General features: G+C 39.3%; 82 protein-coding genes. 49 read left to right on the top strand and 33 right to left on the bottom strand.

What is annotated here, in order from left to right; all coding sequences use genetic code 11:
* Positions 1-7: 7 nt before the first annotated feature.
* From B3C94_RS09630 to B3C94_RS09640, 3 genes are all read right to left on the bottom strand, one after another.
* Positions 8-709: a class I SAM-dependent methyltransferase gene (locus B3C94_RS09630; RefSeq protein ID WP_293902654.1), complete on the bottom strand. Its 702-nt coding sequence runs from the start codon at positions 707-709 to the stop codon at positions 8-10.
* The gene (pncB, locus tag B3C94_RS09635) at positions 702-1,883 is read right to left on the bottom strand and encodes a nicotinate phosphoribosyltransferase (protein ID WP_293902657.1); all 1,182 of its coding nucleotides are present in this window, start codon (positions 1,881-1,883) and stop codon (positions 702-704) included. The genes B3C94_RS09630 and pncB overlap by 8 nt, the downstream gene beginning before the upstream one ends.
* A 159-nt stretch (positions 1,884-2,042) precedes the next feature.
* Positions 2,043-3,557 (bottom strand): DUF6600 domain-containing protein, encoded by a 1,515-nt coding sequence (locus B3C94_RS09640; RefSeq protein WP_293902660.1) that lies wholly within the window; start codon positions 3,555-3,557, stop codon positions 2,043-2,045.
* Between the two features lie 256 nt (positions 3,558-3,813).
* On the opposite strand from B3C94_RS09640, the gene B3C94_RS09645 reads away from it, so the two are divergent.
* From B3C94_RS09645 to B3C94_RS09670, 6 genes are all read left to right on the top strand, one after another.
* Positions 3,814-4,572: an MlaE family ABC transporter permease gene (locus B3C94_RS09645; protein ID WP_075991659.1), complete on the top strand. Its 759-nt coding sequence runs from the start codon at positions 3,814-3,816 to the stop codon at positions 4,570-4,572.
* Positions 4,573-4,578: 6 nt separating this feature from the next.
* Positions 4,579-5,352 (top strand): ABC transporter ATP-binding protein, encoded by a 774-nt coding sequence (locus B3C94_RS09650; RefSeq protein ID WP_293902670.1) that lies wholly within the window; start codon positions 4,579-4,581, stop codon positions 5,350-5,352.
* Between the two features lie 5 nt (positions 5,353-5,357).
* Positions 5,358-6,362: an MlaD family protein gene (locus B3C94_RS09655; protein WP_293902673.1), complete on the top strand. Its 1,005-nt coding sequence runs from the start codon at positions 5,358-5,360 to the stop codon at positions 6,360-6,362.
* 137 nt (positions 6,363-6,499) lie between these two features.
* Complete coding sequence (locus B3C94_RS09660) at positions 6,500-7,201, top strand: RluA family pseudouridine synthase (RefSeq protein WP_293902676.1); 702 nt, start codon at positions 6,500-6,502, stop codon at positions 7,199-7,201.
* 27 nt (positions 7,202-7,228) lie between these two features.
* Entirely contained in the window at positions 7,229-7,492 is a 264-nt protein-coding gene (locus B3C94_RS09665) for a hypothetical protein (RefSeq protein WP_293902679.1), read from the top strand.
* Positions 7,493-7,601: 109 nt separating this feature from the next.
* Complete coding sequence (locus B3C94_RS09670) at positions 7,602-7,952, top strand: DUF983 domain-containing protein (RefSeq protein WP_343555755.1); 351 nt, start codon at positions 7,602-7,604, stop codon at positions 7,950-7,952.
* 16 nt (positions 7,953-7,968) lie between these two features.
* Here B3C94_RS09670 and B3C94_RS09675 read toward each other — a convergent pair whose 3' ends face one another.
* Positions 7,969-8,259, bottom strand: coding sequence for a DUF4286 family protein (locus tag B3C94_RS09675; protein ID WP_293902683.1), 291 nt, complete (start codon positions 8,257-8,259; stop codon positions 7,969-7,971).
* A 177-nt stretch (positions 8,260-8,436) separates the two neighbouring features.
* On the opposite strand from B3C94_RS09675, the gene B3C94_RS09680 reads away from it, so the two are divergent.
* The 9 genes from B3C94_RS09680 (at position 8,437) to B3C94_RS09720 (ending at position 17,369) form a co-directional block, all read left to right on the top strand.
* The gene (locus tag B3C94_RS09680; protein ID WP_293902686.1) at positions 8,437-10,317 is read left to right on the top strand and encodes an alpha/beta hydrolase family protein; all 1,881 of its coding nucleotides are present in this window, start codon (positions 8,437-8,439) and stop codon (positions 10,315-10,317) included.
* 11 nt (positions 10,318-10,328) lie between these two features.
* Positions 10,329-11,987: a sensor histidine kinase gene (locus tag B3C94_RS09685; RefSeq protein WP_293902689.1), complete on the top strand. Its 1,659-nt coding sequence runs from the start codon at positions 10,329-10,331 to the stop codon at positions 11,985-11,987.
* A 14-nt stretch (positions 11,988-12,001) separates the two neighbouring features.
* Complete coding sequence (locus tag B3C94_RS09690; protein WP_046674214.1) at positions 12,002-12,700, top strand: response regulator transcription factor; 699 nt, start codon at positions 12,002-12,004, stop codon at positions 12,698-12,700.
* Between the two features lie 143 nt (positions 12,701-12,843).
* Positions 12,844-13,317, top strand: a complete 474-nt coding sequence (gene greA / locus B3C94_RS09695) for a transcription elongation factor GreA (RefSeq protein ID WP_046674213.1) — start codon at positions 12,844-12,846, stop codon at positions 13,315-13,317.
* A 237-nt stretch (positions 13,318-13,554) separates the two neighbouring features.
* Positions 13,555-13,971, top strand: coding sequence for an HIT family protein (locus B3C94_RS09700; RefSeq protein ID WP_293902697.1), 417 nt, complete (start codon positions 13,555-13,557; stop codon positions 13,969-13,971).
* Between the two features lie 143 nt (positions 13,972-14,114).
* On the top strand, positions 14,115-14,765 hold the full coding sequence (locus tag B3C94_RS09705) for a DedA family protein (protein ID WP_293902700.1): 651 nt from the start codon (positions 14,115-14,117) through the stop codon (positions 14,763-14,765).
* A gap of 8 nt (positions 14,766-14,773) precedes the next feature.
* Entirely contained in the window at positions 14,774-15,316 is a 543-nt protein-coding gene (locus B3C94_RS09710; protein WP_115047605.1) for an inorganic diphosphatase, read from the top strand.
* Between the two features lie 8 nt (positions 15,317-15,324).
* Complete coding sequence (locus tag B3C94_RS09715) at positions 15,325-16,638, top strand: hemolysin family protein (RefSeq protein ID WP_293902708.1); 1,314 nt, start codon at positions 15,325-15,327, stop codon at positions 16,636-16,638.
* A gap of 17 nt (positions 16,639-16,655) precedes the next feature.
* Positions 16,656-17,369 carry a 16S rRNA (uracil(1498)-N(3))-methyltransferase gene (locus B3C94_RS09720; RefSeq protein ID WP_293902711.1) on the top strand — a complete coding sequence of 238 codons (714 nt, stop codon included), beginning with the start codon at positions 16,656-16,658 and terminating at the stop codon, positions 17,367-17,369.
* Between the two features lie 87 nt (positions 17,370-17,456).
* Here the strand turns inward: B3C94_RS09720 and B3C94_RS09725 are convergent, their stop codons facing one another.
* The 3 genes from B3C94_RS09725 to B3C94_RS09735 all read right to left on the bottom strand — a co-directional run bounded on the left by B3C94_RS09725 (position 17,457) and on the right by B3C94_RS09735 (position 20,059).
* Positions 17,457-17,933 carry a hypothetical protein gene (locus B3C94_RS09725; protein WP_293902714.1) on the bottom strand — a complete coding sequence of 159 codons (477 nt, stop codon included), beginning with the start codon at positions 17,931-17,933 and terminating at the stop codon, positions 17,457-17,459.
* A gap of 70 nt (positions 17,934-18,003) precedes the next feature.
* Positions 18,004-19,371 carry an ABC transporter permease gene (locus B3C94_RS09730; protein WP_293902717.1) on the bottom strand — a complete coding sequence of 456 codons (1,368 nt, stop codon included), beginning with the start codon at positions 19,369-19,371 and terminating at the stop codon, positions 18,004-18,006.
* A 46-nt stretch (positions 19,372-19,417) separates the two neighbouring features.
* A complete protein-coding gene (locus B3C94_RS09735) occupies positions 19,418-20,059 on the bottom strand; it encodes an ABC transporter ATP-binding protein (protein WP_293902720.1) in 642 nt (213 codons plus the stop codon).
* 451 nt (positions 20,060-20,510) lie between these two features.
* On the opposite strand from B3C94_RS09735, the gene B3C94_RS09740 reads away from it, so the two are divergent.
* From B3C94_RS09740 to B3C94_RS09750, 3 genes are all read left to right on the top strand, one after another.
* The gene (locus B3C94_RS09740; protein WP_293902723.1) at positions 20,511-23,312 is read left to right on the top strand and encodes a TonB-dependent receptor; all 2,802 of its coding nucleotides are present in this window, start codon (positions 20,511-20,513) and stop codon (positions 23,310-23,312) included.
* Between the two features lie 81 nt (positions 23,313-23,393).
* Positions 23,394-24,854: a hypothetical protein gene (locus tag B3C94_RS09745; protein WP_293902726.1), complete on the top strand. Its 1,461-nt coding sequence runs from the start codon at positions 23,394-23,396 to the stop codon at positions 24,852-24,854.
* A 106-nt stretch (positions 24,855-24,960) separates the two neighbouring features.
* Positions 24,961-25,398 carry a hypothetical protein gene (locus B3C94_RS09750; RefSeq protein WP_293902729.1) on the top strand — a complete coding sequence of 146 codons (438 nt, stop codon included), beginning with the start codon at positions 24,961-24,963 and terminating at the stop codon, positions 25,396-25,398.
* Between the two features lie 178 nt (positions 25,399-25,576).
* Here the strand turns inward: B3C94_RS09750 and B3C94_RS09755 are convergent, their stop codons facing one another.
* A complete protein-coding gene (locus tag B3C94_RS09755; protein ID WP_293902732.1) occupies positions 25,577-26,776 on the bottom strand; it encodes a hypothetical protein in 1,200 nt (399 codons plus the stop codon).
* 151 nt (positions 26,777-26,927) lie between these two features.
* On the opposite strand from B3C94_RS09755, the gene B3C94_RS09760 reads away from it, so the two are divergent.
* Both B3C94_RS09760 and rlmB read left to right on the top strand, forming a co-directional pair.
* Positions 26,928-28,775 (top strand): DNA polymerase III subunit gamma/tau, encoded by a 1,848-nt coding sequence (locus B3C94_RS09760; protein WP_293902735.1) that lies wholly within the window; start codon positions 26,928-26,930, stop codon positions 28,773-28,775.
* Positions 28,776-28,851: 76 nt separating this feature from the next.
* A complete protein-coding gene (rlmB, locus tag B3C94_RS09765) occupies positions 28,852-29,640 on the top strand; it encodes a 23S rRNA (guanosine(2251)-2'-O)-methyltransferase RlmB (protein ID WP_293902738.1) in 789 nt (262 codons plus the stop codon).
* Positions 29,641-29,701: 61 nt separating this feature from the next.
* Here rlmB and B3C94_RS09770 read toward each other — a convergent pair whose 3' ends face one another.
* Positions 29,702-31,468, bottom strand: a complete 1,767-nt coding sequence (locus B3C94_RS09770) for an AMP-dependent synthetase/ligase (protein WP_293902741.1) — start codon at positions 31,466-31,468, stop codon at positions 29,702-29,704.
* A 182-nt stretch (positions 31,469-31,650) separates the two neighbouring features.
* Positions 31,651-33,528 (bottom strand): DEAD/DEAH box helicase, encoded by a 1,878-nt coding sequence (locus B3C94_RS09775; RefSeq protein WP_293902744.1) that lies wholly within the window; start codon positions 33,526-33,528, stop codon positions 31,651-31,653.
* 263 nt (positions 33,529-33,791) lie between these two features.
* On the opposite strand from B3C94_RS09775, the gene B3C94_RS09780 reads away from it, so the two are divergent.
* From B3C94_RS09780 to B3C94_RS09805, 6 genes are all read left to right on the top strand, one after another.
* Positions 33,792-34,406 (top strand): RNA polymerase sigma factor, encoded by a 615-nt coding sequence (locus B3C94_RS09780; protein ID WP_293902747.1) that lies wholly within the window; start codon positions 33,792-33,794, stop codon positions 34,404-34,406.
* A gap of 117 nt (positions 34,407-34,523) precedes the next feature.
* Positions 34,524-35,486 (top strand): FecR family protein, encoded by a 963-nt coding sequence (locus B3C94_RS09785; protein WP_293902750.1) that lies wholly within the window; start codon positions 34,524-34,526, stop codon positions 35,484-35,486.
* A gap of 162 nt (positions 35,487-35,648) precedes the next feature.
* A complete protein-coding gene (locus tag B3C94_RS09790) occupies positions 35,649-39,020 on the top strand; it encodes a TonB-dependent receptor (RefSeq protein ID WP_293902753.1) in 3,372 nt (1,123 codons plus the stop codon).
* A 217-nt stretch (positions 39,021-39,237) separates the two neighbouring features.
* Positions 39,238-40,593 (top strand): hypothetical protein, encoded by a 1,356-nt coding sequence (locus B3C94_RS09795; protein WP_293902756.1) that lies wholly within the window; start codon positions 39,238-39,240, stop codon positions 40,591-40,593.
* A gap of 57 nt (positions 40,594-40,650) precedes the next feature.
* Positions 40,651-41,457, top strand: coding sequence for a hypothetical protein (locus tag B3C94_RS09800; protein ID WP_286859101.1), 807 nt, complete (start codon positions 40,651-40,653; stop codon positions 41,455-41,457).
* A 69-nt stretch (positions 41,458-41,526) separates the two neighbouring features.
* Positions 41,527-41,841: a hypothetical protein gene (locus B3C94_RS09805; RefSeq protein WP_293902761.1), complete on the top strand. Its 315-nt coding sequence runs from the start codon at positions 41,527-41,529 to the stop codon at positions 41,839-41,841.
* Between the two features lie 5 nt (positions 41,842-41,846).
* Here B3C94_RS09805 and B3C94_RS09810 read toward each other — a convergent pair whose 3' ends face one another.
* From B3C94_RS09810 to B3C94_RS09830, 5 genes are all read right to left on the bottom strand, one after another.
* On the bottom strand, positions 41,847-43,205 hold the full coding sequence (locus B3C94_RS09810) for a S41 family peptidase (protein ID WP_293902763.1): 1,359 nt from the start codon (positions 43,203-43,205) through the stop codon (positions 41,847-41,849).
* A gap of 197 nt (positions 43,206-43,402) precedes the next feature.
* A complete protein-coding gene (locus B3C94_RS09815; RefSeq protein ID WP_293902766.1) occupies positions 43,403-44,728 on the bottom strand; it encodes an OmpA family protein in 1,326 nt (441 codons plus the stop codon).
* 145 nt (positions 44,729-44,873) lie between these two features.
* Positions 44,874-46,217 carry an OmpA family protein gene (locus B3C94_RS09820; protein WP_293902769.1) on the bottom strand — a complete coding sequence of 448 codons (1,344 nt, stop codon included), beginning with the start codon at positions 46,215-46,217 and terminating at the stop codon, positions 44,874-44,876.
* A 90-nt stretch (positions 46,218-46,307) separates the two neighbouring features.
* Positions 46,308-47,150, bottom strand: coding sequence for a universal stress protein (locus B3C94_RS09825; protein WP_293902772.1), 843 nt, complete (start codon positions 47,148-47,150; stop codon positions 46,308-46,310).
* 10 nt (positions 47,151-47,160) lie between these two features.
* Positions 47,161-48,009 (bottom strand): universal stress protein, encoded by an 849-nt coding sequence (locus tag B3C94_RS09830; RefSeq protein ID WP_293902775.1) that lies wholly within the window; start codon positions 48,007-48,009, stop codon positions 47,161-47,163.
* Positions 48,010-48,431: 422 nt separating this feature from the next.
* Between B3C94_RS09830 and alaS the strand changes: the two genes are divergently transcribed.
* The 6 genes from alaS to B3C94_RS09860 all read left to right on the top strand — a co-directional run bounded on the left by alaS (position 48,432) and on the right by B3C94_RS09860 (position 57,216).
* On the top strand, positions 48,432-51,047 hold the full coding sequence (gene alaS / locus B3C94_RS09835) for an alanine--tRNA ligase (RefSeq protein ID WP_293902778.1): 2,616 nt from the start codon (positions 48,432-48,434) through the stop codon (positions 51,045-51,047).
* A gap of 228 nt (positions 51,048-51,275) precedes the next feature.
* Positions 51,276-52,373: a TlpA family protein disulfide reductase gene (locus tag B3C94_RS09840; protein ID WP_293902781.1), complete on the top strand. Its 1,098-nt coding sequence runs from the start codon at positions 51,276-51,278 to the stop codon at positions 52,371-52,373.
* Positions 52,374-52,476: 103 nt separating this feature from the next.
* Positions 52,477-53,172 (top strand): response regulator transcription factor, encoded by a 696-nt coding sequence (locus tag B3C94_RS09845; protein ID WP_075991688.1) that lies wholly within the window; start codon positions 52,477-52,479, stop codon positions 53,170-53,172.
* 236 nt (positions 53,173-53,408) lie between these two features.
* Entirely contained in the window at positions 53,409-54,746 is a 1,338-nt protein-coding gene (locus B3C94_RS09850) for a dihydroorotase (RefSeq protein WP_293902786.1), read from the top strand.
* A 9-nt stretch (positions 54,747-54,755) separates the two neighbouring features.
* Entirely contained in the window at positions 54,756-55,811 is a 1,056-nt protein-coding gene (locus B3C94_RS09855) for a S66 peptidase family protein (RefSeq protein WP_293902789.1), read from the top strand.
* Between the two features lies 1 nt (position 55,812).
* Positions 55,813-57,216, top strand: a complete 1,404-nt coding sequence (locus tag B3C94_RS09860; RefSeq protein ID WP_293902792.1) for a M14 family zinc carboxypeptidase — start codon at positions 55,813-55,815, stop codon at positions 57,214-57,216.
* 70 nt (positions 57,217-57,286) lie between these two features.
* On the opposite strand, the gene B3C94_RS09865 is transcribed toward B3C94_RS09860, so the two are convergent.
* From B3C94_RS09865 to B3C94_RS09880, 4 genes are all read right to left on the bottom strand, one after another.
* Positions 57,287-58,756: a RagB/SusD family nutrient uptake outer membrane protein gene (locus B3C94_RS09865; RefSeq protein ID WP_293902794.1), complete on the bottom strand. Its 1,470-nt coding sequence runs from the start codon at positions 58,754-58,756 to the stop codon at positions 57,287-57,289.
* A gap of 18 nt (positions 58,757-58,774) precedes the next feature.
* Positions 58,775-61,981 carry a SusC/RagA family TonB-linked outer membrane protein gene (locus B3C94_RS09870; protein ID WP_293902797.1) on the bottom strand — a complete coding sequence of 1,069 codons (3,207 nt, stop codon included), beginning with the start codon at positions 61,979-61,981 and terminating at the stop codon, positions 58,775-58,777.
* Between the two features lie 207 nt (positions 61,982-62,188).
* Positions 62,189-63,244: a dipeptide epimerase gene (locus B3C94_RS09875; RefSeq protein WP_293902800.1), complete on the bottom strand. Its 1,056-nt coding sequence runs from the start codon at positions 63,242-63,244 to the stop codon at positions 62,189-62,191.
* A 7-nt stretch (positions 63,245-63,251) separates the two neighbouring features.
* Positions 63,252-64,478 (bottom strand): NlpC/P60 family protein, encoded by a 1,227-nt coding sequence (locus tag B3C94_RS09880; protein WP_293902803.1) that lies wholly within the window; start codon positions 64,476-64,478, stop codon positions 63,252-63,254.
* A 322-nt stretch (positions 64,479-64,800) separates the two neighbouring features.
* Here B3C94_RS09880 and B3C94_RS09885 point away from each other — a divergent pair, with 322 nt between their 5' ends.
* Complete coding sequence (locus tag B3C94_RS09885) at positions 64,801-65,829, top strand: N(4)-(beta-N-acetylglucosaminyl)-L-asparaginase (protein ID WP_293902806.1); 1,029 nt, start codon at positions 64,801-64,803, stop codon at positions 65,827-65,829.
* Positions 65,830-66,017: 188 nt separating this feature from the next.
* A complete protein-coding gene (msrA, locus tag B3C94_RS09890; RefSeq protein ID WP_293902809.1) occupies positions 66,018-66,533 on the top strand; it encodes a peptide-methionine (S)-S-oxide reductase MsrA in 516 nt (171 codons plus the stop codon).
* 178 nt (positions 66,534-66,711) lie between these two features.
* Here the strand turns inward: msrA and B3C94_RS09895 are convergent, their stop codons facing one another.
* From B3C94_RS09895 to B3C94_RS09915, 5 genes are all read right to left on the bottom strand, one after another.
* Positions 66,712-69,441 carry a DNA gyrase/topoisomerase IV subunit A gene (locus tag B3C94_RS09895; protein ID WP_293902812.1) on the bottom strand — a complete coding sequence of 910 codons (2,730 nt, stop codon included), beginning with the start codon at positions 69,439-69,441 and terminating at the stop codon, positions 66,712-66,714.
* A gap of 226 nt (positions 69,442-69,667) precedes the next feature.
* Positions 69,668-70,345, bottom strand: coding sequence for an ATP-binding cassette domain-containing protein (locus B3C94_RS09900; RefSeq protein WP_293902815.1), 678 nt, complete (start codon positions 70,343-70,345; stop codon positions 69,668-69,670).
* Positions 70,342-71,256: a hypothetical protein gene (locus B3C94_RS09905; RefSeq protein ID WP_293902818.1), complete on the bottom strand. Its 915-nt coding sequence runs from the start codon at positions 71,254-71,256 to the stop codon at positions 70,342-70,344. Before B3C94_RS09905 ends, B3C94_RS09900 begins: the two co-directional genes overlap by 4 nt.
* Positions 71,257-71,454: 198 nt before the next feature.
* Positions 71,455-72,627: an MFS transporter gene (locus tag B3C94_RS09910; protein WP_293902821.1), complete on the bottom strand. Its 1,173-nt coding sequence runs from the start codon at positions 72,625-72,627 to the stop codon at positions 71,455-71,457.
* A 114-nt stretch (positions 72,628-72,741) separates the two neighbouring features.
* Positions 72,742-73,491, bottom strand: a complete 750-nt coding sequence (locus B3C94_RS09915) for a TrmH family RNA methyltransferase (RefSeq protein ID WP_293902824.1) — start codon at positions 73,489-73,491, stop codon at positions 72,742-72,744.
* An 8-nt stretch (positions 73,492-73,499) separates the two neighbouring features.
* On the opposite strand from B3C94_RS09915, the gene B3C94_RS09920 reads away from it, so the two are divergent.
* Positions 73,500-75,851 carry a BamA/TamA family outer membrane protein gene (locus tag B3C94_RS09920; protein WP_293902827.1) on the top strand — a complete coding sequence of 784 codons (2,352 nt, stop codon included), beginning with the start codon at positions 73,500-73,502 and terminating at the stop codon, positions 75,849-75,851.
* A 72-nt stretch (positions 75,852-75,923) separates the two neighbouring features.
* Here B3C94_RS09920 and B3C94_RS09925 read toward each other — a convergent pair whose 3' ends face one another.
* The 3 genes from B3C94_RS09925 to B3C94_RS09935 all read right to left on the bottom strand — a co-directional run bounded on the left by B3C94_RS09925 (position 75,924) and on the right by B3C94_RS09935 (position 78,038).
* Positions 75,924-76,454, bottom strand: coding sequence for a hypothetical protein (locus B3C94_RS09925; protein ID WP_293902830.1), 531 nt, complete (start codon positions 76,452-76,454; stop codon positions 75,924-75,926).
* A gap of 255 nt (positions 76,455-76,709) precedes the next feature.
* Positions 76,710-77,165: a hypothetical protein gene (locus tag B3C94_RS09930; protein WP_293902833.1), complete on the bottom strand. Its 456-nt coding sequence runs from the start codon at positions 77,163-77,165 to the stop codon at positions 76,710-76,712.
* 48 nt (positions 77,166-77,213) lie between these two features.
* Positions 77,214-78,038 carry a hypothetical protein gene (locus B3C94_RS09935; protein ID WP_293902836.1) on the bottom strand — a complete coding sequence of 275 codons (825 nt, stop codon included), beginning with the start codon at positions 78,036-78,038 and terminating at the stop codon, positions 77,214-77,216.
* 93 nt (positions 78,039-78,131) lie between these two features.
* On the opposite strand from B3C94_RS09935, the gene B3C94_RS09940 reads away from it, so the two are divergent.
* Both B3C94_RS09940 and B3C94_RS09945 read left to right on the top strand, forming a co-directional pair.
* On the top strand, positions 78,132-81,242 hold the full coding sequence (locus B3C94_RS09940; protein WP_293902839.1) for a DUF6493 family protein: 3,111 nt from the start codon (positions 78,132-78,134) through the stop codon (positions 81,240-81,242).
* Positions 81,243-81,246: 4 nt separating this feature from the next.
* Positions 81,247-82,581: an SWIM zinc finger family protein gene (locus tag B3C94_RS09945; RefSeq protein WP_293902841.1), complete on the top strand. Its 1,335-nt coding sequence runs from the start codon at positions 81,247-81,249 to the stop codon at positions 82,579-82,581.
* A gap of 53 nt (positions 82,582-82,634) precedes the next feature.
* Here the strand turns inward: B3C94_RS09945 and B3C94_RS09950 are convergent, their stop codons facing one another.
* Positions 82,635-83,237 carry an SMI1/KNR4 family protein gene (locus B3C94_RS09950; RefSeq protein ID WP_293902844.1) on the bottom strand — a complete coding sequence of 201 codons (603 nt, stop codon included), beginning with the start codon at positions 83,235-83,237 and terminating at the stop codon, positions 82,635-82,637.
* Between the two features lie 268 nt (positions 83,238-83,505).
* On the opposite strand from B3C94_RS09950, the gene B3C94_RS09955 reads away from it, so the two are divergent.
* Positions 83,506-84,519 carry a PDDEXK nuclease domain-containing protein gene (locus B3C94_RS09955; protein WP_293902847.1) on the top strand — a complete coding sequence of 338 codons (1,014 nt, stop codon included), beginning with the start codon at positions 83,506-83,508 and terminating at the stop codon, positions 84,517-84,519.
* Between the two features lie 166 nt (positions 84,520-84,685).
* Positions 84,686-84,946 carry a hypothetical protein gene (locus B3C94_RS09960; protein ID WP_293902850.1) on the top strand — a complete coding sequence of 87 codons (261 nt, stop codon included), beginning with the start codon at positions 84,686-84,688 and terminating at the stop codon, positions 84,944-84,946.
* 331 nt (positions 84,947-85,277) lie between these two features.
* Here B3C94_RS09960 and B3C94_RS09965 read toward each other — a convergent pair whose 3' ends face one another.
* Entirely contained in the window at positions 85,278-85,691 is a 414-nt protein-coding gene (locus tag B3C94_RS09965) for a hypothetical protein (RefSeq protein WP_293902853.1), read from the bottom strand.
* Positions 85,692-85,758: 67 nt separating this feature from the next.
* Positions 85,759-86,373 (bottom strand): sprT domain-containing protein, encoded by a 615-nt coding sequence (locus B3C94_RS09970; RefSeq protein WP_293902856.1) that lies wholly within the window; start codon positions 86,371-86,373, stop codon positions 85,759-85,761.
* Positions 86,374-86,688: 315 nt separating this feature from the next.
* Between B3C94_RS09970 and recN the strand changes: the two genes are divergently transcribed.
* Complete coding sequence (gene recN / locus B3C94_RS09975; protein ID WP_293902859.1) at positions 86,689-88,350, top strand: DNA repair protein RecN; 1,662 nt, start codon at positions 86,689-86,691, stop codon at positions 88,348-88,350.
* An 81-nt stretch (positions 88,351-88,431) separates the two neighbouring features.
* On the opposite strand, the gene B3C94_RS09980 is transcribed toward recN, so the two are convergent.
* Both B3C94_RS09980 and B3C94_RS09985 read right to left on the bottom strand, forming a co-directional pair.
* The gene (locus B3C94_RS09980) at positions 88,432-88,851 is read right to left on the bottom strand and encodes a hypothetical protein (RefSeq protein WP_293902862.1); all 420 of its coding nucleotides are present in this window, start codon (positions 88,849-88,851) and stop codon (positions 88,432-88,434) included.
* Between the two features lie 139 nt (positions 88,852-88,990).
* Positions 88,991-91,516 carry an ATP-dependent Clp protease ATP-binding subunit gene (locus B3C94_RS09985; protein ID WP_075991716.1) on the bottom strand — a complete coding sequence of 842 codons (2,526 nt, stop codon included), beginning with the start codon at positions 91,514-91,516 and terminating at the stop codon, positions 88,991-88,993.
* Between the two features lie 185 nt (positions 91,517-91,701).
* Between B3C94_RS09985 and ettA the strand changes: the two genes are divergently transcribed.
* The 9 genes from ettA to uxuA all read left to right on the top strand — a co-directional run bounded on the left by ettA (position 91,702) and on the right by uxuA (position 102,379).
* A complete protein-coding gene (gene ettA, locus B3C94_RS09990; RefSeq protein ID WP_293902867.1) occupies positions 91,702-93,384 on the top strand; it encodes an energy-dependent translational throttle protein EttA in 1,683 nt (560 codons plus the stop codon).
* Positions 93,385-93,395: 11 nt separating this feature from the next.
* Positions 93,396-94,580, top strand: coding sequence for a PAS domain-containing sensor histidine kinase (locus tag B3C94_RS09995; protein ID WP_293902870.1), 1,185 nt, complete (start codon positions 93,396-93,398; stop codon positions 94,578-94,580).
* 42 nt (positions 94,581-94,622) lie between these two features.
* Entirely contained in the window at positions 94,623-95,690 is a 1,068-nt protein-coding gene (locus B3C94_RS10000; RefSeq protein WP_293902873.1) for a response regulator, read from the top strand.
* A 232-nt stretch (positions 95,691-95,922) separates the two neighbouring features.
* Positions 95,923-96,339, top strand: coding sequence for a lactate dehydrogenase (locus B3C94_RS10005; protein WP_293902876.1), 417 nt, complete (start codon positions 95,923-95,925; stop codon positions 96,337-96,339).
* 1 nt (position 96,340) lies between these two features.
* A complete protein-coding gene (hemN, locus tag B3C94_RS10010) occupies positions 96,341-97,711 on the top strand; it encodes an oxygen-independent coproporphyrinogen III oxidase (RefSeq protein WP_293902879.1) in 1,371 nt (456 codons plus the stop codon).
* A 9-nt stretch (positions 97,712-97,720) separates the two neighbouring features.
* A complete protein-coding gene (locus tag B3C94_RS10015) occupies positions 97,721-100,114 on the top strand; it encodes a heavy metal translocating P-type ATPase (RefSeq protein ID WP_293902882.1) in 2,394 nt (797 codons plus the stop codon).
* Between the two features lie 5 nt (positions 100,115-100,119).
* Positions 100,120-100,308: a cbb3-type cytochrome oxidase assembly protein CcoS gene (gene ccoS / locus B3C94_RS10020; RefSeq protein ID WP_293902885.1), complete on the top strand. Its 189-nt coding sequence runs from the start codon at positions 100,120-100,122 to the stop codon at positions 100,306-100,308.
* Positions 100,309-100,387: 79 nt separating this feature from the next.
* The gene (locus tag B3C94_RS10025; protein ID WP_293902888.1) at positions 100,388-101,206 is read left to right on the top strand and encodes an SDR family oxidoreductase; all 819 of its coding nucleotides are present in this window, start codon (positions 100,388-100,390) and stop codon (positions 101,204-101,206) included.
* A gap of 12 nt (positions 101,207-101,218) precedes the next feature.
* Positions 101,219-102,379 carry a mannonate dehydratase gene (gene uxuA / locus B3C94_RS10030; protein ID WP_293902891.1) on the top strand — a complete coding sequence of 387 codons (1,161 nt, stop codon included), beginning with the start codon at positions 101,219-101,221 and terminating at the stop codon, positions 102,377-102,379.
* Positions 102,380-102,649: 270 nt separating this feature from the next.
* Here uxuA and B3C94_RS10035 read toward each other — a convergent pair whose 3' ends face one another.
* On the bottom strand, positions 102,650-103,672 hold the full coding sequence (locus B3C94_RS10035) for a LacI family DNA-binding transcriptional regulator (protein ID WP_293902894.1): 1,023 nt from the start codon (positions 103,670-103,672) through the stop codon (positions 102,650-102,652).
* Positions 103,673-103,905 lie beyond the last annotated feature (233 nt).

Consider the following 103,905-nt stretch of genomic DNA (forward strand, 5'->3'; position numbering starts at 1 on the left):
AAACAGGCTATTTTTTTAATTCCATGCGAACAAGATATTGATCATTTTCGTCCTCGTACAATATTTGGACAACCCAGCCCAGTTCGTGAGAAATTTTAATCAATAGATCTTGGTCCAAATAAAGCCATTTGAAAAGATTTCCCCGCGTTCCTTTGTACTCATATTGATATTGAATTTCCCCAAAGTAATGTTCCGGCTTTTTAATATTATAATCTTTATAAAGATAACTGATGTCTGAAGAATCAAATATGAGCTGTCCATTCGCTGTCAATAATTCTTTACTATGCTCCAATAATTTTCTAAAACCGTCTATATCTCCAGCAAGGCCTATTCCGTTCATCAAAAGCAAGAGTGTATCATATTTTTGACCGTTGAATTTATAAAAATCTTCGCAGATAATATGTTGTACTCCGCGCTGTTGCATAATGTGGCAAGCTGTCTGCGACAATTCCAATGCATCGACTTCAAATCCTTTTTCCTGTAAATAAAGGCTGTGGCTACCAACCCCTGCGCCTACATCCAATACACGTCCGTCACATAAGGAAAGCCCAATAAATTCCAGTTCGGGGAAATCTTCGGGTTCGCGAAAGAAAATCTCGACCGGCATTTCGTCTTGATCACCATAACTCGTGTGGAGTAACAAAGGAAACTTTTCTTCTTGATGTACAAAGTAATCATCTAAGGCTTCACCGTATACGTCTCTATGCATTGTCATCATCAATCATTAATACTTTTTTAGCTATATATATGGAGTCTTCATCTCCCGTATGTTTCATCGGTTCGTCAGATAGTTTGATGACGGGGGTCCATTGATCATCTTCTGGTAAAGCGTCGGTCATTTTAATGACGATATTCATGGGTTTAAGGCCTACATCATTGGTAAAATTTGTGCCAACGCCGAATGAATGCAAGATTTTGCCTTCGCAGTATCTGGCAATTCTTTCGACTTTCTCATAGTCCAGTCCATCCGAGAATATGATTGTTTTGGAGAGTGGATCAATTCCATTTTTCTTATAGTGTGCAATAACCTTGTCCGTAAATTCAAGTGGATCTCCGCTGTCGTGGCGGACTCCATCAAATAATTTGGTTAATTTTTTGTCAAATTGCTGAAAAAAGACTTCTGTCGTATAGGTATCTGAAAGCGCTATTCCGAGGTCTCCCCGGTAGACATCAGACCAATGTTCAAGACCAAGGAGATTGGCCATCTTATAACCGTATTTAGCAGCATGAAACATAAACCATTCATGCGCGTGGGTACCAATTGGTTTAGTTTCATATTTCATGGCCAAATGCACATTGCTTGTGCCAATAAATGTTTTTTCGCCATATTGCTTGAGTGTGCGAACGACCAAATCATGAACTTCGTAAGAATGGCGTCTGCGGGTACCAAAATCAGCAATGGTGATATTTAGTTTTTTGTATTTTTCGATTTTGCCTTTGGCTGTAGCGATTACTTCTGCATCTGATGCACGCTGTAAACCTTGAGATTCATAAAAAAGCTCACAGATAAGAGACATGAGTGGCACTTCCCAGAGAATAGTACGGTACCAGTAACCTTCAATAATGACTTCAAGATCAGGGCCGTCCTGAAATATTTTGATCTCCTCGGGATCGTAGCGATAACCTTGAAGAAAGTCAAAATAAGTAGGGTCTATATAAGGACAGGTTCGGGCAAAAAATACTTTTTCTGCTTTGGTTAATTTCAAATTAGCCATTTCGTTGACCGCTTCCTTCAGGAGGACGTCGAAACCATCGGGAAATTTATGATGCCCCCGATTAATAAAATGATAGCGAGCTTTGGCCTTTGGAAATAACTTGACCACAGCATGCTGCATGGTGAATTTGTAAAAGTCATTATCTAATATAGAGGTAAATGAAGCCATCTTTATCGATCTGTTTTTTGTTTGAAGCCGTAAATTTACTAATTAACGTCAAAATGTATGGATTGTTCATGATAAATATAAAAAGGTATAAATATAAAAAAGCGGGTAAAGTTTGTCATTCTACCCGCTTTTTTATGCTTATTGTTTTATTTTGTTATATTATCTTGTTCTAGAAGATCTTTCTGATCCTTGTGAAGAACGTCCCGAACTGCGTTCAGCAGCACCTCCTGAAGACCTTGATCGTGATACTGATGATGAATTATCGGTATTCGATCTACTTCTTGTATTTTCATAACTCCGATTTTGTGATGGTTGAGATACAGGCTGTGACACAGGTTGGCTCGAGCGTGTTCTATTGCTACCACCATCATAGTTTCCATTTCGTTGTGGTGTTGTTGTCGGTGTAACTACACGTTGAGGGACAGACTGGTCAGAGCGATTAGCATTTGACCGCGAACGTGAATTATAGTCGGTGTTTCTGTTGTAATCTGTACTTCTGCCGTTGGCTACACCGTTGTTATCAACGGAGCCGTTTTGTCGGTTCCTACTGACAGGTGTACTATTATTTGAGCCATCAGCTTGTCGGCCTGATCGAGTTCTAAAATCATAGTTATTTGTATTGGGTTGTGCCCCGGTGTTATTTCTAGTGACCGTACCATTGTCTCCGGTTCTCGTGTTATTATTAGAGCTACGGCTTGATCCACCGTTGTTAGCGTCGTTTCGAGATCTTACAGAAGCATTTCCACTGTTGTCAATATATAATTCACGACTTCCTGATCTTGAATCGATATTGTCTCTGTTGGTGATAACACGATTGGTTCGATCTGAAATCTCACTATTGTTATTTCGTGTCCGGGTAGAGGCATCAACGACATTTGTCGGACGTGCTGAAGAGCGGGTATTACGGTCTACTGTCGGACGGTACATACTGATTTCATTGCTGCGATTGCTGCTGCTACGGACAGATCCAGGTCTATCTGCATTTGCAATTCGATTTACAGTTACACTTCTTCCTGTCGAACGTTCAATATCGGATCTTCGAGGGCCACCAACATAATAATTGTTGTTAATTATTGTCGTATTATTGATAATCGTGGTTCTGTTATAGATATTGTTGTAATTTCTTCGATTAACGTAATATCTATCCATATCCCGATTCATAAAATGATTGACTGCCACAAATGTCCAGAAGTTCATCGGAATGTTAACTGAAACATTTATATTCATGCCGGGACCCAGAGGTGCCCAACCATAATAGTCGTTACTTTGACGCCAATTTACCCATGCAGGTCCCCATTCATAGTCAGGTACCCATCCCCATCCATAACGATCGTTGTAATTCCAGCGACCATAGTGGAAAGGAGCCCATCCCCAGTCATAGTTAGATACCCACGTATTGCCATAGTCGGTCATTGTCCAATAACCATTGGTTGCATAAGGCTGGAAATTCGGGCCAACGTCAGGAATCCAAACATAACCATAATTGGGGTCATTAACCCATTCTCCATAAGGAGAGAGCTGATCATAGAACATCTGGAATGAAACTCCAGCGTTGTTATAGTTGTTATAGCCTGTATAACCTCCCCGTTGTGCCATTGAAGTAGCGCAACTTGAAAAAGAGGCGATACCGATAAAACCAAGCACCCAATATTTTATGTTACCTAAATTTTTCATCGCAGTAATATTTAAAAGTATGACAAAACTCTATGCTCTTGTCTTTGTTATTATGACAGCATAACGTATAAAATGGTTTAATCGGTACAGTTGAAATCTGATTTTTTTATATTAAAAGTCAAATTGATGATCTTTTTACATAAACGACAATTTTAGATACATATTTTTTATTTACCTTTACCGCTCGAATTGCTACGTGTTTGTTCAGCATAAGACGTGTTTTATGACACATTAATTTGAAATAGACATCATTTAAATGGCTAAAAAACTTCAGACTTTTTTTCTAGAATTCGCAAACATTCACCGTTTTTTGCTACGGTTTTGGCGCGAATTGGTAACTCCCCCATATGAATTCAAAGAAATTGTTCGCCAGTGCTATGAAATAGGCTATAAGTCGTTGCCTTTAATTAGTTTAACGGGATTTATTGTTGGATTCGTTTTTACAAAACAATCACGTCCTTCTTTGGAGGAATTTGGGGCAACATCGATGTTGCCTTCTCTTATTTCGATCGCCATTGTTCGTGCATTAGCACCTTTGGTGACTGCATTAATTGCTTCGGGTAAAGTGGGATCACAAATTGGAGCGGAACTTAGTTCTATGAATGTGACGGAGCAAATTGATGCCATGGAAGTCTCTGGTACCAATCCATATAAATATCTTATTGTAAGTAGAATTTTAGCTACTACTATTGGGATTCCCGTTCTGTGTTTTTATGTTGCGGGTATAGGTCTTTTAGGTGGTTATCTCAGTATGATGAGTAAAGATGACTTGAGCTTTTTGAGTTTTTTTACGCAGGTTTTTGAAACGATAGCATTTAAAGATTTAGGAGCGATGGTTTTGCGTGCGGTTATATTTGGTTTTACCATTGGCGCTGTAAGTTGTTATTGTGGCTATTTTTCTTCAAAAGGAACAGAAGGTGTCGGCAAGGCAGCCAATGCGGCGGTTGTTGCTTCGATGTTTCTGGTATTTATTGAAGAAATAATTATTGTTCAGGTTTTATCGTTCTTTGGATAGTAAGATATGGAAAAGATTAAATCAACTATCGACCATTCGAAGCCGGTCATTGAGATTAGGAACGTCAGCAAGTCTTTTGGTGATAATCATGTCTTGCGAGGTGTAAACCTCGATTTATATAAGGAAGAAAATCTCGTTGTACTGGGGCGTTCTGGAACAGGGAAATCCGTGCTGATCAAATTAATTGCAGGATTATTAAGGCCAGATGAAGGCAGCATCAATGTGTTAGGGGATTCTGTCACGGAATTAAATGATCGTGAATTGCGCGAATTACGTTTAAAAATAGGGTTTTCATTTCAGAATAGTGCACTTTATGATAGTATGACTGTACGAGAAAATCTAGAGTTTCCATTAGTTCGAAACAAGCGCAATTTGACACGGTCTGAAATAAATCATGCCGTAGAGGAGGTGTTGGATGGTGTAGGGCTGTCGCAAGCGATTAATCAGATGCCATCGGAGCTGTCCGGTGGACAGCGTAAGCGAATTGGTATTGCTCGTACGCTGATTCTTAGGCCTGAAATCATGATGTACGATGAGCCAACGGCAGGATTAGATCCAATCACTTGTTTGGATATTAATGGATTGATCAATGAGGTTCAGGAGCGTTATAAAACAGCATCGATTATTATCACACACGATTTAGCTTGTGCGAAGGAAGTGGGAGACCGTATTGTGATGTTGTTGGATGGCAAATTTGAAAGACAAGGGTCTTTTGAAGAAATTTTTGATACAGATGACGCGCGCGTAAGGGCGTTTTATAATTATAATTTTATTCTATAATATACATGAGTAAGGCAGAAAATAAAAGAGCAATCATTGTTGGTATTTTTGTTTTTTTAGGCGTATTGATTCTTTTGGCGGGTATTTTTATTTTGGGTAGCCAGCAAAAGAAATTTACTAAAAATATCGAAATTACGACTTCATTTCCTGATGTCGCCGGATTAAAAGTGGGAAGTAATGTGTGGTTTTCTGGAGTCAAGGTGGGAATTATTAAGAATATTCATTTTAAAAGTGTGCAGGATGTAGAGGTTGTATTGACAATTGAGGAGAAATCTGCTGAGTATATCCGTAAAGATGCCGTGACCAAATTAGGCTCGGACGGCTTGATTGGTAACAAGATCGTTGTGATCTCTGGAGGATCGCAGAATGCACCGACTGTTGAGACTGGCGATTTCTTACGTTCGGCGAAGACTGCAGATATGGAAGCCATGATGGAAACATTGCAGGTAAATAACGAAAACCTAGCCAAGATTACCACTGACTTTGTAGAGATATCACGTGGATTGGCAGATGGAAAGGGTATGGTTGGTGCAATGTTGACAGATACCTCTATGGTGAATACACTTCGTGCGACGCTCCTGTCGATCAGTGCAGCAATGAATAATGCAAATAAAGCATCCGCAAATTTGGTGACATTGACAAACTCTTTAAACAGCAATAAAGGGTTGATTCATGATCTAACGACGGATACTGCGATATTCTCTAATCTGCGCCAGTCAGCAGCACAGTTGCAAGGAGTTTCTCAGACAGCAAATGCATTAATAAACAATTTGAATAATGCATCCAGCCGATTAAACGATAAAGATAATGCGGTGGGTGTTTTGTTGAACGATCCTACTTCGGCAAATCAAATTAAATCGGCAATCAATAACTTGAATTCGAGTACAGCAAAGCTGGACGAAAATATGGAAGCCCTGCAGCATAATTTCTTATTGCGCGGTTTCTTTAAGAAGAAGATGAAAGAGGACGCGAAAAAGGCTGAATTACTTAAAGCGGACAGCGCAAAATAAGTCTGATTAAGAACATATGGAAAGGCTGTACGCTTGCGTAGGGCCTTTTTTAATAATATTGAAGTCATTATTTGGGAGCAAGTCAACAGATCTTTTGAACTGTATGGCATTTAGATTATCCTTTTAGATTGGAAAAAATGAATCACACTGAAATTACAGATAAAGACGTCATCTATGAAGATAATCATCTCATCGCAATAAACAAAAGGGCGGGAGATATTGTACAGGTGGATGAAACGGGAGATCTATCGTTAGAAGATATGGTGAAAACCTATTTAAAAAAGAAATATGATAAACCAAATGAAGCTTTTGTTGGTGTCATTCATCGTTTAGATAGACCGGTCAGTGGTATGATTCTTTTCGCTAAGACAAGCAAAGCGCTGGAGCGTATGAATAAGTTTTTTCAGGACAGAACAGTGAAAAAGGCCTATTTGGCGATTGTTAGACAACGCCCGCGAAAAACCGAAGGAAAACTTATCAATTGGTTGGTTAGGAATAGGCAAACAAGAGTCACGAAGGCGTTTCCGCGAGAAGTGAAGGGTGGGAGTTATGCTGAACTGGATTATACATTGGTAGGCGAATTGAATGGGTTTTATTTGTTGCGCGTTGAACCCCTGACTGGTCGTACCCATCAGATTCGTGCACAGCTTGCAGCGATGGGCTGTCCTATTGTTGGCGATAATAAATATGGATATCCAAGGGGCAGTTCTTTGGGTAGCATCTGTTTACATTCCCGTTCATTGGTCTTTACACATCCAATCAAAAAAGATAAGATGGAATTGAAAGCTTCATTGCCGAAAGATGGTTTCTGGGATAAATTTGAATCTTTGGCGCGCTAATCGTTAAAATTTCAGTACCTTTGCCTTATGAAATGGTTTAAATATTTACTCCTAATATTTACCTTAAGCTGTTCGGCTGTATCTGTTTCTTACGGACAGTGTGCGATGTGTACATTGAACGCTGAAAATTCTACGAAGGAAGGAAATATGCAGGGAAGAGGTCTGAATGACGGTATCTTGTTTCTATTGGTGATACCTTATCTGGCCGCAGCAGGTCTTGGTTATCTGTGGTATAAAAAATATCGCAAAAAGAATCCTGTAACAAAGAAATTCATAAACGAAATAAAATAGATTTTTAATGCCTACATCCAGATTTCATGCAATGATACATTCCAAATGTCCCAAGTGTCATATCGGTAATGTATTTGTAGGAAAGGTATACAGTTTACGTAAGCAGCATATGAATGATACATGCCCACATTGTGGTGTCAAGTATGAGGTTGAACCCGGTTATTTCTATGCGGCTATGTATGTGAGTTATGCTTTGTCTGTCGCAGAGATTGTTACTGTATCCGTTGCGATCGCAGTTCTGACGGGAAGCGAGTCTCCATGGTCATATCTTATTGGCTTAGCTGTCACCATTTTGGTGTTTGCACCTTTTAATTTTAGATATGCCCGCTTAATATTACTTCATTTTTTAACGCCAAAGATCAGTTATGATCCGCGTTATGAATTGGCGGTAGAGATAGGTGAAAATTATCATAAGAACCTTGAGGAAGAAAGCAAAGATATTAATGAAATAAAAAAATAAGAGCTCTTTAGAGCTCTTATTTTTTTAAATACTTCATGGTACTGTCAAAAAGGAAAACCTTGTCCTTATACGCTTCCAAAATAAGTTGCTGCAAAGGGATTAGATGGACCTGTTGAAAATCTGCTATATGTTCTTCCGATGGGAGTATGACCTGAATGCAATAGGTCATCCCTTCATGTGGAGACTGGAGCATCTCTAAGAAATGCACTTGAAATTTTTGGGATTGCACGATATTATCCTGAATCCACGAAACGACCTCCTGATGGATTGTTTCTTCTGCGATGACGGAGACATTGTATAAAAACATAAACAAAAATACGCTATTTTTCGACTATAAAAAAGAATCTCAGAGGCAGAGCGTCGATAAGTTTGAATATTACATTTAATTACTATATCTTGTAAAAATAAGGTTGCATTTCATGCAATTCCGTATTTAATTACAATATTTGGAATAAATGATAAGGATGTATTTGGGATTATGAGGATGAAATTTTGGATAGGTTTATTTTTTTCTGCCATGATCATGTTGGGGTGTCAACGACATAGTGTTGATCCTATTCCAATAAATCAATTTTTTTCTACACCTGAAAAATCAAATTTTAAGATTTCACCGAACGGTCGATTTATAGCTTATATTGGCTTGGATAACCATTGCAAAAATATTTATTTGATCGATTTGGTTCATCAGGACAGTTCTAAGCAGCTAACTTATCAAAATGATATTAATGTTAAGTCTTTTGCATGGAATAATGATTCAAAAATTTCTTTTCTGACTGAACAATCCTCGCAGGACAGTTTACGTTTATATGCTGTGGATATCAATACAGAGAAAATTTGGCCTTTGGTTAAGCCTGTTCGCGGACGATTTCGCTGGATTCATGCAATGACGACCGGGGGCGATAGTTTTATTGCGGGAATTAATGATCGAGACTCCTCGTTTTTTGATCTTTATCGTATTTATTTAGACGGACGGCCACGGGAATTGGTTTTGCAGAATCCGGGGAATATGAGTTCGTGGGTAGTCTCTAATGATGGGCAGATACGATTGGCAGTAGCCAACGATTCAGTGCAACAATCCGTGCTCTATAGGGCGTCCGAGAAAGAACCTTTCAAAGAGATTATACGATGTGACGTCGAAAGCAGTTTCACACCATTGGGTTATAAGGATAGTTCAAATGCTATTATTTACGCCTTATCCAATATAGAGCGAGATAAACTGGCTTTGGTAAGTTATGATCTCGCAAATCAAAAAGAGCTAGGCGAACTTTATAGCCATAAAGATGTCGACGTAAGTCCAGGAGGGTACTTCACTGAACAAAATAAGCTGTTGTTTGTAAATTACAGCACGTCAAGGCAGAATAGACATTTTTTTGATGACGCTACCAAAAAGAAATATGATCAACTGTCGAAGCAGATCGATGGATTCGAATTTCAGGTATTGAACACAGACGTTTCAGGGGATAAGATCATTATCAAGACCTATACAGATGTGAATCCTGGTGGAATCTATTTTTATGATTTTTCGTCGCAAAAATTAACGAAGCTAACGGATAATAATTCAGACCTAAAAGATAAAGAACTATCGCCAAATGAGTATATCACCTATACAGCACGCGATGGTATTCAGATTTCAGGCTATCTGACCTATCCGGTACACTCCAATCGCAAAGATCTGCCTATGGTTGTATTGCCACATGATGGACCTAATGGACGCGAAGTATGGGGATTTGACAATGAGGCTCAATTCTTGGCAAATCGGGGGTATTTGGTTTTTCAGATGAACTATAGAGGTTCAACAGGTTTTGGTAAGAAGTTTTGGACGGCAGGATTTAAAGAATGGGGCGGAAAGATTCAGGATGATATTACCGATGGGGTGAAATGGCTGATCAAAGAGGGAATTGCTGACCGGGAACGTGTTGCAATCGTAGGCAAAGGTTTTGGAGGGTATTCGGCGCTCCATGCAGCTTGTTTTAATTCGGATATATATAAGTGTGCCGTGTCTTATTCAGGATATACCAATCTGTTTACCTATTTTAGGGATATACCGCCCTATTTTAAATCTTATGTACAGAAAATGTACCAGATCGTTGGAAATCCAATTCGTGAAGCTGAATTATTCAAAAATATATCGCCGGTATTTCATTCAGATAAAGTAAAAATACCGGTGTTATTGGTACAAGGCGGAAAGGATCGATTCAGTTCGGTCACAGATGCAAATCAATTTGTGCAGAAATTGAAGAATAATAATATTCCCGTGCAGTACATCTTAAAAGAGGATGAGGATAGAACATTTAAGCGAGATGAGAATGTCTTTGGTTACTATAACGAGTTGGAGCGATTTTTGGCGAAATATCTTGTAGACTAAGGCAGCAGATTATGAAAGCAGAGAAATATAGCTATCGAAAAAACTACGGCCTGTTATTGATGTTTTTCATTGTAATCAGTGGTCTGTATATATTTGCCCTTTTTCTTTCCCGCAATTATACGGAGTCACATATTAAGAATGAATTTACCAATCGGAAATCGGAAATATTTGATCAAACCTTAGTTCCTTTCAATGATTTCTTTCAAAATAGAATTCCTGAGGTGTCTTTTTATCAGGGTTTTTTGGATTCAGTACAAGCGGGAAAATATGCCTATAGTATATTAAGCTCATATCCTTTTGTTCGCGAAATAGGATTTTTTGATTTGCAATTTAATAATGATCACAATCTGAACTACGGCTTTATTGTTAATAATCTTAGAATTCAGCCGAAAACCATTACTTTTTTTACCGTTTCGCGCTCTGGGTTGAATAAAAATACGATTCGGGATCGTGGGCAGATGGGGTTGCATTCCGAGGAGATTAATAATATCGGCGTAAAGCTAGCAACTTATATCGACAAGTTGCAACCGAATGCTAAACTTTCTGATAAGGACATCCTAAAGGTTTTTTATACCATACGACCTGGGCAGATTACCTACCTGAATATTCCCAGGATAAACGACCTGATTGTCTATAAGTCCATTATGGAGGGTAATTTGGACCATACGGTGGGCTATGAACAGGATATGTTTAATTTTCAGATCGATCCAATGTATCTGGAAGTGAAAAATAGTTATTCAAATCTTTATGAGAAAGTTGAAATAGTTCCGCTGGTAGGTGCTCCGATTACCCCAGAAAATGATGAGATTTCCACAGAGATGCCATTGCCTGGAGCATTAGCGGATTATAAGCTCCTTTTTAGGTCGAGCAAAAGTTTTCTTTCTAAGGAGATAAACCGCAGTTTTTGGCCTGTATTGGGAGGAGTGTCCCTGATTTATATAATTTTAATTGCAATACTATATTTAATTTATAGAAATTTAGAAATTAACGGAAGACTTTTTAAATTGCAGTACGATTTCATCAATAATCTTACCCACGAGTTTAAGACGCCTGTAAGCGTTATTAAAATCGCTGGTAACAATATTAAAAGTGCGCAGGTACTCTCTGATGAAGAACGGAAGATGTATGGAAATATATTGGATCAGGAGGCGGATCGATTAAATAACTTGATGAACAAGCTCTTGTCATTTAGTCAGATCGAAAATAAAACAATAAAATTGAATAAAGAAGAAGTTGACTTAGAGGAGTTTACCGAAAATCTAGTAGCTTCGTCAAGAATAAAATATTCGGATTTCAAGATTAGCACAAAAATTGATGTAAGGACATCAATGCTTGCGGACCCGGTACTGCTGAGCAGTGTTTTTCAAAATATGATTGATAATGCCTATAAATATTCGAAAACGGGGCATAAAATCTTGGATATTGCGATACAACAAAACAAGAAGAATTTTGTTATCACTTTTAAGGATGAAGGAATAGGAATTGAGAAGGCTGAGTTTAACAATATCTTCAAAAAATTTTATAGAATAAAAAGTCAATATAATCAGCAAGGAAGTATCGGTTTGGGCTTGGCTTTCTGTAAAGAAATTACTGAATTTATAGGCGGTGATATTACAGTAAAAAGTCAATTGGGACAAGGGACCACCTTTACCTTGGTATTTCCGGTTTAAAAATAAATTTAAATATGAATAAAGACATCACTGTTGCTGTTATTGAAGATGATGAGAACCTACGGTTCTTGGTAAAACATCGGTTGGAATCCGAAGGCTATCAGGTCATCCAGAGTGGAAATGGGAATGAAGCAGAAAGTTTGATTTTGGAAAAGAGACCAGATGTGGTTTTGTTGGATTGGATGCTTCCAGGAAAAGAAGGCAACGAGATCTGTGAAGATGTCCGTAAAGCCGGGTTTGAGAATATCATTATCATGATGACAGCTAAATCTCAAGATGTAGACAAAATTGAAGCCTACAGCTTTGGTGTAACTGATTACATTAGCAAGCCATTCAATATGGATGTACTGATTGCTATGATCGACAATAAGGTGAAATTTTTCTTACCTAAAAACAGTCCGGAAGTTTATAAGTTCGGTCAGACGGAGCATCATCCCAATATTCATTCCCTGATACGTGACGGGAGGAAAGTGGAGTTGACGATCCTGGAGAACCGGATTTTATTACATTTTTTGCAAAACTTAGGCCGGGAGATTACGCGCGAAGAGTTAATGGAGGTTGTCTGGGGATATAGCTCAAATGTCAACACACGGACTTTGGATATGCATGTGGTTCGTTTAAGAAAAAAGATAGAGACCAATCCAGATAAGCCGCATTATCTACAAACGGTACGGGGCTTGGGGTATAAATTTGTTGATGAGGAAGAGATTTAATTATATTTAACAGGTAAGAATTTGTTTTGTTGAAAACAATTATTATCTTCGTATAGATTGAAAGCAAGACCATGTTTCCCGACGAGGGTAATATGGTCTTGTTTCTTTTTTAAAATGTAGAAAATAAGAAAAAAGATAAAATTATGGCAGAAGTAACTTATTTTACGGAAGAGGGATTGCGTAAGCTTAAAGAAGAATTGGCTTATCTGAAGACGGAAGGAAGGTCTAAAATTGCCAATGCTATTGCAGAGGCTAGAGACAAAGGTGATTTGTCAGAAAATGCAGAGTATGATGCAGCGAAGGAAGCTCAGGGACTTCATGAGGCTAAAATTGCCAATTTGGAGAATACATTGGCTACAGCTCGTTTGATTGATGAGTCTAAATTGGATACATCGAAAGTTTTGGCATTATCGATTGTAAAGATCAAGAATAAGAAGAATGGTGCTGAAATGACTTATCAATTGGTTGCAGAGTCAGAGGCAGATCTTAAATCTGGTAAAATTTCTGTTAAATCTCCTATTGCTCAAGGTTTGTTGGGTAAATCGAAAGGCGATACAGCAGTGATCGAAGTTCCAGCAGGTAAAATAGAATTCGAGATCGTAGAGATTTCAAGATAGTATATATGTCGGTTATGTGCGGTATGCCATAACCGCGCATCGACAAATTAACTTTATATTAAGAAGGTCGTGATATAGCAATCGCGACCTTTTTTGTTTATATTTGTTGAGCAGTAGAACAACAAGGTATGGGAATTTTTCTGGTTAACATTTTAACCGTTGCCTACCAAAGGCTTCGAGTCTTCGAGTTTGTATACTGATTATTGTTTAAAAGATTTATTCCAAGATTAGAATAATATGTCGACAATTTTTTCAAAAATCGTTGCTGGGGAGATTCCAGCATACAAAGTGGCGGAAAGTAATGATTTTCTAGCTTTTTTGGATATCAGCCCATTAGCTAAGGGGCATGTTCTCGTGATACCCAAGAAAGAGACAGACTATATTTTTGATATAGAAGATGATGAATATATGGCGCTTTGGGTCTTTGCAAAGATTGTGGCTCAAGGCATCAAAAAGGTAATTCCGTGTGTAAAAGTGGGTGTAGCCGTAGTTGGCTTGGAAGTAGCTCACGCACATATACATCTGGTGCCTATTAATAAGATTAGTGATTTAAACTTTGCTGGACCTAAATTGAGTTTGGGTGAGGACGAACTTCATCAAATTGCGACGACTATTCGAGAGTCTATCGTCAGCATAACTGCGCAAAATCAATAATTAGAATAGATTATATTACACTTGATTTACGTTCATTTTTTAGAAGAATGCTATATTTGTACTTTGTTGTTTCAAAATTGTACGAAAATAGGCATGGAATCTGTTCTAAAATAAGGACGCAACATTGATTTTTACTAAAGGTTATGCATGAACTTTTGTTGTCATTTCAACAATTATTGAACCCGGAGGAGCTATTAAGCTCTGGAGGGTTTTATCTAGTTATCTTAATTGTATTTGCTGAAACAGGTCTGTTTTTTGGATTTTTTCTACCTGGTGATTATTTGTTATTTCTTGCAGGATTATTTTGTGCGCTAAATAAGATTGACGTTAGTATATTCACGCTTTGTCTAGGCTTGTTTGTGGCAGGAGTACTGGGAAATTTTACGGGCTATTGGTTTGGTTATCGAGCCGGGCCCATGCTATTTAAGCGAAAAGATAGTTTCATCTTTAAGCGAAAATATGTGGTGATGGCCGAAGAGTTCTATCATAAATATGGTGGAACAGCTTTAATTATAGGAAGATTTGTTCCAATAGTTCGAACTTTTGCACCTATCTTTGCTGGAGTTGTTAAATTAGATTTTAAAAAATTCGTTCTGTATAACGTTGCAGGCGCAGCGATCTGGGTATTGGTGCTGACGCTTTCAGGCTATTTCTTGGGTATTGAATTCCCTTGGATTATACATTACGTAGAATATGTTGTCGTTGGTATGATTGTTATCGCATTTTTACCGATTGCAATAACATTGCTTAAAAAGCGTATAAGAGATAAAAGAAACAAACAAAATATACAGTAAATTAAAAAATGAGTAAACAAAACCCTTGGCACATGGTTTCTCCAGGTGAGAATGTGCCAAATGCCGTAAATGCTATCATTGAGATTACAAACGGATCCAAAGGAAAGTATGAATTAGACAAAGAAACTGGTTTGTTGCTTTTGGACAGAGTAATGAGTTCATCTGTCGTTTATCCTGCCAATTATGGTTTCATTCCACAAACTTATTGCGACGATAAAGATCCTTTGGATATTTTAGTGATTTGTTCAGTTGATATTTTACCATTGACATTGGTTGAAGCACAGGTTATTGGTGTGATGAACATGGTTGATGGTGGAGAACAAGATGATAAAATTATTGCGGTAGCTAAGAACGATCCAGTTTTTAATTACATTAAAGATATTGATCAATTGCCTCCGCACACAATGAAAGAGATCGTACAGTTCTTTGAGAGTTACAAAGCACTTGAAAAGAAACATGTTATTGTTGAAGGTGTCAAAGGACGTGAAGAAGCACAAAGAATCTTGATCGAGGCTATCGAGTTGTACAAAAAAGAATTTGTTAACAAATAACCCCAAGCATGGCGCTCGATATATTTTGGACCTTTTTTTTAGTATTAGCCAACGGCTTTTTTGTCGCGGCAGAATTTGCTATTGTCAAAGTCCGAGTCTCCCAAATTGAAGTTCAGGCAAAAACAGGCAGCAAAGTTGCTACGATAGCCAAAAGTATAACGGAGCATTTGGATGGTTATTTGGCCGCTACACAATTGGGGATTACGCTTTCCTCACTGGCTCTAGGTTGGGTAGGGGAGGCAGTAATGACCCAAATTGTGCAGGGGGCTTTAGGTTTTTTCGGTGTTGAATTAACAGGTACAATCGCGACCAATGCAGGACATGTGCTGGCTTTTACGATTATTACTGTGTTACACATTGTATTTGGGGAGCTCGCTCCTAAATCCATTGCGATTCAAAAACCTGTTGCAACAACAATGAAAATTGCAGTTCCATTGCAATTTTTCTACTTTATCTTTAGACCATTTATTTGGATTTTAAATGGCTTTGCTAATTTTCTATTGAAAATTCTAGGTTTTGAAGTGACTAAAGGTGAGTCTGCTCACTCTTCTGAAGAACTGCAATATCTTTTGGATAAAGGTAAGGAGTCTGGTGCATTGGATATTTCCGAGCACGAGCTGATTAAAAATGTATTTGATTTTAACGAGCGTATCGTTAAAAATATTATGGTGCCACGAACCAAAATTGTGGCAGTGGAAGTCACTGCAGATGCCTCTGAACTGATTGAAACCATGACTGAAGAGGGGTATTCTAGGCTTCCAATATATGAAGACAACATCGATCAGATTGTGGGTATTGTCCATACAAAGGATATTCTCCCGCTCTTAGCAAAAGGAAAAGAGGTTGTCATGAAAAATATCATGCGTAAGCCTTATTTCATTCCTGAAACAAAGAAGATCAATGATCTTATGGCTGAGTTTCAGCAGAAACGTCTACAGTTGGCGATTGTGTTGGATGAATTTGGTGGTACTGCAGGTATGGTTACTTTGGAAGATATTGTAGAGGAATTGGTTGGCGAGATTCAGGATGAATACGATGAAGAAACGCCAGTTGTTGAACGTATTTCGGAAACGGAATATATGGTCGATGCGGGGGCTAGTATTCATGATGTAAATGAATTTCTCCCTATTGAATTACCAGAGAGTCAAGACTACGATACCATGTCGGGTTTGGTGAGCGAAATCTTTGATAAAATACCTGAGGTTGGCGAGCGGAAGGAGGAATATGGCTATGTCTTCACGATTATCCGGAAAGCGCAACAGAATATTGAGTTTGTCAAACTAGAATTGGTCGAATCGGCCGATGACGATACAGCGGAATAAGATTATAACGAAAGTAAATGCAGTTATTTTTTACACCGGATTTAAATCCTTCATTAGAAAATTTTATCCTTAGTGAGGAAGAGAGTAAGCATGCTATTCGTGTGCTTCGTATGAATAATGGAGATCATTTGCACCTTATAGATGGCAGTGGTGGCTTGTACGAAGCCCAGATTATTGATCCTCATCCCAAACGTACCGTTCTTACTATTTTAAATGTCAAGGAGGACTATCAGCAGCCCCGGTACCATCTGCATATTGCTGTTGGTCCGACAAAGAATATCGATCGTATTGAATGGTTTTTGGAAAAGGCGACTGAAGTTGGAATTCAAGAAATAACACCAATTATCTGTGAGCATTCTGAACGAAAAGAAGTTAAATTAGATCGTCTGAATAAGGTAATTGTGGCCGCCATGAAACAATCACTGAAAGCCTATCTTCCCAAACTCAATCCTGCTGTCTCGTTTAAGCAGTTTTTGAGAGAAATCCCAAAAGAAGGTGTTAAAAAGGCAATTGCACACTGTGTTGACGCTGAAAAGAAGTATTTAAACCAGATTTTGGAACCTGCTCAACATTATATTATCCTAATCGGTCCCGAAGGCGATTTCTCTGAGGAAGAAATCGATTTGGCACTGGACATGGGGTTTTGTCCCATCTCACTGGGAGAGGCCCGATTAAGGACTGAAACAGCTGCTTTAGCAGCCTGCATGGAAGTTTCCCTGTTGAATCGATAAGAAGAAAGAAAAGCCGGCCTATTGTGCTATATTTCAGCTGCGAAAGATCTGTAAGCACGATTTGATTATGCAGAAATAAACACTGCTTTATTTTATTGGTTCGGCATCCACAATCTGAATTTCAGCATTGCCCTTAAGTGGATCTTTGGTAAAGATCATTTTTCCCTTTAATTTAATCGGATCTTCGGAGAATTTGATTGCACCGCCTTTTAACGTCACTTCAACCATCGGCGGTATGCCATTGGAACCGCAGAATTGGCATTGCATAACAGGCAACACAGACATCATAAAGTTTTTGTGATTTCTGCCGCTGTGGAGTGGAACCATATAACCAGGTAATTCAACTGTTTTATTTTCAAGCGCTTTGAGTTCTTTTGGATAGAAAGGAGTATATACTTTCTTTGCCCCATTATAAGTTACTTTATAAGCCATCTTATCGATAGCTTCCCATGTTTTGTTCATCATAGGTGTATGGTCCGGAACATCCGGATTGCTGCCTATTTGAGCTTGGGATTGTAGCGTACAAAATACTATAAATATGAATACTGAGATTATTTTTTTCATTGCTAATTTTATTGTTAAGAGTCGAGAAGTTATTTGATGATTCTTTGTTCCTGAACGTTGATTTTAAAATTTACTTATTTGATAGAGTTCCAGAAATACTTGTCCTGTAGGCTTTGATTGCTGGAATAAGTGCAGCAAAGATACCGATTATACAGGCAACAAGCAAAAACACCAATTCTTTGGGATGGAGTTTAAAGGCCTCGATGAAATCTGCACTCTGACTTGTTTGATTACTGATATAGTAGAGTGCCAAATGTGCCATGATTAGTCCGACTAATCCGCCAACAATTGTAATTGTTAGGCCTTCAAGGAGAACAATAGTCAGGAGTTTTCCCTTCGAAGCTCCCAGCGTACGCATAATAGCAAGATCATATTTGCGCTGCTTTAACGCGTTGTATAGATTAATAAAGACGCTTAAGCCGGCAATGAGCATAATCACATAGGCAAGTATCGATAAAGAATCTATCCCTACACCTAATAGCGAAAATAGACGGGTACTTTCCATAGCGGGAGATGCCGCCTGCATGTCTGTTTGTTGATCAATCAATTTTGGTAATATGCCGATTGCTGCGGGTGATTGATACTTTACCAAAATGGCTGTTATTTCTAAGCCGCTTTGCTTCATCATGTCTGCGCCAATAGATTTCACAAATACGCCTTCCTCTTCGTGTTCAGTATGATCAGCATGGTTGTGCTGCTCTTTTTCGGCAACGATATCTTCACCATGATGATGGAGGTGAGCGTTGACAGTCTCTTCTCTGTCCTCTTCACGTTCACGAAGTTCTTTCTGTAGTGAGGTTTCTTCGTGGTCATGTGTATGTGCTATCCCATGGACATCCCAGACACTTTCTAAATTAGTTAAGATTAGGTTATCCGTAATGTTGTTATTATGCTTTAAAATGCCAACAATAGTAAAAGGATGTTCATCATGATGATGACCATCTTTGCTCAAACCATGTGAACTATGAATTTGATCACCTATTTTGAGCTGCTGTTTTTTTGCAACCTGGTCACCAATGACTGCTTCAAAATTATTTTGCCAGATACGGCCTTCACCAATAGATGTTTCATAGATGGAAAGGAAAGAAGAATCCGTTCCGACGATACGGTGTCCCTTGAAATTGTCACCTAAAGATAAAGGCACCGCTAGCCGGACAAGTGGATTTTGACGTAATGGATCCAGTTCATCCAGCGGAATGTTGCCTGTTGGGTTGTCGATATGATAAACACTAGATAGGATCAACTGAAGAGGACTTCCTTTTGCGCCGACGACTAAATCAATATTTTTACTGTTATTGTCAAGCTGCTTTTCAAAAGTTTCTCCTGTAATTGAAAGCACGGCAAGGATGGAAATTCCAAACGCCGTAAGTAGTATACTTAGAAAGACCGAGCCAAACTGTCTACTTAAATTTTTCCAAACCAATTGTATCGTGTTCATAGCAGATTTTAAAACTAAAGGGTGACGCGTAAATGAAAGTAAAAAATTATTTTAAAAGGTACATTTTGGAGAACTGATCTTTTATTCTCTTATCGTGTGTTGTGATCAATAAAGTTGAACCGGCAGTATCAGCTATCGATAAAAGGAGTTCTAATACCCTATGGGTATTGTTGTCGTCCAATGCAGCCGTTGGCTCATCAGCAATCAATAAGGCCGGTTTATTGATAATACTGCGCGCAATAGCGCCACGCTGCAGTTGGCCGCGGCTCAATTCGTTTGGATAAGCGTTACTTTTTTCCTCCAATTGCAGCTGTTTAAGGATGATATTGATAGCGCTTGTATCTACCTTTTTTCCGGCCAAGGACTGCGCCAATTTAATATTTTCTAATAACGTTAAATTTCTCAGAAGATGGGCCTCTTGAAATATGAAACCAATATACTGAGACCTGAACTGATCCAGTTTACTGTTGGATAACAAGGATAGATTTTGACTATTTATGCTGACCTGACCTGTTTCTGGCCTTGACAAGCCGCCAAGGATATTAAGTAGTGTTGTTTTTCCAGAACCTGAATCTCCTAATAATAGTGTATGTTGACCTTTTTCGATGTAAATATCTGGAAATTCAATTGGCGCTGAATTTGGATACTGAAATGATAACTGTGTAGTCGATACGATTGGAGTGCTCATGGGAATCAGAAATTGAAAATATATTCAAACTTAGATAAATTGCTTTTTATATGCAATATAATTGCAATTATATTGCATATAAAAAATGATTTATGGTGCTGAGCCTCAAATTGCCGCCGGAAAGGTTGCCGATTTCCTCGGTATCCTGTTGTATCACGGGCCTTTAAGTAACTACTAGATGTTGTATATTAAGATCTAGGGTATAAAAATAACCTAATTGTGTTAATAAATTAAGTGCTTAATAATTTTCTTACACTTCATTAATATAATCTCCATGCAAACAGCTCTGATATTACGCTGAAAGGCAATTAACACTCTTTTTTGCTGAAAATCGAAAAAAACTGATTGTTGGTAACATTAAATTAACAACTGATTCATGTAATGGTAATTTGTTGTTAATGTTAACCTAATATTCTGCTAATAGCTTTGCAGAAACAAAAAAACAAATAAATTGAAACCACAATTACAACTTAAAGGAATCGCTGCTGCCATGACGCTCGTAGTAGCTGCATCAACAACAGTTTATGCGCAAAGTAGTGGGAAGTTAATGGGGACTATTACTAACAGTAAGACTGGCGAAACAATCACCGGAGTAACTGTTCGTATTTTAGGAACATCAAGGGGTGGAAGTTCTGATGTATCCGGAAAGTACAGTATTCCAGCTTTACCGGCAGGTAAGTATACTGTAGAGTATATTTACGTTGGTTACTCGACAAAGCAAGTTACGGAGGTTGAGATTAAAGCGAATGATCTGACCAATTTAGATATCGTTCTTGATAATTCAGAAGGACAAGTGTTAGATCAAGTTGTTGTTACAGGATCTTTTAAGAAGGAATCTATCGGTGCCTTGTATTCGCAACAAAAAAATAGTGCATTGATTTCTGATGGTATTTCAAGTGAGCAGATCAGAAGATCACCAGATAAAAATACTTCCGAAGCCTTGCGTCGTGTCAGTGGTACGACAATTCAAGATAATAAGTTTGTGATCGTTCGCGGTTTGAGTGACCGCTACAATGTCGCGATGATGGATGGTTCCGTATTACCAAGTACAGAAGCCAATCGTCGTGCATTTTCATTTGATATTATTCCATCGGCTTTAATTGATAAGATTACAATTTCGAAGACTGCAACACCTGATCTTCCTGCGGACTTTGCTGGGGGAGCAGTTCAAATTTCTACAAAAGATATTCCAGATCGAAATTTTGTCTCTTTCGGCTTGGGATATGGTTATAATACTGCGTCGACATTTAAAGATTTCTTACAAACTAAAAAGAACGTTCAAAATTATTTAGGTTTTGATGATGGATCAAGTCAGTTGGCTAAGAATTTTCCCTCTCGGGCAGATGTTGATGGACAGCTATCTCAAAAATGGCAAAGACTGGCGCTAAAATCACTTCCAAATGATTTTGGTATCCAGACAAAAAGTGCGTTGCCTTCACAGGCATACCAATTTTCTTTGGGACGTGTAAAACAATTCGAAGATAATAGTCGTTTTGGAGCTTTATTTTCTGTAAACTATCGTAATTCGCAAAATATTTTGCCAAATATTGAGCGCAATTGGTTTACCTATGATTATCGGGATCAACAATACAAGTTCTCTACTAATTTAGGGGCCTTAGCGAATTTTGGTTATACATTTGGAAAGAATAAAATAACTTGGAAAAACTTGTACAATCGAACTTATGATAACACATATACGGAACGATATGGAACAGACGGTAGCTCATCTTCCATTAACAAGTTTTATGCATATGACTTGATGCAAAAATCCCTGTTTAAATCTACTCTAGATGGCGAGCATGTATTGAGTGATAAAAATGATAAGATAAAATGGACGGCGTCTTGGAGTAATATCGGTAATAACCAACCTAATCAGACCAAAATAAATTATCAAAAGCATGAAGATTACGCAAATGATCCTTCTGTTCCATATCTTGCAAATTTAACTACTGTTGGTAAAGCAAATTCAAGACTGTTTGCAGATCTGAACGAGAATATTTTTTCAGGTGAAGCTAGTTATTCAACACCTTTAAATTTCTTGAGCGCACCAAGTACTTTAAAAGCCGGTCTGGGATCGCAGTTTAGGAAACGTAATTTTGATGCAAGGTTTGTAGGGTTTGAGTTAAATACTTTGGCTATAACCGGTGATGAACAAACACGTATCCTTCAATTGGCTCCAGATCAGATTTTTTCACCTACATTGATTGATCAGAACGTTTATAAATTTGGCGAAGTGAAAGGGGACGGAGATATCTATAATGCAAAATCATTGTCGAGCTTTGGTTATTTAATGATGGACCAAAAATTTGCGGACAAGTTTAGGGTTGTATACGGTTTAAGAGTTGAAAATTACAATGTAAAGGTAGATGCTTTGCGGATATTGTCGGGAAAAATTGAGAAAAGCGTTGATGATACTAAGCTGGATTTCTTGCCGTCAGTTAATATGACTTATAGTTTGACTCCAAAAACCAATATCAGAGCGTCATATTATCGTACATTGGCACGACCTGAATTTAGGGAGTTAGCTCCATTCTCGTTCTATGATTTTGAGAATATGGGGATGATTATTGGAAATGAGAAATTAAAACGAAGCTCCATTAACAATGCAGATTTACGTTTCGAATATTATCCTTCTGCCGGTGAAATTCTATCCGTGTCTGCTTTTTATAAAGGTTTTACAGATGCGATAGAACCGTTTCGTTACGATGTGAATTCAACACCAGATATCAGTTATTTCAATACACCTAAAGCAGACCTATATGGCATTGAGGTGGAAGCGCGTAAAAATTTAAGCTTTATTAACGAACAGGAATTCTTGAAAAATACAATCGCTTATTTGAATGTTTCTTTGGTACATTCTAAAGTAAAAAACCCTACTGATTTGGATTATATCGATAAGTCGAGACCGATGGTAGGGCAATCTCCTTATGTGATAAATGCGGGATTACAACATTCTGCACTCGATAATAAGTTAAGCGTCAACATCCTTTATAATAGAATAGGTAAGCGCATTACTCAAGCCAGTGGTATTCGCTTTGCAAGTACTTGGGAAGCGCCTCGGAATGTGTTGGATTTTCAAGTTGGTTATAAGGTCCTAAAGGGCAAAGGAGAGGTTAAACTCAATGCAGGCGATATTCTAAATAATGCAATTAATGTTTATTATGATAATAAACAATTAAACATACCTAATGAAACTAGTTTTAAATATAAGCCAGGTTCAAACTATTCATTGTCATTTAATTATACATTTTAGATCATAATAAAAAATTAACAAGAATTTAATTTCAAGGTTAAAGTAATTGAATTTATTTGTACAGTATATAAAACTTATAAAATGAAAAAAAGATTTTTATTCTTATCCTTATCTGCATTGTTACTTGCAGGAGCATGTAAAGAAACTACAATTACAGATAATGGTGACGGAACAGAAACTCCGACTAATCCAGTAAATGAAAATGTGGTCGAAATTTCAGGCGAAATAACAAGTAATACCACTTGGACATCCGATAAAATTTATGTGTTAAAAGGGTTTGTGTTTGTATCTAATAGTGCTACCTTAACGATTCAACCTGGTACCATTATCAAAGGTGATAAGGCAACTAAAGGAACATTGACGATCACACGTGGAGCAAAAATCAATGCTGTTGGAACGGTTGATAAACCAATTGTATTTACCTCCGGCTTGACGGCAGGTGCTCGTTCTCATGGAGACTGGGGTGGCGTTATTGTACTTGGTAAAGCGCCTGTTAACCAGGGAAATGATGTTAAAATTGAAGGCGGTTTGACAGCTCCAACAGGTAAAGATGACAAAAACTATATCTATTATGGTGGTACTGATGCAGCTGACAATTCTGGAACTTTAAAATATGTACGCATAGAATTTGGAGGAATTCCTTTCTCTCCAGATAATGAGATCAATGGATTGACTTTAGGTGGTGTTGGTAGTGGAACAACATTAGATTATATTCAGGTATATCGCTCTGGAGACGATGCTTTCGAATGGTTTGGTGGTACTGTCAATGCAAAACACTTATTGGCGATAGGTACATGGGATGATGATTTTGATACGGATTTTGGTTACTCTGGAAATGTTCAATTTGCAGTGTCTCAACGTGCTAATGCAGCAGCTGACGTTTCACAATCCAATGGTTTTGAATCGGATAATAACGGTAGCGGAACTGATCAGACACCAAAGACATCTGCTGTTTTTTCAAATGTATCTATCATAGGCCCGATTTCCAAAGATGGATTTACACCAAATGCGAATTTCCAACATGGTATCCAACTTCGCCGTAATTCTTCAATCAGTGTAGTAAATTCTGTGATTTCAGGATTCCCTATCGGAATTTATGTTGATGATACAAAAGTGACTACAGCTGAATCAACGTCTAAAAATGTAGTAGACGGAAAAGCTGTATTTACTAATAATTTGTTTTACGGAAATCCAGTGGGGATCAAGACAACTTCAACAACGAGTATAGCAAGTCAAGTAGAGGCGCTAATTAAAGCTAATAATACTTTTGAGAATAAAATGTATGCAAATAATTTGTTTACAGCTCCTTATAATTTTGGAAAAGACTTCTCTAGTACGCCGGCAAATCCAAACTTTACGTTATCAACCGGATCAGCTGCAGCTACGGGAGCAAGCTTTACAAATGCTAAAGTTTCAGGAAGTTTCTTCGATAAGGTAGCTTATCGAGGTGCATTTGGAACAGAGGATTGGACAGCAGGTTGGACTCATTTTGATCCACAGTCATTAAATTACACAACTCCAGGTAGAGTTACTCAAAATTAATATCGAAAAAAATAATACGTAAAAAATCCTGCCTCGTGCAGGATTTTTTGTGTAGCATATATTTTAAATAATTCGTTAAATAGTCAAATAAATTAAATTCTAAATTATGAAACGAACAATCTATTTGGTTTTAATGGGTGTTTTCCTCCTTTTTGGGTGTAAAAAATCGAATGATATCAATGATCCTTCAACTTCTGGACTTCAAGTAGAAATAAAAGGAATTTCTGGCTGGGGCGAATTTGTAAATATCAGTGTCGATCAAAATAAGACAGAGGTAAAGTATCCCGCTGGAACTACTGGCAATCCTCAAACTGTAAAAGATAAAAGCTACAAAACAAGTGAAGACATTTTTAGAAAGTTATCGTCATATGTCGAGACGTATGATTTAATGAACGCCAAAATTGACGAGTGTGCACGTTGTGTAGATGGAGCAGACTATGTGATTACAGTACGATCCGGAAGTAAAAAAAATACGGTAACAATTGCAGGGCAGCGTACAGATGGGAAATATGCAGATGTACTTGATTTTATAAGCAAACTTTAGAACATATAAAGCTTACTCGACTAAAAGCTTACTTGACGATATATCTTCCACCGTAAGCTTTGATTCTACTGAAATTATAGGATAGCGATGTAAAATTTCCGATTATCAATTAGAATACCAACAGTGTAAACTTGTTGGTATTCTAATTAATTCTGTGGAACCTTTGAAAAGGACTGTCTCATCTAGGCTCATAGTGATATACAATTTGATAAGACTGATTTTTAAGCTCTTCAGACAATTGACCTATATCCAGTGTTTGCGCTTGAGGAGTAGGCTCACATACAGAATAGTATTTCCCGTTGTATAAAATAGCGTCACCGATAGGATGTTCAAATTGGACGGCCATGGTTACATGGGTGGGATATAACAAGGTAATCATAGGTAAGTTGTAAATTTCCTTCACCAAGTAAAAAAATAAGACCACACGGTCATCACAGTCACTGTATTTATTCAATAGCGTTTGTTCCGCAGAAAGACGTTTCTCGGATCCGAAATTTTCTTCGTCATTTTCATACAAGAAGGCATACCGGGTAAAACGCATTAAATAATCGACACCTTCTTGCTGATTTTTTCCTTTTAAATTTTCTTTAAGTGCTGGGATAAGTGATTGATAAGTCTCCTTGCTGAGTGGGATATTGAAATAAGTTTCAAAATCTACTCCCGGATAGTTTTTAAAAAGATCGCTGACATCGTCATTCAACTTGACATTAAAATGGTAGGCTTTATGCCCATAATTGAATTCGATTTGTTTTTCCTTGTAATTTGACGGTGTAAAATCAGGGAGCTTAGTAATTTTATAGCTAAAATCTGCGATTGCTTCAGGTACTTTTATTTTAACAGGAATGTAAGTCTCTGCACGTTGAAACAGTTTTCCATAATCGTGAAAATTTAAACAGGTATATTTCTTGCCATCAATTTCAAAAAAAGGAATATCCGAGATATCTTCTTTGTTCTGAATAAAAAATATAATCTGGTCGTTACCGACGGCCAGGCGGGCATCATAACCTGATTTACACATCAAAAACCATTTATAAAGTGTATAACGGGTATAATTTTCCGTTTTCGGAGCTATCTGCTGTGCAGTATGACGGATAAGTTGATAGTATACCCAGTCATTCAAATGGTGTTTGTCTTTGTATTCTAAAAGGTCGTTTACAAGCTGAATGTAATTGGTTTGGTCAGCTGTCTGATAGAACTTTTGGACATGCGCTATCGTTAAACTGTCTTTGAATGGGATATTAAAAGCAAGTGGGACATCAATCGATACCTTGCCCTCATAAAAATTGAAATCATAATGTTGCGCCAGGAGCTGTTGCGAAGCGCAAGTAAACCAAACTAAAAAGGTCAAAAATACCCTATGAATTCCCTTTAATTTCAATTCTTAACAATTTGATAACATTTTAGTAATATAAAATTAATGATAAAATTGTCATTTTTTATGCATTGAAGGAATTATTATTAAAAATTTACAATCTATTTTTAGGTTTTAGATACTCCGTTTTCATTTTTAAAATCCGTATCTTCGTGCAATGGATAATTTTATTGTTTCTGCACGTAAATACCGCCCGGTTACCTTTGATTCGGTTGTAGGTCAGCAACACATTACTGGTACCTTAAAGAATGCGATACACAACAACCAGTTGGCACAGGCATTTTTGTTTTGTGGTCCCCGTGGAGTTGGTAAAACTACCTGTGCACGGATTTTAGCTAAAACAATAAATTGTGAAAATATCTTATCTGGAACTGAACCCTGTGGAGCTTGTGATAGCTGTAAGTCTTTCCAAAATGGAAATTCTTTTAGTATCCATGAACTGGATGCGGCATCCAACAACTCAGTTGATGATATCCGTAATCTGATAGATCAGGTACGTATACCACCACAAGCAGGAAAATATAAAATCTATATCATAGATGAGGTGCATATGCTTTCTCAAGCCGCTTTCAATGCTTTTTTAAAGACATTGGAGGAACCTCCTTCCTATGCGATTTTTATCTTGGCGACTACTGAGAAGCATAAAATTTTGCCTACTATACTTTCGCGCTGTCAGATTTTTGATTTTAACCGGATTAAGGTTGAAGATATGGCCAGTCATTTGGCTAATATTGCGGATAGGGAAGGTATAACCTACGATCAGGATGGCCTGCATATCATTGCCCAAAAAGCAGATGGTGGTCTTCGTGATGCTTTGTCGATGTTCGACCAGATTGTCAGTTTTTCAAATAAGCATGTAACTTATCAAGCTGTAATCGATAATTTGAATATTTTAGATTACGATTATTATTTTAAACTGACAGATGCAATTTTAACAGAGGATGCGGCACAGAGCTTGCTCATTTTCAATGAAATTTTAAACCACGGATTTGATGGCAGCCATTTTATAGCTGGTCTGTCGGCGCATTTCAGAAATTTGCTCGTTGCCAAAGAGCCGTCAACCTTAAAATTGTTAGAAGTCAGCGACAGTATTCGTCAAAAGTATCTGCAGCAATCTCAAAAAGCTGCTCCAGGATTTTTGTTATCGGCATTGAATATTTCCAATCAATGTGAAATCAACTATAAGACAAGTAAAAACCAGCGTTTGCAGGTCGAGCTTTCGCTCCTCAAGACATGTCATATTGCAAGTGCAATTAAATTGAGCCAGCTTGGATCCGTGCAGATTCCTTCGGCTACCGAGGGCGTAAAAAAAAAACTTCCTGAGTCAGTAGCTGCACAGGCCAAACAAAGTCCTTCCGCTGTCGTTACTCCCTCAATAACTTCGGTAGGCAATGCGCCTGCCATTGAAAGTCAAGTTGCACCATCTTCCCAAGCTAGCCCTGTCAATTACCAGTCTTCGGAGATGAAGGGCGAAGTGAAAAAAGAGGTCGTTTCTAATATACCTCCCAAGGTAAAAAAGGGTGGTTGGGGTGCCTCGGCTTCTGCAATTATTCCATCGTTGCCAGATTTGAATACCATATACGATAACAATGCGGTTGCAAAAGAAGGGGATGAGCCTGAATTGATCAGGGGAAGTGAACAACGTGAGGTTTCATTCGGTCAATTTATCGCTGTTTGGAATAGTTATGCAGAACAGTTAAAAGCAGAAAATAAGATTAACTTATATACCATGATGACCGCCATGCAGCCTAGGTTAAATGGTACGTTGATTGAGATTGATGTAGAAAATGGAGTTCAGATGGATGTTTTACAAAGTGCAAAAGTTGATGTGTTGAATTACCTTCGTGTGAAGCTGCAAAATTTTTCATTGGATCTACAGGGAGTGATGATGGAACATACGATTTCGCGTAAACCCTATACTTCACAGGAGAAATATCAAGCCATGGTCAATAAAAACCCTCTCTTAGATACTTTGAGGAAGGAGTTTAACTTGGGACTTAGCTAATTCAAAAACTTTAGTTGTTGTTTATTTTTGTACATTTGCAATCTCTTCTAAAAGAAGGGGAACATTTAGTATTATTATGCAAGGAAATTTTCAGAGACGTGATCGCGACCACGGAGAAAGACGTGAAGTGAATCAGATGGTATTTGGTATTCGTGCTGTTATCGAAGCAATCGATAGTGGTAAAGAGATCGAATCATTGTTTATACAGCGTGGTTTGAGTGGTAGTTTAATTCTTGAATTGAAAGCCTTATTAAAAGAGCATAATATAGCTTTTCAACAGGTGCCTATCGAAAAATTAAACCGGATAACACGTAAAAACCATCAAGGTGTAATCGGCGTCATTTCCCCAATTACCTATCATAATATTGAAGAACTTCTACCACAGATTTATAAAAAGGGTGAAACTCCTCTACTTTTGATGCTAGATGGAGTGACAGATGTACGCAATTTGGGCGGCATTGCACGGACAGCCGAATGTTCAGGTGTACATGCGATTATTGTTCCTAAAAAAGGTTCTGCTGAGGTTAATCCTGATGCAATCAAGACATCAGCCGGGGCTCTCTATAAAATTCCTTTGTGCCGTCATGATAGCCTTTCAAAAGTAGGTAAATTTCTGATTGACTCCGGTGTACAGTTGGTTGTGAGTACTGAGAAAACAACTTCGAGTATCTATGATGTGGATTATACAGCGCCAACCTGTGTGATCATGGGCGCTGAAGATGTCGGTGTGTCCAATGACTTGATCCGCATTTCGGATAATCTTGCCAAGATACCGATGTACGGTGAAATAGGTTCATTGAATGTTTCTGTTTCGGCTGCAGTTGTCATCTATGAAGCCGTTCGTCAACGTATTGTTAAAAAATAGATATGTAATCTATTTTGACTATAAAAAAAGCCTTTGTCAAAAACAAAGGCTTTTTTGTGCGTTAGATTTTATATATCTCCTCAATTTCTCGTTCGTATTTTTGTAAAATAATTTTTCGCTTCATTTTTAAAGTAGGTGTTAACTCACCACTTTCCACAGTCATTTCGTCTGGAAGGATAGCGAATTTCTTGATTTGTTCCCAGTTGCCAAAATTTTTATTGATACGGCTAAGTTCTGATTCGATTTTCTGCTTCAGCTCGGGGCTATTGAGAAAATCTAATCTCGTTAGTTTGGTTAGGGAAGGAACGGCACTTTTTGACCATTCCAGTAGATTGTTATAGTTAGGGACGATCAAGGCGGCAGGAAATTTCCGCCCCTCGCCAAGTACCATGGCCTGTTCAATGTATGAGGATTCAACCAGCTTAGATTCGATTTGTTGAGGAACGATGTATTTTCCGCCCGAAGTCTTAAACATTTCTTTCTTGCGGTCTATAATTTTGAGAAACTTGCCGTCTACCCATTGACCAATATCTCCAGTGTATAACCAACCGTCTTTGAGTACTTCTGCTGTTGCTTCCGGATTTTTATAATAGCCAATCATATTATTTTCTCCTTTGGTCAATATTTCGCCATCCTCTGCCAGTTTGATTTCGATATGGATTAATGGCAGGCCAACAGTACCAATCTTCATACCTCGCCTGTAGCAGTTTACAGCGATACAGGGGCCTGCTTCCGTGAGGCCGTAGCCTTCGTATATCGGAATACCTGCTGCCATATATAAGCGGATCAGTCTTTCTTGTAAAGCAGCACTTCCAGAAGCAATGCCCTTGATGTCACCTCCCAATGCTTCGCGCCATTTTGAAAAAACTAATTTACGGGCAATCTTCAACTGGAAATCATACCACCAGGAACGACCCTCCAGCTTGTATTGCTCACCAATTCTCAAAGACCAGAAGAATAGCTTGCGTTTAATTCCTGTTAGTTGCTCTCCTGTAGCCATAATCTTCTCATAGACTTTCTCCAGCACACGCGGTACAGCTGAAAAGATATGTGGCTTCACGGATTTGAAATCTTCACCTATCGTATCCATCGACTGGGCAAAAAAGATGGTCAGCCCCTTGTACATATAGACATATTGGAAAACACGCTCATAAGCATGACAGACAGGGAGAAAGGAGAGCGCGCGATCTCCACGTTCGACCGGAAAGGAATATTCGCTGCTCAACGTGTCTGCCAATAAATTTTTATGAGACAGCATAACGCCTTTAGGATTACCCGTTGTTCCCGAAGTGTAGATAATGGATGCTAATGTGTCGGATTCTATTCCATTGCGTAGTAGGTTTAGCATTTCGTCCGGAATGGTCTTGCCCTTTGCAATGAAATCCTGCCAATGGTTGAGCCCTTCCTCCTTGTCAAGACTGAAAATACTGTTTAGCTGCGGGCAGTCATTCTGTATTGCTAATATCTTTGTGTATAATTTCTTCGAACTGACAATACAATTTTTGATTTCAGCATGATTGAAGATATAGCTGTAGTCTGAGGTTGAAATATTTGGATAAACAGCGACGACTACAGCTCCAATCTGCTGAATAGCAAAATCAAGGATATTCCATTCGACGCGGTTCTCACTAATCAATGCCACTTTCTCGCCAGGTTGAACGCCTAATGCGATTAAACCTTTGGATGTCTTATTGACCTGTTCAATAAATTCGGTATTGCTTATTTTGACCCATTCGTTATCTTTTTTAAAAGAAAACATGGGAAAATTGGGTGCAATATCATATTGCAGCTGTGCTAAATCAAATAATCTTGTTGCTACTGTTGACATTTCGGGAATGCAGTTCGTGTAATACAGCTAATTTACGTTTTTTTATAGACACTATTGCTGTGGCAGGGGAGATTAGTGCCTGTGTTCTTGGTAGGGGATATAAAAGAAAAAGACTCTGGTAAATCAAGCTGTAAGCTTTCATACCAGAGTCTTTAAACTCTTATTGAATTAAATACTAATGATTAGTATTTGCTTTTTGATTCTTTACGTTTTCCAGAGAAGTCACGGAAACCGCCGCCATTGCCGCTGCGCTCACCACGATCACGTCGATCGCCACTGAATCCGCCTTCACGTCTTCCGTTGCGTTCACCGCCACCATATCCGCCTTCACGTCTTCCGCCACGATCACCACCACGGTATCCACCTTCACGTCTTCCGCCACGATCACCACCACGGCTTCTTCCACCACGGTCGCTGCGACCCTCACCTTTTGCTTCGCCAGATACTTCGATACGTACTTGACGACCGTTGTAATCTACACCCTGGAATCCTTGGAATACTTTTTCTACTTCTGCATCTTGAACTTCGAAGAATGTGAACACACCTTTCAAATCAATTTTACCGATTGATTTTCCTGAAATATTCGCATTGTTGCAGATAAAGCCCAACATGTCTCCACGAGAGAATTCATCTACTGAACCTAAATTCATGAATAAACGAGTGTAACCTTTTGAACCTTCACGAGAGCGACCATCACGTCTGTCACCGCGGTCTTCACGACCACCGTCACGCGCTTCGATATTTAAATCTGGTGCGTTTTTGTAATAATCTAAGAAACGGTTGAACTCAAGAGAAGCGAATCTTTTGATGATATCTTCTTTTGAAAGTGACTCCAAATTTTCCATAATTGCAGGCAAGAATGGGCTGATTTGTTCGTCGTTTACTTCAACATTTTCAATCTTTTTAACGATAGAAAATAATTGTTTTTCGCAAACTTCAGCACCTTGAGGTACTTGTTTTTTCTCAAAAGGCTTACCGATGATCTTTTCAAGATGACGGATTTTGCTTAGCTCTTTTACGTTTACCAAAGAAAGTGAAATACCAGTTTTACCTGCACGGGCTGTACGGCCAGAACGGTGTGTATAGTTTTCTGTTTCATCTGGTAAAGAGAAGTTGATAACGTGAGTTACATCACTAACGTCAATACCACGGGCAGCTACGTCTGTTGCGATCAGTAGTTGTAAGCTACGGTCACGGTAACGTTTCATTACCTTGTCACGTTGTTGTTGAGATAAGTCGCCATGCAACGAGTCTGCATTGTAACCATCTTTAATCAACGCTTCAGCGATATCTTGTGTCTCGATTTTTGTCCGACAGAACACGATACCAAAAATATCAGGATTTGAATCTACAATACGTTTGAACGCCGCATATTTATCTTTTGCTTTGATCAAATAGTAATGGTGTTCAATGTTGGCGTTACCAGTATTTTTTGTACCTACAGTAAGCTCAACAGGGTCGGTCATATAATTCTTTGCAATACGACGTACTTCAGAAGGCATCGTTGCTGAAAATAACCAAGTTTTTTTCTCGTCAGGAGTTTCTGACAAAATGTTGTTGATATCTTCTTTGAAGCCCATATTGAGCATCTCATCCGCTTCATCTAATACAACATATTTTACATTTGAGAAATCAATCGCATTTCTGCCAATGATATCCAACATACGACCTGGGGTCGCTACTACAATTTGCACTCCACGTCTAATTTGACGTAGCTGGTCTGAGATATTTGCACCTCCATATACAGCAACAACATGTACGTTGTCAACGTATTTAGCAAATTTTTCTAAATCTTTTGAGATTTGTAAACATAATTCCCGAGTAGGGCAAAGGATCAATGCCTGTGGGTGTTTTTGAGAAAAGTCTAATTGCTCTAATAATGGAAGACCAAATGCCGCGGTCTTTCCTGTGCCAGTTTGGGCTAATCCGACAAAATCGTCGTTACCAGTCAATAAAACAGGAATGGCTTTTTCCTGAATTTCAGAAGGTTTTTCGAAACCTAATTCTGAGATGGCATTAACAACTTCCTCACGGATTCCCAGTTCTAAAAATGGGTTCATGAAATATTTTATACAATAGGCACTATTGCCTAAGGCGTTGCAAAGGTAAGAATAATATTGGAATAAACAAATATTTTAAATAATTGATTTTTAGGGGGATCTAATTCTTTTATATGAAGTGATAATAAATTGAGTCGCATTATATAGATTTAGCACACTTTGAAAAGTATTATTTGGAATGTGAAACTATTTTATATGCATACAGTTTGTTTATTCATTTATTAATAGAAACTTAATATTTCAACCTTAAATTTGGTGTTAGGATGAATCAAGGACCAGTTGTACATCAGCGTTGGCTACGAGCTATTAAAGAACATAACGATACTGCTGCATATGAGGAATTGTACCGCTACTGCTGGAAAGACCTTTATCAGCACGCTGCTCGTCGGATCATAGACCGACAAGATGTAGAGGATATTCTCCAGGAGCTTTTTGTGCAATTTTGGGAAAAAAGGCATAGCATCGACATCCAAATGAATCTCCCTGCCTATCTCAAAGGGATGCTCAAGTATAAAATCATCGACTTTTTTAACTCCAATAAAGCAAAAGATAAATTACTGGATCATTGGAGTAAACATATTTTTGAGTATGTGCAACATCATCCAGAAGATCTTAAGACCTATCTAGCATTGGAGAAGTTGTTGGAGGAGGAACTGGAAATTATGCCACATAATATGCGGCAGGCACTTTTATTAAAATGGGACCATCTATCTATCCGGGAGATAGCCATGCGTATGGGCTTGTCGGAGCAAACTGTCAAGAATAATCTTACAGAAGCATCCAAGCGACTGCGAAAGGCCATATTAGGCTATCAACATGTTCAGAATGGCAGCTTTACTCTACTTTTGGTCCTTATGATAGATGAGCTTTCTAAGTAAGAGCCCATTGGATTGACCTTTTGAAGGGTTTAACAATTCTTTTATATAACATTAATCATTTCTTGAAGTACTTTGGAGCTTTTTTGCGGACTTGTATATAAACAGCAGGCATAAAAAGTGAAAAGAAGAATTTTTGAATCGCTAATTGATAGGTATCTGCATAAGAAAGCCAACAAGGCTGAGCAGTCCCTGATCGATCAATGGTATGATACACTTGATCAGGAAGAACTCCCTGTTGAGGAAGTAGATGAGGTCCAGTTGTGGGAGAAAATACAAGAACGTATTAGAAGTACTGCTCCTAAAAAATCAATGGTTCGGAAAATAAGCTATTGGAGCGGAGCCGTTGCCGCAAGCCTACTGTTATGCTTTGGTATTTTATTTTGGAAACAACAGCATGAGCTTAATTTAATTGCAAAAGAAACGCATTTAGAACCGGGTTACCGGATTTTTGAAACAGGGGCCTCGCAACGTAAACGGGTGCTTTTGGCCGACGGATCAACTGTTGTAATGAATGCCTATTCCAAAATTAAATTGGATACGGTTTCTTATGACAGGAGGGACCGTGTTGTGGAGCTTCTTGCCGGAGAGGCGTTTTTTGAGGTCAAGAAAGATTCTGCGAAAGCTTTTATTGTGAATGCACAGGAAATACAGACAAGAGTATTGGGGACCTCATTCACGGTGAAAAATTATGCTGAATTGGATGATATATCGGTGTCTGTATTTACAGGTAAAGTGCAGGTTACTACCAATAATAATTCACTGGGTGTGTTGACTCGTGGCGAAGAGATTCGATATTCCAAAAATAGTCATCATAGTAATTCAAGAGCTTTTGATTTGGCAACACGTAATAGCTGGATTGAGGGAAGAGTTTACCTTAAGCAAAGTAGTTTTGCCGAATTGGCCCTGGCGGTAAAAAATATCTATGATGTGGATATTAAAACTGATGACCAACGGATTGCCCAACAACGGTATAGCATGCCGATATCAAAGCAGCTGTCATGGTCAGCAACGTTGGAAAGTATTAAGGCAATTCACCATAATAAATCCAGAAAGGAGGGCAGGATAGTGCATATTTATTAATTCGGGGATAAAAAAAGAGCTGACGACGGCCATCGTCAGCTCTGAATCATACACCATTTGGAGATGGTATAAATAACATATACAACAACTTATAGAGATATTATATACGCATACAAATTTATGAAATTTAAGCAATACGTTACGCAAAACGATATTAAGTTTATGATAAGGACATCGTTGGTAGGTTTACTTCTTTCGATCGCGTCGGCCGAAATGCTTTTAGCTTCGGGTGCATACGGTCAGTTACTCAATAAAAAGATCACAGTTTCTTTTAATGAATCCAACATTCCTGCGGCTTTCGAGTGTTTGGAATCCCATAATATACATATCGCTTTTGATGCAGCGAAATATAATCTGACAAAGAAAAAGGTAAATGCCAAAATTTTTCAAAGTAACAGTGTTCGGGATATCATGCATTATCTGCTCAAGGAAACGAACTTGATGGCACATGACAACGGTGTTTATATTACTTTGGTCGAAAAACCGGTACAGCAGGATGGGCGCATCTCAGGTAAAGTGATTGATGATCGAGGTCAGCCTTTGGTCGGTGCCAGCATCAAATTGATCGGTGTCAATAAATCAACCCAAAGTGGTATCGATGGTAGCTATGTTTTGATTGCTGAACCGGGAACCTACATACTGGAAGTCAGTTATCTCTCTTACCAGACCCAACGTATTGAGGGGGTCAAAATACAGGCCGGACAACGGACGGGTTTAAACATTGCTATGAAGACGCAAGTAAATGCGCTAGAAACGGCTGTTGTCAGTGTATCGTTTAGAAAAGCTTCCGTAGCCGGATTGTATGCGGCACAAAAAAACGCCGCATCGGTGACCGATGGTATTTCTGCGGAGCAGATCGCCCGTACACCGGATAATGATATGGGGCAGGTTTTGAAACGTGTTACCGGATTGACGACTGTTAATAACCGGAATGTCATTGTACGGGGGATGTCCGACCGCTACAATCAGGCCATGTTGGACGGTGTGGTGATTCCCAGCACGTCGCAAAATAGACGTGATTTTTCGTTTGATATTATTCCGACTGAGATGGTAAGTTCTGTGGTCGTTAATAAAACAGCAACACCGGATGTGTCGGCAGAATTCTCCGGTGGACAGGTTTCGGTGAATACATTAGACATTCCAGATGAGAATTTTACCACAATTCAATACGGATTAGGGGGGAATTCCCGCACAACAGGAAAAGACTTTTACCGGCTTGGGGAACGGAAAACATCAGAATTTTTTGGTTTTAACTCTTCATCTTCCAAACAGCCTGAAGGTATGCTTCCTTGGTTTTGGAACGGTGAAGCACGACGTTTAGATGCTCCTCCGGGATATATTTTGAATGATCCTAAGCTAAATGAGGAGTTCCTGATGCCTGGTTCAAATCTGAGGTATAATGATGTCGATGCCATCGCGCAGTCAAAACTTGTCAACGCCGATGGATTGAAATTATATCGATATAAAGCCAGTCCAAATCAAAATTTAAGGTTTGCATTGGGAAGGCGTTATAATTTATCGCAAGGATTGCTGTTTGGTTTCTCTGCTTCTGCAAACATTCGGAATGAACAGAACATCATCCCTTTCAATAATGTCAGAGGGTCTAATATCACTAATTTATACGGGGAAAAACAGCATATGATAGAGAGTGACACTATTGGTCAGAATGGTGCCGGGACATCCTATCGTTTTAACAGCAGCAGTGGATTGGTTGCTAATTTTGGATTAAAAGGGCAAGATTTCAGGCTAGCTTTTAAAAATATGTATGCCCGTACCTTTAATAACAACTATAGTGAAAACGTCCGGTCAGTTTTTACAAATTTAAGTAACCCACCAACCAAAAATCAATATCAATTGCCTGAGGCAATGTCTTTACAGCAGCATCAATTGAGCGGGGAGTATCAATTGCCTTGGAATGTAAAAGCTGAGGGGATGTTTGCTTATAATAGAATCAAACAGCAGATTTTGGATGAGCGAAAATTGCGTTATGGATTGACGACGGTACTGGATGGAAATTATATATTTCAAAGTCCCAATTTATTGAGTCTTTCCAATTGGTCTAACCATTCGGAAATAGGGTTCGATTCTCGCATGTGGACCGAAATTAATGAACATGACCTTAATTGGGCAATGGCCTTTTCACGCCTCTTTGGTTCAGGAACTTCTGTGAGTACACGAATTAAAGTAGGTTACCAGGGCTGGAAAAAAAATAGAGATCTCTCCGTTTTTCGTGTACTGCCATTTACCAGATCTTATATGCCTGATGACCCGTCTAAAGCTGCTCCGCCGATAGAAATGCCTTATGATGTATTGTTATCTACCGATCACATTGGTAATGGAATTGGTCAGGCGTATTATTATCCGGAACCTATAGGGGGGAATGTCTACGATGGGACAATGAGTTCGCACGCCGGATATTTAATGTTTGATCAGAAATTCTGGAATAAGCTAAGACTCGTTTATGGCTTCCGTGCAGAGTATTACAACTTACAAAATCGTCAGGATGAAATGTTTAGGAAACAGAACGGCGATCCTAATTCAGATAACAATAAGCTTCTTTTATATAAACTTATGATCCGTGAAAGAAACTGGAAAATATTGCCATCCATCAATGCAACCTACAGTTTGAGTAATACTTTTAATTTGAGGGGAAGTTATTCAAAAACGGCTATTCGTCCTGATTTTCGCGAAACTGGTTTTTTTGGATTTTATGATTTTGAGTTGGATGCGGTTATATCAGGAGACAATGTGGAGTCAACTTTTATCGATAATGTGGACCTGCGTTTGGAATGGTATCCGAGTCCAGGTGAAATCATATCCCTGACAGGATTTTATAAATACTTAGACAAACCGATAGAATTGATAGAAAATGAAGATGTCAGCCCTGGCAGTGCATATGTTTTCAATAATATGGAGTCTGCGAAAAATATGGGGTTAGAATTTGAAATTCGCAAAAACCTAAGTTTTTTCGGTGAAGCAGAATGGCTTTCTAAAGCTTTTATCAGTGCAAACGGCACTTTGTTAAAGTCTGAAGTTAATGCATTGAGCCAATGGCGACATAAGCTTGTTGATAATGTTACAGTCGCAGAACGAGAAAAGAATAGAGCACCAAACCAAGATCGGCCATTAATGGGACAATCGCCCTGGCTATTGAACTTAGGAATCGGTTATTGGGGGGATGATTTTGGTATAACAACTAGCTATAATCACAGGGGCTATCGTACAAATACCGCTTCTGTCAATCCGAATAGAGTTGAGTATGAACTTGCACCAAAACAACTCGATCTTCAGCTCTACAAACGTTTTTTAAGTCAGCAATTAGAAGTGAAATTCAATGCAGCTAATCTCTTAGATGAGTGGACTAGGTATTATCAGAATCAATCTGCGTATAGTGAATCTATTGGAGGAAATGGCGAAAAAATCTTTGAGCTTGTCAGGGGGGATAATAAATATAATAGAGCAGATGACGATATTATAACCTATCGTAAAAAAGATGGAAGGAGATTTAATCTTTCGGTGACGTATAGCTTTTAAAATAAAAAGACTACTGCGCGAGGCAGTTTCATATCACTCTTTAATCATGTACACAAGTTCCGGGATTGTCCAGCGAGCACAACAGGAAAAGAAAAATCGAAAACAGAAAACGGGTGAGTGAAAACAACTATGCAGCCTTATGAAATGCTATCCCATAGGGGTGCATAGTCTAAAAAATGATCTTGTGATGGCAAAACTAGTAATTATTTAACACAAAATGAAAAAAATCTTAACAGTAGCGAGCGTATGCGCAATCGCATTAGCTTCTTGTAACAAAGACGACGTAGGACCTAATTCAGATTTGAATGCTGGTTTGCCAAACAAACCTCAGGCAACAATTCCAACAGATGCTGCCGGTATTATCACGAAAACAACGCTTTCTGCTGACACAGTATGGAAAATTGACGGTGTGGCATTTGTAAGACCAGGAGCGACATTAACTATTCAAGCTGGTACATATATTACCTCTGGAGTAACAAAAGCATATAATGATCAGATCACTGGATTAACACAAAATATCAAAGGTGTTTTAGTCGTGCCAAAGACAGCTAAATTGATCGCCAATGGTACTGCTGCTGCACCGATCGTGTTTACTTCTCCAAATGCAGCTGGATCTCGTAATCCTGGTGATTTTGGAGGTGTGGTGTTGTTAGGGAATGCAACCACAAATCAGGCGTCCACCAAGAGAATTGAAGGTATTCCTCAGCCTGTTGGAGTGGATGTAACCTATGGTGGTACAAATGCTGCCGATAATTCTGGTTCATTGAAATACGTGCGTATAGAATTTGCTGGTTATAATTTAACTGCTGACAATGAGATTAATGGATTGACTTTAGGTGGTGTTGGTACAGGAACTACTTTGGAAAATATCCAAGTATCTTGGGGTAAAGATGATGGATTTGAATTCTTTGGGGGTACTGTCAATGCGAAATACCTGGTTGCCTTATCAAATGACGATGATGATTTTGATTTCGATCATGGGTATACAGGTACAATTCAATATGCGTTGTCTTTAAAGGATCCGAATTCGACAAACAGTACTTCTAGCGGTAGTTCTGATTCAAATGGTTTGGAGTCGGATAATGAAGGTACGGCACCATATGCCGCTACACCCAAAACTCGTCCGGTATTAAAGAACTTTACGTTCCTTGGTATTAAAGATGTGACTGTGGCGAGTTCTAAATTGAAATTCGGTAACCGTTGGAGAAGAGCGACGGAGTATGATATCCAAAACTCAATTATCGCGGGTTATGCAACAGGTGCCGCTTTTCAGGATGGTGCAACAGGCACATTTACAGGTAATGTTGTGCATGCCTATACTGCAGCTTTTAGCGGAGCTACCCCGGCTGGAAACCAAACAAATGTTTCAACGGATGCTGCTGCTTATTTGAAACTGGCAGGTGGTGTTAATATTTTCTATTCAACAGGGACTACATTTAATCCTGCTTTCTTAAGACCATCGTCAACTTCACCTGCATATGGTGATGGAAGTACAACTTATAAAGGTGCATTCCATCCGACAAACGCTCCTTGGACTGCAACCTGGACGCAATTTGCTCCAAAAACTTATTAATATTGATTATTTAATTGAGTGAGCCATTTCTATGGCTCACTTCTTTATCCTTTATATATGATTAGAAATTTAGTTCTCTATTTTATCGCCCTTTGGGTTGGATCGTTGTTGTCTTCCTGCCAAAAAGGCGAACCTGTTTTAGAAACGGAAGAATTGGCTCGGATTGCTTTTAAAACCTATGGCACTGTGTCAGTAGATGTAAAAAGAGTAACTGTCGATGGAAAAGCAGCTAATCAAAGCAATACTAATTTTATTTTTATACGAAATAAAGATGCCGATTCTTCATTGGTCGTTGCGTATGATAGCAAGGATCAGGTTGTCCTAGAACAACGTCTCGCCCTCAAGTCAGGGTTAAATACTTTTGGTGTGCATAGCAAAAGTCCCATTGATCCTTCACTCGTTGTCGGGCCAAACCCCTTAGGAGATGATGTCGAATCGATTCCGGGTGTGAGGCAGGTAAAGATATTAAATTATAACCAGACGATTTCACCAAATGGCGAGCCGATTCGATTGGCGATTTATCAAGGTAAACCTGTGTTTGATGAAAGTTGGGGAATGGATTTGGTCAGATATGACGAAACTCCGATCCTGATTACTGGGTTGATATCGGATAAAATCCCCGAAGAATTTATTAAAATACCAGTTGACCCCTATTTTCCAGCAAAGGCGCAGGTATTGGACAAGGATTCAAAACCAATCCTTATCGATGGACAGAAGGTCTATCTGTTTTTTTTCTTTACGGTAGAAGACATAGGTATTGTATACTTCCCCCAAAAGGAACCCGATGCATATTTTGATGTTGATGCGGTGTCGGATATCGGTGGAATCGGTTTTGCCTTGGATGCGGTTTGGTTAAAAAAATAAAATGATTTAGAGGAAATATTGTGAAGTTAATAACTACTTTGTAGTTAAATCAATTATCATAAATTCATCATGAAAGGGATCAATGCTATAAAACATCGTAATTTATTTGCTATCTCCCTGAAAATTCAGGGAGATGTAGATCATGCCATTGATGCTGCTGCGCTGCTAGCTTTACGGAATGAAATGGCGGAGCTGAATGAACTTTATAGACAATATTTGGAACTGCTTCAGCAACTAGAGGGGCTAGTGCGGGACTATGAATCGAAAGAACGTACGATACGTTCTGAAATCTTAGCACGCTCTCTTCGCAAATTAGCCAAAAACGGACAAACTGGAGCTGATCTCCGTCATATCATTATTTCACTGAATTCCTGTGCGCATTAAGGTAATTAGTTTTCAGACTTGATCGGTTTGTTGACTACAATGGGCATCTCCTGATAGCTGCTGCCTATATATTTGGGCTTCAACGTTGGGGTTGGTTCAATTGTAGTAACAGCGCCTTTAGCCAGGATATTTTTAACATTGATAGTTTGTAATACTTCCTGAATCAAGGGATCCCTGCTATCGCCTATAGGAACCAAGGGTAGAAAAGCAAATTCATCGGTCACTTTTGAAGGTGCAATTCCATCGCTATAATCTCCCTGTCCCACTTTATTGTAGATTTTATAGATCATGGGGATCAAATGCCAGGCACGTTCGGTACCGCGTATGTCCTCTGGAGTTACTATTGTTGTTGAGGCCATATCTTTACCAAATGTTTTATCACCGACTTGAATGATATCTACATAAGGCTTCAATCCATTGATTAGCATTTCAGCCGCAGAGGCTGTATTTGACCCTGTGAGCATATAAATTCGTTTTAAATGTAAACCTTGTTTTAGAACATCTTTTGCTGAAAATGAATAGCCGTCGGGCTGACCTTGCAGTGCTGTTGCGAAGCTGTCTTCTCTATTTTTGATATTTTTGTTGCCTTGGTATTTGGCAAAAATGTCGTTTTCCTTGATGTCTGCCAGTAAGAGTGCACAAAATGAGGCGAAAGCAACCTGTCCGCCGGGGTTGTAACGTAAATCGACAATAAGTTCTTGTGCCTGTTGGGACTTGAAATTTTGGACCGCTTCCAATAACGGATATGCTCCACTAAAGTCAAATTGACTTAAAAACATATAGCCTACTGTGGGGGAGGAGGAGATGAGTTTAGCGGTATAGAGAACGGGCTGCGAAATATAGGAAGAAGGCAAATGAAATATTTTGCCATCGTTTCGCGTCAAATGCATTGTCGGTAAAAGCAAGGATTTGCTTAGTAGCGATTTCAAGTTGCTGTGGTCGATGGGCTCGTTGTTGATGTGGCTTATGCTGTCTCCCCGCTTGAGCCCCATTAAATCCCCTTCACTGAAAGGGACCACTTGGGTGACCAGTTGGATGGTTTCTGACTGATTTTGTAATTGGACCATATCGAACCCAAAAGTGTTCGTCAGCGTATTGCCATAGGTGTCGCTGTTGAGTGTCTGTAATATGCTGGAATAATGGTCATCTTGAAATAAGAGACTTTTAAAAAAAAGATCTGGAGCTAGCTGGTAATCGTTTTTTTGTGTGATTTTTTCGGTCCAGTAATAATATTGCCGCATTTGTGTCATTGTCCATTCATTGATCGTTTCATTTGATCCTGGTTTGTTCAATGGTGGATCCTTTTCGCAAGAGGAAAAGATCAACGAAAAGAAAGCCAAAAAAAGAGCTTGTGGTTTACGCATTTTTTAATTTTGCTTTATTAAAAATACGGATTAAGTTATTTATTTTGGAGTTATCTTTTTGTTATTCAGATGTTTATTTACTTTAAACAAGGCTTTTTTAATAGTGGTTATGAAATGAAGAGCAGACTGTCTACTGGACAAAAAAAGGCATCACGGTCAAGTGATGCCTTTGGCTTGTATATATCGAAATAGATCGATTAATAGAGTGTAAACTCTACACGACGATTTTGTTGACGACCATCAGCAGTTTTGTTTGATGCAATAGGCTGGTCAGGACCATATCCTGTAGCTTCTATGCGAGAAGCATTAGCACCTTGAGATACTAAGTACGCTTTTACTGACTCAGCGCGTTCTTTTGATAAGCGCATATTCAACTCGCGTGAACCTGTGTTATCGGTGTGGCCCGCTAATTTTAAGCTAAAGTTTTTCTCGATTAACAATTCAGCTACTTTATTTAATGTCGCGTATGACGTAGGACGTATGGTTGCTTTTCCTAAATCGAACTCCAAGTTTTTGATTGCGTCTGCAACGACTTTTCGGTCAGCTTCTGTTACAACAACCTTCTCAACCACTCTTGTTTCGTTTTTCACAACGATTGGACAACCGGCACCGTCTACTTGTACGCCTGAAGGTGTGCCTGGACACTTGTCGTATTTGTTAGCTACACCATCGCCATCGTCATCTTTCAAGTCACTATTGAGCCCATCTAATTGGCTTTGTAATGCTTGATTTTTTGCGTTAAGAGCATCATTTTGCGCTTTCAGATCATCATACTTCAACGTGTAATCATTGACGAGTGTAGCCACAGGATTTGAATTGTTTAGTGCTGGTTTGCTACCATTGCCCAATGCAAATTCTAAACCTCCATGGATGTAAGTAAATAAATCGTTTTTATATTGACCACCTTGAATACCATCAAAGTTTTGATTAACCCAGTTTAATTGGTATCCAAGCTCAAAGTTAATTCCTTTGGCAACAGCAAATTTAAGCCCCATGTCCAATGGTACATATATTTTAGAAATACCATCGGCTTCTTGAGCAGTAGAACCTGTTGTCAAGGTTGTTTTGCTGTTCATCACACCAACACCAATTGACGCATAAGGTTTGATAAAACTGTTAAAGAATCTCCAATTGGTATTAGCCGCTTGAAACTCTCCAGACAATGCAGCAGACCAAGGTGTTTTCGCTTCAAAAGATTGTGTGCCATCTTTAAATGCGCCACCTGTTTTACCGCCAAAGTAGCTCGCTTTAATGCCAAAAGAAGGAGATATTTGTTTCTTGATATAGGCACTGTAACCGAGGTTCCAAGCTAGATCATCGTATCCTTCGCGATTAAAACCAGCAATATTGGTTTGGTTAGTCACTCCTGCACCGATACCAATAGACCAAGTTCTGTATTGCGTAACCGGACCAAATGGAGTTGTTCCCTCAATGGATGATACCTTCGCATTTTGAGCAATTGCATTATTGGCAAATAAGCCTGCTGATGCTAGAGCAAGTACTAATTGTAATTTTAGTTTCATATAATTTGTGTTTGTATAAACCGATGCAAAAGTAATAAGTTAAAAATTAAATTCACTATAGGTTTGTAGTTGAAATATGACATTTGGTAAATAAAAAGGTGTTTCTGTTTAAAAACACCTTTTTATTAGTGTAATTTGTTAGTTATTAATAAAGTGTAAATTCAACACGGCGATTCTGTTGACGGCCCGCTGCATTTTTATTGGATGCAATTGGTTGGTCTGGACCATATCCAGTTGCTTCGATACGCGACGCATTAGCACCCTGAGATACTAAATATGCTTTTACAGACTCTGCACGCTCTTTTGATAAACGCATATTTAATTCACGTGAACCTGTATTGTCGGTGTGACCTGCGAGTTTTAAACTAAAATTCTTCTCGATCAATAACGCAGCGACTTTATTCAATGTTGCATACGAAGTGGAGCGAATAGTTGCTTTACCTAAATCGAATTCTAAGTTTTTGATCGCTTCAGCAACAACTTTTCGATCTGCTTCAGTAACCACTACTTTTTCAACAACTTTGGTTTCGTTTTTCACGACAATTGGACAACCTGATCCGTCAACCTGAACACCTGAAGGTGTGCCCGGACATTTATCATATTTGTTGGCAACACCGTCACCGTCGTCATCTTTTAGATCATTGTTTAGACCGTCCAATTGACCTTGCAAAGCTTGGTTTTTAGCATTCAATGCATCGTTTTGAGCTTTTAGATCATCGTATTTTACTGTATAGTCATTCACAAGGGTTGCGACAGGATTTGAATTATTCAATGCAGGTTTGCTGCTGCTGCCCAATGCGAACTCTAAGCCGGCATGTGCGTAAGTAAATAAGTCATTTTTGTATTGTTGTGGCGGAGTTGTATTGTAACGATTGTCAAATCGTTGGTTCGCCCAATTTAATTGATAGCCCAATTCAAAGTTTATACCTTTGGCAACGGCGAATTTCAAACCGAAATCTGCAGGCACATAGATTTTAGAATAAGAGTCTCCATATTCACCTTTGTTACCACCAGCAATTGCGGCAGTTTCAGCATTCATTACCCCAACACCAATCGATGCATAAGGTTTAATAAAACTGTTGAAAAATCTCCAATTTGTGTTGGCTGCTAAAAACTCACCCGATAAGGCTACTGACCAAAGGGTCTTGGTTTCGAAGCCCGTTTGCTTGTCGCTGTTATCATACCCAGCTGTCTTTCCGCCAAAATAAGTTGCTTTCAATCCGAAGGATGGTGAAATTTGCTTCTTGATATAAGCACTGTACCCTAAATTCCAGTCTAATTTATCATAACCACCATTGTTAAATTTGGCGATATTCTGCAAGCTTGTTACACCAGCGCCTACACCGATAGACCAAGTTCTATATTGTGTTGCCGAACCTAATGGAGTTGTGCCTTCAATTGATGCTTCTCTTGTGCTTTGCGCAAAGGATGCGGTGGATAAAATTCCTGCCGCAACAAGTAATCCTGATTTTTTAAGGCTAATTTTCATAATGCGTGTTTGTAAAATTATCTACTATAATACTGTTGTTAAATTAACTCACTGAACACTCTTGCAATAAATTTGCCAAAAATTATTTGGTTACTCTACACGTCCAAAAAAGTTTGGCACCTCAATTTCAAAAGCCAGATGCTTAACAATATTTTCTGTAAAAATGTTTTGGAAAAAAGTTTTTCTACTTTTTGTGATCAAAATAACATCAACATCTTCATCCCGAATAATAGTATGAATACCGTTCGCGATATTTTCCCGGGAGCCTGCAAAATAACTTGGTGATTTAACGATGTAAGAAATATCCTCTATCCCGGTTTCGGCAATAATCTGTTTGATCCAGTTTTCAAGTTTTTCTCCTAAAATATTGATTTCTAGTTCGTTTTTGTTGATGTGAATAAGTTGTAAATGGAAATTTTTCCCAAACAATGGTATCGCTTGTTTAAGCACTTCGAGTTCTCCGGGTTTGAAATTTGTCAATAAAGCAATGTTGTCATTTTTAAGTTTTACAGCGTTTTTCGGGACGGCTAAAACAGGTATTTTGGACTCTTTAATGACGTCATAAGTATTACTTCCAATCAAGACAGATTCGAGTCCGGTGACTCCTTTTGTTCCCATAATCACCGTTTGGTACGACTCTTTTATCTCTTGTTTTTCCAATGTTTCGGCTAAAATACCGTTGGCAAATAGCGTAGAAATTTTGAGCGAAGGATATTCCTGTAGAAGTTCCGCTACAAGCTTTTCCATTTGGTGGCGAGCTTCTCCCTCGGAAGGGTCTACTAAATGCTTCGCATTTGCAAACTTATTGATGTGCGAAGTAAACGAATGGAAAAGTGTAATCTCATCATTTGATATGGTAGCGATTTGAGCGGCATAAAATGCGGCAACTCGTGCATTTTCGGAATAATCTACTGGTATTAATAGTTTAGACATGGCTATAGGATTATGCTTTAGTGAAAAATATTGGAACTAATGGATGGCTAAATAATGCTTTTGCAACTGAGCGGGTAAAAACACGTTCAAAGAATGATTTTCTCGATCGAGTCACCAGGAGTATTTTGATATTTTCCTCATGGATCATCTCATTAATGACTTCGGGAACCGTATCGAGGTCTTCAATATCCCCCTGTATAGAATCGACCTCTATCGCAATATTGGTCACACCGATATATTTTTTGATCTTATATTTCCATACTTCAAGTTTGTCTTCGATTCTGTTTTCTGATGAATGATCATAGTGAACATGCATAAGCTTTAGTTCAAAGTCTTTACCAATGATGTTGACAAAATCCTGTACGGTTTGTACCTCTTCTTCTTTGAAATTAGACAGTAAGCCAACCTTGTCAATAGGAGTAAAGGAAGCTTCAGTGGGAATGGCCAGGACAGGTATTTTGGCTTTTTTGCTAATGACATATGTTGTACTGCCAATTAGCTGGCTGTCGTCATTGGTGATACCTTTAGTCCCCATGATGACAAAATCAAAGCGATTAGGAGTGGCGAGCTCCGGTAGCGTTTCTGTAATCATACCGCGCTCACATTGTGTTGTTATTTCAAGCGTAGGATGCTTTAATTGTATTGATTCTGCCAGATTTTTGATAAGGATATCAGCTTTGAATGTTGGAGAATTAGCCGCATTACGGCCATTTTCCTCCTCAAATACTGCAGAAGCTGAAGTATAATTGTGGTAAAGATGGAGCGAATACCCCTTTTCGAGGGCAAGGTCCACAGCGTAATTTACAGCATTATTGGAATGAGCCGAAAAATCTACCGGTAGTAGAATGTTTTTTTTCATTAGAAGGAATTTAATCTACAAAATCTAATCTTATTTATTTTGTCTTTAGGGAATGTGCGCGAAAGTGAACTAGATTCCCTATTTTACTATCAAATGTAATAAAACAAATGTAATTGTGAATGACCTTAAGTCAAATAGTTTTTGTTGTTTTACACGCTGAATTTGACGAGCGTTAGACAAATATGAGTAACTAATAACGCTTTTAAAATGTTGTATTTAATATCTGTTTGTGATTTTCGTCACCTATAAAATACGTGCGTCCTAACTGTCTGTATGTTATCTCCTGATTTTTTTGTTTGAAAAGTCAATAGGAGGAATTTAGCTGCTTCTGAAAAACAGTCGTTTCAAGGTCAATATGTGGAATTCTACATTGCATAACCTACCAATTTTGAGTAAGTTTGCACATATTTTTAGATAATTAAATGACAAGTAGAGAAATTCGTCAAGCCTTTCTGGACTTTTTTAAAAGTAAAGGGCATCAGATAGTACCTTCAGCACCAGTAGTTGTAAAAAATGACCCTACATTAATGTTTACCAATGCGGGGATGAATCAATTCAAAGATTTGTTTCTTGGTGAAGCACCCATTAAATTTCCGCGTGTGGCCGATACACAACGTTGTTTGCGTGTTTCCGGCAAACACAATGATTTGGAAGAAGTAGGAATTGATACCTACCACCATACATTGTTTGAGATGTTAGGAAATTGGAGCTTTGGAGACTATTTTAAAAAAGAAGCTATTGCTTGGGCTTGGGAGCTATTGACAGAAGTATATAAACTGGATAAAGATCGTTTATATGTGACTATTTTTGAAGGGGATGCAAAAGAAGGCTTAGCACGTGATATGGAAGCATTCGATTTTTGGAAAGAGTGGATTGCCGAAGACAGAATTCTCCTGGGTAACAAAAAAGACAATTTTTGGGAAATGGGTGAGACAGGACCTTGTGGTCCTTGTTCCGAAATTCATTTCGATATGCGCAGTACAGAAGAGCGTACACAGACTTCAGGACAGAGTTTGGTTAATGCAGACCACCCTCAAGTAATTGAGATCTGGAATCTTGTCTTCATGCAATTTAATCGCTTGAAAGACGGTTCACTTCAGTCGCTGCCGGCCAAACATGTGGATACGGGAATGGGATTTGAACGTTTGGTCAGATGTATACAGGGAAAAACTTCCAACTATGATACAGATGTCTTTACACCTACGATCGATTTTATTGCGAATAAAGCTGGAATCAAATATGGATTAGACGAAAAAACGGATATTGCAATGCGGGTGGTGTCGGATCATATACGTGCCGTGAGTTTTGCAATAGCCGATGGTCAATTGCCGTCCAACAATAAAGCCGGCTACGTGATCCGACGTATTTTACGTCGTGCAGTTCGCTATGCTTATACATTTTTAGGCTTTAAAGCTCCTTTTATAAATGAAATTGTACCCTTATTGGCAGCGCAATTCGCAGGAGTATTTGACGAATTGATTCAACAGCAGGATTTTGTGCAGAAAGTAATCTTAGAAGAGGAAGTTTCATTCTTAAGAACGTTGTCTACGGGCGTCCAACGATTTGAAAATTATGTAGAAGACCACACCGTAATTAATGGTGATTTTGCTTTCGAATTATATGATACCTATGGATTCCCGATCGATTTGACGGAATTGTTAGCCCGTGAAAAGGGATTGACAGTTGATATGGAGGGCTTTAACCGAGCACTTCAGATTCAGAAAGATCGTTCCCGTGCTGCCACTGCTATTGATACAGGTGATTGGGTTGTGGTCAATGACGATGAAGGATTTGAGTTTGTGGGCTATGATACATTAACAGCCAAAACTGAGGTTGTAAAATACCGTAAAGTTGTTTCGAAAAATAAAGAGCAATTTCAACTGGTGCTTTCTGTTAGCCCTTTTTATGCAGAGGGTGGTGGCCAGGTTGGTGATTCAGGTGAATTGGTTTCCGAAGAAACGGGAGAGAAAATTTATATTACAGATACAAAAAAGGAAAATGGTCTATTTGTACATTTTACAAACAAATTGCCATTGGAATTGAAAGGAACATTTGTTGCTCAGGTCGATAAAACCAAAAGAATTGATACGGAAAACAATCACTCGGCGACCCATTTATTACATGCTGCGCTAAAAGAAGTATTAGGAAGCCATGTGAATCAAAAGGGATCATTAGTCAACGCCGATATTTTGCGCTTTGACATCTCTCATTTTTCAAAAATGACAGACGAAGAGATCAAACAAGTGGAAGATATTGTCAATGCTAAGATTCGTGAAAATATTCCATTGAAAGAGGAGCGTAATGTCCCTTATCAACAAGCATTGGATTCGGGTGTAACAGCACTATTCGGTGAGAAGTATGGTGATTTTGTTCGTGTGATCACCTTTGAAGATCAATATTCTAAAGAATTGTGCGGTGGTACGCATGTTAAAGCAACAGGTCAAATCGGGTTTTTCAAAATTGTTTCTGAATCTGCTGTTGCAGCTGGCGTACGTCGTATTGAAGCCATTACTGGAACTCGTTCTGCAGCTGTTATCCGTGAGCATTTTGAATTGGTGCATCACCTGAAGGAGCTGATGAATAATCCAAAGGATTTCGTTTCTGCATTAGGTAAAATCATCGACGAGAATGGCGCTTTGAAAAAAGAAGTAGAGAAAAGTATTACTGAAAAATCCTTAGCGTTAAAGTCAGATCTGGAAGGGAAGATCCAACAGGTTGGCGAGATTAATTTCTTGTCCACAATTGTCGATCTACCGAGCGCAGAGGCTGTGAAAACCTTGGCTTATGCCGTAAAAGGCGCGGTTAACAACTTGTTTTTGGTTATCGGTGCCGAATTTGATGGTAAACCAAGTTTAACGGTTGTCATATCCGATGAATTGGCGAAACAAAGAGGATTGAATGCAAGTAATATCGTTCGTGATCTAGCAAAGGATATCCAAGGCGGTGGTGGTGGCCAGCCTTTCTTTGCCACTGCTGGAGGCAAGAATCCTGCGGGACTAAAAGGCGCAATTGAAAGAGCTATTGATTTCTTGAAATAGTTTTTAGTGGTGGCTTAGGCTACTTGGCTAAAATAGGATGTAAATGGTGATTTTATGTCCCAAATATACAATACGAAGCCATCAGATTTATTCGACATCTTCCAAGGAAGACTCGGATAAATCTGATCGTTTTCGCGATTCTTTAAGCTGTGAAATGTGGCGTGTATCAAACAGAGCAAAGCCATTTGCGTTATTGGGAATAGGTACTTAACAAATAAAAATATACGGATGAAAAAGGCAATTTTTTTAGGAGTAGGAATCGTAGGTTTGATGATGAGTTGCCAAAATAAGGAGCAGTTTACCATCGCCGGAAATGTCGATAATCCTGGCAATGTCAAAGTTATTTCGTTGTATGAAGGTGATACAAAACTGGACTCTATGTTTTTTGGAGATAACAATAAATTTCAGTTTGTACGGCCCGCCAGCCAATCCAGACTGCTGTCTTTGCGTGTCGGGAAAAATCGTTACGATTTGATTGCTTCTCCAGGGGAGACGATTACATTTAAAACAGATTTGCATAAGGATGTCAATGATTACCAGGTTGAAGGTTCTGAATTGTCAAAAACCATACAGCCCTTTGCCAAAGAGCGAAATTATCGGGATTATGTGCAGGATTCGTTGCAGACTGTATTTTCTAAGTTAACAGCAAATTCTACAGCCAATGAGATTGAAAAGATTCGTGCTGAATATAAAGCGAAGTTTGCAGAGGAATTGCGTTCTTATACAAAAAAAGCAGTCGATTTTTCCGATAAACACAATGATCTAGCTGGATTTTATGCCATTTCTACCTTAGATCCAGAAGTAGCAGAAAGTGAAATTATCGCTTATGCGGACAAAATCAAAAATGAATTTACGGAGAATAGATATGTGACTCAATTTAAGGAGGAAACACAAAAGCTGAAAAAAATGGCTATAGGGCAACCTGCACCTGAACTGATCTCTTTTACCCCCTCAAATAAGGAAGTGAAATTGTCTAGTTTTAGAGGCAAGTATACCTTGGTCGATTTTTGGGCTTCATGGTGTATGCCGTGTCGTCAGGAGAACCCTAATATAGTTAGGTTGTACAATACCTATCATGGTAAAGGCTTTGATATACTCTCCGTTTCATTTGATGATAATCCTGGCTCGTGGATGCGTGCTATTGAAGATGACAAGCTTACCTGGACACATGTATCTGATTTGAAAGCGTGGAGCTCGCCCGTGGTTATCGATTACCGTGTGAAAGCCTTGCCAACATCTTATATACTTGATCCAAAAGGTATTATTATCGCGAAGAATCTACGTGGTGAAGAACTGGAGGCATTTTTAAAGAAAACAATTAAGTAATCGAGGTGTTATTGTTAAATATTATATTACTTAATAATTTGGTAACATTAGATTAACTGATTGTTATCATTTTGTTTATAATTTAGCAAAAAAAATAAGACAAATGAGTTCTTCGAAACAAAAGATTTTAATTGTTGATGACGAAAAAGATATCTTGGATTTAATTGCATTCAACTTAAATCGTGAAGGTTATCAGGTCTCTACAGCGCAAAATGGAGAAGAGGCAATCAACGTTGCCAAACAAGTAAATCCGGACCTCATCATTTTGGATGTGATGATGCCAAAGATGGACGGAATTGAAGCTTGTCGCATCATGCGCGCAATGCCTGAATTCAAAAGTACATTCATGGTATTTTTGACAGCTAGAAGCGAGGAGTATTCGGAGATCGCAGGGTTTCATGTTGGTGCAGATGATTACATTGCAAAGCCAATTAAACCCCGCGCCTTGATGAGCCGCATCAACGCTATTTTAAGAAGAAATGCTTCCGAAGAGTCTGATGCTTCTGTTCAAGATAAAATAGAAATTGCTGATTTGGTCATCGATAGAGATTCCTTCCTAGTTTACAAAGGAGAACAAAAGATCGTTCTTGCGAAAAAGGAATTTGAGTTATTGTATTTATTAGCATCTAAACCTAACAAGGTGTTTACACGCGAACAGATCTTAAAAAGTATATGGGAAGATTCTGTAGTGGTAACCAATCGTACAATTGACGTCCATATTCGTAAGCTTCGTGAAAAAATAGGTGACGATTATGTGACCACTGTAAAAGGAGTGGGATACAAATTCGATAAAGAATAAAGAAAGAGGCCATAGCCTCTTTTTTTTGCGGTTAATTTCCCTTAGTTTAGATTCAGTACGATTCCTCTTGGGCCAATTTGGACAAATGTGGGTAGGATATTTCAAATTTGACATAGGAGGAAGGAGTAGATTTAAAGAAGAAATTGCTGTTGTTATAAGGAACTCTTTCTTGAGATAACTTGTGATCACCACAACAAATCTTTACTTTTGACCTAAAGCAAAGTAAAAATTTCAACATGTCATCTATTCTTATAAAATCTGCACAACTTGTCAATGAAGGTAAAGTTGAGGTTGCTGACGTATATATCAGCAATGGTCGAATCGAAATGATTGCTCAGGAAATAAACCATCCTGCTGATCAGGAAATCAATGCTGAGGGGTTACATTTATTACCAGGGCTTATTGATGACCAGGTTCACTTTCGAGAACCAGGATTAACTTATAAAGCGGATATATGGCATGAGAGCCGCGCAGCAGTAGCGGGGGGGACAACCTCCTTCATGGAAATGCCCAATACTGTTCCTAATACGTTGACCCAGCAGTTGCTTCAAGATAAATATGATATTGCAGCAAAAAATGCGTTGGCCAATTACTCATTCTTTATGGGAGCAGCTAATGATAATCTCGAGGAAGTATTGAAAACGAACCCGAGAGATGTCTGTGGTATAAAAGTTTTTATGGGCTCCTCTACGGGCAATATGTTGGTGGATAATGAAAAAGCGTTGGAAGGAATCTTTGCGAATGCTCCGACCTTGGTGGCTACGCATTGTGAAGATGAGGCGACGATAAAAGCGAATCTGGCCTTATTTAAAGAAAAATATGGTGAAGATGGATTGAAAATTGAGATGCATCCATTGATTCGTTCAGAGGAAGCTTGCTATTTATCCTCGTCGAAAGCTGTCGAACTGGCAAAAAAACACCATACACGTTTGCATATCCTTCATATATCAACCGCCAAAGAAATTGCATTATTTAGTAATGATATTCCATTAAAGGATAAAAAAATAACGGCTGAAGCCTGTATTCACCACCTTTGGTTTTCTGATCAGGATTATGCCTCAAAAGGTAATTTTATCAAATGGAATCCTGCGGTAAAAACAGCCAACGACCGTGACCAAATTCTCAAAGCTTTACTGGATGGACATATCGATGTGATAGCGACAGATCACGCTCCGCACACAATGGAGGAAAAATCTCAGCCCTATGCTTCAGCACCAAGTGGGGGACCTCTCGTGCAGCATGCATTGCAAGCCTTGTTAGATATGGTTAAAGCAGGAAGAATGACCCTGGAACAATTGGTGCAAAAATCTGCACACAATACTGCTACATTGTTCCAGATTGAAGATAGAGGTTACATCCGTGAGGGATATTGGGCAGATCTAGTGCTGGTTGATCTCAATAAACCTTACACGGTATCGAAAGCTAATATTCTTTCTAAATGCGGCTGGTCGCCATTTGAAGGACATACATTTAGTTCAACTATTGCACATACGATTGTATCCGGCAAACTTGCTTTCTCTGATGGTCAGCTCATTGAAAAGGGAGTTGGTGAACGTCTGTTATTCAACCGATAGAATTTAGCGATGGAGAAGAGGGACTTTATAAAATCGATCGCTTTAGGAGCATTATCTATTCCTGTGTTGGGGATGGGAAAGCCAGATGCAGGTACTGGCGCATTGTATGGTCAAGCCGCATTACTTGCGCGGAAATTAAAGCTGGGTGATACAATTGGTTTGATAACCCCTGCAGGTGTATTGGATGATGAAGAATCAATTAGCATAGCGCGTGAAATATTCGAGACACTAGGTTTTAAAGTAAAAGAAGGTAAACATATACGCAGTCGCTACGGTAATCTGGCAGGTACAGATCAGGAGCGTATTGCTGACGTACACGATATGTTTTCCGATGCGACGGTCAAAGCGATTGTCTGTATCAGAGGGGGATCCGGTACATCACGCCTTTTGGATCGATTAGATTATAAGCTGATTTCCAATAATCCGAAAATTCTATTGGGGTATTCAGATATAACAGCGTTGATATTGGCGCTATATGCCAAGACAGGACTGGTTACTTTTCATGGTGCGGTAGGTATCAGTACCTGGACCAAAAAGCTTGCTGAGGCCTTCAATGCTCAGTTCCTAGCCAACCAACCAGCAATATTTGAAAACCCAAAATCGAAAGGTGATAATATTGTACAGACAAAGGACCGTATCGCAACCATTCATCCCGGCACAACCGAAGGAATATTGCTGGGCGGAAATATGACGGTGCTGACTGGACTATGCGGTTCTTCCTATCTACCGGACTTCAAAGATAAAATTCTTTTCATAGAAGAGGTAGACGAAGATATGGAGCGTGTGGACCGGATGTTCTGCCAGTTAAAAAATGCGGGTATATTGGGCGCAATTAAAGGATTTGTTTTTGGTAAGTGTACCAATTGCAAGCCGTCTAGCGGGTATGGATCTGTAACGCTTGACCAGCTCTTTAACGATTATATTAAACCTTTGAAAATACCAGCCTATTCGGGAGCTATTATAGGGCATATTGCCGAACAATTCATCTTACCTGTAGGTGCAAAAGTTCGTATCGATGCCTCTCAGGGAACTATCACCTTATTGGAATCCGCATTAAAAGACTAAGATGAATTTAATAAAAGAAGATTTAATCAAAGCCTTTTCTTTGTATGAAGAAAAGGCTTTGATGCATAGAAGATTTAAACATGTCGATATTTTGCCGTTATTGGAAAATGTCCGAAGCTCTGGACGTCTTTCGATAGCAGAGATTGGTAAGTCAACTGAAGACCGTTCGATCTTTCGTTTGACCTACGGACAGGGACCTGTTAAGATTCTGTTATGGTCGCAAATGCACGGTGATGAGCCTACGGCGACAATGGCATTGTTCGATCTGTTTAATTTCTTTGGAGGGGAGGATGATGGGTTTGATGCGTTTAGAAATGAGATAGCATCAAAATTGACCCTATATTTTATTCCGATGCTAAACCCTGATGGTACCGAACGGTTTCAACGTAGGACAGCAATGGATGTGGATATGAACAGAGACGCTCGGGCTACTGCAACTGTAGAGGGAGCCTTATTGAAGACGCAAGCCATGTTGCTAAAACCTGATTTTGCCTTTAACCTGCACAATCAAAACAATTACTATAATATTCCAGGCACAGGCACACCGGTGACGATTTCCTTATTGGCACCTGCTTATGACTATGCGCGGAGTATCAATGAAACTCGGGCCGATGCGATGCGTGTTATCGTGGGGATAAATAAGATACTTCAGGAATTTGTGCCAAATGCAGTAGCGAAGTACGACGATGAGCATACGCCACGGGGATTTGGCGATAATTTTCAAAAATGGGGCGCCAGGACGATTTTAATTGAATCGGGAGCTTATGTCGGCGATCCTGAGAAAATGATGGTAAGAAAATGCAATTTTGTAGCATTGTTAAAAGCATTTGAGGAGATCGCTGACGAATCCTTTAAACAGTATTCAATTACCAATTACGATACAATTCCCTTCAATGATGAAAAGCTTCATGATGTATTGCTGAGAAATTTGACAATTCAGCAGAATGGAAAACAGGTAGTCGTTGATGTTGCTATTCGGCAAAATGAAAAGACAATTGGATCAGACTATTACGTAGAGGGTATTGTTGAAGATATTGGTGATTTGCAGGACTTTTATGGATACCATGATCTGGATGTTTCAGGAATGGAATTTGTTCCGGCTAAAATTTTTACGAAGAGCTTTGCTTCTTTATCCGATTTAGATGAAACTACTATTTCATCTTTGCTTGAAAAAGGGTACGCGACCGTTATTATAGAAAAGACTGTTCAAGGTAAATGCCTACACGGCTTTCCAATACGAATTTTGAGTAACCAATCCATTGAACTTCACCAGCAATTACTTTTGGATGGTTTAGCAGATTTTTTTATTCGTAAAGAAGAAAAGGTTATTTATGCTGTAATTAATGGTTATGTGATCGATTTGGAAAAAGAGCTACAAAAACATTATAAAAATTTAATTTTTTAGAGGTTTAGAATAGCATGAATAAGCATGAAAACAGGAAAGTCTACATAGTGGACTTTCCTGTTTTTGGTAATTAATAGCCTGTATTCTGTTGATTTGCAATAGCAGGGTTTGCGTTCATTTCGTCTAATGAAATCGGAAGAATGGTTTTAAAAAACGTTCTATCAATAGTTTTTTCCCTATTGGTCGTACTTATATTACCTAAATCATCATCGAAGGTGATCGATTTGTTCCAGCGCATCATATCGAAGAAACGGTGGCCTTCACCTAAAAGTTCTTTACTTCTTTCATCGGCAATCATGTCTAATGTAATCGAATTAGAAGTTGCAGCATCCAATTTAGGTGATCGTTGACGAATGGAATTCAGATACGTCGCTGCCAGGGCTTTGTCTGGTGAAGTTTTTAACAGAGCTGCTTCGGCAGCGATCAGATATACTTCGGACAAACGAATGACCTTAATATTGACAGCGGTACTATTTGCTGCTGAATTTTTATCACCAGCAAGCGTGGTGCTACCGCTATATTTATAGACCGCTCCTAAATGCGTGGTGCCGACTTCATCGTAGGCCATAACACCCCATCTGACATCTGTCTCGTCTTTCTTAAGTTTGGTCAAGAATGGATCTGCGGCTATAAAGTTGCCCAATATGGCCGTGCTGCCATGACCTTTCCTACGAAACATAGCCCCCAATGAGCTTGTCCCTGCATCAGCTTCATTCGGATAGACACCCAATTCTAAAATAGATTCCGTTCCAAACATACTTGTCCAGGATTTTACCCAGTTTTCATTGCTATATAACGTATAAACTTTTGAGTCTATAACTTCCTGAGCTGATTTTAACGAGTTGTCATAGTCGTTCATATAGAGATACACACGAGCTTGCAGCGCTTTGTTGGCGAAAAAGTTGAAATATCCATCCGACTTGGATTTTGGCAATAAGCTTTCTGCATCCTTTAGATCTTGTACGATCTGTTTGTAGTTTTCCTCAACGGAAATACGTTTTTCCTGCGCGCTATATTCGAGTACTTTCGTGACGTTAGGAATACCAAGGGCAGATTTTTCCATGTTATAGGGTTTCCCATATAACCTGACAAGATCAAAATTAATAAGAGCTCTTGCGGTCAATGCTTGTCCCTTATATGTATCGAAATTTTCTGTCGAACCGGCGGCAATTAGTTTATCTATATTCGTCAAAAGATTGTTGATCTGTACGAGTGTATGAAACCCTTGTGTCCAGATACCCGAATAAGGATTAGAAGAGGCTGAATGATTAAATACATAAAGATAGTCATAACCGCGACCCTGTGATGCTATCGTAAAGTCACCCCCTTTGGCATCCGCGTAAAGCGGGAAGTTTCGTCCATAGTAGGCAACGTTTGCCATTTTGCTCATTAATCCATTCATGATCACTTTTGCGTCAGCAGCCGTTTGGATTGAGGTATTGGAGTCACCCATATTGGTCGGTGTGACATCCAAAAAATTGCTACAAGAGCTAATTACTAATGATATTGTTATGCACGAGGCAATAAAAAGCTTTTTCATAATACTGTTTTTTTTTCGTTAAAAACCAAATTCGACACCGAAAGTGTAAGTTTTTGCCAATGGTGTTTCCCAACCCCGCGTACCAAATTGGTTGACTTCCGGATCCATATACTTGTATTTTGAAACAGTCAACAAATTGCTCCCGTTGAAAAATACTCTTGCATTGGAAATACCTGCTCGTTTTAAAAACTCATTCGGTAATCTATAGCTCAACGAAATGTTCTTTAATCGAAGATATGAGGCGTCAAACAGTTGTCTGCTGCTGATCTGATTCACATCTTCCAGATCTCTTCCGGTAACCATTGGGTAGGATCCACTGGTATTGGAAGGTGACCAACTATTTTCTGTAAAATAAGCTGAATGAATTCTTTCCCAATAATAGCCATCGTCCGCAACATCTTTGGATGTAGCATCATAAAGTTTGCCACCAATTTTATAGGCGAAGTTCAATCCCAACGAAAAGTTTTTATAATCGATGTCAGAATTTATACCGCCATATAGTTTCGGATTAGCATTTCCGATGATGGTCTGTTTCGCTTTTTTGTAATCGTAGCTTGCAGCTTTTCCGTTGAACATAAAATCGCCGTCAGTGCCATCGTTTGTGTACCAGACATTTTTGCCATTGGTCTGATCAGTACCAGCCCATTCAAGGCCAAAGAAAGATAAAGACGATTCTCCTTCACGATAAATAAATCGAGCTCTATCATCTGCACCTGTTGGGTCATACCAGACGATATCCCGTCCACCATATAATTTTGTAATTTTGGATTTGATGAACGCAGCATTTGCACTTAATGTCCATTTCCAATTTTCATTTTTAACGATGTCAGAGCCCAATTCAATCTCGATACCTTTATTATTCATCTCTCCTACATTCCGCAATATAGAGCTGAATCCGGTGATTGTGGAGATTGGAACGTTCTGTAATAAGTCTTTCGAATCTCTGTTAAAATATTCAATGGTACCGAATAGTTTGTTGTTGAACAGGCCAAATTCTAAGGCGACGTTTGTGGAGTAATTTTTCTCCCAAGCTACGTCTGGATTACCTAGATTATTTAGACCCCCTCCTGGTTGCGTCATGTATTTATTGGAATAGCTTGTTAGATTTCTCCAGGCAAAGAGATCGGTAGGTAATGTCCCATTTACCCCATAGGAACCTCTAATTCTGAGGTTATTGATTTCTTCGATATCTTTGATAAAAGATTCCTTAGCCAAGTTCCAGGAAGCTGCTAAAGACCAAAAATTGCCCCAACGAGGACCGGGTGCCAAGCGGGATGAACCATCCCTTCTAAAAGACGCGGATGCAAAATAACGTTCATCGTAGTTGTATTCCGCCCGCGATAGTACAGACATCATATTGTTGCCCCAAGAGTAGGCAGATGCGTCCAGTATACCTGCAGTAGCAACTGTATGAAGTGAAGAGGATGGTAAATCTTTACCTGTAGCACGGATAAAGTCTGTTGTATTTTTTTCAGCTTCGAAACCTGCTAATAACCCGATGTTATGTAAGCCAAAGCTTTTGTTGTAATTAGCGGTTGTGGATGATACCAATTTTTCAATGGATGTAGACACCTCTGTAACCCGGCCATTGTCTGCCATACCGTTATAATGTTTAGCACTATAATAGATATGATCTTTGACTTCAGTTCTGTCATACGAGAAAATAGTCTTCAATGTAAGTTCGGGTAACAACTTTAATGATAAAGATTCTATAGCTGATAATTTGCTTGTCTTCGACGAGTTTTCCCATTCCTTGTTGTAGTATAAAGGATTATAAGCAAGACTACCATAGCGAGCTGTATATTCGTTACCTGTTTTATAATCTGTCGGCCAATACATTTGCCATAATAAATTACTCGCCTGATACAGGTAATTTGTTCCTGTATTCCTGGTGTCATTCATGCCGATAAGTTTGTTTTTCGCGTAGTTGACGTTCGAACCAAATTCAAGATATTTTCCAATCTTTTGTGTTAAATTAATCCGACCATTAATTCTGTCCAAGTTATTTTCTATAATCCTGCTTTTGTCTTGTGTGTATCCTAAAGACGCGTAATAATTCGTTTTTTCTGTTGCTCCGCTTACTGAAATATCGTTGCTGTTGAATATTCCAGTTCTAAATAATGCTTTGTTCCAGTCATAATATTTGCCATCTCGGTTCTCTACACCATCTGTTTTTCCCGAGATATGAACATTTTCCCATTGTGAGGTTCCATCCGTGCTGAATTGATAACCATGAATACCAAAACCATAAGAAGAAGTAGGTTTACCATAATTTGCCGAATTTGGATTCCAGTCTAAAGAATTTAAACGGAATAAGGTATTTTTATTCGCCTGTTCAGCTGTTTGACCTGCTGCTATTCTAGAATCATATAATACACTATAAAGCGTGTTGATTTGATCTTGTACTGAAGCAGGTTCATTATTTTTTGTTGCCCAAGAAGGACTAATGCCAATAGAGGACTTAACATTGATCTTCGGGTCTCCATTCTTACCCCTTTTTGTAGTGATGATGATGACACCATTTGCTGCACGGGAGCCATATAGAGAAGACGCAGCCGCATCTTTTAGCACAGAAATAGATTCGATGTCGCTCGGATTTAATGTGCTCATTACGTTGTTTGTATTGACAATATAATCGCCCATTTGTCCGACACTACCCGAAATAACCGGAACTCCGTCAATGACATAGAGTGGCTCATTCGATGCGTTCATGGAGCCTATGCCGCGAATGCGTATCGCTGAAGTTGCACCGGCCTGGCCAGATCCATTTGACATTTGCAGACCAGCGACACGACCAGTAAGTGCTTTTTCAAAGGAAGTGACGGGTTGTTTATCAATGGCATCTGATTTTACTTGCGCTGCGGAACCTGTATAGGTACTTTTTTTAGCCGTTCCATAGGCAATGACAATGACTTCGTCTAAGGACTGTTCATCACTGTTAAGTGATATACTAATGGTTTTGCGGCCATTGACCTGAATTTCTTGAGGGCTATAACCTACGGCGGATATACTTAATGTCGCATTCGCATTTGCAGTCAAGGTAAACAGACCACCTTCGTTTGTTGAGGTCCCTTGGTTAGCGCCTTTTACATGTATTGTAACTCCGCTAATTGGTTTTCCATTGCTGTCCGTTATTTTACCTGCAATTTGGATCTGTTGCGCATGTAAAGACTGCATCGAACCACAGGCTATGAGACACAACGTTGTGAGCACATGTTGTTTCATATTAAAATTTGTCTTTTAGAGGCAATATGGGATATCCGGTTGATTTTCACAGTGGTTTGTGTTTCTCAGACATGGCTATTCCATAAAAGAGTGAATTGATTAATTTAGTTTGTTAATATTTTGGTGCTGTCGAGTGTTGGTCAAACCTGCGATAGCAATTCAGTGCAATCTTTTCTTTAAGAAAAAAACATTGCACTGAATATAGGGTTATTTTCTTACAATTCCAATTCCAGGACGGTCAGGAAGGAGGCAGCTGCCATTTACCACGGTCATGCCGTCGTATATATCATTTGCAATTAACAAAGCACCGTCTAGATCAGCCCAGTCTGTTAACGGAGCAAGCTGTGCGGCGGCGCTGATAGCACATGATGTTTCGGTCATACAGCCAATCATAACTTTCATTTCCAAAGAGCGGGCAAGTTCTGCCATACGCTTGGCTTCGCGCATGCCTGTACATTTCATCAATTTGATATTAATACCCGAATATACCCCCTTTAAAGCAGGTACATCCACAAGCCGTTGACAACCTTCGTCAGCGATGGTCGGAATCGGACTATGCTCCGTTAACCAGGCATTATCATCTATTTGCTCTTTGGGCATTGGCTGTTCTAAAAATGAAACATTTCTTTCCGCTAGCCAATGAGCCATCTCCAATGCTTCTTCGCGCGTTTTCCAGCCTTGGTTTACATCAGCACATAATGGTCGATCTGTCACCTGACGGATTGTATCGATAATCATCTTGTCCGTATCGAGCCCCAGTTTCACTTTTAGAATTTTGAATTGATCAGCCTCAGCGACTTTTTTACGGATCATTTCTTCGGTATCAATGCCTATCGTATAAGATGTCGGTGGAATAAGATCAGGATTTAATCCCCATATCTTATAATAAGGCTGATTCATGATTTTACCAAGAATATCATGCAGGGCGATATCAATGGAAGCTTTTGCTGCGGTATTTTTCGAAGCTAGCTGATCGATATAGTGCAGGATCTCTTCGGTTTGAAATGGAGAGTTAAAACCTGTCAGATCGATCTGATTGAGAAATGATAGGACACTTTCCTGCGATTCGCCGAGATAGGGAGGCATGCTAGCCTCACCATAACCTATAATGCCATCATACTCTAATTCGGTCAATACAACCGGTGTTGTGCTTCGGCTAAAGGAAGCTACAGTAAAAACATGACGCAGCGTTAGCGTATAAGGCCGAAACCTTAATTTAAAGGCACCAAAATCTTTACTAATCCATTCAGGTTGATTACTCATGGTTATGTTATTTGTTGTTGTAATAATTGCTTTCAACGACTTTCTGTATTGCACTATCGTGGGCGCCGAGGTAACGGCGGGCGGCAACCACAGTACGGGTCTGAAAATCATCATAATTGCTGGCGTCCTTCAACATGCTGTTGATGCGCACTAGTCCGGCAGCGTGAATAAAGGTGCCATTACCGATATAAAGCGCAACATGAGTGACACGCGCATTTGGATTGCTGTTTTTACCGGCGGCAAAGAAAAGTAAGTCTGCGGGTTTTAGGTTTTTTAGTGCTTTCTCAGGGTCGAAATGTCCCTCTTGATCCAATATGTCTATTTTTTCACCTGCAAGTACCTGTTGAGATGCATCGCGAGGAATCACAAAGCCGTTCATAAAGAAGCTTGTTTTAGTGAAACCGCTGCAGTCTACACCTTTGACAGATGTTCCGCCCCATAAATAAGGGAGACCCAACATTGTTTTTGCACTGGCGATAACGTTTTCTGCTGTTGGCTGGCGTGTATCCAACCAATTTTTTAATGTCAGGCTTTCTGATTTTTTGATATATCCCAATCTTCCATCGGGATAAGCGATTTCATAAAAACTACCTTTCTGCCCTTTTAACTGCAAGATATCGCCATAGACGAGGTCCGAAACGCGTTGGCTTTTTTCATTGGCTTCAGAATATGATTTTCCGAACTCAGCGGTATAAATCACTTTTTCCGCTTGCCGCCAATTTGCCAACGTGGTTTTGTCCATCGCCTCAATGGATGAACTGGGTACCCAAGCGATATAGCCGTCAGGCGTACGGACACGGTAATCGCCGCTCTTTTTTTGCAAGAGGTCAACCTGTGTGCCCAACAAAACCTGACTGGTCAATTCTGCCGCATTATCAGGAAAAGTACGCATGTTAGCAACCGAAAGTCTGATGACCCCAGCCGTCTTTTCTCCCACACTCGCGTCAGGCAATAGCTGTACCTGAATATCGGCCGATATTTCTTTTGCCTTTTGTTGCAGAACGAATTGCGCATCTTTCTCGGTTGTTTCAAGCACATATTGGTTCTGCGCTATATCCGCTTTTTGGATGGCCACAATCTTGGTTCTTTTATCCGGAGCATATTCACGTTTTACGTTTTCTTGCAACTCTTTAATTTTGAAATAAGTGGTGGAATCCAGCTGCTGTGCCTGACTACTACCCGTGCTGATAAGGCTTGCATAGGCTAGAATAGCAAATTTTAGCGTGTTTTTCATGCGAATTAGTTTGTTTCTAAAGATAGGATTAATTCATAATATAAGTCAATTTTTATTGTCGATTTTTAAGTGATTTTCAGGTTATGTTGCTAAAAAACGAATGATTGGGTTTAATTTTAATTAAATAATCTAATTGCTAAAACCATTTTGTAATATTGCTTATAGATTGTGAAGTCAAAATGGCTTCCATTTACTTCCGAGGCCCAAAAATGCAGTATAATATGTTCCATAGTAGATCGAAGGATGGAATTGGAGCAGCTTTAATTATCGGGTTTTTGCCGGATTGATAGACAACGATTTTATATAAAATAGTAATAAGGAAATGAGTTCAAGACGTGATTTTATTAAGAAAGGTTTGATTGCTGCTACTACAGCGGGGACATTAACGGCATTTGATGCAAAAGGATTGTCGATTGGATCAAAAACGAACACGAAAAAATACCCCATCGTAATTTCAACCTGGGACTTTGGTATTGCAGCAAATAAAGCCGCTTGGGAAATATTATCAAAAGGAGGGAAGGCATTGGATGCTGTTGAGCAAGGCGTACGTGTGCCCGAAGCCGATCTGAAAAATATGACCGTTGGTAAAGGGGGATATCCAGATCGTGATGGCCATGTTACCCTCGATGCCTGCATTATGGATGCTGATGGTAATTGCGGTGCGGTTGCTGGAATGGAAAAAATTGGACATCCGATTTCAGTAGCACGCTTGGTGATGGAAAAAACGCCGCATGTGATGCTGGTAGGCGAAGGGGCATTGCAATTTGCTTTGGAAAATGGTTTTAAGGAAGAAAACCTGTTGACTCCGGAAGGCGAAAAAGCGTGGAAAGAATGGTTAAAGGAGAAAAAATACAAACCCGTAGCCAATATTGAAAATCAGTCCTTTGCGGCGGAACGTTTGCCGGGAAACCAATATAATCACGATACCATTGGTATGTTGGCACTTGACGCCAATGGAAATATTTCGGGAGCCTGTACAACAAGCGGCATGGCTTTCAAGATGCATGGCAGGGTAGGAGATAGTCCTATTATTGGTGCCGGTCTATATGTCGATAATGAAGTAGGTGGGGCTACGTCTACCGGAGTAGGTGAAGAAGTTATACGGAATGTAGGTAGTTTTTTGGTGGTTGAATTGATGCGTCAGGGATATTCTCCAGAAGATGCCTGTAAGGAAGCCGTCATGCGTATTGTGAAGAAGAAACCGGCAATTGCGAAGGAAATCCAAGTTGGATTCTTAGCAATGAATAAAAAAGGCGAATATGGGGCCTATGCTTTACAACAGGGCTTTTCCTATGCTGTTTGCGACAGTAAACAGCAAGATTTATTGATTAAAGGAAAGCATTACTATTAATATTAAAAAAAGAGTGTGTGGCTTGGGTGTTTCATGCTCAGAGCTAAGTACTGGGATTTTTCGCCATGCTAATAAGAGATGCCATTGCTAATAAATAATTATATTTGTCTAAACATTATTAGGAACTGCTGATATGGTGCAGCAGATGTTGGTAAATGTAAAGTTAAAATACGCAAGAATATAAAAATATGAAAGCAACATTTGGAGGAGGATGTTTTTGGTGTACAGAAGTTATTTTCCAGAATACGGAAGGAGTAACATCAGTATTACCTGGTTATATGGGGGGACATATCGATAAACCGACCTATGAACAAGTATGTACGGGTACAACAGATCATGTTGAAGTCGTTGAATTGGAATATGATGATGAATTGGTTAATTACGAAGATTTGTTGAAAATTTTCTTCAAGACTCATAATCCGACTACATTAAACCGGCAAGGAAATGATGTAGGAACGCAATATCGGTCAGTTGTGTTTTATCATAATGAGGAGCAAGAGATTCTGGCGAAGAATTTTATTGACGAATTGGAAAATGAGGAGGTTTATGAAGATCCTATTGTCACCGCAGTTGAACCGGCCGCTACATTTTGGTTAGCCGAGGACTATCATCATAATTATTTTAATGATCATCCCGAAAATCCATTTTGTTCTGTTGTTATTGCACCGAAGCTTCAAAAATTCTTAAAAGAATTTAAAGCGTAGTAAGACCTTCGTTGAAGTTATCATGTGAGGCATGAACCTCTTTGCTGCTGGAAATAGACAGCGTAAAACGAGTGTTCAAGGAGATGATAAAGCGTCTATAAGAATTGAATGTCAGAATAAAACACAAAAAAGGCTCGAATATTTATTCGAGCCTTTTTTGTATTTTATTAAACGTGACTTAGAACATCTCCATCTGTCCTTTATCATCAATCTGGATGTCATCCGGATTGGTGATCTCTAGTTTGATGTCATCGTTCTTCTCTGTGGTTTCAGCTTCTTTCGGTGAGCTTTCCGCAATAGGTTCTGTACTGTCAACCTTTGTTTCTGGGGTATCAGTAGTTTCCGCCAAAGGTGTTTCTTTCCCTTTTTGACTTAGATCTTCATCCGCTGTCAATAGGGTAACCGATTTTACGGTATGGAAAGACAGACGGTTTCCTTGTGCTTTTATTCCTTTTACATCAATAATTTCAGTCAAAGGCTGGTCAAGTGTTTCTTCTGTTTGGGATTTGCCTTTTAAAATATCCAATTTGACCAAAGGTTCAGCGGCATTGCTCATCAATATCAATTTGGACCCTGCATCTTCATTGATAAAGGAAATGCGTTTTCCAATAGGTTGATCGTCAAATTTAAAACGTTTGACAAAATAGGTTCCGCTCTTGCCGTCCTGATGCACAACTGTATAGATATGGTCTGGATAGTATTTTTCGATCCGGATCATTTTCTCGTCGAAGTGGTTGCTTAAATCAAAGTTTGACAATTCATAGGTTCCGTCTGAAAGAACCACCAATATTTTGTCGTCGCCATCAAATTCACCGAGGTATTGGCCGCGTTCATCTGCGTTTAGACGTTTCATGACCGTATCATACCATATTTTTCTTCCCGCCAGTGTGGAAACACCAGAGCTTTTAAAGCTGATTTTTTTGACGGGATATTTTGATACAATATTTCCTTGGGACGCACGGCCCTTGATTGCAATCTCGGCAAAGTCCATGTCAAAATTCAACTTACGCAATTTTGTGTGCGGTTTAAGCTGTATATTAACGACTTCTGCTTCACCGTTTGGATTGGCTGTGAAATATAGAATTTTCGATCCTTTTGATCCTTTGGATACATCATATTCTTTATCGCGTGTAACGCCTACGACAGAGAAACGTTTGATGTAGCTCGTGCCCGTTTCACCTTCTTTATAGATGGCATTATAGATGGTACGTTCATCACCTTTTTTGAAAACAGCGACATGAATGATACCCTTTCCAACAAAGACTTTATCTTGGATTTTACTGACAACATATTTGCCATCTTCACGGAAGGCAATAATATCGTCTATATCTGAACAGTCACAGACAAACTCATCTTTCTTCATGCCCGAACCGATGAATCCCTCTTCGCGATTAACATATAGTTTGGCATTCGCCAAGGCCACCTGTGTAGCTTCTACTTTATCGAATATACGCAGTTCGGTTTTACGCTCGCGGTCTTTACTATATTTTTCACGCAATTTTTCAAACCATGCAATAGCGTATTCCGTTAATTGGCGTAAATGGCGTTTGACTTCCTTGATCTCATTTTCGAGCGTTTTCATCATTTCGTCGGCCTTTTTAACGTCGAAACGCGTGATACTACTCATTGGTTTATCGATCAATTTCTTGTAATCTTCGGGGCGTATCTCGCGGTAGAATTGATCGAAGAAAGGTTCAAATAAGCGATTCAGAACTTGCACCACGACCTCAAAGTCACCTGCATTTTCATAATCTGGATGCTTGTACATCCCTTCCTGGATAAATATTTTTAATAAACTACTGAAGAATATTTTCTCTTGAAGATCATTTAAGCGAATCTCCAATTCTCGTTTCAATAAGTTTTTGGTGTTTACGGTATTCTCTATTAGAATATCGTTGACACTCATAAAGTGAGGTTTCTCATCCTTGATCACACAGGTGTTGGGCGAGATGGAAACTTCACAGGCGGTAAAGGCATATAAGGCATCAATCGTTACATCAGGAGAAATTCCAGGAGCCAAATGCACAATGATCTCTACATTTCCTGCCGTATTATCCTCGATTTTTTTGATCTTAATTTTCCCTTTATCGTTGGCTGTGACCACACTTTCAATTAGACCGCCAGTCGTGGTTCCAAATGGAATTTCTGTAATTGCGAGCGTCTTTTTGTCGCGTTCTTCAATTTTCGCACGAACACGGATTTTGCCCCCACGTTGACCCTCATTATAATTTGAAACGTCGGCCATACCACCCGTAGGAAAGTCTGGGAAGATATTCGGACGTTCACCGTTTAATACCTGAATTGATCCGTCAATGAGCTCAATGAAATTGTGCGGCATAATCTTGGTTGCCAGACCGACAGCGATGCCTTCAGCTCCCTGAGCTAATAACAAAGGAAATTTTACAGGAAGGGTAACAGGTTCGCGATTACGGCCATCGTAACTCAATTGCCACTCCGTCGTTTCGGGATTGAAGACAACGTCATTTGCAAATTTGGATAATCTTCCCTCGATATACCGTGGGGCAGCAGCAGAGTCACCCGTAATTGGGAAGCCCCAGTTGCCTTGACAGTCAATCAAGAGATCCTTTTGTCCCAGCTGCACCATGGCGTCGCCGATAGAAGCATCACCATGTGGGTGATATTTCATCGTATTACCAATCACATTGGCTGCTTTATTATATCTTCCATCATCCATTTCCTTTAAGGAATGGAGGATACGACGTTGTACGGGTTTTAAGCCGTCATTGATATGCGGTACGGCTCTGTCCAAGATCACATAGGATGCATAGTCCAAAAACCAGTTTTCGTATAGTCCTGATAAAGGTATCGTCTGACTTCCGCTTTCTGTTTTTCCTGACCCCAGTTCTTCTTGATTATCTTCCGTTGGGAAGTTCGTTTCGTCACTCATTTACTCAGCAATAGATTAAATTGTACAATACAGAAATGTTCGAAATATTATTTTATTCGAACGTGTAAAAATACAAAACCATTTTGTTTTATCCCAGTGAAACTATGAAAAGTTAAAAAAATTAGTTTTTAAAACTAATATAATTAGTTTGCAGGCTGGTCGATAGCCAAATCATACCAGTAAAAGGGAAAGATGTCTTGACCCCGGGTTTCCCGTATGTGTGATGCTAAAGCCACAATTTGTCGATATCTTTTTGTAGTATTTTTTCTTTCATTTCCTCCTCAAAGTCTCCGAACTGCTCTTTTTTTACAGATTTACTAATTCTACCAGTTTCGAGTACCAAGATTTCATCGCAGGTATCTTTTAGCGTGGAAAAGATGTGTGAGGAAATCAATATGATCTTTCCCATTGCTTTTAAGCGAAGAATAATCTCCGTAAGAATAATGCTGCTTTGTAGATCGATGCCATTAAAAGGTTCGTCAAGGATATAATAATTATTGTCCTGCAGCAGTGTTGCTGTCAGCGCAAGCTTTTTTTTCATTCCTGTGGAATAAGAGCTTGCATATTCCTTTAGCGGCAGCTCGAAAATATTTCTTTCGCTGAGATTTTTGATCTGTTTACCACGCGCATCTGTCAGCAGATAAATATACTCTTCCCCCGTGAGCTTAGAAAGGAAATATGGATCCGAAGTGAGGTAACCTAAATTGTTTTTCAGGGGTTCTAAATTAGATTTTATACTTCCTGAGGCGGTTTCTAGTCCGGCAATACAACGAAACAGCGTTGTCTTTCCGGCGCCATTTTCACCGACGATACCATATACTTTTCCGCTATCAAAGGTGTAAGTAATCTCGTGCAGTACTTGATGCTGTCCAAAGGACTTACTTATATTCGTAAGCTCGATCATAAGTGATTTTTTAGATTGTTGATTGCTTTGAAATAATAAAAGGGCAAGAGCGCTAGAATCAAGGGGTAAAAGCTAAAACAAAGTGCCAAAGCAAAACCTTCAGGGAAATTGATCTCCCGTGGGTAAGCGACGTATTTTAATGTGATTGCAAAAGGAAGTAAAAGTAATATTCCGCCCAATACAATACAGGCATTAAATAAATCCGATGGAAAGATTACAGCATACAGAAAAAGAAGAGGCAATACCAAGAGCAGGCACTGTAAAATTCCTCTTTTAAATTTTCGCATCAGAAAGGCTGTTGGTGTATGATGGTTATTCCAGAGGTAGAAAATAGGCTCCGGTAATTGATAATAGAAAACGCAGGTGAGCGCCATGCAAACGACGCAAAATAAAACAAGGTTGGAATTGGCAGCATAAAAACCGATTCCGGCCAATACATATAAAACGAGTAAAAGAAGGTAACTTCGACGGAATCCGATAATAAATTCAAAAGGTTTTTTTGCGAATGGTGTCGGAATGGACTTACCAAAAGCCTTAAAAGTCAAAAACGCAAAAACAACAGCTAATACAATCAAAAACATTGCATATAGCCAATGACTATGAAGGAGAAGAATGACAAACGAAGGGCTAACGACCAAGCCATTTTCCCAGAGTCTGATTTTGTGAAAATCTTTTCTGCTGAATGTATTTTTGAGAAAATCATTCCTATTTTTTTCAGTGAGTAGAAAAAGCAGTTGAAAATTAACGAGTATCACCGCATAACAGCCAAAAATAGGATATTGAAACAAAGCGTAATAGATCAGGTAGCATAAACCAAACAACAGGAGAGATGCGATCGGAACAGGTAGTCCTGTAGCCTTGATATGACGAACTAGTAATCTGTATTGGAGCTTTAAATAATTGCTTACCATGATAAATCAAACTTAGATAAATTACCTTTTATATGCAATATAATTGCGTAGCTTATAAAGTACGTATTGATCTTAACTGTTCTTCGTGGTACTCATGATTGCTTCGCCGTTTATTTGATCTATACGCTGTCCATTGGGAAATTTATTTATAGAGGAAATGACGTTTTGCCTTACATAAGTTTGCAAAAAAATGAAAAGCTAGTAGGCTTTATGTCTTCGTTGCCAGCTCAGCATATAGGTCAACGCAAGTAGCAAAACTACGGCATTGGCATACATAATGACTGGAATCCGGAGGATAACATCACTATAGTATAATCCAGCAAGCAGTGCACCAAGCCCTATTCCAGCTTCAAGTGAGATATACATGGTTGCTACTGCCTTGCCCCGATGCTCGGGTAGACTAAGGTCAATTGTCCAGGCATTGACTGCAGGGGAGAGTATACCTGTGCCCACGCCATAGATACTTGCTCCGATCATCATGCCAATAAAACTATTTCCGAAGCCAATGGCAACCAGAGCGATCGCAATAATGATCAATCCGACAACAATGACTTTGGGTCTTCCATAACGGTCGGAAACTTTACCCGATACGAAACGGATCAGCACCGATGCGATAGTAAATGCGAGAAAAAATAGTCCTTTGTTTTTAAGCCCCAGATATTCACTCCAGTCGGGAATTAGAGTTAAAATAACTCCGTAGGCGGTATAAGACAAGAAAGTGACGATTCCAGCAGGAAGGGCACGCCATTCAATAATATCCTTGCGGTTTATTTTGAGCATGGAAAGATTGAATTTTTCTTTTTTCGCCAATGTTTCCTTCATGTTGATTACAATAACGATGGAAAGCAGTGCCATGAAAGATGAACAATAAAACATGACATTGATTCCGAAAGCCTCGAAAATGGCACTTCCAATGGCTGGCCCCACAGCCGTTCCGATGCTAAAAGCCAATCCATGCATACCTAGCGCCTCGCCCCATCTTTTTTGTGGAACCAGATCCGCGACATATGCCGAAGTTGAAGTGGGTTTAAAACCGGTAGAAAAACCATGTATCAACCGCAAAAATAAAAAACCTGCCACCGATGTTAGGATAGGGTAGAGGAAACCGCAGATGAAACAGACGATCGAACCAATTGCCATGACTGGCACACGCCCCCACCGATCCGTCAACTTACCGCTAAAAGGACGTGAAATCCCAGCTGTCAAGGTAAATAGGGCAATGATAAGCCCTTTATATTCCGCTCCGCCTAAACTGCTCAGATAATTTGGCAGTTCCGGAATAATCATATTGAAACTAGAAGAAAATAAGAGCGAGCTTAAGCAAAGTAAAATAAATTGAAGTGTATAGATGGATTTCTGTTCAGCTGGCATGGTGCAATTTTATTTTGTGTGAATATTCAGATAAGGACAAACGGATCGCGGCGAAATATCCGTCCCTTAAAGGAATCGGTCAAATGTACAGTTTTTGGAGCGATTAAACTTGTCCTAAACTAACTTTTGTCGGGCTATTTCACTGCAGAAAATGGTCGTCGCAACGGCTACATTCAAAGACTCGGCCCTACCTATGCGCGGGATCGTCACGGCTTGATCGATTAATGCTATTATTTCATCACTGATGCCATTGCCTTCGTTACCCATAACAATCAAGCCCTCATCGCTCCATTTGGTTTGATAGATTGATTGACCATCGAGTAGGGCTCCATATACTTTCAGGCCGCTTACTGGGATAAACTCATTTAAATTGGTATAGTAGACCTGAAGTCTGGCCAGCGAGCCCATGGTCGCCTGCACTACCTTAGGGTTGTAGGCATCCACAGTACCTATAGAACAGATGATGTGTTCGATACCAAACCATTCTGCTGTACGGATAATAGTTCCTAAATTACCAGGGTCCTGCACATCATCAAGCACAAGACTAAATTTGTTTTTTAAGTTAGCGGGTACAATTTTCTGCTGAAAAGGAAGTTTGACCAAAGCGAGGATGCCTTGTGGTGATTTCAGCGCACTAATCTTTTGGAATTCAGCCTCCGTCAATTCATGACATTTTATATTATGCGAGATTTTACCCACTTTTGTGTTGGCGTCGCCCGTATAGAAAATAGACTCAACCTGATAGCTGGATGAAATAAATTCCATCACGGATTTTATACCTTCAACGATAAACAGTCCCTGTTGTTTTCTATACTTTTTATTTTGTAGAGACGTTATTAGACTGATTTGCGCTTTTGACAACATTTTTATTGATGATTAAGTACCCTCGTTTTATCGGATTTGCAAGTATAACGCTTTTAGCGTTATTTTTTGCATCATGCCGGTCTTCAAAATACCTTGACGATGACCAGGCTCTGGTTACAAAAGTACAGATTTCTGGTGTGACCCCGGCATTGAAAGAATCTTCCGAAACATATATCTCCAATCAAATAAGACCAAATTCGCGCGTAAATTTGTTCATTTATAATACCTTCAATACTAAAAATGGACGCTATAAAACAAAGAAAATTCGGAATGTAGGTGAGCCGCCCCATTTGTTGGATTCGGCAATGGTCGATTTATCTGCCAATCAGATCCGACGTTTTTTATTTTCAAAAGGTTATTTTAAAGCTAAGGTTGAGCCCACGATTTCAGTTTCTAAAAAGAGAGCACATATTGACTTTAAGGTGGATGAAGGCGCCCCTTATCAGGTTAGAAATATTGAACGCAAATTTGAGGACGAAGATATAAAGGGAATATTTGAACGAGAGGTACTTCCAAAAACCGCGGTTAAACCAAATACTCAATATGATGCGGCGAAGTTGCTCGACGAGCGGGAGAAACTCTATGTTTCGATGCGTAACAACGGATACTATGATTATTTAAGGCAATATATGCGTGCGGGGGTTGATTCAACCATAGCAGGTAATCTGATCGATTTAAAAATCAATGTCGAAAACCCATCCGATTCTACGATACATAAAAAGTATCAAATCGACAGTGTTTATATGACCATAAAGAATTATGGGACGATGTCAAAGAAGGAGCCTCGTCGCATCGTAGATTCGGCAAAACGGCTATTGTTTGTCGATGAGACAAATAGTTTCAGATGGAAGCCTTTGGAACGTTATATGTATTTACGCTCAGGTCAATACTATTCGCTGGGGGAGGAAAATAAATCCTATGACCGATTATATGAAATGAATGGTTTTCGCTCTGTTAAAATGCAGTTTGTCAAAAAAGACTCGAATAAACTTGATGTACACTATGAATTTGTCCCAAGACCTCGTATGGGAAACCAGATAGAGGGCGAGTACACCTTTAGTTCGGGGATGAGCGGATTCAATATCGGGAATACATTTTCGCAACGTAATATCTTTGGAGGCTCTGAGCAGCTGGAAGTGAAATTACGTTATGGTGTCTTGTTTGATCCACGTTTGGCAGGCGGGCTTTCCAGTAAAATATTCAATAACGATTTTCAGGCGGGCGTAAATTTGGTTATTCCTCGTCTGATGGTACCCTTTCATATTAATCCAGGAGGTAAATTTGGTTTGCCCAAGACGACCTACTCCATGACTTTGCAGTTATTCGATCAAGATAAAACGTATTCGAACCGTTATTTTATTACATCTCTGAATTATTCCTGGTATGAAACGGAAAATAAGTATCATAGTTTTACACCTATTGTACTAGAATATCGGGATGGGCGTCTGGATTCCAATTTCCGGAATAAGCTCGTGCAGGAAGGTTATCAGCTGTATGTGCGTAGTAACGACCGTCAATATTTCGGTTTGGGAACTCAGTATACCTTTGTTTTGAATGGAAAGAAATTAAATAGTAAGGAAGATTTTCAATATTTCAGAGGCACATTGGACGTTAGCGGCAACGTGTTGGATCTGATTAGTTCTTTGGCAAAGTTGCCCAAGAACGCAGATGGAGAGAAAAAAATATTTGGTGTGCCCTTTCTTCAGTATGCCAAAACTGAACTTGATTATAGGCTTTATCGAAATCTTGGTGGAAATAGGCAATTTGTCTTCCGTTTTAATCCAGGGATAGCGATCCCTTATGGCAACAACTCCAAGCTATTGATTTTTGAGAAGAGTTTCTATAGCGGGGGGATGAATGGTATACGCGCTTGGCAGGCACGTACCTTGGGTCCTGGGGCTTATAACCGGCAGAGTCTCAGTGAAGATTTGCGTCTAAACCTGCGCAATTTAGATCAGCTTGGAGAAATTAAATTGGAAGCGAATGCCGAATACCGATTCAGATTGCTCAATAATTTTCTGGGCGCAAAGATGAATGGAGCGACATTCGTGGATATGGGAAATGTTTGGCGACTCAAGAAGGATGAAGAATTGAATCCGGGAGGGGAGTTCAAGTTCAATAAATTTCTTGGGCAAGTGGCTATTGGAACCGGTTTTGGACTTCGTTTCGATTCGGACTACTTTGTGATTCGCTTAGATGCTGGGCTTAAACTAAAAGATCCCCAATTCTCAGGTGCTGATCAATGGGTGATCAAACACTTCTTTGATTCCAAAGAATTTAAGGCACAGTATTATGAAACCCATAGACCGGATCGATACAATTTTATTCAATACAATTTTGGAATTGGGATGCCGTTCTAATAACAATTGATGTATTGTATTGCGAATCGCTTCAGTTCTATTATTTTCCCGCTATCCGGATTTGTTACTTTGTTAACCGATCAGATTTTTGAGGCTTGAAAATATAGATTCAAAAATTTTGCTCAAGTCTAAACCCTGAGAATGGTTGAATAAAAAGAAAACAATAGCCAGGGCGATGGCCGTCATAATCACTTTTTTAAACATGTAAGCGATTCCTAAGACGACTGCAGGAATAATTAAAAACATCAATCCGCTAATGGCAAAAGGAGAAAGGCCGCTATCGCTCTTGTAGATATAAAATAAACGTCCTTTGGAAGTTTGCTGATTTTTATGACTGAAAAATACGAAGGTTGATGACTCAATTTTCTGATTTGGGACAGCAACACCCTCATGAAATTGCAGTGGCTGAGAGAAACCATTGATTGTAAATAGGTAATTGCCATTGATGGTTTCATTGGTATTTCCCAGCGAATCCAATGCAACTACAGCCAATTTTCCATTTTTGGACAGGTTTTCCTTTACGACAAAGTTCTGGATATTTTGCTCTTGAGCAGCAGCCCAAAAAGGTATCAGTAATAGAAAAAATATAATCTTTTTCATCATTTTATTGTTATTCAGCTCGCTATTTCCCTTTTTTAGGGCCTATTTCTGCAGCGCTATGATCGTTTGAGTAGATCGGCTGGCATTCACACATGGGATCCGATTTCCTTCAAATGAGACTGCAATTTTAGGGATTTTAATTTTCTTTTGAAAATCTTTAACCATAGGAATGTTGAATTTGCTTCAGTTCCCTGTTTGAGTAGGATGGAACGCTTTTAGCGAAGGCCAGCTATCCTTTTATTTTCTTCTATTGGAGAATTAAGTTTTATCCTCGTTGGGTAAAGAATATGAATTGTTTTCTGTATCTTTTGTTAAGATCATATTTTGCAAATATCTATTATCAGGTTTCCCCAAAAAAGTGTTTATTTTTCCCATGGTTTGGTCATCGTACCAGTTACCCTTCTGATCTTGGACTTGTAATACCCGTTTATAAGGCTGTTTGTTGTTGAAAAATTCCTTTATCCTAATATATCCAAATAAGGCATAGGTAATCTTATTTAACATTTCATCTATTTCCTCTTCTGTATTATCATAATGCCAATGGAACTGGTCAAAAATGAGCATATTTTCTCTTATGCCAATATATAATGTAATATCAAAACCCTGAATGGGAGTACCAAATATTTTAAGCTCGTTCGCGTTTGGTCTTCGGTAAGAGATTTCAGGATGTTTTGTTATTTCATCTATAATTAAATCGATAATATTTTGGTCCATCTTAATGTTGGATTATTCACTTGTAAAATAGGCAAATTTCCGAAAAAATTAGTTCTTTGAGAGTTCTTCAATCAATTGTAATCTCACGGTTTCATTTAGAATGCCTTTTGGATCATCAATAGTAATTTTTCCAAGGATATCTTTTTTGACAGAAGCTCGATTTCCATTATTGTCACTCGCATCATAATTCCCGAAAATATCCTTTCTAACTGAAACCCGATTTCCGCTATTGTCTTCAATCGCTTTACCACCAAGGATATCATTTCTCACTGTAGTACGTTGCCCATTGCTATTTTCAATGGTGAGATTATCCAAAATATCTTTCCGTACCCTAGTTGAATTACCCTTGTTATCACGAATTTCCAGATTGCCTAAAATATCTTTTGATATCGTTGAGCTATTGCCTTGATTATCTCGAATATCGACGCCACCTAAAATATTTTTAGATACAGTTTTGACGTTTCCTTGTTCATCACGGATCTCTAAATTACCGTGTATATTTCTAAAAACTGTAGATGGACTTCTGTCGTCCCCCTCATTTTTTACGACAACATTTCCTGAAAAGTCTTCTTTTATGGTTATTTTCACATCATCCTTAGTTACGGTTGTATATTCGCCCCAACTACCTCGTTTAAATTTAATACTTCTCCAGGTATCTGAAAGAATAACATCTCCCCAGCTATCGGTCTCTATATTTATAGCGTTTCTGTCTAACCCATCTGAAATAGCTATTTTAATCATGTACTTTTTCATATTGTCAGAAGGGGGATCGGACCATATTTGGGAATGCTCTACCGTTGTTGAAAGTTTGGCTTCTACCGTTAAGGTAACCAATATGAGTGAAAAACCGAATAGATAATATATGCGTTTCATTAGATTGTGGTTTAATGTCAATATACGTTTTTTTATGCTACTTTCATTATATTTAAACACGAAGCGAATTAATTGATATTATAGTTAGATAGAATGTTTAAGCACTTAAAATACATAGACGGTACATCGGATAAATTTTGGGAAATACAAACTTCGGGTGCAACTCATACAGTCACCTACGGACGAAACGGAACGGCTGGGCAAAGTAAGAGTAAAACCTTTGATTCAGAAGAAGCCTGTTTAAAAGATGCAGAAAAATTAGTAGCGGAGAAGACTAAAAAAGGCTATTCTGAAGATGGTACCGTAGGCGTTGATAGCAAGGAGAAAGGTTCGGCTGTTCGTCAACCAACGGCTGCCAGCCAGCGAAAAGAAGAGGCGGTAGCAGCATTGAAGTTGCTTATCAAAGAGGCAAGGACAGAAGATATCATCCCTTTTCTGGAGGAATATTCTAGTGGTAACCTCGAAATTTTAAAAAAAGAAATACGTGCAGCCAAACGATATTGGGTCGATTATAGCGATCTTTCCAAGGATCCCGAATTTAAAAGTAAGGCACAGTACAACTGGGGAACGAGGGGTACCAAGGAGCAACAACGTACGGTAAAATTACTTGCTCTTGCAACATTTTCGGGTTCTGACGCCGGTAGCTGGGATATTTTTTATGAACTTTTGAACCAGGCCCGGAGCAAGGATGTAATACAGATCCTTGCCTATGCCAAGCCCAATTGGTTGGGCGGATATTTATTACAGTTAGTTCGTAAAAATGAGTGGCAACAGATAAATTATGACAATCTCCGTTTTTTGGAGCAAATGGGACATGTTGATTTTGAACCGGAGCTTTATGCAAGTTCAATTTCTGGTTTTAATAATTATGAATCCAAAAAGTTTTTTGAGGTTCTGACAACAGATGAATTGACAGTACAACGTGATATTCCTTTGGTATTTGAATATGAAACGGGCATTCACAGCAGGTATTGGGATTATAACTATCAGAATGCAGTCAATGAACTGCTATGGGATAAGGTGTTTGATACGTTGTTGGAAAACGAAAAAATTGATCCGGTGCTCATCATCACTGGAGCGCTCGAAGCTCAAACCAAAAATTGGAATAATAATCTGAAGGGCTATTTCAGAAAGCTTATCGAGCGGATGAAACTTTCTGAACATACCGTGATTGCCTATCAACAAAAGATCTTTCCTTTGTTGCACGCTGAACAGAGCGCTGTAATCAATTTTGCAGTAGAATACTTGAAACCTTTCTTTGCGCATACTGATTTTCAGTTATATGAATTTTTAGATTGGGCAGAAGCGATCTTTATGCGGAGCGATGTTAAGGCAAATCTTAAAACTCTTCTGATTCAGTTTGATAAACTATTGAAACAAAAATCCGAATGGCAGGAACGATTTGTTTCGCTAGCGGCCGATATCTTTATGATTCCGGATTTGCAATTACAAGAAAGAGCAGTCAAGTTTATTTTAAAATATCAAAAAGAACCATCTGAAGAGCTTGCAGCTAAGTTGCAGCTTTATAAACCACAGATGATGGGGGCTGTTGGGACTGATCTCAAGCACCTGCTATTGGAAGAAGGTTATTCGGAGAAAGAGATACTTGCTGAGCTTCACGGCGAAACAATCGAGCAGTATAGGTATCAGCCCATAGACGTCCGACGCTTAAACGAACCCTACGAATATCCGCAGACATGGAACGAGTTGTTTTTCAAGGTAGGGGAAGTCATCGGAGGTTCGGACCCTATTCAGGTAGAGATACTTATGAATGGCTGGATACAACATGCAAGCAGTTTTCCGGCAGATTATCAAAAACAGTTGGAGCCTTATATTAAGCAGTTAAGTGGAGGATATCGTGAGTCTTCTTGGTACAACCATTTCTCGGGGACATTTATCAACATGTACTATAAATCCGATGTGGTCTATAAAGATAAAGACCGATATCACAATTATTCCAAATGGGTAAGTCTGATGGGAAGTCAACTGGAGTTATTACAACAATTTCGGATAAATGGTATTCGTCTGCCATTACTGAGCTTACCGACACACAAACCATTCTGGATCTCACCAACCGTTCTTGTGCAGCGTATTTTAGCTTATCAGGAAGCTGGTGAGAAAATCAATCTACTAGATTTTTCCATTGCGTTGAGTCGTACGGTGCGCGAAGATCTGGAAGAACTTGAGCCGCTGATAAAGCAAATCGATGAGCCGCAAATAAGGGACGTTATCAACTATGCCTTGGGTTTTGGACCGATGAAAGTGCAGTTGCAATCATGGTTAGGAAATTTATTGTCATCCAAAGATTCAAATCAAGTCAACTGGATAGGCCTATGGGCAACTGTAGCACGAACACACCATCCTGATGCTTATTTTGAAGAATTTGTGAAGGAACCTTTAGCGGATATACCTTATGCAGCTCAACCTTTTCGTCCGGTATTAAAAACAGAGCCGACCTATTATGATAATTATAACTATGCTACACGGAAATCAGAGAAAGTATACAATGGTGATCAGTTGAGTTATGCATTTCCTTCTTATAAACAAGGGAGTGAAACTTTCCTGTATCATAAGGATATCTACAGCAGGGGAGCAAATACCATACTGTCTTATTACCTGTATAGGGCCGACGTAGCTTATATGCATAGTTTGATGCCCCAGAATACGGAGAGTCTTTCCCTGTTTTTAACGATAGGTCTGAACAGTAAAAGTGACTGGGGCGGGAAATCTTCAGCAGCTTATCTGGAGGAGATGCTGTACAATTTTTTCCGTTTCGATCAACAGTCCAACCTATACCTGGCAACTTCGCTCTTCAATAAAGAGAAGGAGGTGCGTGCTATGGCGGTTGAAGTCATTCTAGCTACAATTAATGAAAATAGATTGGACACCAAAGTATTAGGTGGAAAATTGGGGATGTTGCTGAGTAATGGTTACGGTCCCATTGGCCGTTGTGCTGAGGTGCTGGAACAATGTCGAGATATATCTTCAAAGCATAACAATGCCTTATTACAGCTATTGGATGCGGCTTTTACGCATTACAATATTGCTGAAAAAATGCCGACCAACTTTAAGAAAATCATTGAATATTATTACGATTTGATGAACAAGGAACAATATCATTTTCCAGACGATCTTCAACAAGTTTTTGAGAAACTGGAAATATATAAGAGTTTACAACCTATTTTGAAAAAAATAAGAAAATAACAATATGGCAGAGCAAGATTTAGCGATTAGCTATGCAAGAAATTCACAATTGACCCAGCAATCGGGCATACAGCAATTGGTATTGGCACATCAGTCGGAATTGGCCGAAGTCGCCAATGTACCTTGTTTCTTTTGGGGGAGTTTAACAGATCCTTTACTGACATCCAAATGTTTGTTGACCCTGTCGAAAGTAGTACGGTCGAGTTTCGGCCCTGTACCTCCGAGTTTACGGGATCCAATCGTTTCAGCCGGCACCAATCAGATTCGTTTTGAAGGATTCTCTTCCTGTAATGGCGTTTATGCCCGCCTGGATTTATTGGAAGATGCTATTGACGGGGAGTTTATTACGAGTGGTACAACCAATGTAGATTTCAATGAGCCAATGCTCAATGCGTTAAACGCTGTCAAGAAAACCGAAAAAATGGTGTTGGGGGTAGGAAGCAATGAGGTCGCCATTAGTACTGATAAGGCCAAAGTGACTGAAAAGAAAGTGACTTTGCCACCACGTTGGATCAAAGGGCTGACTTCGGTCCAATTGTATTTGGCTGGAATGGAGCTGCAGTTTGAATTAAATAAAATTCAGCTTATCCAATTATTTCAGGGCATTCCGAAAGGGAATGTGAAAGGTGAATTCTATCTAACGAAAAGAGCTAGCCGATTTGTGTTTTCCCCTATAAGTACAGGTGACGCGGTACGTATTGGTGGTATACAGCGATTACGTTTATTGGAGGGACTGCTGACATATGCAGATAAGTTGCTTGTTTATCAGGAAAAAGGCGGTGAAAGTGCGGCTTTTGTTGCTGACTTTGGTAAAATGAGACTGACTCTTGCCTTGTCACCAGATAGTTATCGCGGATTTTCGGGCGAAGGTAATGTATTGGAAAATATGATTAAGGCCGTTCCGGATGAATGGATACATGCCGTCAACGGACTACTCAAATCCAACGAGTTATTTGACCCAACAATGCTTTCAATTGAGCATGATGTCGATTTTGACACGATGGACACCCTATCGGCTTCATTATCTTCCATCGGGTTGCTGGGGTATGATCTACATAGTCATCAGCACTATTATAGACGATTACCGTTTAAGATGGAACGTATTTTGGCATTGAACCCTCGGCTAAAAAATGCAAAAAAACTTGTTGCGACAGCAGGTGTACAATTTGTTAAGAATACAACGGATTATATCGAAGCTAGAGTTGATGGATCAGGTGTGCAACATACCGTCATTATACAGGGAGACAAGTTTCAGTGTACCTGCAATTGGTTTACCAATCATCAGGGAAAAAGAGGGTTATGTAAACATATACTGGCCGTCAAGATGTTGAATGGTTAACCTGTTTGTTGCTTCATATTTTGCTTGCTGTGAAGTATGAAGCAACATTGGTTTTAATAGATATCATCTTCATTAATAAAATTATAACCAGTATTGATCAGTTGCTGAAGATACTCTTCGAAACTATCTGCTATGACAAGAAACTCATCGGGATCATGCACGAAACGTACAATTTGACCTATTTTACCGTTTTTTGAGGGACTAAAATCTACAAATAATTGTGAGGTTCCACCATTATTCATGCAATCGGAAAAATGAAGCCATTTTAAGTCCGTTGATTGATCAGTAATCCTGTTGTCAATTTCTACGTTGTTATACTTTCGGTCAATATAGTCAGCATAGTAGGTATGCGCAATATGTCGATTGTCGATCATCTCTTTAGACGAAAGCAGATAATAGGGATATTCAGCTAAGTCGGAGCCTAGAAAGAAGAATGCAATTTCTTCATCTGCATAAGTCCGCCAATAAGTTCCATCAACATATTTAAGTAAATCGACCAATCCCTCAGGGATTCCTGGAAATGCTTCTTGGAGTTTCTCTACATCTGTTTTGCCTGCACCATGTTTAATCTGTTCAAAATGATCCCAGGCTTCCTTGCCACCATTTTCATAGTATGCTTTCTTTAACCCAGATAAATAATTGTCAGCTTTTTTCATTTGCTTTTTTTCTTGTCAGTGAAGTTAGCCAAACTTGATGATAGAATAAAAGTAATTCGTCATGTATCTCCTTTTTTGTTGATTTTAAAAAGGGGTATGAAATTTAAAGTAGGAAAAGATCATTTTAGCTAATAATTCTTGAAGACTAGGATGATTAAATCTGATGTGACAGTGAATTATTTTTTACTAAAATATTTAGTATTTAAATTACTTATAGTTATCTTTGTATTGTTCACTTACAGAAGTAATACCAAGAAAATAAACAATTATGTTGTCCGATCAAACTTTAGTATCCGATATAAAGGCAATTATTGCGCAGTCCAAAGAAAATGCGGTTCGTGCTATCGATCATCAGCGCACATTGATGTACTGGCATATTGGCCAACGTATTTTTGAACAGGAACAGGAAGGTAAGGAGAGAGCGGATTATGGGAAATACATTATAAAGTATCTTTCAGCGGAGTTACAACCTGAGTTTGGTAGTGGTTTTTCATCTAGACAGTTAAATTGGTACCGTCAGTTTTATCGCACATTTCCAATTGTGTCTACACTGTGGACGCAATTGAGTTGGAGCCAATATAAGCTGCTTTTAAGTCTTAGAAGCGATGAACATAGGGAGTTTTATATTGCCGAGACCATAAAAAATAATTGGACAGTCCGACAGCTTGAGCGGCAGATCAATACGAATCTATACGAACGCCTGCTGCTTAGTAACGATAAGGAAAGTGTATTGGCTGTAGCAAAAAAGGAAAAGCTACCTTCGGACGCGAAGGAGATTATCAAAGATCCAATGGTACTGGAATTTTTGGGTTTGAAACGGGAAAGCGCTTACTATGAAAAGGACCTTGAGGGCGCCATTATTGACCATCTTCAAGAGTTCTTACTCGAATTAGGAAATGGCTTCTCTTTTGTTGCTAGACAAAAACGTATCCATATCGAGGGCGATGAGTTTTTCGTTGATCTCGTCTTTTACAACCGTCTGTTGCAAAGTTTTGTGATTATTGAAATTAAGACACACAAATTAACGCATCAGGACATCGGTCAACTACAGATGTACGTGAATTATTATGACCGTATGGAAAAGCTTCCGCATGAACATCCGACGGTTGGCATTTTGCTTTGTGCGAGTAAAAACGATGCGGTGGTCAAATTTACCCTTCCTGAAGACCAAAAACAGATTGTTGCCAGTCAATATGAACTTTATCTACCGACAGAGCAACAGTTGCTAGATGAGGTGAACAAGGAGTTGAATAGTTTTGTAGGCAAAAGCGGTGGTGAATAGCTCTTTCAACGATCTTCATGGGATATTTAAAAGTATTTTAATGCTATGGGCTTGAGTTGATTCATGCGTATTACTGGACAAAATTCCTGTGTTTCCGCTTTTTTCATTTTTATTTTTCTAACATAGATTATTTTGTACATTTGTATCGAATAAAATCGAAATAGAAATGGCAGAAACTGTACAACCAAGAGGTCCAAAGACAACTGATAATAATGCGAATCAAACTCATTACTACAAAACATTGGTAGTAGCGATCGCTTTAGGTTTAATAGGTACATTTATCCGTTTTGTACCGGATGTATGTACGGCATTGGGCCAACAAACTTTTTTGTTTTCCGCAATAGCTAACATCTCCATGATTGTAGGTGCACTTATCGCATTCAAAACCGTTTTCGGAATTTTGGGATTTGGAAAAAAACGTGACTAATTAACAGTCAACTAAGATATTTGAAAGCCTCAGTTTACTGGGGCTTTTTTGTGACCTATGGAGTTGATAAACGATATCGGGAAGATAAGAGCTAGTTAAGCCTTAGTTAAGACACACTTTTACGGACTTCTACGGACTTTCACGGAGTTGTGCTGACTTGTTATAGATTGAGGGTTGACCTCTATCTGATCAAGGTAAGTGAAATGTACACCTACTCACGAAAATAGTATTTTTTGAAAGCGAAAACAAGACTTATTTTTCAAATTCAAAATATCATACAAAAAAGGCCTCACAGTTTGCAGTGAGGCCTTTTTTGTATGATTATCTTAGACTATGCGAAGAGTGACCAGGTAGACCAAGGAATACGAGCAAGCATCAAGATCAAACCGATAATGTAGAAAATAACGACTGTTTGATTTGCTTTTCTGGCATTTTCAATCTTTTTAGCTTTCGAGTAACCAATTGTGATCAATACGATAGCAATGATCATGGTCAAAGGGTGTTCAATGATTTTAAAACGTAATGCCGGATCTTTCATTACGGCACCAGAGATCATCGATGGATACTTCAAATAAAAGAATAAAATCAATCCCACCAATAATTGAATATGCGATGCGATAAAACCCAATAAAGCAATTTTACGGTTGTACGGTTTGTTGCCTAGGTAGTTTGATAGGGTGATCACGATCGATATCACCAGGGCTAGCAATAATACAATTGCTATAGTCGAGTGTAAGTGTAACATAAAAGCTCTCTTTAATAATTTCCTAAGTTAGCAAAGATAAAAATATAATGAATGTATTTATCAAAAATCATTGTTCCAACAGAAATACCTCCGCTATTGGATTGAATAGGTACATACGTTTGCTGGTCAATTCCATGCACTTATAGCGTTTTCTTATCTTCTCGATACGTTGAAATGAACGCCCGTTTTTTAGCTTAAAGAAATGACCATCCTCCAGGGATTCCACGGTAAGAGCGCTGCTATTGACCGTATCATATGATTTTAAGGTGCGAAACAGATGAAGGTCCGTACAGCTTGAAGCAGCGGGGTTTTCCATGTAGCGATGAACGGCGCTACTGATATCAGCCGGGAAGATATTCAATTTTAGAAAAGGATCCATAAGCTCTTTAAAGTTGCTCTTCCATTCCGAACCATGTGGTTTGACACGATGCTGATGTTTATTCCAGGTTTGTAAATGTGCGAATTCATGGATAGTCGTAATCAGAAATGAATAAGAATTTAAATCATGGTTGACCGAGATGCGATGTGGACTTCCTTTAAAAGGTGCACGGTAATCTCCTAGCTTCGTACTTCTTGAACGAGAGATCTTAAATAAGCAGCGGGTGTGGTTAATCCAGTTGGATATAATCGGTGCTGCTTCTTCGGGCATGTATTTTTTTAGGGTAGCACTATAATCTTGCATGCCATAAAAATAGGAATTAATTTATGTCAATGGAGCTGAAATAGAACATTCTATTGTCAAAAATAGAATGATATTGCTAAAAATAATAGTTTAAATTCTAGTTTTTGTTTGGATAATTGATATTATTTTTAGTATTTAGTGTTTGTAAATATCAAAAAATAAAAAGTCAGTAAAGAAGATTTATACTTTTTTAAAGTAAAAACGTATTGAAATCGCCTGATTTTTAGGTAAATTACCGTCAGAAAGGTTCATGAATACGGGATCCGATTGAGGAACGGTTTTTCCTCCAAATTGTAAAAATAGACCTGCAAGAATATGCTAGATACCTTACATATTAGAAATTATGCGCTCATCAACGAATTGGAAATCCAGTTTGACAAAGGTTTGAATATGATTACCGGCGAGACCGGTGCAGGTAAATCTATTATTATGGGTGCGTTGTCACTGATTTTGGGAAATAGGGCGGAGGGAAAGCATTTTTTCGACCCGTCCAAAAAATGCGTGATTGAAGGAGAATTTAACATAGGTTCCTATCAATTGCTTAGCTTTTTTGAGGAAAATGATCTCGAATATGCGGACCATACTATTATTCGAAGAGAAATCTCTCCTGATGGTAAATCCCGTGCATTTATTAATGATTCGCCAGTCACGCTAACTATACTCAAAGCTTTAGGCGAGCAGTTGATTGATGTACATTCTCAACATGCAACATTACAGATTAATACAGAAGATTTTCAGTTCCTTGTAGTCGATAGTGTTGCAGGTTCATTTGGCCTCAAGCAAAATTATCGAGCGAGCTTTTTCGCTTACAAGAGAGCGAAAAAAGAACTCGAAGAGTTTAAGGAAATGGTCAAGAAAGCCGCCATTGAGCAGGATTATTTTCAGTTTCAGTTTGATGAACTTGATGCAGCCCGATTGGTAGGAGATGAGCAGGTGCAGCTTGAAATACAGCAGCGGCAGCTGGAAAATGCTGAGGACATCAAGCGCGGGTTGGTAGGAGCATCACATCTTTTGGAAAACGATGATACAGCAGTTTTAAGCCGATTGAAAGAGGTGATGACCCAAGTAGAAGGGGTTGCTTCATTTTTGCCTGAGGCGGCAGATTTGGCTGTACGATTAAAGAGTACATGGATTGAGCTGAAGGACGTCGCCGCGGAGCTCAGCTCCCTGGAGGAAGATACGCAAATAGACGAGGGTACTCTGCTGGATATCAATGAGCGCCTAAGTTTATTGTATTCCTTACAGAAAAAACACCATGTGGACTCCGTCGAAGAGTTGATTAAATTGCGTGACGATCTTGAATCCAAACTGTTTGCCATAAATTCTTCGGATGAGCAATTGGAACGGTTAGAGAAGGAGGTTGTAGCTAAACTCGCCATTGCCCAGAAAAATGCAGAAGAACTTTCGGTAGCAAGAAAAAAGGTGTTAGCGTTGATCGCAAAGGATGTGCAGGCTACCTTGACAAATGTAGGGATGCCCAATGCTCTGCTGCAAATCAGTCTTGAACCATTAAAGGACGGAGATATGAGGGAATCAGGGATGGATGCAATTCAGTTTTTGTTCTCTGCCAATAAAGGACAGGCTTTGCAATCCATTCATAAGGTTGCCTCCGGAGGCGAGCTTTCACGGGTGATGCTGGCTATCAAGTCATTGGTTGCGAAAACTTCTGCATTACCGACCATTATTTTTGATGAAATTGATACGGGGATCTCGGGTGAAGTCGCTTTGCGTGTAGGTGAAGTGATGGAAAAGTTAGCGGACAATATGCAGGTCATCGCTATTTCCCATTTGCCCCAGATTGCGGCGAAGGGTGCTGCACATTATAAAGTGTATAAGGAAGATAAAGCCAACCGGACAATATCTAACATTGTTCGTTTGGATCAGGAGGGAAGAGTAAGGGAAATTGCTCAGATGCTCAGTGGAACTAATCCAACGGATGCGGCACTGGAGCACGCAGAGATATTGCTGAAAGGTTGAAAATATTCCTGACCAACTCGATGTAAACAAACGACATAGAAATAAAAAGAGGTCTTAGAATTTTTCTAAGACCTCTTTTTATTAATTTCCACCATTATCGGCGTCTGTTAAAGTTACTTTAACCGTCATGTTGTCTGGACGGACAGGTCTATTATCGCTACCCACATAGTCAGCGTAAAGATATACCTTGCCAATTTTGTATTCCACCCTGTAATTATATGGGCCGATTGCTGAAGGAACATTAATAAAATAACTTTGGTCATTATCAAATTTTATAGCTACTCCCACATGCCCGTAGTCGAAATATTTTGCATCTAGTTCAGGAAAGTCCAGTTCATTTGAGAAAGAATAGCCGCTTTGGTCAACTCCCCAGGAAGAAGATTTTACTTGAGTGGTATAACTTACTCCAGGAAGATAGTTTGTAACGTATTCTTTTTTACAAGAAGAAAATGAAACCAAGGCTGCGGTTCCAATTAATGCTGCTAATAAAAGTCTTTTCATATTGTTCGTGTTATTTGTGACAATTTTTTTATTATAGGACGATAAAATGATATGAAAGTTTAACGTCAAATTCATATACAACAAAAAATGCACCATAAAGGTGCATTTTGTTGAAATTATTTTTGGATACAGCTTAGCTTTACTTCTCAGCTGTGTCTTTTGATGACTTAGAATCTGAGCTAGAAACCTCAATATCTTTGGTTTCAGGATTAATGCTTACGGTCAAAACTGAACCAGTTTGCACATTTCCTTTGAGGATTTCTTCTGCAATCGGGTCTTCAAGGTATTTCTGGATTGCTCGTTTTAATGGACGTGCACCAAAATTACTGTCATAACCTTTGTCTGCAATGAAATCTTTTGCCTCATCTGTCAAATTGATCGTATAACCCAAATCAGCGATACGTTTGAATAATGACCTCAACTCAATATCAATGATTTTGAAGATATTCTCTTTTGTCAATGAGTTGAACACAATCACATCATCGATACGGTTCAAAAATTCTGGAGCAAAGGCTCTTTTCAAAGCGGTTTCAATAACTCCACGTGAATGCGCATCAGATTGTTGTGATTTTGCCGCGGTGGTGAAACCAACACCTTGACCAAATTCCTTCAATTGGCGTGCACCAATATTTGAAGTCATAATGATTATGGTATTTCTGAAATCTACTTTGCGGCCCAAACTATCTGTCAATTGACCTTCGTCCAATACCTGTAACATGAGATTAAATACATCCGGGTGAGCTTTCTCAATCTCATCCAATAAGACAACCGCGTAAGGTTTACGACGTACTTTTTCAGTCAATTGACCACCTTCTTCGTAACCAACGTATCCTGGAGGCGCTCCAACAAGGCGAGATACAGCAAATTTCTCCATGTACTCGCTCATGTCGATTTGGATCAGTGCATCTTCAGTATCAAACATAAACCGTGCTAATTCTTTAGCAAGCTCCGTTTTACCAACACCAGTAGGACCTAAGAAGATAAATGACCCGATTGGTTTTTTAGGATCCTTCAAACCCGCACGTGTACGTTGAATAGCTTTTACCAATTTACCTACAGCATCATCTTGACCAATGATTCTTCCTTTCATCAACTCAGCCATATTCAACAGTTTTTGACTGTCTGTCTGACTAACACGTTGTACTGGAATACCGGTCATCATAGCTACTACTTCCGCAACATTTTCTTCTGAAACAGTATAGCGTTTTGATTTCGTCTCTTCTTCCCAGGCGATTTTTTCTTTCTCGAGTTCTTCGATCAATTTTTTTTCTGTATCACGCAATTTAGCAGCCTCTTCGTATTTTTGGCTACGAACAACTTTATTTTTCTCCAGTTTGACCTCTTCGATTTTATTCTCAATGTCTATAATGGATTGCGGTACATGAATATTGTTCAAGTGCACGCGAGAACCTGCTTCATCTAAGGCATCAATTGCCTTATCTGGTAAGAATCTGTCTGTAATGTAACGTGTCGTTAAGGATACACAGGCTTCGATCGCTTCGGGAGTATAAGTGACATTGTGGTGGTCTTCATATTTCTCCTTGATACGATTCAATATCTCTACCGTCTCGTCATGTGTTGCCGGCTCGATCGTTACCCGTTGGAAACGACGATCCAAAGCACCATCTTTTTCAATGTATTGACGGTACTCATCCAAGGTGGTTGCACCGATACATTGGATTTCTCCTCTTGCCAAGGCTGGTTTGAACATATTCGAAGCATCCAATGATCCTGAAGCTCCACCTGCACCGACGATGGTGTGAATCTCATCGATAAATAAGATGACATCCGGTGATTTCTCCAGTTCATTCATGACCGCTTTCATACGTTCCTCAAATTGACCACGGTATTTCGTACCGGCAACCAAAGATGCTAGATCTAGGGTGACGACACGTTTATTAAATAATACACGTGATACCTTACGTTGAACAATGCGAAGTGCAAGTCCTTCAGCAATTGCTGATTTACCAACACCCGGTTCACCGATCAACAAAGGATTGTTTTTCTTGCGTCGGGATAAAATTTGAGATACACGCTCAATTTCTTTTTCGCGACCTACGATAGGATCCAATTTACCCTCCTCGGCAGCTTTGGTCAAATCGCGGCCAAAGTTGTCCAGTACCGGAGTTTTAGATTTGATATCCGATACTTTTTTGGGCTGGATATATTGATCATCTTCTGCAAAATCATCGTCGCCAGTAGGGGAGCCCGGAGCCTCATCCTTGATCGTCGTCCTATTTTGCTCAACTTCAGATTTGAAGATGTCGTAAGTCACATTGTATTGTTGTAAAATCTGAGAAGCAATATTATCTTCATCTCGTAAGATAGCCAATAATAGATGCTCCGTTCCGATGATGTCCGATTTGAATATTTTAGCTTCCAAATAAGTAATCTTCAAAACTTTTTCAGCCTGTTTTGTTAATGGCATATTGCCAATAGGAGCGCGTGAAACCGATGCCCCCTTCACTGCGTCCTCCACAGATTGACGTAGGGCTGTTGTGTCAATGCCTATGTTTTTAAGGATTTTTATCGCCATTCCATCGCCTTCACGAATCAAGCCGAGCAATAAATGCTCTGTTCCAATATAATCGTGACGCAATCTTAAAGCTTCCTCTCTACTGTACGATATGACATCCTTTACGCGCGGTGAAAATTTTGCTTCCATTGAATACCTTTCTGTTTTATATTAAGGATATATAAATGTAGTAAATTCTGCATTTCAAACCTTAAAATTATTTTAAATAATGTCATCAACAATTAAGCCATGACCTTTGTACGTCCAAAATGTCAGTATAAAAGATTACATTTGTATGTTAATATAATAAGAGTTTTCGAATTTTTTTAATTTTTATGTCAGACGAGAAGATCATTTTTTCGATGGCGGGTGTCAACAAAATCTATCCGCCTCAAAAACAAGTTTTAAAAAATATCTATTTATCTTTTTTCTATGGTGCCAAGATCGGTGTGATCGGTTTGAATGGATCCGGTAAATCTTCCCTATTAAAAATTATCGCTGGATTGGATAAATCTTATCAAGGTGAGGTCGTGTTTTCCCCAGGCTATTCTGTGGGTTATTTGGCTCAGGAACCTCAATTGGATCTTGAAAAGACTGTTCTTGAAGTCGTACAGGAAGGTGTCGCCGAAATTACAGCCATCTTACAGGAATACGAAGAAATCAATGAGAAATTTGGCCTGCCTGAGGTGTATGAAAACGCCGATGAGATGGATAAACTGCTAGCAAGACAGGGCGAACTTCAAGATAAAATCGATGCCACCAACGCTTGGGAAATCGATTCAAAATTGGAAAGAGCCATGGATGCCTTGCGTTGTCCTGAACCGGATGCGAAGATTGTCAATTTGTCAGGTGGTGAGCGCAGACGTGTAGCATTATGTCGCTTATTGTTGCAGGAACCAGATGTCTTACTCTTAGATGAGCCAACCAACCACTTGGATGCCGAATCGATCGACTGGTTAGAACAACACTTGAAACAATATAAAGGAACAGTGATTGCTGTTACCCACGACCGTTATTTCTTGGATAATGTAGCGGGATGGATTTTAGAATTAGATCGTGGCGAAGGCATTCCTTGGAAAGGAAATTATTCTTCTTGGTTGGATCAAAAAGCAAAACGTCTTGCTCAAGAGGAAAAACAGGAAACCAAACGTCAAAAAACGTTGGAACGTGAGTTGGAATGGGTACGTATGGCTCCAAAGGCGCGTCACGCCAAATCGAAAGCTCGTTTACATAACTACGAAAAACTAGCTTCCGAGGAAACGAAAGAACGCGAAGAGAAATTGGAATTGTTTATTCCGCCGGGACCACGTCTGGGGAACTCTGTCATTGAGGCAACGAATATTTCCAAAGCGTATGGTGATCGCATTTTATTTGAAAACCTAAGTTTCATGTTGCCTCCTGCCGGTATTGTCGGGATCATTGGACCAAATGGTGCGGGTAAAACAACGTTATTCCGCCTGATCACAGGACAGGAAACACCGGATACAGGTTCTTTCAAAGTTGGAGAAACAGTGAAATTGGGCTACGTGGACCAAATGCACCACGACCTCGATCCTGAAAAATCGGTTTGGGAAAATATTACGGGGGGCAGTGACAACATGATGTTGGGTAACCGCTCGGTGAATTCAAGAGCCTATGTCTCTAAATTTAATTTTAACGGTGCCGATCAGCAAAAGAAAGTTGGCGTGCTTTCCGGTGGAGAACGTAACCGTGTTCACTTGGCAATTACCCTTAAAGAGGGTTCAAATGTACTCTTGCTCGATGAGCCTACTAACGATATCGATGTAAATACATTGCGTGCGCTGGAAGAGGGCTTGGAGAATTTCGGCGGTTGTGCGGTTGTAATTTCCCACGATAGATGGTTTCTGGATCGTATTTGTACCCATATCCTTGCTTTTGAAGGTGATTCACAGGTTTATTTCTTCGAAGGTAACTATACCGAATATGAAGAAAACCGCAAAAAACGAGTGGGTGATGTAACGCCACATCGTATTAAATACAAAAAATTGGTTAAATAGAAGAGAGAATCATGGAGAGCGGAAGGCTTTTAGCTGCAATAATAGACCACGCTATCGATGGCATTATCACCATAGACAACAGGGGGCATGTGGAAAGCATTAACCCTGCTGCTTTGGAATTGTTCGGCTATCAGGCCGAAGAAGTCATTGGGTACAATATCTCGATGTTAATGCCCGAACCCGATCGTGGTAATCACGATGGTTATCTCCACAATTACCAAACCACAGGGCACAAAAAGATTATCGGAATCGGGCGCGAGGTGATGGGCTTGAAGAAAAATGGGGAGACATTTCCATTTCGCTTGGCAGTCAGTGAGGTTTGGCTAAAGGATAAAAATATCTTCACGGGTTTTATTCACGATTTATCGCGTGAGAAAGCTGCCGAGGATATGCTCAAGCAACATGCCGCCGAGCTCGAACATAAAGTCAGTGAACGTACGCGCGATCTGATCTCTATGGTGTCGGAGCTGGAAAAGGCAAAAGCAGAAGTGTCCAAATCTCTGGAAAAAGAAATTGAACTTAACCAGCTGAAGTCAAGGTTTGTGTCTATGGCTTCGCATGAGTTCCGTACACCATTGAGTTCTGTACAGCTTTCGGCTTCTTTGATTGAGAAATATGCAGATCGACCGGATGATAAAGCGAATATCATTAAACATACCAATAAAATTAAAGGCGCTGTTCAACTGTTGACCAGTATTCTGAATGATTTTCTTTCCCTTGAAAAATTGGAAGCTGGTATTGTCGTGATGAATAAGCAGTATATCAATTTGGTCGAGCTAGCGGAAGAGATTACCGAAGAGATGCAGTTGATCTGCAAGAAAAATCAACATATTGTGTACCAGCATACCGGTGAGATCGGGCATTTTACCCTGGATCCCAATCTATTGAAGAATGCTTTGGTCAACTTGATCTCCAATGCGATCAAGTATTCTGGAGAAGATACATTGATTGAATTTACAACATGTATTGATAACGAGGGCTGTTTGATTTCGGTAAAGGATAATGGTATCGGTATTCCAGAAGAGGACCAGGTGCATTTGTTCGAACCATTTTTTAGGGCTCATAATACAGGGAATATCCCTGGTACAGGATTAGGCTTGAATATCGTCAAGAGGTACATTGGGCTTATGGAAGGTAATATGGAATTTGAATCTGAAGTACACAAGGGAACTTCATTCAGGGTAAGCTTTAAATAAAGCTGAACCTGGAGATAAGCATGACAGAATAAATAATGCCAGATGAGAAATAAAAAGACAATCTTAATTATTGAAGATAATATTGATATCCGGGAGGGAACGACCGAAATATTGGAGTTGACAGGAAGGTATGATGTCATTACGGCCGAAAATGGACGTATTGGAGTCGACTTGGCAACGAGACATATTCCTGATTTGATTCTCTGTGATATTATGATGCCCGAACTGGATGGTTACGGTGTCTTATTTATGTTGAGCAAAATTGAAAGTACTGCTAAAATTCCTTTCATTTTTCTGACTGCCAAGGCGGAACGCGCAGATATGCGCAAAGCAATGGAGATGGGAGCGGATGATTATTTGACCAAGCCTTTTGACGATGTTGAATTGATGAACGCAATAGATGTGCGTCTCAAAAGACACGAACAGCTGGCCGCAGATACCCCACAGGAGGAAGATTTGAGTCTGAGCGCCGAAGAGCAGGTCTTATTGTTGCAGGAGCTGCTTGCCAATTCACGTGTGAAGACTGTGAAGAAAAAACAGTCTATTTATGAAAAAGACGATTCGCCAACATATGTCTATTTTGTAAAATCTGGTCAGGTGCGCAGCTTTAAGTCTTATAAAGATGGACGGGAACTCTCTACAGGTATTTTTATTGCGGGAAATTACTTCGGCTATGCTTCAATTTTGTTGAATGATAATTACGAAGACTATGCTGAAGCAGTCGAACAGAGCGAAATTGTCTTGATACCAAAGGATAGCTTTTTGGAACTGTTATGGAAAAAACCTGCAATAGCCAGTAAATTTATTAAACTTCTTTCGGTGGATTTACGTGAAAAGGAAGAACAATTGCTCGGCTTTGCCTATCATTCTGTCCGCAAGCGCGTCGCCAATGCTTTGATTAGTGTTGCTGAAAAAAGTGGTGTCAATATCAATGAGGTAAATGCTTGCACGATTGATGTAACGCGGGACGGTTTGGCTTCAATTGCTGGCACGGCGAATGAAACAGTTTCCCGTATGCTTTCAGATTTTAAAGAAGAAAAACTGATTTCGAAAGAAAAAGGCAAGATTTATATCAATTCGATCAAAAACCTGCGTGATGTGAAGCAGTAACGAATAGCAAGCGAAGATTTAAAATCAATATGCTTTAAAAAGGCGCATTCAGTTTTTCTGGATGCGCCTTTTTTATACTTTTCATCGTAACTGGTGCTTGCGAAATCATGACGTTTTTTGCGAATTGTGATAAATATCATTTTAACGTATGGTGCTGCATCATGTTTTTGCCCGTATGCATGATTTACTTTTGTTCTTAGGATAAACCTTAATTGGTGATTGTAGAATCAGAATGAAAGTAGTCGTATATAATGTAAGATCATTTGAAAAAGAGTTTTGGGCATTGGCAAATGCCAAGCAGCATGATTTGACCTTGATTTCAAATGGATTAAATTCGGAGACACAGAATTATGCACGCGGCAAGGATGCGGTAGTTATTTCTGTGAGCGATATTTTGGATGAGAGTATGCTACTTAACTTGAAAGGATTAGGGATCAATAAGATCATGACTAGAAGTAAGGATACCGCTCATATCGATTTGATGAAGGCTGGAGATCTGAATATTCAGATAGCCAATGCGCCATTTGAAGATCAGAGTCCAAAGGGACTGGCCGAGCAGACTGTCCGGAATCTCAACTTATGGGGAATAGAAAAATGTGTTGGTAAAGCCTGTTGTTGCCTAAACGACTGTGCTAAAAAAATAAAGTAAAATGATTACATCGCAGCTCACAATGGAAGAATTGGTGCAGAAATATAATGTTGCAGCACCACGTTATACGAGTTATCCCACTGTTCCCTTCTGGGATAATGAAGCGTTTTCCCGGACGGCTTGGACAGATCAAGTTTATCAGATCTTCGAACAGTCAAAAGAAAAGGGAATTAGCTTGTATATCCATCTTCCTTTTTGTGAAAGCCTCTGTACTTATTGTGGTTGCAACACGCGTATTACAAAAAATCACCGCGTTGAAGAGCCTTACATTGCAGCTCTTTTGAAGGAATGGAAGATGTATGTGGCGTTATTTAAAGGAGAAAGACCGCTGTTGGCAGAAATACATTTAGGAGGCGGTACACCGACCTTTTTCCATCCGGACAATTTAAGGATGCTGATTGAGGGAATTCTTACCCACGCAGATGTAGCACCGGGAAGCTCATTTTCATTTGAAGCTCACCCGGCAAATACAACGGTCACGCATTTACAGACCTTATTTGATTTGGGATTTCGCCGTTTGAGCTTGGGGATACAGGATTTTGATCCGCTAGTCCAGTTTGTAATCAATAGGCATCAGAGCTTGGAAGAAGTGGAAGAGGTGATGCAGAATGCCCGAAAAATCGGCTTTGAGTCCATTAACTTTGACTTGATTTACGGACTTCCCAAGCAGACGCTTGCGACCGTCGCCGATACCATTCAAAAGTCGATGCTGCTCGGTCCAGATCGGATATCTTTTTACAGCTATGCGCACGTGCCTTGGATAAAACCCGGTCAACGACATTATACCGAGGCCGATTTGCCCAGTGGTGCCGCCAAACTTGCCCTTTATAAACTTGGGAAAAAAATGATTTTAGCACATGGCTATGAAGATGTTGGTATGGATCATTTTGCGAAGAAAGAGGACGAGTTATTTGTGGCTTTTCAACAAGGTCGATTACATCGTAATTTTATGGGGTATGCCGATCGATTTAGTCCCTTGTTAATCGGTATCGGTGTCTCTTCGATCAGTGATGCCTGGGGGGCTTTTGCTCAAAATGTGAAGACCGTAGAAGAATATCATCAGTTAATTGAAGCCGGTGTATTGCCGGTTGTAAAGGGACATTTGCTCAACGAGGAGGATCTTCTGATCAGACGTTATGTCCTGGATATGATGTGTAAGGGAAAAGTACAGTTACAGACAGGCGTGCCGTTGAATGAGCAGATTATTGACGAATTATCCGAACTCCTTGCAGATGGTTTAGTCTCCATAACGGGCGACCTTATTCAATGTACTGCAATTGGACGCTCTTTTTTGAGAAATATCTGTATGGCCTTTGATCAGCGACTGTTACGGTCAAAAACGCAAAATCAATTATTTAGTCAGGCAATTTAAAACGAAGGTATGGCAGCAATTAAGGAAGAGACACAAACTGCGGAAAAATGTTTCCATTGTGGTGATAAAATTGAGGAAACGGGCTACCAGCTCGATCACCACGATTTTTGCTGCCTTGGATGTCAGACGGTCTACCAAGTACTAAACAATAGTGGTATGCAGCAATATTACCGCTATAATCAGCATCCGGGTAAATCGAATAAATCCAAGCAAGAAGATTTTTCTTATCTAGATGAACCACAGATTGCCGGTAAATTAGTGGATTATAAAGACGAAAAGATGACCATCATCACCTTTTATATTCCGGCTATTCACTGTAGCTCCTGTATCTGGTTGCTAGAAAATTTATATAAACTCAATCCCAATGTGTTGCAGTCCCGCGTGGACTTTATGAAGAAACAGGCGAGTATTACGTTCAATCACAATGAGCTGCCATTGAAAGACTTGGTTTATCTTCTGGTCAATATCGGTTACGATCCTAAAATCACCTTACAGGATGTGGTGAAGGAAGGGAATCGAAATAATCTGAATCCTTTGGTCGCAAAAATTGCTGTTGCCGGTTTCTGTTTTGGAAATTCTATGTTATTCAGTTTCCCCGATTATTTTGGAATGGGAAGTTTTGAAAAGGAATATGCCAATTTCTTTGGGTACATAAACCTTGCCTTTGGCCTTCCGGTGTTATTGTATTGTGCATCGGATTATTTCAAATCGGCCTATTGGAGTCTGAAACAACAGCGATTGAATCTGGATGTGCCGTTAGCACTGGGGATTCTCGTGCTATTTTTGCGATCTGCTTTTGAGGTGATCACACAAACTGGGGCAGGTTTTACGGATACACTCTGTAGCCTTGTATTTTTTATATTGATCGGAAAATGGGTGCAGCAACGCACCTACTACCATATCTCGTTCGAACGGGATTACCGCAGTTATTTTCCGGTGGCTGTAACAGTATTGACCGAGTCAGGGGATAAACCAGTGCAATTGGCCGATGTACATATCGGTGACCGGATTTTGGTTCGGAATAATGAAATCATACCTGCAGATGCCATGCTTTTAAAAGGCGATGCAGCGATAGATTTTAGCTTTGTAACTGGAGAATCAAGCCCCGTAAATAAAACACTCGGCGAAATTATCTACGCCGGTGGGCGTCAGACAGGGGAGGCGATAGAACTCGAAGTGGTCAAACCTATTTCACAATCCTATTTGACCAAATTATGGAATAATGAAAATTATAAAGATTATGACAAGCATTTTCAGACTTTTGTCAACTTTATAAGTAAATATTTTACTGTTGTTTTATTGGCTATTGCACTAATGGCGGCGCTATTTTGGGCTGTTGACGGAAGTGCAAGCCGGGCTTGGGGAGCTTTTACGGCGGTATTGATTATCGCATGTCCATGTGCGTTGGCGTTGAGCTCTCCATTTACCCTTTCCGCAGCGCTAAGTATTTTTGATCGAAATAAGTTTTATGTGAAAAATACGGCTGCAATTGAGCAGATGGCGACGATTGATACCCTTGTGTTCGATAAAACTGGTACAATCTCATCGCCTAAAGCAACCTCAATTTATTTTGAAGGTAGTCTTTCAGCAGTTGACAAAAAGCTATTGAATGCGGTTTGTAGAAACTCTAGCCATCCATTGAGCCGTGAGATTGTCAAGTGGCTGAATGTCTCTGCTGATATTTTGATACAGGATTTTAAGGAATTTCCAGGAAAGGGGATGCAGGCAACAGTAGATGGTAAAGAAATTAAAATCGGTAGTGCTAACTTTCTGAATATCGGTAATATTAAAACAGATGGTTCTGTGGTTTTTATTCGCATAGGTGAGGAGCTAAAAGGGTATTTTACTATGGAACAATCCTGGCGGGATGGTCTTTCGGCTTTGATCGAAGATTTTAAAGTCGAATATAATCTTCATTTAATCTCAGGGGATAACGATCGGCGCCTGGATGCACTGCAGTTAATTTTTCCCTCGAATGCAAGTTTGCTTTTTAATCAATCACCAATGGAAAAACTGAAAACAATTCAAAATTTTCAGGAGGAAGGAAAGCATGTCTGCATGATTGGCGATGGTCTGAATGATGCAGGTGCATTGCGCAAGGCAGATTTGGGTATCGCTGTGAGTGATGATATCAATAACTTCTCCCCGGGCTGTGATGCGATACTGGACGGGGAGTCATTTTCAAAAATGCCGAATTTCTTTGCTTTTAGCAAAGATGCGGTGAAAGTAATACATATGAGCTTTGGTATATCCCTATTATATAATGTAGTCGGATTGAGCTTTGCGGTCCAAGGTATAATGTCACCCTTATTTGCGGCTATTCTTATGCCAATCAGTACGGTGACAATTATCTCCTTCACAAGTCTCATGACAAGGTGGTATGCCAAACGTCGTAAACTCTAGTTGTTATGGAAATAATGTATATTTTGATCGGTTGCAGTGTATTGTTGGCATTGGTGTTTTTATGTGCTTTTTTCTGGGCAAATAAAACCGGTCAGCATAATGATACCTATACACCTTCAATACGGATTCTGTTTGATGATGAAACGACAGCAAAGGAAGATAAAGAGGGTGACGTAACTAAAACGTTATCGTAATTAAATCAATTACTTTTTTTTGTAATTAAGGTTATTATCGATAAAATTGGGAATAAATACCAATTTGAAATAGAAATACATGCATAATAATCCATTTTCATTAAAAGATAAGGTAGTTGTTATTACGGGAGGTACAGGGATTTTAGGTGAGGCATTTGTGGAGGCTTTGGCCGAGGCAGAAGCCAAAGTGGCGATCCTTGGTCGTAATGAACAAGTCGGCGTAGCGCGTGTCCAGCAGGTGGAGTCCCTAGGCGGCGAAGCTATATTTGTTGAAGTAGACATCATGAACGAACAGGATGTCACCAGGGCGAAGGATGAAGTTTTGCAAAAGTGGGGCCGGATAGATGCCTTAGTAAACGCCGTTGGAGGAAACATCCCAGGGGCAACCATTGGTGCCGATCAAGATTTGTTTGCAAGCAATATTCAGGATACCATTAAAGCTATTGAGCTTAACCTTTATGGAACGATGATTCCTACGCACATTATCGGCCGTGTGATTGCGGAGAGTGGAAAGGGAGTCATTGTAAATATTTCATCCCTCACAGCTAGCCGTCCTTTCACACGTGTTTTGGGCTATACTGTGGCCAAACACGGGATCGATGGTTATACAAAATGGATGGCAACTGAACTTGCCCAACGCTACGGTGATCAAGTTCGTGTCAATGCAATCGCGCCCGGTGTCTTCCTAACTAAGCAGAACAAAAACTTATTGATCAATCCTGACGGTACTTATAGCGACCGTACCAAACGTATTCTTAATGGAACTCCCTATAACCGTTTGGGTGACCCCCGTGAGTTAAAAGGAACTTTAATCTATCTATTGAGCGATGCATCGGCCTTTGTGACAGGAGAGACTGTCTTTGTTGATGGTGGTTTTAATGCATGGTGTGGCGTATAACTAAACTTTAAGATGAAAAAATTAGAACAAACCTGGCGTTGGTATGGGCCCAATGACCCCGTATCATTACAGGATATCAAACAGGCTGGAGCTACTGGTATTGTGACAGCATTGCATCATATTCCACATGGTGAAGTATGGCCACTTGCTGATATTCAAGAAAGAAAACGCATTATTGAGGATGCCGGCCTTACTTGGTCTGTCGTAGAAAGTGTGACCGTACACGAGGAGATTAAGACAAAAGGAGCTAATGTAGATGAATACCTCCAAAAATATAATGAGACATTAACTAATCTCGCCCAATGTGGTATCAAAACAATCTGTTATAATTTTATGCCCGTGTTGGATTGGACACGTACACAATTGGACTTAACCATGGCGGATGGTTCAAAAGCATTGTATTTTGATTGGATTGATTTGGCACTCTTTGATATATTTATATTAAAACGTGATGAAGCCTATACAGCGTATCCTGAAGATGTTGTAAAACGTGCAACACTGCGATTTGATGAAATTGCCGAACAACAAAAAGAGGAATTGGCAAATGTTGTCTTAATGGGGATTCCAGGAGAGAAGAATGTGGAATTAGAAGCATTGAAAGCAAGCATTGACACCTATAAGCATATTGGAAAAGACGGTTTACGTGATAATTTGGTTTATTTTCTTCAGGGAATCGCGGCAACCTGTGAGGAAAATGGTATATGTATGACCATTCACCCTGATGATCCACCGTACCCTATTTTAGGTTTGCCCCGCATTGCCAGTAATGGTGAGGATTTTGACTATTTTCTGAATGCAGTTCCACAACAATTCAATGGCGTTTGTTTTTGTACGGGATCTTTGGGTGCTAGTCAGACAAACGACTTGCCTGCTATCTTAGAAAAGATTAAAGGGCGCGTGAACTTTGTTCACTTGCGAAATGTGAAGAAAGATGCGATTGGAAGTTTTTATGAGGCAGACCATTTGGATGGTGATGTCAATATGTATAAAATTATGAAAATCTTGGTCGCTGAAAATCAATTGAGATCTACAGCTATCCCATTCAGACCGGATCATGGTCATCAGATGCTGGATGATCTGAATAAAGTGACAAATCCAGGATATTCTGCTATTGGACGATTGAGAGGGCTTGCAGAATTGCGAGGCCTTGAATATGGTATTGTAGGTGAATAATACCAAAGGGACAAGTTTAAGCAACGATTTATAACGTTGGGCTGGAACGTTTATACAAAATAGCCGGAAAATTGGAAGTGTTGTTCTTCCTGTTTTCCGGCTATTTTTATTTTTAAATGAGGCTGTATCAAAAGTCATTTTTTAGATTTTTTCTCCAAATAAAATGCTGCAATCTTTCTCAAAATTAAATCTGATGCACCAACAAAATCTAAATTCTGACTTCCAAAAGTGTATTTTAGTGAATGATATAGCCTCTTATAATGACAAAAATTACAAAGAAGATTTGCGAATAATGAGCTGTGTTGGAAGTTCTATCGTTTCAAATTCATGTATTGGTCTCGTTTGGTTGATGGTGGCAATTAATTTATTTGTTGCCAATTCACCGATTTCGGTAGCTGGCTGTACAACTGTGGATAGCGCCGGATTTAACGAGGCGGCAATTTGCGTATTTGAAAAACCAATAACGGCAACCTGGGACGGGACCTCAATCTGCAATTCAGCTAAAATGCCCAATGTTCTGGTTGTAATAACATCTGTTGCACCAAAAATTGCATCGATGTTTTTGTTCTCAATATATTCCCGAAGTAAGATTTCTTTTATCGTTCGATCTATATCAGCGGTATTATTAAGGCTGCATTCAGTATAATGGTTGTTATTGAATGGAATACCCGCGTCTGATAAAGCCGATGTGAAACCATTTAATCGTTCGGCTGCAACACCTAGGTTCTTTCCGGTGATATGTAAAATATTTTTTTTGCCTTGTTCGATGAGATGTTTTGTAGCGTTATATGCGCCTTGAAAATTATTGACCCCCACTTTGAATGTATCAAGTTGGTGATTGATGCGGTCAAAAATAACAACAGGTATCTGCGATTTGATTAATGCTTTCAGTTCATCAATGTTTGAATCCGAGGAGACCGGAGATATCATTAAGCCATCAATACCGCGCATGCGCAGAACGTCAATACAATTTTTTTCGACCCGTTCGTCTTCCCGACTTTGCATGAAAATAACATCAAATACTGTCTGCTGAGAGGCTATTTGAATTCCATCCAGGATTTGTGAAACAAATGTATTGCTAATATTGGATACAATAACCCCTATGGTATTGGATTTTCCTATTTTCAAGCTTCGCGCTAACTTATTTGGATGGAAATTATGCTTTTTGGCATATTCCTGAACCATTTTTTTAGTCGCCTCACTTATTTCGTAGCTGTCTGATAATGCTTTGGAAACCGTCGAAACAGAAATATTAAGTGCCAAGGCTATATCTTTCAGGGTAGTTCTGCTCATCGCTTTGGTGGTTATTTTAAGAAGATAAATCTACACAAAAAAATAGATAAAAGTGCTTTTATCTTCATAAAGAACCATAAGTTAGAGGTTGATTGATAACACCCGAGTCCGAGTATATCGCGCTTTCGGCCTTTATCCAAGGTTTATCCGGTCTTGATTCAGTCCCGAAAGCCACTCTAAGCGCTGTTTAAGCGGGTTGTGAGCATACTGCGACTGGGATCGCAGCGTGTTAG

Source organism: Sphingobacterium sp. UBA5670, assembly GCF_002420705.1.
GTDB lineage: Bacteria > Bacteroidota > Bacteroidia > Sphingobacteriales > Sphingobacteriaceae > Sphingobacterium.

Bases quoted from the DNA above. Each gene is read 5' to 3' on its own strand.
- B3C94_RS09960 (WP_293902850.1), top strand. From the start codon at position 84,686: ATGGCAGAAACTGTACAACCAAGAGGTCCAAAGACAACTGATAATAAT.
- B3C94_RS09875 (WP_293902800.1), bottom strand. From the start codon at position 63,244: ATGAGTAATCAACCTGAATGGATTAGTAAAGATTTTGGTGCCTTTAAA.
- B3C94_RS10025 (WP_293902888.1), top strand. From the start codon at position 100,388: ATGCATAATAATCCATTTTCATTAAAAGATAAGGTAGTTGTTATTACG.
- msrA (WP_293902809.1), top strand. From the start codon at position 66,018: ATGAAAGCAACATTTGGAGGAGGATGTTTTTGGTGTACAGAAGTTATT.
- B3C94_RS10005 (WP_293902876.1), top strand. From the start codon at position 95,923: ATGAAAGTAGTCGTATATAATGTAAGATCATTTGAAAAAGAGTTTTGG.
- B3C94_RS09750 (WP_293902729.1), top strand. From the start codon at position 24,961: ATGAAACGAACAATCTATTTGGTTTTAATGGGTGTTTTCCTCCTTTTT.
- B3C94_RS09640 (WP_293902660.1), bottom strand. From the start codon at position 3,557: ATGAAAAATTTAGGTAACATAAAATATTGGGTGCTTGGTTTTATCGGT.
- B3C94_RS09685 (WP_293902689.1), top strand. From the start codon at position 10,329: ATGAAAGCAGAGAAATATAGCTATCGAAAAAACTACGGCCTGTTATTG.
- B3C94_RS09675 (WP_293902683.1), bottom strand. From the start codon at position 8,259: ATGTTTTTATACAATGTCTCCGTCATCGCAGAAGAAACAATCCATCAG.
- B3C94_RS09655 (WP_293902673.1), top strand. From the start codon at position 5,358: ATGAGTAAGGCAGAAAATAAAAGAGCAATCATTGTTGGTATTTTTGTT.
- B3C94_RS09780 (WP_293902747.1), top strand. From the start codon at position 33,792: ATGAATCAAGGACCAGTTGTACATCAGCGTTGGCTACGAGCTATTAAA.
- hemN (WP_293902879.1), top strand. From the start codon at position 96,341: ATGATTACATCGCAGCTCACAATGGAAGAATTGGTGCAGAAATATAAT.
- B3C94_RS09820 (WP_293902769.1), bottom strand. From the start codon at position 46,217: ATGAAAATTAGCCTTAAAAAATCAGGATTACTTGTTGCGGCAGGAATT.
- B3C94_RS09660 (WP_293902676.1), top strand. From the start codon at position 6,500: ATGAATCACACTGAAATTACAGATAAAGACGTCATCTATGAAGATAAT.
- B3C94_RS09905 (WP_293902818.1), bottom strand. From the start codon at position 71,256: ATGGTAAGCAATTATTTAAAGCTCCAATACAGATTACTAGTTCGTCAT.
- B3C94_RS09900 (WP_293902815.1), bottom strand. From the start codon at position 70,345: ATGATCGAGCTTACGAATATAAGTAAGTCCTTTGGACAGCATCAAGTA.
- B3C94_RS09720 (WP_293902711.1), top strand. From the start codon at position 16,656: ATGCAGTTATTTTTTACACCGGATTTAAATCCTTCATTAGAAAATTTT.
- B3C94_RS09800 (WP_286859101.1), top strand. From the start codon at position 40,651: ATGATTAGAAATTTAGTTCTCTATTTTATCGCCCTTTGGGTTGGATCG.
- B3C94_RS09725 (WP_293902714.1), bottom strand. From the start codon at position 17,933: ATGAAAAAAATAATCTCAGTATTCATATTTATAGTATTTTGTACGCTA.
- B3C94_RS09915 (WP_293902824.1), bottom strand. From the start codon at position 73,491: ATGTTGTCAAAAGCGCAAATCAGTCTAATAACGTCTCTACAAAATAAA.
- B3C94_RS09965 (WP_293902853.1), bottom strand. From the start codon at position 85,691: ATGTTACACTTACACTCGACTATAGCAATTGTATTATTGCTAGCCCTG.
- B3C94_RS09845 (WP_075991688.1), top strand. From the start codon at position 52,477: ATGAGTTCTTCGAAACAAAAGATTTTAATTGTTGATGACGAAAAAGAT.
- B3C94_RS09950 (WP_293902844.1), bottom strand. From the start codon at position 83,237: ATGAAAAAAGCTGACAATTATTTATCTGGGTTAAAGAAAGCATACTAT.
- ettA (WP_293902867.1), top strand. From the start codon at position 91,702: ATGTCAGACGAGAAGATCATTTTTTCGATGGCGGGTGTCAACAAAATC.
- B3C94_RS09850 (WP_293902786.1), top strand. From the start codon at position 53,409: ATGTCATCTATTCTTATAAAATCTGCACAACTTGTCAATGAAGGTAAA.
- B3C94_RS09805 (WP_293902761.1), top strand. From the start codon at position 41,527: ATGAAAGGGATCAATGCTATAAAACATCGTAATTTATTTGCTATCTCC.
- B3C94_RS09665 (WP_293902679.1), top strand. From the start codon at position 7,229: ATGAAATGGTTTAAATATTTACTCCTAATATTTACCTTAAGCTGTTCG.
- B3C94_RS09970 (WP_293902856.1), bottom strand. From the start codon at position 86,373: ATGCAAGATTATAGTGCTACCCTAAAAAAATACATGCCCGAAGAAGCA.
- B3C94_RS09865 (WP_293902794.1), bottom strand. From the start codon at position 58,756: ATGAAAAAGCTTTTTATTGCCTCGTGCATAACAATATCATTAGTAATT.
- B3C94_RS09630 (WP_293902654.1), bottom strand. From the start codon at position 709: ATGCATAGAGACGTATACGGTGAAGCCTTAGATGATTACTTTGTACAT.
- B3C94_RS09885 (WP_293902806.1), top strand. From the start codon at position 64,801: ATGAGTTCAAGACGTGATTTTATTAAGAAAGGTTTGATTGCTGCTACT.
- B3C94_RS09935 (WP_293902836.1), bottom strand. From the start codon at position 78,038: ATGAAACGCATATATTATCTATTCGGTTTTTCACTCATATTGGTTACC.
- B3C94_RS09705 (WP_293902700.1), top strand. From the start codon at position 14,115: ATGCATGAACTTTTGTTGTCATTTCAACAATTATTGAACCCGGAGGAG.
- B3C94_RS09745 (WP_293902726.1), top strand. From the start codon at position 23,394: ATGAAAAAAAGATTTTTATTCTTATCCTTATCTGCATTGTTACTTGCA.
- B3C94_RS09810 (WP_293902763.1), bottom strand. From the start codon at position 43,205: ATGCGTAAACCACAAGCTCTTTTTTTGGCTTTCTTTTCGTTGATCTTT.
- B3C94_RS09670 (WP_343555755.1), top strand. From the start codon at position 7,602: ATGAATGATACATGCCCACATTGTGGTGTCAAGTATGAGGTTGAACCC.
- B3C94_RS09855 (WP_293902789.1), top strand. From the start codon at position 54,756: ATGGAGAAGAGGGACTTTATAAAATCGATCGCTTTAGGAGCATTATCT.
- B3C94_RS09645 (WP_075991659.1), top strand. From the start codon at position 3,814: ATGGCTAAAAAACTTCAGACTTTTTTTCTAGAATTCGCAAACATTCAC.
- B3C94_RS09910 (WP_293902821.1), bottom strand. From the start codon at position 72,627: ATGCCAGCTGAACAGAAATCCATCTATACACTTCAATTTATTTTACTT.
- B3C94_RS09925 (WP_293902830.1), bottom strand. From the start codon at position 76,454: ATGATGAAAAAGATTATATTTTTTCTATTACTGATACCTTTTTGGGCT.
- uxuA (WP_293902891.1), top strand. From the start codon at position 101,219: ATGAAAAAATTAGAACAAACCTGGCGTTGGTATGGGCCCAATGACCCC.
- B3C94_RS09795 (WP_293902756.1), top strand. From the start codon at position 39,238: ATGAAAAAAATCTTAACAGTAGCGAGCGTATGCGCAATCGCATTAGCT.
- B3C94_RS09690 (WP_046674214.1), top strand. From the start codon at position 12,002: ATGAATAAAGACATCACTGTTGCTGTTATTGAAGATGATGAGAACCTA.
- B3C94_RS09815 (WP_293902766.1), bottom strand. From the start codon at position 44,728: ATGAAACTAAAATTACAATTAGTACTTGCTCTAGCATCAGCAGGCTTA.
- B3C94_RS09870 (WP_293902797.1), bottom strand. From the start codon at position 61,981: ATGAAACAACATGTGCTCACAACGTTGTGTCTCATAGCCTGTGGTTCG.
- B3C94_RS10000 (WP_293902873.1), top strand. From the start codon at position 94,623: ATGAGAAATAAAAAGACAATCTTAATTATTGAAGATAATATTGATATC.
- B3C94_RS10015 (WP_293902882.1), top strand. From the start codon at position 97,721: ATGGCAGCAATTAAGGAAGAGACACAAACTGCGGAAAAATGTTTCCAT.
- B3C94_RS09920 (WP_293902827.1), top strand. From the start codon at position 73,500: ATGATTAAGTACCCTCGTTTTATCGGATTTGCAAGTATAACGCTTTTA.
- B3C94_RS10035 (WP_293902894.1), bottom strand. From the start codon at position 103,672: ATGAGCAGAACTACCCTGAAAGATATAGCCTTGGCACTTAATATTTCT.
- B3C94_RS09735 (WP_293902720.1), bottom strand. From the start codon at position 20,059: ATGAGCACTCCAATCGTATCGACTACACAGTTATCATTTCAGTATCCA.
- B3C94_RS09955 (WP_293902847.1), top strand. From the start codon at position 83,506: ATGTTGTCCGATCAAACTTTAGTATCCGATATAAAGGCAATTATTGCG.
- B3C94_RS09760 (WP_293902735.1), top strand. From the start codon at position 26,928: ATGGATAATTTTATTGTTTCTGCACGTAAATACCGCCCGGTTACCTTT.
- B3C94_RS09995 (WP_293902870.1), top strand. From the start codon at position 93,396: ATGGAGAGCGGAAGGCTTTTAGCTGCAATAATAGACCACGCTATCGAT.
- B3C94_RS09940 (WP_293902839.1), top strand. From the start codon at position 78,132: ATGTTTAAGCACTTAAAATACATAGACGGTACATCGGATAAATTTTGG.
- B3C94_RS09680 (WP_293902686.1), top strand. From the start codon at position 8,437: ATGAAATTTTGGATAGGTTTATTTTTTTCTGCCATGATCATGTTGGGG.
- B3C94_RS09980 (WP_293902862.1), bottom strand. From the start codon at position 88,851: ATGAAAAGACTTTTATTAGCAGCATTAATTGGAACCGCAGCCTTGGTT.
- ccoS (WP_293902885.1), top strand. From the start codon at position 100,120: ATGGAAATAATGTATATTTTGATCGGTTGCAGTGTATTGTTGGCATTG.
- B3C94_RS09895 (WP_293902812.1), bottom strand. From the start codon at position 69,441: ATGAGTGACGAAACGAACTTCCCAACGGAAGATAATCAAGAAGAACTG.
- B3C94_RS09985 (WP_075991716.1), bottom strand. From the start codon at position 91,516: ATGGAAGCAAAATTTTCACCGCGCGTAAAGGATGTCATATCGTACAGT.
- B3C94_RS09790 (WP_293902753.1), top strand. From the start codon at position 35,649: ATGATAAGGACATCGTTGGTAGGTTTACTTCTTTCGATCGCGTCGGCC.
- B3C94_RS09715 (WP_293902708.1), top strand. From the start codon at position 15,325: ATGGCGCTCGATATATTTTGGACCTTTTTTTTAGTATTAGCCAACGGC.
- rlmB (WP_293902738.1), top strand. From the start codon at position 28,852: ATGCAAGGAAATTTTCAGAGACGTGATCGCGACCACGGAGAAAGACGT.
- B3C94_RS09930 (WP_293902833.1), bottom strand. From the start codon at position 77,165: ATGGACCAAAATATTATCGATTTAATTATAGATGAAATAACAAAACAT.
- B3C94_RS09730 (WP_293902717.1), bottom strand. From the start codon at position 19,371: ATGAACACGATACAATTGGTTTGGAAAAATTTAAGTAGACAGTTTGGC.
- alaS (WP_293902778.1), top strand. From the start codon at position 48,432: ATGACAAGTAGAGAAATTCGTCAAGCCTTTCTGGACTTTTTTAAAAGT.
- B3C94_RS09830 (WP_293902775.1), bottom strand. From the start codon at position 48,009: ATGAAAAAAAACATTCTACTACCGGTAGATTTTTCGGCTCATTCCAAT.
- B3C94_RS09710 (WP_115047605.1), top strand. From the start codon at position 14,774: ATGAGTAAACAAAACCCTTGGCACATGGTTTCTCCAGGTGAGAATGTG.
- B3C94_RS09860 (WP_293902792.1), top strand. From the start codon at position 55,813: ATGAATTTAATAAAAGAAGATTTAATCAAAGCCTTTTCTTTGTATGAA.
- B3C94_RS09775 (WP_293902744.1), bottom strand. From the start codon at position 33,528: ATGAACCCATTTTTAGAACTGGGAATCCGTGAGGAAGTTGTTAATGCC.
- B3C94_RS09840 (WP_293902781.1), top strand. From the start codon at position 51,276: ATGAAAAAGGCAATTTTTTTAGGAGTAGGAATCGTAGGTTTGATGATG.
- B3C94_RS09650 (WP_293902670.1), top strand. From the start codon at position 4,579: ATGGAAAAGATTAAATCAACTATCGACCATTCGAAGCCGGTCATTGAG.
- B3C94_RS09700 (WP_293902697.1), top strand. From the start codon at position 13,555: ATGTCGACAATTTTTTCAAAAATCGTTGCTGGGGAGATTCCAGCATAC.
- greA (WP_046674213.1), top strand. From the start codon at position 12,844: ATGGCAGAAGTAACTTATTTTACGGAAGAGGGATTGCGTAAGCTTAAA.
- pncB (WP_293902657.1), bottom strand. From the start codon at position 1,883: ATGGCTTCATTTACCTCTATATTAGATAATGACTTTTACAAATTCACC.
- recN (WP_293902859.1), top strand. From the start codon at position 86,689: ATGCTAGATACCTTACATATTAGAAATTATGCGCTCATCAACGAATTG.
- B3C94_RS09945 (WP_293902841.1), top strand. From the start codon at position 81,247: ATGGCAGAGCAAGATTTAGCGATTAGCTATGCAAGAAATTCACAATTG.
- B3C94_RS09880 (WP_293902803.1), bottom strand. From the start codon at position 64,478: ATGAAAAACACGCTAAAATTTGCTATTCTAGCCTATGCAAGCCTTATC.
- B3C94_RS09825 (WP_293902772.1), bottom strand. From the start codon at position 47,150: ATGTCTAAACTATTAATACCAGTAGATTATTCCGAAAATGCACGAGTT.
- B3C94_RS09770 (WP_293902741.1), bottom strand. From the start codon at position 31,468: ATGTCAACAGTAGCAACAAGATTATTTGATTTAGCACAGCTGCAATAT.